This is a genomic window from Mycobacterium sp. 852002-30065_SCH5024008, assembly GCF_001665645.1.
Taxonomy (GTDB): Bacteria; Actinomycetota; Actinomycetes; order Mycobacteriales; family Mycobacteriaceae; genus Mycobacterium; species Mycobacterium paraffinicum.
The window spans coordinates 1-108,080 of the sequence record NZ_LZSZ01000127.1 but is presented as its reverse complement, the minus strand read 5'-3'; the positions used below and the strand labels follow the sequence as shown (position 1 = coordinate 108,080).

At 67.0% G+C, this 108,080-nt stretch carries 107 protein-coding genes, 1 other RNA gene and 6 pseudogenes; 46 read left to right on the top strand and 68 right to left on the bottom strand.

Annotation, left to right across the window (positions count from 1 at the left end):
• Positions 1-147 precede the first annotated feature (147 nt).
• A complete protein-coding gene (locus A5781_RS16620) occupies positions 148-1,185 on the bottom strand; it encodes a hypothetical protein (protein WP_067208361.1) in 1,038 nt (345 codons plus the stop codon).
• A gap of 140 nt (positions 1,186-1,325) precedes the next feature.
• Between A5781_RS16620 and A5781_RS16615 the strand changes: the two genes are divergently transcribed.
• Together A5781_RS16615 and A5781_RS16610 are read left to right on the top strand one after the other, a co-directional pair.
• Positions 1,326-1,886, top strand: a complete 561-nt coding sequence (locus tag A5781_RS16615; protein ID WP_067208358.1) for a hemerythrin domain-containing protein — start codon at positions 1,326-1,328, stop codon at positions 1,884-1,886.
• Positions 1,887-1,952: 66 nt separating this feature from the next.
• Positions 1,953-2,609 (top strand): UdgX family uracil-DNA binding protein, encoded by a 657-nt coding sequence (locus A5781_RS16610; protein WP_067208355.1) that lies wholly within the window; start codon positions 1,953-1,955, stop codon positions 2,607-2,609.
• Between the two features lie 12 nt (positions 2,610-2,621).
• Here A5781_RS16610 and A5781_RS16605 read toward each other — a convergent pair whose 3' ends face one another.
• From A5781_RS16605 to A5781_RS16590, 4 genes are all read right to left on the bottom strand, one after another.
• Positions 2,622-4,415 (bottom strand): thiamine pyrophosphate-requiring protein, encoded by a 1,794-nt coding sequence (locus tag A5781_RS16605; RefSeq protein ID WP_067208353.1) that lies wholly within the window; start codon positions 4,413-4,415, stop codon positions 2,622-2,624.
• Between the two features lie 280 nt (positions 4,416-4,695).
• Positions 4,696-5,751 (bottom strand): DNA topoisomerase IB, encoded by a 1,056-nt coding sequence (locus A5781_RS16600; RefSeq protein WP_067208411.1) that lies wholly within the window; start codon positions 5,749-5,751, stop codon positions 4,696-4,698.
• A gap of 119 nt (positions 5,752-5,870) precedes the next feature.
• Positions 5,871-6,269, bottom strand: a complete 399-nt coding sequence (locus A5781_RS16595; RefSeq protein WP_067208350.1) for a heme-binding protein — start codon at positions 6,267-6,269, stop codon at positions 5,871-5,873.
• A gap of 376 nt (positions 6,270-6,645) precedes the next feature.
• The gene (locus A5781_RS16590) at positions 6,646-7,482 is read right to left on the bottom strand and encodes an SDR family oxidoreductase (protein WP_067208346.1); all 837 of its coding nucleotides are present in this window, start codon (positions 7,480-7,482) and stop codon (positions 6,646-6,648) included.
• Between the two features lie 169 nt (positions 7,483-7,651).
• Here A5781_RS16590 and A5781_RS16585 point away from each other — a divergent pair, with 169 nt between their 5' ends.
• Positions 7,652-7,888 (top strand): general stress protein CsbD, encoded by a 237-nt coding sequence (locus A5781_RS16585; protein WP_067208343.1) that lies wholly within the window; start codon positions 7,652-7,654, stop codon positions 7,886-7,888.
• Between the two features lie 135 nt (positions 7,889-8,023).
• Positions 8,024-8,320: a DUF3349 domain-containing protein gene (locus A5781_RS16580; RefSeq protein ID WP_067208340.1), complete on the top strand. Its 297-nt coding sequence runs from the start codon at positions 8,024-8,026 to the stop codon at positions 8,318-8,320.
• 11 nt (positions 8,321-8,331) lie between these two features.
• Here A5781_RS16580 and A5781_RS16575 read toward each other — a convergent pair whose 3' ends face one another.
• The 3 genes from A5781_RS16575 to A5781_RS16565 all read right to left on the bottom strand — a co-directional run bounded on the left by A5781_RS16575 (position 8,332) and on the right by A5781_RS16565 (position 10,897).
• Entirely contained in the window at positions 8,332-9,096 is a 765-nt protein-coding gene (locus tag A5781_RS16575) for an endonuclease/exonuclease/phosphatase family protein (RefSeq protein ID WP_067208337.1), read from the bottom strand.
• Positions 9,097-9,174: 78 nt separating this feature from the next.
• Complete coding sequence (locus A5781_RS16570; RefSeq protein ID WP_067208326.1) at positions 9,175-9,948, bottom strand: PIG-L deacetylase family protein; 774 nt, start codon at positions 9,946-9,948, stop codon at positions 9,175-9,177.
• A gap of 7 nt (positions 9,949-9,955) precedes the next feature.
• Positions 9,956-10,897, bottom strand: coding sequence for an acyl-CoA dehydrogenase (locus A5781_RS16565; RefSeq protein WP_067208323.1), 942 nt, complete (start codon positions 10,895-10,897; stop codon positions 9,956-9,958).
• Positions 10,898-11,179: 282 nt separating this feature from the next.
• Between A5781_RS16565 and A5781_RS16560 the strand changes: the two genes are divergently transcribed.
• A complete protein-coding gene (locus A5781_RS16560) occupies positions 11,180-11,758 on the top strand; it encodes a nucleotidyltransferase (protein ID WP_067208320.1) in 579 nt (192 codons plus the stop codon).
• Here the strand turns inward: A5781_RS16560 and A5781_RS16555 are convergent.
• On the bottom strand, positions 11,752-12,009 hold the full coding sequence (locus tag A5781_RS16555; RefSeq protein ID WP_067208316.1) for a Rho termination factor: 258 nt from the start codon (positions 12,007-12,009) through the stop codon (positions 11,752-11,754). The two genes, A5781_RS16560 and A5781_RS16555, sit on opposite strands and share 7 nt — an antisense overlap.
• Before the next feature lie 144 nt (positions 12,010-12,153).
• On the opposite strand from A5781_RS16555, the pseudogene A5781_RS26565 reads away from it, so the two are divergent.
• The 6 genes and pseudogenes from A5781_RS26565 to A5781_RS16530 form a co-directional block, all read left to right on the top strand.
• A pseudogene (locus A5781_RS26565) lies at positions 12,154-12,270 on the top strand (chemotaxis protein CheB); the annotation flags it as partial.
• A 10-nt stretch (positions 12,271-12,280) separates the two neighbouring features.
• A pseudogene (locus A5781_RS16550) lies at positions 12,281-13,034 on the top strand (sulfate transporter).
• A gap of 56 nt (positions 13,035-13,090) precedes the next feature.
• A complete protein-coding gene (locus A5781_RS16545; RefSeq protein WP_067208313.1) occupies positions 13,091-14,932 on the top strand; it encodes a CheR family methyltransferase in 1,842 nt (613 codons plus the stop codon).
• 318 nt (positions 14,933-15,250) lie between these two features.
• Entirely contained in the window at positions 15,251-16,432 is a 1,182-nt protein-coding gene (locus A5781_RS16540) for a glycosyltransferase (RefSeq protein ID WP_067208310.1), read from the top strand.
• 215 nt (positions 16,433-16,647) lie between these two features.
• A pseudogene (locus A5781_RS16535) lies at positions 16,648-17,058 on the top strand (helix-turn-helix transcriptional regulator); the annotation flags it as partial.
• Between the two features lie 308 nt (positions 17,059-17,366).
• The gene (locus A5781_RS16530; protein ID WP_082939391.1) at positions 17,367-17,882 is read left to right on the top strand and encodes an STAS domain-containing protein; all 516 of its coding nucleotides are present in this window, start codon (positions 17,367-17,369) and stop codon (positions 17,880-17,882) included.
• On the opposite strand, the gene A5781_RS16525 is transcribed toward A5781_RS16530, so the two are convergent.
• Positions 17,879-19,240, bottom strand: coding sequence for an NAD(P)/FAD-dependent oxidoreductase (locus A5781_RS16525; RefSeq protein WP_067208404.1), 1,362 nt, complete (start codon positions 19,238-19,240; stop codon positions 17,879-17,881). The two genes, A5781_RS16530 and A5781_RS16525, sit on opposite strands and share 4 nt — an antisense overlap.
• A 132-nt stretch (positions 19,241-19,372) precedes the next feature.
• Here A5781_RS16525 and A5781_RS16520 point away from each other — a divergent pair, with 132 nt between their 5' ends.
• The gene (locus A5781_RS16520; RefSeq protein ID WP_067208306.1) at positions 19,373-20,329 is read left to right on the top strand and encodes an alpha/beta fold hydrolase; all 957 of its coding nucleotides are present in this window, start codon (positions 19,373-19,375) and stop codon (positions 20,327-20,329) included.
• Here A5781_RS16520 and A5781_RS16515 read toward each other — a convergent pair.
• The 3 genes from A5781_RS16515 to A5781_RS16505 all read right to left on the bottom strand — a co-directional run bounded on the left by A5781_RS16515 (position 20,324) and on the right by A5781_RS16505 (position 24,042).
• Positions 20,324-21,670 (bottom strand): flavin monoamine oxidase family protein, encoded by a 1,347-nt coding sequence (locus tag A5781_RS16515; RefSeq protein ID WP_067208402.1) that lies wholly within the window; start codon positions 21,668-21,670, stop codon positions 20,324-20,326. The genes A5781_RS16520 and A5781_RS16515 overlap by 6 nt on opposite strands.
• 120 nt (positions 21,671-21,790) lie before the next feature.
• Positions 21,791-22,906, bottom strand: coding sequence for a hypothetical protein (locus A5781_RS16510; protein ID WP_067208303.1), 1,116 nt, complete (start codon positions 22,904-22,906; stop codon positions 21,791-21,793).
• A complete protein-coding gene (locus A5781_RS16505; RefSeq protein ID WP_067208300.1) occupies positions 22,906-24,042 on the bottom strand; it encodes a phosphotransferase family protein in 1,137 nt (378 codons plus the stop codon). The genes A5781_RS16510 and A5781_RS16505 overlap by 1 nt, the downstream gene beginning before the upstream one ends.
• 75 nt (positions 24,043-24,117) lie before the next feature.
• Between A5781_RS16505 and A5781_RS16500 the strand changes: the two genes are divergently transcribed.
• A complete protein-coding gene (locus A5781_RS16500) occupies positions 24,118-24,720 on the top strand; it encodes a TetR/AcrR family transcriptional regulator (RefSeq protein ID WP_067208297.1) in 603 nt (200 codons plus the stop codon).
• Positions 24,717-25,589: an SDR family NAD(P)-dependent oxidoreductase gene (locus A5781_RS16495; RefSeq protein WP_067208295.1), complete on the top strand. Its 873-nt coding sequence runs from the start codon at positions 24,717-24,719 to the stop codon at positions 25,587-25,589. Before A5781_RS16500 ends, A5781_RS16495 begins: the two co-directional genes overlap by 4 nt.
• On the opposite strand, the gene A5781_RS25900 is transcribed toward A5781_RS16495, so the two are convergent.
• Positions 25,586-26,839: a methyltransferase domain-containing protein gene (locus tag A5781_RS25900; RefSeq protein WP_197503865.1), complete on the bottom strand. Its 1,254-nt coding sequence runs from the start codon at positions 26,837-26,839 to the stop codon at positions 25,586-25,588. The genes A5781_RS16495 and A5781_RS25900 overlap by 4 nt on opposite strands.
• Before the next feature lie 140 nt (positions 26,840-26,979).
• Between A5781_RS25900 and A5781_RS16485 the strand changes: the two genes are divergently transcribed.
• The 5 genes from A5781_RS16485 (at position 26,980) to A5781_RS16465 (ending at position 31,090) form a co-directional block, all read left to right on the top strand.
• Positions 26,980-27,927: a DUF4129 domain-containing protein gene (locus A5781_RS16485; RefSeq protein ID WP_067208292.1), complete on the top strand. Its 948-nt coding sequence runs from the start codon at positions 26,980-26,982 to the stop codon at positions 27,925-27,927.
• A complete protein-coding gene (locus tag A5781_RS16480; RefSeq protein ID WP_067208288.1) occupies positions 27,924-28,406 on the top strand; it encodes a hypothetical protein in 483 nt (160 codons plus the stop codon). The genes A5781_RS16485 and A5781_RS16480 overlap by 4 nt, the downstream gene beginning before the upstream one ends.
• Entirely contained in the window at positions 28,403-29,371 is a 969-nt protein-coding gene (locus A5781_RS16475) for a MoxR family ATPase (RefSeq protein WP_067208285.1), read from the top strand. The genes A5781_RS16480 and A5781_RS16475 overlap by 4 nt, the downstream gene beginning before the upstream one ends.
• Positions 29,372-29,421: 50 nt before the next feature.
• Positions 29,422-30,633, top strand: coding sequence for a DUF58 domain-containing protein (locus A5781_RS16470; protein WP_156624724.1), 1,212 nt, complete (start codon positions 29,422-29,424; stop codon positions 30,631-30,633).
• A gap of 64 nt (positions 30,634-30,697) precedes the next feature.
• Positions 30,698-31,090, top strand: coding sequence for a hypothetical protein (locus A5781_RS16465; RefSeq protein WP_231990735.1), 393 nt, complete (start codon positions 30,698-30,700; stop codon positions 31,088-31,090).
• A gap of 2 nt (positions 31,091-31,092) precedes the next feature.
• Here A5781_RS16465 and nuoN read toward each other — a convergent pair whose 3' ends face one another.
• From nuoN to A5781_RS16330, 27 genes and pseudogenes are all read right to left on the bottom strand, one after another.
• Positions 31,093-32,682 (bottom strand): NADH-quinone oxidoreductase subunit NuoN, encoded by a 1,590-nt coding sequence (gene nuoN / locus A5781_RS16460; protein ID WP_067208277.1) that lies wholly within the window; start codon positions 32,680-32,682, stop codon positions 31,093-31,095.
• Positions 32,682-34,256, bottom strand: a complete 1,575-nt coding sequence (locus tag A5781_RS16455; RefSeq protein WP_197503864.1) for an NADH-quinone oxidoreductase subunit M — start codon at positions 34,254-34,256, stop codon at positions 32,682-32,684. The genes nuoN and A5781_RS16455 overlap by 1 nt, the downstream gene beginning before the upstream one ends.
• Positions 34,253-36,139, bottom strand: a complete 1,887-nt coding sequence (nuoL, locus tag A5781_RS16450; protein WP_067208272.1) for an NADH-quinone oxidoreductase subunit L — start codon at positions 36,137-36,139, stop codon at positions 34,253-34,255. The genes A5781_RS16455 and nuoL overlap by 4 nt, the downstream gene beginning before the upstream one ends.
• Before the next feature lie 10 nt (positions 36,140-36,149).
• On the bottom strand, positions 36,150-36,449 hold the full coding sequence (nuoK, locus tag A5781_RS16445; RefSeq protein ID WP_007168303.1) for an NADH-quinone oxidoreductase subunit NuoK: 300 nt from the start codon (positions 36,447-36,449) through the stop codon (positions 36,150-36,152).
• On the bottom strand, positions 36,446-37,222 hold the full coding sequence (locus A5781_RS16440) for an NADH-quinone oxidoreductase subunit J (protein ID WP_067208393.1): 777 nt from the start codon (positions 37,220-37,222) through the stop codon (positions 36,446-36,448). The genes nuoK and A5781_RS16440 overlap by 4 nt, the downstream gene beginning before the upstream one ends.
• Positions 37,223-37,242: 20 nt before the next feature.
• A pseudogene (gene nuoI, locus A5781_RS16435) lies at positions 37,243-37,809 on the bottom strand (NADH-quinone oxidoreductase subunit NuoI); the annotation flags it as partial.
• Positions 37,781-39,043, bottom strand: coding sequence for an NADH-quinone oxidoreductase subunit NuoH (gene nuoH, locus A5781_RS16430; RefSeq protein ID WP_067208396.1), 1,263 nt, complete (start codon positions 39,041-39,043; stop codon positions 37,781-37,783). The pseudogene nuoI and the gene nuoH, both read right to left, overlap by 29 nt.
• An 11-nt stretch (positions 39,044-39,054) precedes the next feature.
• A complete protein-coding gene (locus A5781_RS16425) occupies positions 39,055-41,469 on the bottom strand; it encodes an NADH-quinone oxidoreductase subunit G (RefSeq protein ID WP_067208263.1) in 2,415 nt (804 codons plus the stop codon).
• 7 nt (positions 41,470-41,476) lie between these two features.
• Positions 41,477-42,799 carry an NADH-quinone oxidoreductase subunit NuoF gene (gene nuoF, locus A5781_RS16420; protein ID WP_067208260.1) on the bottom strand — a complete coding sequence of 441 codons (1,323 nt, stop codon included), beginning with the start codon at positions 42,797-42,799 and terminating at the stop codon, positions 41,477-41,479.
• The gene (gene nuoE / locus A5781_RS16415) at positions 42,796-43,554 is read right to left on the bottom strand and encodes an NADH-quinone oxidoreductase subunit NuoE (RefSeq protein WP_067208257.1); all 759 of its coding nucleotides are present in this window, start codon (positions 43,552-43,554) and stop codon (positions 42,796-42,798) included. The genes nuoF and nuoE overlap by 4 nt, the downstream gene beginning before the upstream one ends.
• Positions 43,551-44,888, bottom strand: a complete 1,338-nt coding sequence (gene nuoD, locus A5781_RS16410) for an NADH dehydrogenase (quinone) subunit D (RefSeq protein ID WP_067208254.1) — start codon at positions 44,886-44,888, stop codon at positions 43,551-43,553. Before nuoD ends, nuoE begins: the two co-directional genes overlap by 4 nt.
• Positions 44,888-45,595, bottom strand: coding sequence for an NADH-quinone oxidoreductase subunit C (locus tag A5781_RS16405; protein ID WP_067208250.1), 708 nt, complete (start codon positions 45,593-45,595; stop codon positions 44,888-44,890). The genes nuoD and A5781_RS16405 overlap by 1 nt, the downstream gene beginning before the upstream one ends.
• Entirely contained in the window at positions 45,592-46,146 is a 555-nt protein-coding gene (locus tag A5781_RS16400; RefSeq protein WP_066946610.1) for an NADH-quinone oxidoreductase subunit B family protein, read from the bottom strand. The genes A5781_RS16405 and A5781_RS16400 overlap by 4 nt, the downstream gene beginning before the upstream one ends.
• 7 nt (positions 46,147-46,153) lie before the next feature.
• Entirely contained in the window at positions 46,154-46,531 is a 378-nt protein-coding gene (locus tag A5781_RS16395) for an NADH-quinone oxidoreductase subunit A (RefSeq protein WP_067208247.1), read from the bottom strand.
• A gap of 271 nt (positions 46,532-46,802) precedes the next feature.
• Complete coding sequence (locus A5781_RS16390; protein ID WP_046185372.1) at positions 46,803-47,216, bottom strand: response regulator transcription factor; 414 nt, start codon at positions 47,214-47,216, stop codon at positions 46,803-46,805.
• A 30-nt stretch (positions 47,217-47,246) separates the two neighbouring features.
• Positions 47,247-47,783 carry a YceI family protein gene (locus tag A5781_RS16385; protein WP_067208390.1) on the bottom strand — a complete coding sequence of 179 codons (537 nt, stop codon included), beginning with the start codon at positions 47,781-47,783 and terminating at the stop codon, positions 47,247-47,249.
• Between the two features lie 33 nt (positions 47,784-47,816).
• Positions 47,817-48,206: a nuclear transport factor 2 family protein gene (locus A5781_RS16380; protein ID WP_067208244.1), complete on the bottom strand. Its 390-nt coding sequence runs from the start codon at positions 48,204-48,206 to the stop codon at positions 47,817-47,819.
• Between the two features lie 10 nt (positions 48,207-48,216).
• Positions 48,217-48,555: a DUF6285 domain-containing protein gene (locus A5781_RS16375; RefSeq protein WP_067208241.1), complete on the bottom strand. Its 339-nt coding sequence runs from the start codon at positions 48,553-48,555 to the stop codon at positions 48,217-48,219.
• Complete coding sequence (locus A5781_RS16370) at positions 48,552-49,541, bottom strand: phosphotransferase family protein (RefSeq protein ID WP_067208238.1); 990 nt, start codon at positions 49,539-49,541, stop codon at positions 48,552-48,554. Before A5781_RS16370 ends, A5781_RS16375 begins: the two co-directional genes overlap by 4 nt.
• The gene (locus A5781_RS16365; RefSeq protein ID WP_067208235.1) at positions 49,538-50,773 is read right to left on the bottom strand and encodes an acyl-CoA dehydrogenase family protein; all 1,236 of its coding nucleotides are present in this window, start codon (positions 50,771-50,773) and stop codon (positions 49,538-49,540) included. Before A5781_RS16365 ends, A5781_RS16370 begins: the two co-directional genes overlap by 4 nt.
• Before the next feature lie 21 nt (positions 50,774-50,794).
• Positions 50,795-51,409, bottom strand: a complete 615-nt coding sequence (locus tag A5781_RS16360; RefSeq protein ID WP_082939383.1) for a TetR/AcrR family transcriptional regulator — start codon at positions 51,407-51,409, stop codon at positions 50,795-50,797.
• Entirely contained in the window at positions 51,409-52,305 is an 897-nt protein-coding gene (locus A5781_RS16355; protein WP_067208230.1) for a hydroxymethylglutaryl-CoA lyase, read from the bottom strand. The genes A5781_RS16360 and A5781_RS16355 overlap by 1 nt, the downstream gene beginning before the upstream one ends.
• A 71-nt stretch (positions 52,306-52,376) precedes the next feature.
• The gene (locus tag A5781_RS16350; RefSeq protein WP_067208226.1) at positions 52,377-53,588 is read right to left on the bottom strand and encodes a CaiB/BaiF CoA-transferase family protein; all 1,212 of its coding nucleotides are present in this window, start codon (positions 53,586-53,588) and stop codon (positions 52,377-52,379) included.
• Positions 53,585-54,766 carry a S9 family peptidase gene (locus A5781_RS16345; protein ID WP_067208223.1) on the bottom strand — a complete coding sequence of 394 codons (1,182 nt, stop codon included), beginning with the start codon at positions 54,764-54,766 and terminating at the stop codon, positions 53,585-53,587. The genes A5781_RS16350 and A5781_RS16345 overlap by 4 nt, the downstream gene beginning before the upstream one ends.
• Positions 54,767-54,768: 2 nt before the next feature.
• On the bottom strand, positions 54,769-55,872 hold the full coding sequence (locus A5781_RS16340; protein WP_067208220.1) for a homogentisate 1,2-dioxygenase: 1,104 nt from the start codon (positions 55,870-55,872) through the stop codon (positions 54,769-54,771).
• A 163-nt stretch (positions 55,873-56,035) separates the two neighbouring features.
• A complete protein-coding gene (locus tag A5781_RS16335; protein WP_067208217.1) occupies positions 56,036-57,007 on the bottom strand; it encodes an NADPH:quinone oxidoreductase family protein in 972 nt (323 codons plus the stop codon).
• A gap of 22 nt (positions 57,008-57,029) precedes the next feature.
• Positions 57,030-58,029 (bottom strand): annotated as a pseudogene (locus tag A5781_RS16330) (acryloyl-CoA reductase).
• Positions 58,030-58,051: 22 nt separating this feature from the next.
• Here A5781_RS16330 and A5781_RS16325 point away from each other — a divergent pair.
• Positions 58,052-58,909 carry an oxidoreductase gene (locus A5781_RS16325; RefSeq protein WP_067208214.1) on the top strand — a complete coding sequence of 286 codons (858 nt, stop codon included), beginning with the start codon at positions 58,052-58,054 and terminating at the stop codon, positions 58,907-58,909.
• Here A5781_RS16325 and A5781_RS16320 read toward each other — a convergent pair.
• From A5781_RS16320 to A5781_RS16310, 3 genes are all read right to left on the bottom strand, one after another.
• Positions 58,902-60,107, bottom strand: coding sequence for an acyl-CoA dehydrogenase family protein (locus tag A5781_RS16320; protein ID WP_067208210.1), 1,206 nt, complete (start codon positions 60,105-60,107; stop codon positions 58,902-58,904). The two genes, A5781_RS16325 and A5781_RS16320, sit on opposite strands and share 8 nt — an antisense overlap.
• A 33-nt stretch (positions 60,108-60,140) precedes the next feature.
• Complete coding sequence (locus tag A5781_RS16315) at positions 60,141-61,550, bottom strand: acyl-CoA dehydrogenase family protein (RefSeq protein ID WP_067208207.1); 1,410 nt, start codon at positions 61,548-61,550, stop codon at positions 60,141-60,143.
• Between the two features lie 84 nt (positions 61,551-61,634).
• A complete protein-coding gene (locus A5781_RS16310; RefSeq protein WP_067208204.1) occupies positions 61,635-62,423 on the bottom strand; it encodes an inositol monophosphatase family protein in 789 nt (262 codons plus the stop codon).
• Positions 62,424-62,456: 33 nt separating this feature from the next.
• Here A5781_RS16310 and A5781_RS16305 point away from each other — a divergent pair, with 33 nt between their 5' ends.
• Positions 62,457-62,786, top strand: coding sequence for a hypothetical protein (locus A5781_RS16305; protein ID WP_067208201.1), 330 nt, complete (start codon positions 62,457-62,459; stop codon positions 62,784-62,786).
• A gap of 5 nt (positions 62,787-62,791) precedes the next feature.
• On the opposite strand, the pseudogene A5781_RS26560 reads toward A5781_RS16305, so the two are convergent.
• From A5781_RS26560 to A5781_RS16290, 4 genes and pseudogenes are all read right to left on the bottom strand, one after another.
• A pseudogene (locus A5781_RS26560) lies at positions 62,792-62,913 on the bottom strand (PPE family protein); the annotation flags it as partial.
• Positions 62,914-63,069: 156 nt separating this feature from the next.
• Positions 63,070-63,864 carry a slipin family protein gene (locus A5781_RS16300; RefSeq protein ID WP_067208197.1) on the bottom strand — a complete coding sequence of 265 codons (795 nt, stop codon included), beginning with the start codon at positions 63,862-63,864 and terminating at the stop codon, positions 63,070-63,072.
• Complete coding sequence (locus A5781_RS16295; RefSeq protein WP_067208194.1) at positions 63,861-64,487, bottom strand: hypothetical protein; 627 nt, start codon at positions 64,485-64,487, stop codon at positions 63,861-63,863. Before A5781_RS16295 ends, A5781_RS16300 begins: the two co-directional genes overlap by 4 nt.
• 3 nt (positions 64,488-64,490) lie before the next feature.
• Positions 64,491-66,815 (bottom strand): nitric-oxide reductase large subunit, encoded by a 2,325-nt coding sequence (locus A5781_RS16290; RefSeq protein WP_067208190.1) that lies wholly within the window; start codon positions 66,813-66,815, stop codon positions 64,491-64,493.
• 195 nt (positions 66,816-67,010) lie between these two features.
• Here A5781_RS16290 and A5781_RS16285 point away from each other — a divergent pair, with 195 nt between their 5' ends.
• Complete coding sequence (locus A5781_RS16285) at positions 67,011-67,808, top strand: universal stress protein (RefSeq protein WP_067208187.1); 798 nt, start codon at positions 67,011-67,013, stop codon at positions 67,806-67,808.
• 18 nt (positions 67,809-67,826) lie between these two features.
• The gene (locus tag A5781_RS16280) at positions 67,827-68,243 is read left to right on the top strand and encodes a group III truncated hemoglobin (protein WP_067208184.1); all 417 of its coding nucleotides are present in this window, start codon (positions 67,827-67,829) and stop codon (positions 68,241-68,243) included.
• Here the strand turns inward: A5781_RS16280 and A5781_RS16275 are convergent, their stop codons facing one another.
• Positions 68,244-69,611 (bottom strand): FAD-dependent oxidoreductase, encoded by a 1,368-nt coding sequence (locus tag A5781_RS16275; protein WP_067208180.1) that lies wholly within the window; start codon positions 69,609-69,611, stop codon positions 68,244-68,246.
• Positions 69,612-69,774: 163 nt separating this feature from the next.
• Between A5781_RS16275 and prfB the strand changes: the two genes are divergently transcribed.
• The 10 genes from prfB to A5781_RS16225 all read left to right on the top strand — a co-directional run bounded on the left by prfB (position 69,775) and on the right by A5781_RS16225 (position 77,998).
• Positions 69,775-70,881, top strand: a complete 1,107-nt coding sequence (gene prfB, locus A5781_RS16270) for a peptide chain release factor 2 (protein WP_067208176.1) — start codon at positions 69,775-69,777, stop codon at positions 70,879-70,881.
• The gene (locus tag A5781_RS16265) at positions 70,871-71,866 is read left to right on the top strand and encodes a mechanosensitive ion channel family protein (protein ID WP_067208173.1); all 996 of its coding nucleotides are present in this window, start codon (positions 70,871-70,873) and stop codon (positions 71,864-71,866) included. Before prfB ends, A5781_RS16265 begins: the two co-directional genes overlap by 11 nt.
• On the top strand, positions 71,863-72,348 hold the full coding sequence (locus A5781_RS16260) for a hypothetical protein (protein ID WP_067208170.1): 486 nt from the start codon (positions 71,863-71,865) through the stop codon (positions 72,346-72,348). Before A5781_RS16265 ends, A5781_RS16260 begins: the two co-directional genes overlap by 4 nt.
• 43 nt (positions 72,349-72,391) lie before the next feature.
• Positions 72,392-73,081 carry a cell division ATP-binding protein FtsE gene (ftsE, locus tag A5781_RS16255; protein WP_067208167.1) on the top strand — a complete coding sequence of 230 codons (690 nt, stop codon included), beginning with the start codon at positions 72,392-72,394 and terminating at the stop codon, positions 73,079-73,081.
• Positions 73,082-73,975 carry a permease-like cell division protein FtsX gene (ftsX, locus tag A5781_RS16250; protein ID WP_067208163.1) on the top strand — a complete coding sequence of 298 codons (894 nt, stop codon included), beginning with the start codon at positions 73,082-73,084 and terminating at the stop codon, positions 73,973-73,975.
• 2 nt (positions 73,976-73,977) lie between these two features.
• Positions 73,978-74,487, top strand: coding sequence for an SsrA-binding protein SmpB (smpB, locus tag A5781_RS16245; protein ID WP_067208160.1), 510 nt, complete (start codon positions 73,978-73,980; stop codon positions 74,485-74,487).
• Between the two features lie 92 nt (positions 74,488-74,579).
• On the top strand, positions 74,580-75,329 hold the full coding sequence (locus A5781_RS16240; protein WP_197503767.1) for an EamA family transporter: 750 nt from the start codon (positions 74,580-74,582) through the stop codon (positions 75,327-75,329).
• Positions 75,330-75,375: 46 nt separating this feature from the next.
• Positions 75,376-76,221, top strand: a complete 846-nt coding sequence (locus A5781_RS16235; RefSeq protein WP_067208154.1) for a maleylpyruvate isomerase family mycothiol-dependent enzyme — start codon at positions 75,376-75,378, stop codon at positions 76,219-76,221.
• Between the two features lie 90 nt (positions 76,222-76,311).
• Positions 76,312-76,679: a transfer-messenger RNA gene (ssrA, locus tag A5781_RS16230) on the top strand.
• A gap of 140 nt (positions 76,680-76,819) precedes the next feature.
• Entirely contained in the window at positions 76,820-77,998 is a 1,179-nt protein-coding gene (locus A5781_RS16225; protein ID WP_067208150.1) for an aldose epimerase family protein, read from the top strand.
• A 407-nt stretch (positions 77,999-78,405) separates the two neighbouring features.
• Here A5781_RS16225 and A5781_RS25660 read toward each other — a convergent pair whose 3' ends face one another.
• The 7 genes from A5781_RS25660 to A5781_RS16195 all read right to left on the bottom strand — a co-directional run bounded on the left by A5781_RS25660 (position 78,406) and on the right by A5781_RS16195 (position 86,630).
• Positions 78,406-79,338 carry a hypothetical protein gene (locus A5781_RS25660; RefSeq protein WP_156624718.1) on the bottom strand — a complete coding sequence of 311 codons (933 nt, stop codon included), beginning with the start codon at positions 79,336-79,338 and terminating at the stop codon, positions 78,406-78,408.
• Positions 79,339-79,974: 636 nt separating this feature from the next.
• Positions 79,975-81,225 (bottom strand): N-acetylmuramoyl-L-alanine amidase, encoded by a 1,251-nt coding sequence (locus A5781_RS16220; RefSeq protein ID WP_369817736.1) that lies wholly within the window; start codon positions 81,223-81,225, stop codon positions 79,975-79,977.
• Positions 81,226-81,668: 443 nt separating this feature from the next.
• Positions 81,669-82,430 carry an enoyl-CoA hydratase/isomerase family protein gene (locus tag A5781_RS16215; protein WP_082939381.1) on the bottom strand — a complete coding sequence of 254 codons (762 nt, stop codon included), beginning with the start codon at positions 82,428-82,430 and terminating at the stop codon, positions 81,669-81,671.
• On the bottom strand, positions 82,427-83,191 hold the full coding sequence (locus A5781_RS16210; RefSeq protein ID WP_067208144.1) for an alpha/beta fold hydrolase: 765 nt from the start codon (positions 83,189-83,191) through the stop codon (positions 82,427-82,429). The genes A5781_RS16215 and A5781_RS16210 overlap by 4 nt, the downstream gene beginning before the upstream one ends.
• Positions 83,188-84,237 (bottom strand): acyl-CoA dehydrogenase family protein, encoded by a 1,050-nt coding sequence (locus tag A5781_RS16205; protein ID WP_067208141.1) that lies wholly within the window; start codon positions 84,235-84,237, stop codon positions 83,188-83,190. Before A5781_RS16205 ends, A5781_RS16210 begins: the two co-directional genes overlap by 4 nt.
• Complete coding sequence (locus tag A5781_RS16200; protein ID WP_067208138.1) at positions 84,234-85,370, bottom strand: acyl-CoA dehydrogenase family protein; 1,137 nt, start codon at positions 85,368-85,370, stop codon at positions 84,234-84,236. Before A5781_RS16200 ends, A5781_RS16205 begins: the two co-directional genes overlap by 4 nt.
• Positions 85,371-85,730: 360 nt before the next feature.
• Positions 85,731-86,630 carry a universal stress protein gene (locus A5781_RS16195; RefSeq protein WP_067208134.1) on the bottom strand — a complete coding sequence of 300 codons (900 nt, stop codon included), beginning with the start codon at positions 86,628-86,630 and terminating at the stop codon, positions 85,731-85,733.
• A gap of 764 nt (positions 86,631-87,394) precedes the next feature.
• Between A5781_RS16195 and A5781_RS16190 the strand changes: the two genes are divergently transcribed.
• A complete protein-coding gene (locus tag A5781_RS16190; RefSeq protein WP_067208374.1) occupies positions 87,395-88,039 on the top strand; it encodes a cutinase family protein in 645 nt (214 codons plus the stop codon).
• Between the two features lie 572 nt (positions 88,040-88,611).
• Here the strand turns inward: A5781_RS16190 and A5781_RS25655 are convergent.
• Both A5781_RS25655 and A5781_RS16185 read right to left on the bottom strand, forming a co-directional pair.
• Positions 88,612-88,779, bottom strand: a complete 168-nt coding sequence (locus A5781_RS25655) for a hypothetical protein (protein WP_156624714.1) — start codon at positions 88,777-88,779, stop codon at positions 88,612-88,614.
• Positions 88,780-89,005: 226 nt separating this feature from the next.
• Positions 89,006-89,581 carry a peptidoglycan recognition family protein gene (locus A5781_RS16185; protein WP_255360830.1) on the bottom strand — a complete coding sequence of 192 codons (576 nt, stop codon included), beginning with the start codon at positions 89,579-89,581 and terminating at the stop codon, positions 89,006-89,008.
• A gap of 328 nt (positions 89,582-89,909) precedes the next feature.
• Here A5781_RS16185 and A5781_RS16180 point away from each other — a divergent pair, with 328 nt between their 5' ends.
• A complete protein-coding gene (locus A5781_RS16180; RefSeq protein ID WP_067208370.1) occupies positions 89,910-91,412 on the top strand; it encodes a serine hydrolase in 1,503 nt (500 codons plus the stop codon).
• Here the strand turns inward: A5781_RS16180 and A5781_RS16175 are convergent.
• Together A5781_RS16175 and A5781_RS16170 are read right to left on the bottom strand one after the other, a co-directional pair.
• Positions 91,409-92,167 (bottom strand): M15 family metallopeptidase, encoded by a 759-nt coding sequence (locus tag A5781_RS16175; protein WP_369817739.1) that lies wholly within the window; start codon positions 92,165-92,167, stop codon positions 91,409-91,411. The genes A5781_RS16180 and A5781_RS16175 overlap by 4 nt on opposite strands.
• 18 nt (positions 92,168-92,185) lie before the next feature.
• Entirely contained in the window at positions 92,186-93,076 is an 891-nt protein-coding gene (locus A5781_RS16170) for a universal stress protein (protein WP_067208122.1), read from the bottom strand.
• A gap of 300 nt (positions 93,077-93,376) precedes the next feature.
• Here A5781_RS16170 and A5781_RS16165 point away from each other — a divergent pair, with 300 nt between their 5' ends.
• Positions 93,377-94,108, top strand: a complete 732-nt coding sequence (locus A5781_RS16165; protein WP_067208119.1) for a class I SAM-dependent methyltransferase — start codon at positions 93,377-93,379, stop codon at positions 94,106-94,108.
• 107 nt (positions 94,109-94,215) lie between these two features.
• Here A5781_RS16165 and A5781_RS16160 read toward each other — a convergent pair whose 3' ends face one another.
• Positions 94,216-95,415: a glycosyltransferase gene (locus A5781_RS16160; protein WP_067208116.1), complete on the bottom strand. Its 1,200-nt coding sequence runs from the start codon at positions 95,413-95,415 to the stop codon at positions 94,216-94,218.
• A 186-nt stretch (positions 95,416-95,601) separates the two neighbouring features.
• Positions 95,602-95,835 (bottom strand): hypothetical protein, encoded by a 234-nt coding sequence (locus A5781_RS25650; protein WP_231990734.1) that lies wholly within the window; start codon positions 95,833-95,835, stop codon positions 95,602-95,604.
• A gap of 218 nt (positions 95,836-96,053) precedes the next feature.
• Between A5781_RS25650 and A5781_RS16155 the strand changes: the two genes are divergently transcribed.
• Positions 96,054-96,395: a hypothetical protein gene (locus A5781_RS16155; protein WP_231990732.1), complete on the top strand. Its 342-nt coding sequence runs from the start codon at positions 96,054-96,056 to the stop codon at positions 96,393-96,395.
• 48 nt (positions 96,396-96,443) lie between these two features.
• Here the strand turns inward: A5781_RS16155 and A5781_RS16150 are convergent, their stop codons facing one another.
• Positions 96,444-96,659, bottom strand: a complete 216-nt coding sequence (locus A5781_RS16150) for a hypothetical protein (protein ID WP_067208112.1) — start codon at positions 96,657-96,659, stop codon at positions 96,444-96,446.
• A 144-nt stretch (positions 96,660-96,803) separates the two neighbouring features.
• Here A5781_RS16150 and A5781_RS16145 point away from each other — a divergent pair, with 144 nt between their 5' ends.
• Positions 96,804-97,736: a DMT family transporter gene (locus A5781_RS16145; protein WP_067208107.1), complete on the top strand. Its 933-nt coding sequence runs from the start codon at positions 96,804-96,806 to the stop codon at positions 97,734-97,736.
• A gap of 3 nt (positions 97,737-97,739) precedes the next feature.
• Here A5781_RS16145 and A5781_RS16140 read toward each other — a convergent pair whose 3' ends face one another.
• Complete coding sequence (locus tag A5781_RS16140) at positions 97,740-98,603, bottom strand: phytanoyl-CoA dioxygenase family protein (protein ID WP_067208103.1); 864 nt, start codon at positions 98,601-98,603, stop codon at positions 97,740-97,742.
• 90 nt (positions 98,604-98,693) lie between these two features.
• Between A5781_RS16140 and A5781_RS16135 the strand changes: the two genes are divergently transcribed.
• The 5 genes from A5781_RS16135 (at position 98,694) to A5781_RS16115 (ending at position 101,128) form a co-directional block, all read left to right on the top strand.
• Complete coding sequence (locus A5781_RS16135; RefSeq protein ID WP_067208098.1) at positions 98,694-99,083, top strand: DUF732 domain-containing protein; 390 nt, start codon at positions 98,694-98,696, stop codon at positions 99,081-99,083.
• 90 nt (positions 99,084-99,173) lie between these two features.
• Entirely contained in the window at positions 99,174-99,554 is a 381-nt protein-coding gene (locus A5781_RS16130) for a YkvA family protein (protein WP_369817735.1), read from the top strand.
• 28 nt (positions 99,555-99,582) lie between these two features.
• A complete protein-coding gene (locus A5781_RS16125; protein WP_067208094.1) occupies positions 99,583-99,834 on the top strand; it encodes a hypothetical protein in 252 nt (83 codons plus the stop codon).
• 57 nt (positions 99,835-99,891) lie between these two features.
• On the top strand, positions 99,892-100,296 hold the full coding sequence (locus tag A5781_RS16120; RefSeq protein WP_067208091.1) for a DUF4267 domain-containing protein: 405 nt from the start codon (positions 99,892-99,894) through the stop codon (positions 100,294-100,296).
• A 4-nt stretch (positions 100,297-100,300) separates the two neighbouring features.
• A complete protein-coding gene (locus A5781_RS16115) occupies positions 100,301-101,128 on the top strand; it encodes an LLM class F420-dependent oxidoreductase (RefSeq protein ID WP_067208087.1) in 828 nt (275 codons plus the stop codon).
• Between the two features lie 2 nt (positions 101,129-101,130).
• On the opposite strand, the gene A5781_RS16110 is transcribed toward A5781_RS16115, so the two are convergent.
• The 3 genes from A5781_RS16110 to A5781_RS16100 form a co-directional block, all read right to left on the bottom strand.
• Complete coding sequence (locus tag A5781_RS16110; protein ID WP_197503867.1) at positions 101,131-102,576, bottom strand: YdiU family protein; 1,446 nt, start codon at positions 102,574-102,576, stop codon at positions 101,131-101,133.
• 39 nt (positions 102,577-102,615) lie between these two features.
• On the bottom strand, positions 102,616-103,185 hold the full coding sequence (locus A5781_RS16105) for a hemerythrin domain-containing protein (RefSeq protein WP_067208082.1): 570 nt from the start codon (positions 103,183-103,185) through the stop codon (positions 102,616-102,618).
• A 216-nt stretch (positions 103,186-103,401) separates the two neighbouring features.
• A complete protein-coding gene (locus A5781_RS16100) occupies positions 103,402-103,680 on the bottom strand; it encodes a WGxxGxxG family protein (protein ID WP_067208079.1) in 279 nt (92 codons plus the stop codon).
• A gap of 318 nt (positions 103,681-103,998) precedes the next feature.
• On the opposite strand from A5781_RS16100, the gene A5781_RS16095 reads away from it, so the two are divergent.
• The 3 genes from A5781_RS16095 (at position 103,999) to A5781_RS16085 (ending at position 106,842) form a co-directional block, all read left to right on the top strand.
• Positions 103,999-104,961 (top strand): hypothetical protein, encoded by a 963-nt coding sequence (locus A5781_RS16095; protein ID WP_067208074.1) that lies wholly within the window; start codon positions 103,999-104,001, stop codon positions 104,959-104,961.
• A 239-nt stretch (positions 104,962-105,200) separates the two neighbouring features.
• Complete coding sequence (locus A5781_RS16090) at positions 105,201-106,124, top strand: CoA ester lyase (protein ID WP_067208069.1); 924 nt, start codon at positions 105,201-105,203, stop codon at positions 106,122-106,124.
• Between the two features lie 19 nt (positions 106,125-106,143).
• Positions 106,144-106,842: a DsbA family protein gene (locus A5781_RS16085; protein ID WP_067208066.1), complete on the top strand. Its 699-nt coding sequence runs from the start codon at positions 106,144-106,146 to the stop codon at positions 106,840-106,842.
• Here A5781_RS16085 and A5781_RS16080 read toward each other — a convergent pair.
• Positions 106,839-108,080, bottom strand: a 1,242-nt coding sequence (locus A5781_RS16080; RefSeq protein ID WP_067208062.1) for an HNH endonuclease signature motif containing protein, incomplete at its 5' end; no start/stop codon positions are given. The genes A5781_RS16085 and A5781_RS16080 overlap by 4 nt on opposite strands.

The window sequence follows — 108,080 nt, the reverse complement described above, 5'->3', positions numbered from 1 at the left end:
AGATGTGTATAAGAGACAGGGGCGGGACCCGGCCAAGCGGGTCGTACGTGTAGGGGTTCTGCCAATACGAGTCCTGCGGGTCGGTCACGCCAGCGCCTCCTTACCGGCCGCACCTGCCCGCAATGTAGCCGACGATCCGGCGGAGCGTCACAGCCGCGGCTTGGCGACGCTGACCACATAGGGCGCGTCGGCCAAGGTCAGGTACACCCGATGCGGGCCGATCGCCATGCCGGACAGGGGCGCCGTCTGGGCCGCCGGCGGCAGTCCCGACCGGTAGCCGATGACGCGGATGACCGGGATCGTGCGCGCCGGGAAGCCGGTGAAGCTGGCCGTCTCGAGCACCACCACCTCGTGGTCCGTGGCGGCGTAGATCCTGGTGTCGTCGGTGCCCAGTTCGCGGATCGGGGACGGCAGCCGGGAACTGGCCAGCACCGTCAAGCCCTCGCCGCCGCGGCGCGAATCCACGGCGTACAGCGTGCTGTCGTCGCGGCCGGCCACATAGCTGCGCGACGCCGCGGCGCCGTCACCCGCCGAGACCGCGACGTTCATCCGCAGCGAGCCGCGCTCCTCGGCGGGCGACGAAGACCCCTGGTAATGCCGGATGCCCGACGGCGCGTACACGTGGTAGTCGATCTCGCGGCCGCGGTTCGCGCCGTCGATGGTGTCCGCGGGATCACCGGCGATCGGGGCGGTGGGCAGCTTCCGGAAGCCGTACTGGTCCACCGGTGTTACCGACGTGCCGTCCGACGACAGCGCCAGCAGCGTCCGCAACCCGGCATCCTCGGACAGATACGCCGGGGCGGGTCCGGCGTCGAAATCGCCGACCTGGCGCAGACTTTCGAGGTCGACCTCGGCGACCCTGCCGCGCTCCGGCTGCGGTACGAACACGATCCGGTCGTCCTTCTGGCTGATCTGCAGATTGCGCCCGACCGTCATGGGCTGCGACAACCGCGTCCTGGCCTCGCCCGGGCGGTCGCCGGCGGTGACCTCGGCCAGCCGGTGATCGCCGGTGAGCCCGACGAGGACGTGCGCCCGATACGACCACACCGGATCACGCAGGGGCGAGGCGACCGACCAGAGCGCGACGTCGGGCTCGCCTTCCAGCGACGCTCCCGGCGCCGCGCAGCCGGCCGTCACGACGAGCACGCCGAGGATCGCCGCCCGACTGCGGACACCGGTGGCCACAAGCGTTCTCCCTATTTTCGCGACTTGGTGAGGAACTACCCACTGGTGGGCGGGCGTACCCGTTTGGTGCCGGATTTCGTCGGGTAGCCGATCAGAAGCGCGCAACAGCCCGCGCGCCAAGCCGAGATGGGAAGGACACCATGGCTCAGAGCGCCATCAAGTCGCCCACCGATGTGGTCGACTTTCTCGTCAGTCAGCACCAGCAGATCAAGTCGTTGTTCGCCGAAACACTTGCGGCCTCCGGGAAAGAACGCGAGAAGACGTTCATCGAGCTCCGGCGATTGCTGGCCGTTCACGAAACGGCCGAAGAGGAGATCGTGCACCCCCGGGCCAAGCGGAAGCTCTCCGACGGCGCCGCGGTGGTCGACGAGCGACTGCACGAAGAGCACGAGGCCAAGACCGTCCTACAGAAGCTGGAGAAGCTCGACGTGGACAGCGCGGAGTTCACCCAGCTGCTGACGCAGCTGCGCGACGCGGTCGTCGAGCACGCCGAGCACGAGGAGCACGACGAATTCTCCAAGCTGGGCCAGGAATTGAGCGGCGAGGAGCTCGAACGGATGGGCCGCGCGGCGAAGCTCGCCGAGGCGATCGCGCCGACGCGGCCGCACGCCGGCGTCGAGTCGCAGACGGCCAACCTGGCCGCCGGACCGTTCGCGGCGATGCTGGACCGGGCCCGCGACGCCATCGTCGGCAAGGGCTAGCACCGACTCACGGGGTGCCCCACTCGAGGGGGAGTGGGGCACCCCGCCCCGGCTGAAGGGGGCACCATGACCGCGGCCAAGGCACCGGGCGCCGACCGCTACCTACCCGAGGAGCGGGGACTTGATCCGCTGCGAGCGGCGGCCGAATGTTGCCGCGGCTGCCCGCTTTTCGCCGATGCCACCCAAACGGTGTTCGGCAACGGCAACGCGGGAGCGCCCATCATGCTGGTGGGTGAGCAGCCGGGCGACCAGGAGGACCTCGCGGGCGAGCCGTTCGTCGGGCCGGCCGGGCGGCTGCTCGACCGGGCCCTCGAAGACGCCGGCATCGATCCGGGGCTGGCGTACGTGACGAACGCGGTCAAACACTTCAAGTTCACCCGCAAGGGCGGCAAACGACGGATCCACCAAAAGCCCGGCCGCACCGAGGTGGTCGCCTGCCGCCCCTGGCTCATCGCCGAGATCGAGGCGGTGCGGCCGCAGGTCATCGTGTGCCTCGGCGCGACCGCCGCGCAATCCCTGCTGGGGGCCGACTTTCGGGTGTCCACCCAGCGCGGCCGGCCAGTGCGGCTGCCCGCGTCCCTCGTCGACGTGGCACCGGAGCCGACCGTGGTGGCGACCGTGCATCCGTCGGCGGTGTTGCGCGACCGCAGCGATCGACACGACGAGGCCTACGGGCATTTCGTCGACGACCTGCGCAGCGCGCGTGCCGGGGTCGTCCGCTGACGGCCCGTTGGCTCATCCCTTCTTGTGCGGCATGAACTCCTGCGCCTTGGTTTTCAGGCCGACCTTGACGAACCCGACGCGGTCCTCGTCGCCGGAAAGCACCGCCGCGGTGGCCGCCTTGAACTGATCCCAGGTGGCGTGCGGCGGGATGGGCGGCATGTCGGGGTCGGTGAAGACGTCCAGCACGGTGGGACGGTCGGCCGACAACGCGTTGCCCCACGCGCCCTCGAGCTGGTCCGGGTCCTTGATGGCCATTGCGTTCAGGCCCAGGCCGGCCGCGAACGCGGCGAAGTCGACATCCGGAAGTGCTTGGGATTCATGGAATTTCGGTGATCCTGCCATGGCGCGCATTTCCCATGTGACCTGGTTCAGGTCGTTGTTGTGCAGGATCGCGACGATCAGCCGGGGATCCTCCCACTCCTGCCAGTACCGCTTGATCGTGATCAGCTCGGCCATGCCGTTCATCTGCATGGCGCCGTCGCCGACGAACGCGATGACGGGCCGGCGCGGCTGGCCGAATTTGGCGCCGATCGCGTACGGCACACCCGGTCCCATCGTGGCAAGGGTGCCGGACAGCGAACCCCGCATGTTGCCGCGGAAGCGCAGATTGCGCGCATACCAGTTGGCCGCCGAACCGGAGTCGGCCGTCACGATGGCGTCGTCGGGCAGCTTGGGGGAGAGCTCGGAGTACAGGCGCATCGGGTTGATGGGGTCGGCGCTGACGTGCGCTTCCTTGTCCATCGTCTCCCACCAGCGCGCCACATTCTTCTCGATCTCTTCCCGCCAGGATCGATCCTCTTTGCGGCGCAGGTGCGGAATCAGTGCCCGCAGCGCGGTCTTCGCGTCGGCGACCAGGTTGACCTCGTAGGGGTAGCGCATCCCGATGAGCCGACCGTCGACGTCGATCTGCACCGCTCGGGCCTGCCCGAACTCGGGCAGGAACTGCGTGTAGGGGAAGCTGGATCCCACCGTGAGCAGAGTGTCGCAGTCGCGCATCAGCTCGTAGCTCGGCCGCGTTCCCAGCAGGCCGATAGAGCCGGTGACCCAAGGCAATTCGTCCGACAGCACGTCCTTGCCCAGCAGCGCCTTGGCGGCTCCGGCCCCGAGGAGGTCGGCGACCTGGGCCAGCTCTTCGTGCGCCCCGCGCGCACCGGTGCCCGCCAGGATGGCTACCTTCTTGCCCGCATTGAGGATCTCGGCCGTGCGCGCGATGGCCCCGTCGTCCGGGGCGATCTCGGGATATTCGATGCCCAGGCTGGAGGGCACCATCTTGAACGCGTGCTCGGGGGGCGAATACGGCAGCTCCTGCACGTCGCTTGGGATGATCAACGCCGTGGGCGCCCGCTGCGTCATCGCGATCCGGATCGCGCGGTCCAGCACGTTGGGCAATTGCTCTGGGACGGTGACCATTTGGACGTAGTCGCTGGCGACGTCCTTGAACAGGTTCAGCAGGTCGACCTCCTGCTGGTAGTTGCCGCCCATGGCGGTGCGATTGGTCTGCCCGACGATGGCCACCACCGGAACGTGGTCCAGTTTGGCGTCGTAGAGCCCGTTGAGCAGATGGATCGCTCCCGGCCCCGACGTGGCCACGCACACACCGACCCGGCCGGTGAATTTCGCGTAGCCGACCGCCTCGAACGCGCTCATCTCCTCGTGGCGCGACTGGATGAACTTCGGCTTGTTGTCTGCGCGACCCCACGCGGCGAGTAGCCCGTTGATGCCGTCGCCGGGGTAGCCGAACACGTGCTCGACGCCCCATGCCCGCAATCGCTCCAACAGGTAGTCCGAGACCTCTTGCTTGGCCATTGATGTTCCTCCTAGACAGACGGTTTTCGATGAGGTTCGCTAGTACGCCGGACAGCGCAGGAATCACGGTGGTGCGTGGTTTGCTGCGATGACCCGCGGCCGTCTGTTTCGACCGCAACCTGGCGTGACTGGGCCGCCAGGGCACTTCCCACACGACGGGCATACCCAAGATCGCTGCCGTTATTCGTCCGTTTTTCCGCGGCGCCCGTGACGGCCCGCGCCCGTTGGTCAAAAGCCCTGCAGCACAACGTTTCCGAGGTAGATCAGTGCCCCGATCGGGTCACGCGCTCTTGGGCAGCGCCGACGATCCGGACGCGCTGTGGCCCTTCGCCACCCGCCGGATCAGCATCCGGGTGGCCTTGTCGAGGATCTCCTGGGCCGCGTCGGGGTCCCGGGCGCGTTCGGCGCGACGCGTCGCGGCGGCGATCGTGAGCCCCTGCTCGTAGCCGGTCACGACGCGCGGATCGACGTAGGAACCGCGGGCCACCGCCGGGGTGTTGCCCAGCTCCTCGGCGACCTCCTTCATGACGGCGGATTCCACTCGTTTGGCCACCCGCCGGGAGACGGCCGGGTCCGCATCGGCGAACGCCGTGGCGGCCAACACCGTCCCGTGCCAGGTCCTCAGGTCCTTCACGGTGTATTCGTTACCGACGAGCTCCTTGAATCGGGAGTTGAGGTCGTCGGATCGCACGTCTATCCAGCCGGATGCGGTGCGGCACACCAGCAGCCGCTCGGTACGGTTCGGCCGGCGCATCAGCGCGCGCACCGCCCGGACCACTTCGGGGTCCTCGATCTCCGCGGTGCGCCGCACGCCACTCTTGGCGGGAAAGTCGAATTCGACCGCGTCGCGCCGCACCACCACGTGATCACACAGCAGGGTCGCCAGGCCGTACGATTCGTGCTCCTCGGCATACTGCTCTCCGCCGGCGCGGAAATACCCGCGATCCAGCAGGCGCAACGCCAGCGCCAGCACCCGTCTGCGGGTCAACCCGCTGCGCGTCAGGTCTTTCGCGATGACGGCGCGCCACTGCGGCAACCGGGTGGACAGTTCCAGGACGCGGTCGAACTTCTCCTCGGCGCGCTCCTGCTGCCATGCGGTGTGGTAGAGGTACTGGCGGCGGCCGGCGGCGTCGACGCCGACGGCCTGAATGTGCCCGTTGGGGTGCGGCGAGATCCACACGTTTTTCCAGGCCGGCGGAATGACCAAATCCTTGATTCGCTGCAGGGTTTCGGGGTCCGACAGGAGTTCCCCGTCGGGCCGGTAATACGCGAAGCCTTTGCCCCGACGCTTGCGCGCGATGCCCGGGTTGCTCAGAACGCTGCGACGCAGCCGCATCATGTCCCTCCAGTTACGTTCGCTGACTGGACAATTACCCGCCGCAGCTGCCGCTCACACGTTGCAAAGAAGCGACCCGCCACAGCGTCGTGGCGGGTCGGTTCTGTAAGGCAGCGGAATCAGCCGGCCATGAACTCCTGGTAGGCCGATTCCAGGGTCGGCGGCAGCGCCTTGACATTGCACTGCCGTTCGGTGTCGCCGATCGGCGCCAGGATGCCACGCAGGTCGTAGTACTCCTGCGGATGGGCCGTGAAGTAGCCCCGCAGGTTCGACTCGGCCTCCGGACGAGGCTGGCCGTAGGCGGCGGTAACCACCTGGTTGGCGCCCGGGTGCGCGGCCAGGTATTGCTCAGCCGAGCCCTGCACGGACGAAACCGTGGCATTGACACCGCCGGGGCTGCAGTCGGGCGCCGCGGCCGCCGACGGAGCGCCGACGAGACCGATGGTGATTCCCCCGAGCAGGCAGCCGGCACTGATGCCGGCCACACGCCGGCGCGCGACAATACTGCTGATTTTCATGATCAGTGTCCTTCAGAATTGCGAATTGACTTCTTCGACCGAGGCTCCCGATCCTCGAAATCCAAAGTAGCGGAAGTGGAAAGTGGCCGTGTTCGCTCACGACGAACGGAAAGACCGTAAACCCACGGAACGTGGCCGTTCACTAAGCAAACAATCAAATCCGCTCGGAAAGGCTGAGAATTCTTACGGAAAACTCGGCGGTTCTTAAGCAACCGTAAGAAGGATCGTGACGGAATCGTGACCTGAATTCGACCCCGAGCCCGGCGTTCACCCGGTGCGGCGGCCGCCTCGGATCAGCTGTAGGGCGTCGGTGACCGAGTTGACCAATGGCAGGCCGAGGCCGGTCACCCGCCGAGATCTCTTCGTTTGCTGGCGCTCAAACCCGGGAGAAATCCGGCCTGTGCACCGACGCGTCGGGGTTGTCGGCACCATCCTTCGCGTGGCCGTCGGTACTCGCCGGTGGCAGCGAACTCAGCCAGGATTCGACGCCGGGGCCGACAACCACCGCACGTTCGCAGGCCAGCAGCGCTCCCGTGGCGAGCGCGGGCACGCGGGGCTGCACCGCCCGAACGGTACGGCTGTCGCCTTGCCGGGCAAGAACTTTCGAGGTCAGTTCGGGCAGCCGGATGGTGTCCGGGCCGGTGATGATGCGCGGCGTGTGCGTCTGGCCGAGGGCGGCCTCGACGAGTACGTCGGCGACGGTGTCGGCGGCGATGGGCTGGACCAACCAGTCCTCGACGATCACCTCGTCCCCATCACAACTCACCGGCCCCGCGGGGCCGGTGGCGGATTCGTACCACGGGGTGGACTTCACGACCGTGGTCGGGACCGGACCGTCGAGCAGAATCTCTTTCGCCGCCCGTTTGGCCTCGAAGTATCCGAGCCCGTCAAACACCGGATCGTCGATGCCGGCCATCGTCGACACCACCAGACGCTGGACGCCCCGGGCGGCGCACACCCCCATGACGTTGCGGGAGGCGGTGGCCAAAGTCTGGGCGATGTCGGGCCCGTCGTCCGCCACGGGGTTGGATACATCGATTGCGACGTCGACTCCGTTGAGCGCCCGATACAGGCTCGCCCCGTCGAGCAGGTCGACGCCATGTGCGCGCGAAATCTCGACGACCGCGACGTCGCGGGCCTTGAGCCTGTCGACGACGCGGGATCCGGCCGTTCCGGTCGCTCCTATCACGGCGATGGTGGTCAGGCGCCTCACCTCTTTCGTCGGTCGCTGATTACTACCCAGCCGGTCGCGGTTTAAACCGTCCAATTCCGCGGCGCCCCGCTTCCGGTGATCGCGCGCACATGGCCCGGGGCGTTTGACGGGTCGGCCGACGGGAACGCCGTAGAGGCGAGTTGCACAGTAACCAAAGGGAGGTCGACCCATGGGGGATGACAAGAGCGGGCCGCAAGAGGCCGTCACCGGCGCCGTCGAGGGCGTGAAGGGCAAGGTCAAGGAGGTCGGAGGGACCGTCATCGGTCGCAACGACCTGGTCGAGGAGGGCCAGGCCCAGCAGGACAAGGCCGACGCTCAGCGCGACGCGGGTAAGAAGGAGGCCGAGGCCGAATCCGCCCGGGCCGGCGCGGAGGCCGCCGAGCAGCGCCAGAAGGAAAACCAGTAAGTCGTTGGTGAAGGGGTCCGGTCCCGATTGGGGGCCGGACCCCTTTTTTGCGCCCCGGTGCGGACGGTGTTTCAAACCGCCGCGCCCGGTTATTCCTGGCTAGGACCGCCGGCCGGTGGGTGAGCGAGGTGCGAGATGGGTTTGAGCGACCGGGTCGCGAGCGTTGTCGCGTTTCTGCGCGCGGGCTACCCGAGCGGCGCGCCCGCGCTCGGCTACACGCCGCTGTTGGCGCTGGTGCCGCGGCGGGTGTCCGACGACGAGGTCACGACCATCGCCAAGAAGCTGCTTGTCGTCGAGCGTCGTGCGATCACCAACGTCGATGTCGGGGTGGAAATCACCAGGCTCACCGACGAGCTGCCGTCGATAAGCGAGATCGAGCGTGTCCGGCGCCGGCTGACCGCGACGGGCTGGGCCGGCCACCACCAGGCCTGACGCCGCGCTACTCACGCGTGTTCGAGGTCGACGACCAGCGGCCGATGGTCGGAGATTGCCATGGGCTCGGCCTCGACGGCGCTGCCGCGCAGGCGGCGATCGTCGGTCAGGATGTGATCCAGCTGGCGGTCGGGGGCGTCCGCGGGGAATGTCGCGGCCGCGGCCAGCGCCCGCATGCCCGACCACCGGCGCACGGACTTGGGTGTCATGTTGAGATCGCCGGTCAGCAGCCGCGGGCCGGGAAAGCCGCGCAGGTCGTGTACCAGCCGGCGCAGCTGGCGCCGATTCCAGCCGGGCACGAAGGACAGGTGCGTGTTGGCCACCGTCAGCCCGCCCATCGGGGTGTGCAGCTGCGCGATGACCGCGGCCCTGGGCTCTTCGTCGACCACCATCACCCGGTTGGGGCCGGGCAAATACATCGGAAAGCGCATCGGAATGCGGGGCAGCCGCACCACCTGCCAGCTGGCCACCGGGTATCGCGACAGCAGGGCAATCCCGTAGGCCGCGGTGCCGGGTTGCTCGCGACCCGTGGCGGCCATCCACGTCGCCCCGGGCGTGCCGGAGATGGCCGCCACGAAGCGGTGTTCCGCGGCCCCCATGGCCTCGGCCGCCACGGCGGTGAGGTCGGCTCGATCGGACCGCGGCTGGTCACAGTCAACCTCTTGCAGGCTCAGCACGTCCGGATCGAGGCGCCGCACGCAGTCACGCAGCCGCTGAACTTCGACCCCGTCACCGACGGTGCGGCCGTGCAGGATGTTGAAGGTCGCCACACGCATAGGGGTTCTCCTACCCACTTTCCCGCCCGTGCAGTCCCACGCCCGGCAACGGTCAGCCTGCTCCGGGCCGCCGCGTGCTCACCGGAAGACCACCTCACCGACGGTGAGCAGTCGCTGCAGGACGAACGGCGGCAATACAGCCGGAGCCTCGGCGCGGCCCGGCCGCAACTGGCTCCGATAGCATTGCGCCGCTTGCCGTTTGCGGTTGATTGCCCAGCCGGGCGCAGGGACCGAGCGGGCGCGGCCCCACGGCACCGCGGGGTCGGCCGGGCTGGCCCAGTGCCACATCCAGACCGGATATTCCAGCAGCGCGACGCCGGTGCGCGCGCATGCCGCCGCGGCGGCGCGTCCCACGGCTTCGTAGTCGGGATGCCCGTCTCCACGCCAGGTGGCGGCGCACCAGGCGCCGGGCCCGGCCGACCGCAAGATGTCCACGAGGGCCCGGGCGAGCCGGTCCTCGTGGTTGGCCAGTTCGCCGTCGGGCAATCCCAGGCGCACCGGGGGAGGTGCTCCCAAAACGCCTGTGGCCCTGCGGAGTTCGTATCGGCGAGTCGTCGACAGGCGAATCCGGCCGGACCGCGTCGTCCCGGGCTGGGCGGCACCCCCGTCGCTGACCGACACCACCCGGACGTCGACGCCCGATGCGATGAGTTGGGCGATCATCGCGCCCAGGCCGAGGGTCTCGTCGTGCGGGTGGGGTGCCACGACGATCAGGCGCCGGCACTCGGCCAGGTCCATTGCCGGCAGGGGGCCGCGCTCAAAAGCGGCCAGCCACAACGGCGCCGGGGTGCCGCCATGGGTCAGCGGCTTGGCCACGAACCGGGCACTGTTGCTGATCGGCGCGGTTCTCATGGCGCCCTCAGCGCTGGCGGCCCGCGAGCTGCCCGAGCTCGGCGAGATCGCGTTCCGCGTGGCTTTGCCGGATGTAGATGGTCAGGTCGGCGACCCGCTGGGCGTGCCGTCCGTCCTGGCAGAGCGGGCCCGGTCCCAGCGCGCGGCCGGTGCGGGTGATGGCCTCGTCGACGGCGTGTTCCACGACCGTCCGGACGCGGCGGGCCAGCAGTTGCGCGGTGCCCGTCCGGTCGAACGGGTCGGAGTCGACATGTGTGGCCGCCACGGCCAGGATCGCGTCGCTGGCGGCCAGCGCGGCGTCCACGGCGCCGAGGTGCGCCAACGAGTACGCGTCGGCGGATTTGCTTCGGGCGCAACGGTATAGGGGATCGGCCACCCTGCGTGCGCCCCCGAGCCAACAGGCTGCCACACCGATGGCGCCGTGCCAGAAACCGGGCCTGTTCAGATAGTCGCCGGGATCGCCCACGGCGACGGCGTGGGTGTTGGTGAACTGCACCGGTCTGGTGTCGCTACCCGCCATTCCGGCGTTCCACCAGGTGCTGGGCAGCGGCTTGACGCTTGCGTCGGTCACCTGCACGGCGAACAGGCCCGGCGTTCCGTCTTCGAGGCGGGCGGTCACCAGCGCGTGCGTGCAAAACCCTGCACCCGAGCACCAGACCTTCGTGCCCGTCAGGGTGAACGCCCCCTTGACGTCGGTGGCCGTCAGCACCGCGTCTGGCGCTTCGGTCGCCCAAACACCCCACAGCTGACCGGATTCCGGGGGTTTGCCACCCAGTTCGTGCAGGATCGCGACGGCGTCCACGTGGGCTTCGGCGACCCGGGCCGCCACGATGTTCTCCTCGGCCAGTGACGCTAGACGTTGCCAGCGTTCGGCGGTGCGCCCGGACGCGGGCAGTGGCAGCTCGAGCCTTCCCGACTCGAGCCAGTGCCTGACCAAACCCGCCGTCACACGCAATCACCCGCCGCCGTTCTCCCCAGTTGCCTGAGGCGGTGATCGAACCCGTGAGGCGCCCGAGCCTGGGTTCGCGCCGGTGTGAGGAGGCAGAGTTCGGTGTCGCCCCGCTCATCATGAGCTGGGACCACGACGGCGGCGGCATCATAGGCGCGGGGCCAAGCGGTTGACACAACAGACAGATTTTCCCAAATGACCGCAAGTTAAACGGGCTTACCAACTCTGGCGCCGTGTCCGCGCAGGTTGCACCCGCCGCCAGCGGGGTATGACCTATGCACCATGGCACCTACCGAGGCCCACGTGGGCGCCCCCCCGTCCAGCACACCGCTGAGGGATGCGCTGCGTGGTGCGGCATCGGCGCTCAAGGAGAACGGCCCTCGATTCGCGTTGGCCGGCAGCTACGCGTTGTGGGCCTACGGCGCGCCCGAACCCACGCACGATGTGGACCTGGTGGTGGCCGAGACCGACGTCGACGACGCCGTGGCCACCCTCAGCGATGCCGGGTTCGCCGTAGAGCGTCCCCCGGAGGATTGGCTCTTCAAGGCGCGCACCGGCGATACGGTCGTCGACGTGCTGCACCGCGTCAACGGCGTGCGGGTGGAAGCGTCAGTCCTGGACTGCGCCGAGCAGCACGATGTGTTGGCCATCAGGATGCCCGTGCTGCCGCCCACGATGGTGCTGATCCAGCAGCTGCGTTCCCTCGGTGAGCATCATTGCGATTTCGCCAAACTGCTGCCGGCCGTGCGCGCGGTCCGCGAACGGCTGGACTGGGAACGAATCAGGGCGTGCACCGCTGACAACGACTACGCGGTCGCCTTCCTGGTGTTGGTCGACAGGCTCGGCCTCGCCGGTCAGTGATTCCGGAGCTTGGCTACCAGCTTGTCTTTCGTCAGGCTTGAATACCCCGACATGCCAAGCTCTTTCGCTCGTTTCTTCAGCTGCGGAACGGTCCAGTCATGATACGACCCCGACTTGCCGCCCTTGCGCCCGACCGAGGACTTGCCCCGCGCGGCAGCCGCATTGGAGATCCGGGCCGCCTTTTCCTTGGAGTCGCCCTGCTTGCGCAGGTCCTTGTACAACTTCTCGTTCTTGATCGACGAATTCGGCATGGTCCATCCTCCTGTTCACGATGAGACATCCCTGGCGTCGTGGTCAGGATGCCCGCCCGGGCGCCAGTGAAAACCCTGTTCGTCTGCGCAGCTACCCGTCGCTGATTGGGTTACCTCGCATTGATCCGGGTAGTCGAGGGGGTAATGATTACCGCGAACGGCAAAAATTGCGACCTGCGTGGCGTGGTGGCAATCGGCGCCTCCGCGGCAGGAGGGGAGGCCCCGTCACGCCTGGCGGCGGGATTGTCGGCGAACGCGCCGCACGGCGGTGATGAGGGTGATTGAGCCGCGCATCCGCATTCACGCCGAGGCGCAGCAGGAGGTGCCGATCCTGGTGGTAGAGGGCGTGCTGGACAGCTCCACGTATCGAACCGTCCGCGACACCGTCATCAAGGCCGCCCTGGACGAGCCGCGCGCGGTAATCGTCGATGTCGACTGGCTGTCCGTCCCGGCGGCCTCGGCCTGGACCGTTTTCACCAGCGCCCGCTGGCACGTCAGCATCTGGCCCGACGTTCCGATTCTGCTCGTCCGCGCACAGCCGAACGCGCGGCGGGCGATCATCGCGGCCGGCGTGGCCCGCTATGTGGCATCCCACCCGGGAGTCGGCGCTGGGTGCCGCGCGCAGTCGGTCGTTGCAGGTTCGGCGCCGGGCACGCACCGAACTCCCGCGCTCGCCCGGCAGCCTCGGCCTTGCCCGCGCCGTCATCACCGATTGGCTCACCGAATGGGAATGCGGCGAGGCAACTCCGGTCGCGTCCACGGTGGCCACCGTCTTCGTCGAAAACGTCCTCGACCACACCGACAGCGCGCCGGTGCTGATCGTCGAAAGCTTCTCCGACGCCGTCACCGTCGCGGTGGAGGATTGCAGCGACCGCCTGCCCGGCCGGCACGAAGACGCCGATCGCGGCGCCGAGGTCGTGTCCGGCCTGGCGATCGTCTCCGCGCTGTGCCGGACGTGGGGCAGCACCCCCACATCGACGGGCAAGACGGTCTGGGCCCTCGTCGGTCGCGAAAATCAATTCTGACGACCGCGAGTAATGTTCAAGTCCTTCAGGCCACGCTCGATGCGGACGGGACTCGAATGGACGGCACGACTGACGAGGCGTTCGAGGCCCTGCTGCGCTACATGCGGGATTCTCGCGGCTTCGACTTCACCGGCTACAAGCGCGCGTCGCTGATGCGCCGCGTCCGTCACCGGATGGACCAAGCGGGCTACACCTCCTTTGAGGAATACCTCGACTTCTTGCAAGCCAGTTCCGACGAATTCGCCGCCCTCTTCAACACAATCTTGATCAACGTCACCGCCTTCTTCCGTGACGCGGATGCGTGGGAGTACATCAGTTCGGAAGTCATTCCCCGGATGCTGGCGGAGCGCGGCCCCGCCGATCCGATCCGGGTATGGAGCGCGGGATGCGCGTCCGGCGAGGAGCCCTACACGCTGGCGATGCTGCTGGCCGAAAACCTGGGGCCCGAGGCGTTTCGGCAGCGGGTCAAGATTTACGCCACCGACATCGACGAGGACGCACTGACCCAGGCGCGCGCCGCGTCGTATGACGCCAGGGCCGTCGAGTCGGTGCCGGCCGAGTTGCTGTCGCGCTATTTCGAACAAATCAACGGCCGCTACGTTTTTCAGAAGGATCTGCGCCGCGCGGTGATCTTCGGCCGCAACGATCTGGTCAACGACGCGCCGATCTCGCGTGTCGATCTGCTGGTGTGCCGCAACACCCTGATGTACCTCAACGCCGAGACCCAGCGAAACGTGTTGAGCCGTTTGCATTTTGCACTGGCACCGCAGGGGACGCTGTTCCTCGGGCACGCCGAGATGCTGCTCAGCCACGGCGGCCGGTTCACCCCGCTGAATCTGAAACACCGAATCTTCCGCAAGGAGCTCGGAAGCCACACGGGCGCGGAGCGCTACGACCCGGACGGGGCATTTTACGAACGCCACGTCGACATGACGGGTTTGACCACGGTGCGCGACTTGGCTTTTCGTGCCAGCCCGGTGGCCCAGATCGTGGTCACGGGTGAGGACATCGTCGCGATGATCAACCAGCAGGCCGAGACCCTGTTCGGGCTCTCGGCCCGCGACATCGGCCGGCTGCTGCGCGACCTCGAGGTGTCTTACAGTCCGGTGGAGCTCCGCGCCTATCTGGAGCAGGCCAAGGTGGAGCGGCGGTCGGCGCGGATCCAGGACGTCAAATGGCAGCGGCCCGGCGCCGAGACGGTGTGGTTCGAAATCCACGTCAATCCGCTCGTCGACGCCGAGAACGGCCTGCTCGGTGTGTCGATCGTGTTCTTCGACGTCAGCGAGACGCGCGCCCTGTTGGACAAGGTGGTCCAGACCAACCGCCAGCTGGAAGCGGCGTACGAAGAGCTGCAATCCACGAACGAGGAGCTGGAGACCACCAACGGGGAACTGCAGTCCACCGTGGAGGAGCTGGAGACCACGAACGAGGAATTGCAGTCCACCAACGAAGAGCTCGAGACCATGAACGAGGAGTTGCAGTCCACGAACGACGAGCTGCACACCATCAACGACATGTTGCGGGAGCGCAGCCTCGAACTGGACGAGGCGAAGAATTTCCTGGATTCGCTGATCGACTCTGTCCACATGGGGATGGTCGTGGTGGACCGCGAGATGAAGGTGATCCTGTGGAACCGCGGCTGCGAGGAGCTTTGGGGGCTGCGGTCCGACGAGACGATAGGAACCAGACTGACCACTTTGGACATCGGAATGCCATTGGACAGCGTCCGGCCGCTCATCGGCGACGCGTTCGTGGACGCCGACAGCTCCGGAGTGACGGAAGTGGATGCGGTCAACCGCCGCGGCCGGCCAACCCGGGTCCGCTTCACCTGCACGTCGTTTCGTTCGCGTGACGGAACGGTCGTGGGCGCGCTCCTGCTCATGGAGGTGGTGAGCTAGCCACCCCACCGCGCGGCCGCTTCCTCGGCCGCCTGGCGGGCCAACTGCGCGCGGCGGCGCGCGATCCGGCCAGTTCGCCGCGGCATGCCGCGGTGTTGACGGCGTCATCGCGCGGCGGCTCCGGGCCTTCCGGCGCGGGGGCGGCTTCCTGCGCTACCGGCTTGCCGTTGTCCGGCTGCGGCTCGGGCACCGGCGCGCCGGGCGCCGTGGTTATCCCCAATGCGAAATGGGCGCGCGGCCGGCGAAGGTCGGGGGGCCCGTTTCGTCGATGCCGGGCCGGGTACGCCACCACGTCAAGGGCGACGAAGGGGTTCGGTAGTGAGGATCGCGATCGTCAGCGGCGACGACGTCGTCGGTGAGGACCCACAGGAACTGTGCGCCGCGCTCGCGTCCCGGGGGCACGACGTCACCGGGTTCGTCCGGCGCAAAGGCCGCCGAGCTGCGGGAAACCACACCGGTGGCCACCGCACCGTAGCGGTGACCGTCGGCCCCCGCGGGGCAACTTCGGCCTCGGAGGTGCTGCCGTACATCGGCGACTGGGCGGGGGCGCTCACCCGCCAGTGGGCGGCCGACGCGCCCGACGTGGTGCACGCGTACGGGTGGCTCGGCGGTCTGGCCGCCCAGCTGGCCGCGCGGCGGCTAAAGGTGCCGACCGTTCAGAGTTTTCTGGGACTGGCCGCCACGAGTGGGCGCAGCGGCGCCGTCGGATCGGCACCGAACAGCGAACGGCCTCGAATCGAACCGCTACTGGCGCGCAGCGCGACGTGGGTGACGGGGGAGAGCGCCGACGACGTCGATGCCCTGAGCCGGTTGCGCCGCAGCCGCGCCCGGGTGTCCGCTCTGACCAGCGGGGTCGACGTGGAGCGATACGACTCCCGCGGCCCGGCACTGGCCCGGAGCGACCTGCATCGCGTCCTCTGCCTCGCGCCAAACCCCATGCCGTGCAACGGCTTCGACATCGCTGTCCGGGCGCTGCCCAGGGTTCCGGCCACTGAGCTGGTGATTGCTGAGACCGAGGCCACCAACCCCGACCACGACGGGGCGCGGGCCAGGCTGCAACAGCAGGCCGCCAAGTTGGGGGTGGCCGAGCGAGTCCGGTTCGCGGGCACCGTCGCCGGCGACGAACTGCCCATGCTGCTGCGGTCCGCGGACGTGGTCGCGTGCACGCCGCGCCAGCCACCGCGCGCGACAACGGTGCTACAAGCGATGGCCAGTGGCGTGGTGGTGGTGGCCTTCGGCGTCGGGGTGCTCAAGGACGCCGTGGTCGACAATATCACCGGGCTGGTGCTCCCGTCGGAAATTCCCGGTAGCTTGTCAGCTACCTTGAGAAGCCTTCTGGCGCAGAGCTTCCAGTGCGAGAGCATGGGTGCGGCGGGCCGCAGCCGCGCGCTGTCCCGTTACGCCTGGGACAGGATTGCGCTTGACTCGCAGAACATCTACCAACAGGTGGGGGCCCCGCGTTCGGCACCGCAACGCTTGCAGTCATCGGGTGTCCGGTGATGCAATGATGACACCGTAGCCCTCTGGGGACGCCAACTATGACGACCATGATGAGCGCCACCGACAACACCGGCACCGGCGTGCTCGCCGACGCAGTCGGACGACCGCCCGAAGCGGGCCAAGCCGCAGTCGACGCTGAACTCGCGAGCGATGCGGGCGGGTCGGCGTCAGCGCTTCGGCACGACCAGTTCCGCACTATCGATGCGCAGACTCCGCTGTTGGCCGGCGCGCTGCTCGAGTGCTATCCGTCCAACATCACCGAGCAGGACCTGGCCAACGAGCCCGCGCTCCCCGAAACGCTGAAGGACGCCACGTCTTTCATTCATCGTCACGCCGCTGAGGACGTCAGCATCAACGACGTCGCGGCCGCCGTGCATTTGACCCCCAGGGCGGTGCAGTACCTGTTCCGCCGCCAACTTGCCAGCACCCCAACGGAATACATTCGCCGCGTGCGTCTCAACCGCGCCCATCAAGAGCTGTTGGCCGGGGCGCCATCCAACACCACTGTCACGGACATCGCCCAGCGCTGGGGGTTCGCGCATACCGGCCGGTTCGCGGTGCTGTATCGGCAGACGTACGGCCAGAGCCCGCACACCACGCTCCGGCATCTGACCCCTCGGCCGTGATGGCGATACGCCGCTAAACCCCAGGTCAGGCCCACCGCGTTGACCGCGCGTCGCCGGCGCGTCATGTCATTGTGACCAACACGCCGAAAGATGTTTTTCGCACCCAGAGTGAAAGCGAAACCGCCTGGTTGAGCTCCGATTCCGGGTCACCCGGTGGGCCCGCGGCGTCGCTTGTGCGTACGGCCGACCGCTCTAGCCGGTAGGCTGTAGCCAGGTTGAGTCCCCAGCTGCCGTTATAAACGGGCGCCATTCGGACACCGTCGTCGCTCGCCCTGCTCACTCCAATCCCCTTGAAGGGCGCACTCAACATGACTGCTTCAACCGATCTTCATACACCCGATCGACATACACCCGGGCTGCTCGGACAACCCCGCAGCCGTTACCAAATCGATTGCGCCGGAGCGCAAATCGATGTTCACGCCCGTAGTGTGGCCACCATCTTGCGCCTCGAAGGCGAGGTCGACGCATCCAACACCGCCCTCATTGCCGAGGCCATTCGCCGCTTTTCGCGGCTCAGGGCCCCGCTGGTCCTCGACCTCGCCGGCCTGGAATTCCTTGCCGCCTCGGGTCTGCGAACGCTGCTGGTGCTCAGCGAGGAGCATCGGCACGCCGGGCTGCGGTGCTGCATCGTCAGCGGCGTGGCGCTGCGCCGGCTCACACGGGTCCTGCCCGAACTCGGCCTGCCCATGGCCGACTCGGTCCCTGCGGCCCTCGCGCACATCGAAGGCGTCACATCGGCCCGCCGACGGTTGGTGTCGGGCCCGGCCCGGCAGCACGAACCGCAGGATGACGCGTCGACGCGGCTCCGCGGGCTTGCTTCCTAACGACCCAAGCGGCGCATCAACTGGTCGGCGGCGTGCCGGCCACTGGCCATGGCGCCGTGCACCGTGGCCGGATTGGTGACGCCGACCGCTTCGCCCGCCAGATAAAGCCGGTCGCTGATCGGTTCCTGCAGTCGGCGCCGGTCATCCAGACCGGAGCCGGGGGCGTGAAAAGAGTAGGCACCGCGCGCATGTGGGTCGGCACTCCAGTCCGATGTCTTGACCTCGAACGGGGAGGTGTCATCGCCGAACAGCCGGTGAGCGATCGGCAGCGCGGCGGTCATCAGATCCCGGGCCGAGGAGGCCTCCACGGCGCGGCCGCGGTCGCCGGCATTGAATGCCAATATGATTGGGCCCGCGGCCGCCGGGAGGCTGAACCACTGGGCCCACGGGCCGCGGTCGGCGGCGAGGTATTGATAGAAAGCGTTGTCCACCGTCCAGCCGCGCCGGTTGAACCGGAAGAAACTCTTCGACAGCACGCCGAAGCCCAGGGCATCGACCGCGCGGCGGTACGAGTCGGGGAGGGGCGGATTGAAAGCGATAGCACCGGCTTTCAGCACGCCGAGCGGGACGGTGACGATTGCGGCGGGTCCCTGGTAAGTCCGATCTTTTGTCCGGACGACGACGGAGTCGTCGCGTCGCGCGATCGCCGTCACCGGCGTGTTCAGCTCGACCCGCAACCCGTCGGCGAGCAGCTTCGGCAGAGCGTCGTAGCCGTTCGTGATGACAACCTGATCGCCGCCGCTGTAGTCGCCCTCGTCAAAGGTGATGGCGGACAGCTGATCCGCGTCGGCAGCGAACTCATCCTCGATCTCGGTGGTGAGATAGAAGGCCAACTGGGCGCGGTCCGAGGTGGACAGCGCTTCGCCGCCTGCCGCGGCGTTGACGGCGGCCGCCAGGCTGCCGGCGTCGACTTGGTAACGTGCCCGTTCCACGAACACGCGCCATAGTGTCGGGTCGTAGTCCAGCGGTGGAAGTTTGGGATCGATCACGAGCTTGGCCCAGCTGTAATAGTCGGTCGTGACCAACTGAGCCCCCGCTTGGCGCGCCAGCTGCACCAGCGGGTTGTCCGCCGTGCCGTGGATCCACGACGCGCCCATCTCGAGCGGTACGCCCCAGTCGCGGTCGGTGTGCACCCGGCCGCCGATGCGGTCGCGGGCTTCGATCACACGAACCGGCCAGCCCGCATCGGCGAGGCTGCGGGCGGCCGACAGGCCGGCCATCCCAGCGCCGATGACGAGCACCGACCGGGTATCCGGTCGGGGCGGGCGCGCGGACGGCGGATGGTTCGGAGCGCAGGCGGCCATCAGCCCACCGCCGACCACGCCCGTGGTAGCCGCGATGAATTCCCGACGGGACATCGGGTACACGGGTGTTAGCGTCTCACATCGAAAACGGTTTGCCGGATTTACCGAATCCGAACGGACCTTAGGGATAAACTTGCGCGAGTCCTTAACTGCGGCGACGAGGCCGCGTTGGAGGGGGAGGCGGCGATGAGTGCTCGACGATCGGGTCGCGCAGTCGATCCCTACCCCCACATGTTGCCCCCGAGCCAGACGGTGGCCGTCCACGCGACCGACGGCACCCGGTTGCACGCCGAGGTGTTCGGGCCGCCCGACGGCTATCCGATTGTCCTGACGCACGGCATCACATGCACCATCCGCGCCTGGGCCTACCAGATCGCGGACCTGGCCAACGACTACCGGGTGATCGCCTACGACCACCGCGGCCATGGGCGCAGCGGCATGCCCCGGCGTAACGGGTACAGCCTGAAACACCTTGCTTCCGACCTGAATTCGGTGCTGGATGCGACGCTCGCGCCGCACGAGCGCGCCGTGCTGGCCGGCCATTCCATGGGCGGCATCACCATCGCCGCATGGTCGGCGCGCTACCGCCACATGGTTCGCCGGCGCGCCGACGCCGTCGCGCTGATCAACACCACGACAGGGGATCTGGTCCGCAAGGTGCAGCTGCTGTCGGTGCCGCGCGGGCTGTCGCCGGCCCGAGTGGCCGCCGGCCGCGCGCTGATCAACGCGTTCGGCGGGTTCCCGATCCCCACCGCGGCCCGCATCCCGAGCCGCTATCTGGTCGGGATGCTGGCGGTGGGCAAGGAAGCCGACCCCAACGTCGCCAGGATCGTCCACCAGTTCTTCGAACAGACATCGCCCGCGGGGCGCGCCGGTTGCGCCAGGATGCTGGTCGCCGCGTTGGGGTCGCGATACCTGGAACTGGACGGTTTGACGGTGCCGACGCTGGTCATCGGCAGCGAACGCGACCGGCTGACCCCGATCAGCCAGGCCCGCAGGATCGCGGGCACGGCGCCCAACGTCATCGGCCTGGTCGAGCTGCCCGGCGGCCACTGCTCGATGCTGGAGCACCCACGCGAGGTGAACCGCCACCTGCGGGCACTCGCCGAGTCGGTGACCCAGGACGTGCGGATCAGTTCATAGCAAGGCGGTGATCTCGGCGGCCGCCCGCTGGCCGGACCTGACGGCGCCGTCGAGAAACCCGGTCCATTCGTCCGCGGTCTCGGTCCCGGCCCAGTGAATGGGGCCGACCGGCTCGCGCAGCCACGGCCCGAACCGTGTCCACGAGCCCGGCGGGACCGCGGCGGTGGGACCGCCGGGCGCGAATTGTTCTGCGCCCCAACGATGATCGACATAGTCGAGCGGCTTCAGGGCGTCGTCACCGAACAGCGTCGCAAAGCAGCGCAACGTGTCATGGCGACGCTGCTCGGGCGAGAGCGAGTCGAAGGTGCGCGCGTCGACGAAGCCCATCAGGACGCCCGGCCCGTCGGCGTGCGGACTGACGTCGAAGGTGATGAAAACCGGCCCGGTGTCGGACAGCGCCTGGCCGGAGAAGCCGTTGGTCCGCCAAAACGGTGTGGAATAAGCCGCGTAGGCCTTGCTGAGCTGGCCCTGCGGCCAGTGCTGGGCGAGTTGTTGGTACTCGGCGGGCAGCGGGGGAGCGAATTCGATGGCTGCGCGGTGGGCGGGCGGGACCGCGACGACGACAAATCCGGCTTCCGCCTGGCCGACGTCGGTGGTGACCGTCACCCCGGCGCCGTGCCGGTCGATGCGGCGGACCGGCGCGTTGAGCACGACCCGGGTGCCCAGCTCGGCGGCCGCGGCCTCGGCGATCTGCTGGGTGCCGCCAGGAAAACGGTCCTGTTGGGCACCGTTTTCGACGTCGAGCAGCCGGTCCAGGCCGCCGGCGGCGTGCGTGTACCGGGCCGCGTGCAGCATCGACACGTCGTCGGGTTCGCATCCCCAGGTCACCCGGGACACGATCGCCAGCAGGTCGTGCGACGACGCGGTGGCGTGTACCGAGCGCAGCCAGCCGCCGAGCGACACGCCGTCGAGCTCGTGCGCCCGGCGCGCGTCCCACGGGGCCGACAGCGGGATGCTGCGGGCGATCCGGTCGAATTGCCAACGCAACCGGCCGATGTCGAGCAGCCCGGACAGCGAAAGCTTGGGGATGGTGCCGCGATAGGAATGCGTCCAGCCGCGCCAGTGGATCACATTCTTGCCGTCGTGGTGGGTCGGGATGGTGGGGACGTCGAGTTCGGCCGCCAGCGCCAGGACCGCGTCCTGGGTCGGGCCGACGAACGTGCCCCCCAGGTCGGCGGGTAAGCCCGCCACGCTGCCGGTGAACGACCGGCCGCCGACGCGGTCGCGGCCCTCGAAGACGACCACGTCATGTCCCTGGCGGGCCAGCTCGCGCGCCGCGGCGAGTCCAGCAAAGCCTGCGCCGACCACGACAACGTCGACAATCCACGGCGGATTTGGCACGCGCACCAGTCAACCCCAATTTCCGCGATTTCGTCGGGCAATTGCCCGACACCCGCGAACGTCGATTTGTTGCGCGAGATGGCCCGAGAATCCCGGAACTCCTCGACGTTCGCGGGCTGACTAGGGGGCGACGGTGAGCCAGTCGGAGAACCCGGAGGGGTCGTGGCGGCCCAGCGCGCCGTGTTCGTAAAGGCCCCAGCCCTCCACCGGCTCGCGATCGCCGTCGCGGCACACCGCCCGGCCGACGTGGTCGATCACGCCGAAACCCGACCGCGCGACGATCGCCGGGTCTGTCATGTCATAGGTCAGGCGCTCGACGAACTTCTCGCCCTTCCACATGCCGTGCAGCCAGTCCGAGTCGCCGCCGTAGCCGCCGCCGACGTGAATGGGCACCGGCAGCTTGGACTCGACGTCGAAGTGGACTCCGGTGCCGTCGGGGGCGGTGGCGTCGATGGTCGCTCCGGTGGGGATGCGGGTGCCGGAGCGGTAGTGGATCTTCACCCGCGGCCAGCCCAGCTGCTCGACGCGGCCGTCGCGCCAGATGCGGGTGCAGTCGTTGAGCGAACGGAAGCCATTGGGCTCCTCCTGAATGATCAGCACGATGGCGAAGTCGTCGAACGCCATCGGCACGTACAGCCACCACATGCCCTCGAACGGCGGGTCGGCGGGCCGGCCCGCCGGCTCCGGCTCGCCGATCGGCCGGATGCCCCACGACCGGTCGCGGCTGCCGAGCCAGGTCGCGGGGTCGACAGGAATCTCCTCGCCGTCGACGGCGATGCGGCCGCTCCAGCTGCCGAGCTGGGCGAACCGCTGCGCGTCCAGCGTCACCCGGTTGCCGGACCGCAGGACGTGCGGCTGCTCCTGCACGACGTCGAACAGTCCCTCCCAGGTGAGATCGGCTGCGATGCCGTCGGTTTCGTCGAGGACCAGGCGTAGCTTGTGCAACGGCTCGATGACCTCGATCCGGTAGCCGTTGACGTTCTGGTTGAGCCGGTCCTGGTCGATGGCGTCACACAGATGCACCGCGGTCTGGGTGTCCCCGCGCCGGACGAGGAAGAACGCGTCCTTGACGCCGAGGTTGGGGTAGTAGCCGATGCCGCTGATGACGAAGATGTTTCCGGTGCGGTCATGGGCGTTGAAGTAGGAGCGATCGTAGAAATTGCGGTCCGACGGACCCGGCCAGGCGATCGGCCGCGGAATCTGATGTACCGGGAACTCGTCGAGCGGGCCAAGCATTATTGCTCCTCTCCGATAAGACGTTTCATCAATCCGGCGTGGTAGAACAGCGACTCGACGTCGTCGGGTTTCTCGGTTTCGCCGAAATGCACCCGGCGCGCGCCGGTGCGCATGAACACGCAGGCCCACATGACGCCCGAATACACGTAAAACCAGCGCAGGTCGCCCACTTCCACGCCGGTCAGTCGCTGATAGGTGGCGCGGACGTCATCCTCGCGCATCACCTCCGGCAGGCCAGGCAGGCCCGCCAGGCCGGTCAGTTCTTGGAACACCATGTGCGCGTAGATCATCCACGCCACGTCGAGCTCCCGGGGCCCGAGCGTGACCATCTCCCAGTCCAGCACCGCGACCGGCTGGAAGTCGCGGTACAGCACGTTGCCCACCCGGGCGTCGCCCCAGAGCAGCACGGGCTCGCGCGCGGCCGATTCGGCCGGCCAGTTGTCCTCCAGCCAGGTGAAGGTTCGTTCCAGCAGCGGCGAGCGGCCGATGTCGGGGACCGAGAAGTCGTACCAGGACCGCACCCAGTTGAAGTGTCGGTGCAGCGCGGTGTCGCCGTCTTGGCCGTCGGAGAGAAAGCCGAAGGTGTTCTCCGCGTGGGGGATTGAATGCAACTTGGCCAGCACCCCAACCGTTGCGTCCTGCAGCTCGCGCTGACGTTCGGCGGGGGCGTCGGCGAACCAGTTGTTGCCGAAGGTGTAGGGCATGACGTCGGGCGGGACCACGCCCTCGACGTAATCCATCACGAAGAAGGGGGTGCCCAGCACCTCGCCGGTGGGCTCGAGCCAGCGCACCCGCGGGACGGGTACGTCGGTGAGTTCGCCGACCTTTCGGATGACTTCGAATTGGTGGTCAAGCCGGTAGGTTGGGAAGACCTGCACGTCTTCGGCGGCGGGCGCAACCCTGGTCACGAGTTTCTGCTCGACGGGCTTCCCGCCCTCTTGCCAGCGAGTAGAGAGGATGATGGTTTCCGACGACATGCCCGTGGAGTCGACGCCGCTCTCGACCGTCACCTCCGGGATCGCTCCGGCGGGCAGGACGGTCGACAGCCATTTCGACATCACGGCGGGCAGCGTCGTGACGTCTCGGCTGGAGCGCTGCAGCCGGTCGACCTTGTCCAGCACGGGTTCGTTGGCCACGGGTGCCTCCCATTCTTTGGGACTTGATTCTCTTTGAGACTTCGGCGCGGCAATTACGATACGGTAGGTAGCGATATGAAAGCAGACCCGTCCACCCTTGACAAGGCCCCCGGTGCCGGCCGCCCGCGGGACCCGCGTATCGACTCGGCCATCCTATCGGCCACCGCGGAACTGCTTGTCCAAATGGGCTATTCAAATCTGAGTCTGGCGGCGGTCGCCGAGCGCGCGGGAACGACGAAGTCGGCCCTGTACCGCCGGTGGTCGAGCAAGGCCGAATTGGTGCACGAGGCGGCCTTCCCGGTGGCGCCCACCGCGCTGGAGGCGCCGGCCGGGAACATCGCCGCCGACATCCGCATGATGATCGAGGCCACGCGCGACGTCTTCACCACCCCGGTCGTTCGCGCCGCCCTGCCGGGCCTGGTGGCCGACATGACCGCCGATCCTGCCTTGAACGCCCGGGTGATGTCGCGGTTCGCGGACCTGTTCGCGACGGTGCGGGTGCGGCTGAGTGACGCCGTCGACCGGGGCGAAGCGCATCCCGACGTGGACCCGGACCGGTTGATCGAGTTGATTGGGGGAGCCACGATGCTGCGCATGCTGCTGCGCCCGGAGGACGAACTCGACGATGCATGGGTGGAGCAGACCACCGCCATCGTCGTGCACGGGGTGAAGCGATGACCGGGCGCCTGGCGGGGCGGGCCGCCATCGTCACCGGCGGCAGCCGCGGACTGGGCCGGGCGATCGCGCTGGCCCTCGCGGCGGAGGGCGCCGCCGTCGCGGTGGCGGGCCGCACCGAGCAGGTATGGGACGAGCGGTTGCCCGGCACCATCGGTGAGACGGTCGCCGACATCGAGGCGGCCGGCGGACGGGCGGTGGCGATCCGGGCCGACCTGACCGACCGTGAGGACATCGCCCGGCTGGTGGCTGAGGCGCGAGAAGCCCTGGGACCCATCACGATCCTGGTGAACAACGCGGCCTTCACCGCGCCCGGAAGGCCCCCGGCGCCCGGCTCCGAACCGCGCGCCAAGTCCGCGCAGCCGGCGGGTGGCGCCGCCAAACCCGGCTGGCCGGGATTCGTCAGCATTCCGCTCGCCGCGTATCGCCGGCATTTCGAGATCGCGGTCTTCGCCGCGTACGAGCTGATGCAGCTGGTGAGCCCGGACATGATCGAAGCGGGCGGTGGGTCGATCATCAACGTCACCTCGGTCGCATCGAGGATCCCCGGCGACGGGCCGTACCCGGACCGCAGCGGCGGCGTGCTGCCCGGCTATGGCGGATCCAAGGCGGCGCTGGAGCATCTGACCCAGTGCGCGGCATACGATCTCGCCGATCACGACATCGCGGTCAATGCGCTGTCACCGTCGAAGCCGATCCTCACCCCAGGGCTGGCCTACTATGCCCGCGAGTTCGACGAGACCGCCGCGGCCGACGAATTCGCCCGAGCGGCAGTCGAATTGACCCTGGTCGATCCCGCGAAGGTCACCGGGCGCACGATCGGCCATCTGCAGGTGCTCGATGGCAGCTTCCGGCCCTTCGAGCCGGACTAGGCCCGCGTCTTCGCTGTGACCGCGTTGATGATCACGGCATGCAGGCGCTGCCATTTGGGGGACTGGAAGCCCGCCTGCAGCAGTAGCTTCTCGGCGCGGTGGCGGGTGCGGGCCTTGCCGCGACGGCCGACGGCCAGGGTCGGCACCAGCCACAGCGAAAACTGGTCGACGAGCACCAGGCTTCCGCCGGGCCGCAGCACCCGGGCGCACTCCAACAGGCCCGCCAGTTGGTTGGACCAGTGATCGAATGACGTGGTGCTGACGACCAGGTCGAAGGCGCGGTCGGCATAGTTGAGCTCCTCAGCCACTCCGCGGGTGAAACTCAGTCGCGGGTCGCGCGCGAGGGCCGTTGCGGCGGCGACCATTTGAGGGGCGGGATCGATCCCGGCGAGGTGCTTGGCGTTCGGGTAGCGGCGAGCCAGCCGTTGCAGCAGGTAACCCGTGCCGCACCCCACGTCGAGCACATACTCGGGAGCGGTGACCGTCGCCACGGCCAGCTGCGCGGTGCGGTCGGCGATCTCGTGATGCAGCCGCCCGCGCCAGCCGCGGTCGTAGCCGGCGGCACGATCGTCGAACGCTGCGACATCGCGGTATGGCGGCACGAATCGTAGTGTCCCACCGGGCGGGGCCGCTTGGCGAGACGCGCGCGGTTGCTTCAGCCCTCGTCCGTAGCGGGCGGATCCGGGTCGCCGCGCAGGAGTTCGTCGGGGTGGTGCGCGGGGTTGATCTCGGACCCCGGCGTCGAGTTTGGTCGCATCCCGCACCAGCGCGCGCTCGGCGTCCGCGACATCCAAGGGCGATACGCGGGAGGGCAGGAGATCCACCGCCGCGCATACCGCCCGGATGTGGTCCTCGCCGACCGCACCGTCGGCCACCGCGGCCGCCAGTGCCGGGAGCTCCGGTGCCACGGGCGGACCGGTCAGCGACCGCCGCGGCCGGATCCGGGCCGCGAGCCGGAAGCGGCGGGTGATCTCCTTGGGCATGATGCGCAGCCGCGCCCACAGCTTGTCGCGCACCCGCGGCACGAACCCGCTTCCATCGGGCGGGTCGGCGATCTCCGCGAAGAACCGGTACATCAGCCCCCGGTTGGTGCGTTCCTGGGTTTCCAGCCGTTCGGCGACCCCGACCCGGCAGTCGTTGCCGACCACATCCGACGACGTTTCCCGTAACACATCGTGGGCAACGTCGATCGCGTCGAGAGCGGCGCCGATCCGCTCTCGTGCCTGTTCGGCGCTCAACCGTAGACCCACGAGCCAACATTATCGAACAGGCGTTCGACAATACGCACGCGAGTGCGGTTTTGTGGATGGATCTCCGACTGTGGATAACCCGCGGCCTGACGTGCCAGGATGAGGCAAGGCCAGTGCCGCAACAAACGAGTGGTGTGCCAATGCCTGGTATTGACAAGCCCACGGGGCGGGTCGTCGCCCTGATCGTGCTGCTGCTCGTCGTCTCCGCCGCGCTGCGGGGCTACCTCCCTGCCGCCCACCACGAAGAGCGCGGCGAGGCCGCCGGCAGCCGGGTGGCACTGATATTCGTGGTGGTCGCCCTCGGCGTGACCCTCGCGCTGGTGGCGATCGCGGTTATCGCGCGGTTGCGCGACCCGCGCGCGGCGGCGCCGCAAGCGGGCCAGCTGTCCGAGATGCTCGGCACCGGCAGGGGCCGGCCGAGCTGGCGCGTGGTGCTGATCGCGTTGGCGGTCATCGTGGCCTGGCTGCTGATCGTGATGGTGGCGTCCCGCCTGTTGGCGCCGCACGGTGTCGGTCAGGCGCAGCCCCCACAGACGAACGGCGCTCCGTCGGCGGAGCATGGCAACGCCCCCGCGACGCAGCGGCCGCATTCCCAGAACGGCGACATGTTCGGCATCCTGCTCGCCGCCACCGTCCCGATGATGCTGATCATCGTCACGGGGACCGTGGTCATGTCCCGCAGGCGGTGGCGCGCGGCGACGCCGGGCGCCGTCATCGATGGTCACGCCGAATCTCCGGCGCCGCCGACACGTTCGGAATCTCTGGTGCGAGCCGCCGAACGGGGGCTGGCCGAGATGACCGATCTCAGCCGGGAGCCGCGCGAGGCGATCATCGCCTGTTATGCCGCGATGGAACGCGAACTCGCCCACGTGCCCGGCGCAGCCCCGCAGGACTTCGACACCCCGACCGAGGTATTGGCCCGGGCGGTCGAACACCATGCGCTGCATGCCGATAACGCCGTTCAATTGGTGAACCTGTTCGCCGAGGCGCGATTCAGCCCGCATGTGATGAACGAGGGGCACCGCGACCTGGCGGTGCGCGTTCTCCAGCTGGTCCTCGACGAGCTGGGCTCCCGGAGTCCCGTATGAAAAAGACGCTAGCCCTGGGCATCTGCCTCATCGTTGGGATCGAGCTGCTGGCGTTGATGCAGCACGACCGCCAATTGGTGCTGGCGGCCGCGGGTGGTGCCCTGGCCCTGGTGCTGCTCACCGTCCGTCGCATCCTGGGACGCGGAATGCGACCCGAGCCCGAAGCGGACCCCGACGACCTCGGGGATTCGTTGCGCCGCTGGCTTTCCAACACCGAGACGACGATCCGGTGGTCGGAGTCGACCCGGGTGGACTGGGACCGGCACCTGCGCCCGATGCTCGCGCGCAGATACGAGATGACGACCGGCCAGCGACGATCCAAAGACCCCGTGGCGTATCAGGCGGGCGGTCAAATGCTGTTCGGGGCCGAACTCTGGGAATGGGTTAATCCGAACAACGTCACGCGGACCGGCGACCGGCGACCCGGTCCCGGCCGTGCGACGCTGGAAGAGATTCTGCGAAAGTTGGAACAGGTATGACGCTGCCGGCGGCAATAACCACAGCGCACTGCGAGGCGGTGCTCGACGAGATCGAGCGGGTGGTGGTGGGCAAGCGTTCCGCGCTCACCCTCATCCTCATCGCGGTGCTCGCCCGCGGCCACGTTCTGATCGAGGACCTGCCGGGCCTGGGTAAGACGCTGATCGCCAGGTCGTTCGCCGCCGCGCTAGGCCTGCAATTCACGCGCGTGCAGTTCACCCCGGACCTGCTGCCCGCGGACCTGCTCGGCTCGACGATCTACGACATGCAGTCGGGTCGTTTCGCGTTCCGGGCGGGACCGATCTTCACCAACCTGTTGCTCGCCGACGAGATCAACCGGACGCCGCCCAAGACCCAGGCGGCGCTGCTCGAGGCGATGGCCGAAGGCCAGGTCAGCATTGACGGTGAAACACATCCGCTGCCAAAGCCTTTCGTCGTTCTCGCGACAGACAATCCGATCGAGTACGAGGGCACCTATCCGCTGCCGGAAGCGCAGCTCGACCGGTTCGCGATCCGCCTGGAACTGCGCTACCTGTCCGAGCGCGACGAGGCCGCGATGTTGCGCCGGCGCCTCGAACGCGGGTCGGTGGAACCGACCGTCAATCAGGTGGTGGATGCGCACGACCTGCTCGCGATGCGCGAATCGGTCGAGCAGGTGACCGTCCACGAGGACGTGTTGCACTACGTGGTGTCGCTGGCGAACGCCACGCGCCACCATCCGCAGGTGGCGGTGGGCGCCAGCCCGCGCGCCGAGCTCGACCTGGTTCAACTCGCCCGTGCCCGCGCGCTCTTGCTCGGCCGGGACTATGTGATCCCCGAGGACGTCAAGGCGCTCGCCGTCCCGGCGGTCGCGCACCGGATCACCCTGCGCCCGGAGATGTGGGTGCGCAAGATTCAGGGCGCCGACGTGGTCGGGGAGTTGTTGCGCCGCTTACCGGTGCCCCGCACGGGCCACGGGGACACGTGACCCGGTCCCCGGTTGAGTTCCGCTGGCGCGCGTCGCACTTGACGCGGGCGATGGCCAGCTGCGCGGGGTTGGCGCTCGCGGTCGCGGTAATCGGCGCCCGGTGGCAGCTGATCGCGTTCGCGGCGCCGCTACTGGGGGTGCTCTGCTCGATCAGCTGGCAACGACCCGTGCCGACAATCCGCGTGCACGGCGATCCCGATGCGCAGCGGTGCTTCGAAAACGACCGCGCGCAGCTGCGCATCTGGGCGACGGAAGAGGGTGCGGCAACGGGGTTTTCGGCGGTCGAGGTCACAGTTCCGCCCGTGGAGGGGATGCAGCTCGAAGATCTCGACTTGGGCTCGGGCCGGACCAAACGGGTTGCGGCAACGGCGCAACGCTGGGGCCGGTACTTCATCCGGGCCCGGGTCGACGCGGTCGCGCGCGGCGGGCTGCTGTACGGGACGGCGACCGTCGACGCCGCCGAAGTCATCGTCTTTCCCCTGACGCCCCCGCAGTCGACGCCCATCCCGCAGACCGAGCTGCTCGACCGCCTGGGTGCCCACCTCACCAGGCACGTCGGCCCCGGCGTCGAATACGCCGACATTCGCGCTTACGTGCCCGGAGACCAACTGCGCGCGGTGAATTGGCCGGTGAGCGCGCGCCGCGGCCAACTACACGTCACTCAGCGCCTCACCGACCGCGCCGCCGACGTGGTGGTGCTGATCGACACCTATCGCCAGCCGGCGGGCCCGGCGACCCGCGCCACCGAGCGCGTGGTTCGCGGCGCCGCGCAGGTCGTACAGACCGCGCTGCGGCACGGAGACCGCGCCGGCATCGTCGCCCTGGGCGGCAACCGCCCGCGCTGGCTGGGCGCAGACATCGGGCAGCGCCAGTTCTATCGGGTCCTCGACACGGTACTCGGCGCCGGCGATCGATTCGAGAAGACAACGGGCACGTTGGCGCCGCGCGCGGCCGTTCCCGCCGGCGCGATCGTCATCGCGTTCTCCACGCTGCTCGATACCGAATTCGCGCTCGCGTTGATCGATCTCCGCAAGCGGGGCCACGTCGTCATCGCCGTCGACATCCTCGACAGCTCCCCGTTCGAGGGCGAGCAGGATCCCCTGGTGGACCGGATGTGGACGCTGCAGCGCTCCGCCATGTATCGCGACATGGCCACCGTCGGCGTCGACATCGTGTCGTGGCAAGGAGATAGCGGGCTGGAGCAGTCCATGGGTGTGCTGCCGGACCGCCGCCGCAGGCTACGGGGACGGCTCGGTGGCTAGCGACGAGAAGGTGGCACGGCCACGGCTGTGGGCCCCGGTGTTCTCAATCGCGTTCGGCCTGCTGATGGTCGGCTTGGCCGCCGACGGCACGCACGGACGCGCCGTGGCCGCTTGGGCAACGGCCCTGGGCGCGGTGGTGGCGGGGACGGCATTTCGTCCGGCCGCAACGCTTGCGGTGCTGCTGTCGGTGGTCACCATCGTGCTGTCCGACCCGCCGCTCGTGTTCGTCGCGCTGTCGGGGCTGAGCGCCGCCGCCTACCTGGTGTGCCGCCACGCGGTCGGCGGGTCGGCCGGTGTGATGCTCGGCAGCTGGCCGACAGCCGTTGGCGCCGTTGGGTTCACGTTCGCCGGGTTGGTCGCGACGTCGTTCCCGCTGCAGCTGCCGTGGTTGCCGCTGGCCGCACCGCTGGCCGCCCTGGCCGTTTACGTGCTGGCCGTGCGCCCGTTCCTCGGCTGATCTCAGTGCAGCAGCTGGGCGGCCTGGTCGGCGAGGTCGAGCACCGGCTGCGGGAAGATGCCAAGCACCACGGTAATCGCGGCGCACACGGCGATCGCGGCCTTGCTCAAAATTCCCGGCGCCACCACGTGGGGGGTGTCGTCGGTTGCCTCAGTGAAGAACATCGAAACGATTACCCGCACGTAGAAGTAGGCGGCGATCCCACTGGCCACCACACCGATGATCACCAGCGGTGCCGCGCCGCCCTGCGCCGCGGCCTTGAACACGGCGAGCTTGCTGACGAACCCGCTCGTCAGCGGGATGCCTGCGAAGGCCAGCAGGAACATCGAAAACATCACGCCCACAATCGGTGAGCGCTGCCCGAGTCCCGCCCAGTGCGACAGGGTGGCGTCCTCGACGCCGTCGGCATCGCGGATCAGGCCCACGATGGCGAATGCGCCGACGGTGCTGAAGCTGTAGGCGAGCAGGTAGAACAGCGTGGACGAGAGGCCCGCCTGGTTGTCGGCGATGACGCCGGTGAGGATGAACCCGACGTGGGCGACCGAGGAGTAGGCGAGCATCCGCTTGACGTCGGTCTGGTTCACCGCGGTGATGGTGCCCACCGCCATGGTGAGGATCGAGATGGTCCACAGCACTGGGCGCCATTGATCGTGCAGAGGCGGCAGCGCGACGTAGACCACCCGCAGCAGCGCGCCGAAGGCCGCGACCTTGGTGGCCGCCGCCATGAATCCGGTGATGGGCGTGGGCGCACCCTGGTAGACGTCCGGAATCCACGAATGGAACGGAACCGCACCCACTTTGAACAGCAGGCCGACGGACAGCAGCGCGACGCCCACCAACGCCATCGAGGTGTCCCCGTGTGCCGCCAGCGCATCCCGGATGCCGGTCAACAGCAGCGTGCCGGTCGCGCCGTACAGCAGCGCCACGCCGTACAGGAAGAACGCCGACGAGAAGGCGCCCAACAGGAAGTACTTCATCGCCGCCTCCTGCGAAAGCAGGCGCCGATGACGGGCCAGGCCGCACATCAGGTACAGCGGCAGCGAAAGAACTTCCAGCGCAACGAACATCGTCAACAGGTCGTTGGATGCGGGGAAGACCATCATGCCGCCGACCGACAGCATCGCCAGTGGGAACAGCTCCGTCTGCGCGGCCCCGGCCCGCTCCGCGTCGCGCTCGGCGTCGCTGCCCGGGACCGCGGACGCCTGCGGGGTGAAGGAATCCAGGCCGACCGGCCCGGCGGCGCCCACTCCCGCGGCGACCTTGCTGTCCGCCTTGGCTTGCGTGCGTTCGGCCATGAAGATGACCGCCAGCACCGCGACCAGCAGCACCGTGCCCTGCAGATACAGGGTCGGCCGGTCGACGGCCATCGCGCCCAGTACCGTCGCGCGGCCGGAGGCCGGGACGGAGCGGCTCACCGCGATCACCGCGACGAAGGCTGCGACCAAACCGGTCAGGGCCAGCGTCACCTGGGCGCCATAGCGAATCCGCCTGGGCACGAACGCTTCCGCGAGGACGCCGACCACGGCGACGCCGAACACGATGAGCGTCGGGCAGAGCAGGAAGTACTCGATGCTGGGGGTGGGGAGGGTCATTATCGCGGTCCTTCGGCTGTCCGGGGTGCGCGGTTGACCGCCGGCACGCTCGGCGCGGGATCATGCTGACCGATGGTGGTCATGGTGTTCTCGACGGCGGGGTTGATGATGTCCAGCACCGGCTTCGGGTAAACCCCGAGAACGAACAACAGTGCGATCAACGGTGCGACGACGAGCAATTCGCGCGCCCGCAGGTCGCCGATCTTCTCGTTGCCGGAGGCCACCGGTCCGGTCATCATGCGCTGGTAGAGCCACAGCATGTAGATGGCGGACAACACCAACGCGGTGACACCGAAGGCGGCGGCCAGCCAGTACCGGTTGAAAGTGCCCAGCAGGACCAGGAATTCGCTGATGAATGGCGCCAGACCGGGTAGCGACAGGGTGGCCATCGCCGAGACGAGGAACGTCCCCGCCAGGATGGGCGCCACCTTCTGCACCCCGCCGTAGTCGGCGATCTTTCGGCTGCCGTGCCGGGATATCAGGAAGCCCGCGATCAGGAACACCGCCGCGGTGGACAGGCCGTGGTTGAGCATGTACAGGGTCGAGCCGCTCTGCCCCTGGCTCGTCATCACGAAGATGCCCAGGATGATGAACCCGAAGTGCGAGATGGAGGTGTAGGCGATCAGGCGCATGATGTCGGTCTGCCCGATGGCCACGACCGCGCCGTAGATGACACCGATGACGGCCAGCACGACGATCAGGGGCCGGAAATAGGTTGAGGCGCCGGGGAACAGCTGCAGGCAGTAGCGCAGCATGCCGAAGGTGCCGACCTTGTCCATCACCGCCATCATCAGCACCGCGGTGGCGGGGGTGGCCTCCACCGCGGCGTCGGGCAGCCAGCGGTGGAACGGCCACAGCGGCGCTTTGATGGCGAAGGCGAACATGAAGCCCAGGAACAGCGCCTTGAACACCGCGGAGTCGGCCCCGTAGCGGCCGGAGGCGACGCCGGCGACGATCTCGCGGAAGTCGAAGGTGCCCGAACCGTGCTGCGCGGTGACCACGTACAGCCCGATCACGGCGGCCAGCATGATCAGCCCACCGAACAGGTTGTACAGCAAGAACTTCACCGCCGCGCGTGACCTGCCGGCCCCGCCGCCGAAGCCACCGATCAGGAAGTACATCGGGATGAGCATGGCCTCGAAGAAGACGTAGAAGAGCAACACGTCCAGCGCGACCACCGAGATCAGCACCATCGACTCGATGGCCAGCGTCAGGGCGACATAGGCGTGCACGCCGCGAGGGCTGCGTTCTCCTCCGTCGTTCCAGCCGGCCACCTGCAGCACCGGGATCAGCACCGCGGTGAGCAGCACCAGCACCACGGCGATGCCGTCCACTCCGAGCGAGTAGGTGGCGCCGAACGCCGGTATCCAGGAATGGCTTTCGACGAACTGGTAAGTGGTGCCACCGGACTTGAAGCCGAGGGTGATGACGATCGCGACCGCCAGCGTGAGGACGCCGAAGACCAGGCCGGTCCACTTGGCGAGCCGGCGCAGTCCCGGCGGCAGCACGATGACGAGCACCGAACCGGCCAGCGGCACCAGCCACAGGATACTCAGCCAGGGCAGATTTTTCACCACAGTTTCACCGCCAGGATCAGCGCGACCACCAGGACGGCGCCCGTCAGCATCGACAATGCGTAGTTGCGGGCGAAGCCGGTTTGCAGCCCCCGCAGGCGATTCGAAGTTCGGCTTACCAGCGCGGCGAGCGCATTGACGGAACCGTCCACCCCCGCGTTGTCGACGTCGACGAGCGCTTGGGTCAGTTCCGCCCCGGGGCGCATGAACACCTCCTCGTTGAAGGCGTCGCCGTAGAAGTCCCTGCGTGCGGCCGTCGTGAGCGGTGACACCGCAAGCGGTGCCACCCTGGGAATTTCGGCGTTCGCGTACAACCGGTAGGCCACCGCGATCCCGACGATGACCACGCCCAGCGCCAGGGCGGTGCTCACCCAGGCGGGGAAGGCGTGCGTCACCTCTTCGTGCTTACCGACGACCGGCTCGAGCCAGCGTTGCAGGGTGCCCCGCCACGCCAGCAGCCCACCGGAGAACACCGAGCCGACGGCGAGCAGAATCATCGGCCACGTCATCAGGCCGGGCGCCTCGTGCGGATGGGTGTTTGGCGCCCAGCGCTTTTTGCCGAAGAACGTCATCAGCATGACGCGAGTCATGTAGAACGCGGTGACGCCCGCGCCCAGCAGCGCCGCCCCGCCCAGCACATAACCGCGGACGTCGCCGGCGCCCAGCGCCGCCTCGATGATGGCGTCCTTGGAGAAGAAGCCCGCGAACGGCGGCACGCCGATGATCGCCAGATACCCGAGGCCGAAGGTGGCGAAGGTGATCGGCAGCGCCGCGCGCAGGCCACCGTAGCGGCGCATGTCCTGTTCCTCGTGCATCGCGTGGATCACCGCGCCGGAGCCGAGGAACAAGCCCGCCTTGAAGAAGCCGTGGGTGAGCAGATGCATGATCGCGAACGCGTAACCGGCCGGGCCCAATCCGGCGGCCAGCACCATGTAGCCGATCTGGCTCATCGTGGATGCCGCCAGCGCGCGCTTGATGTCATCCTTGGCGCAGCCGATGAACGCCCCGAGCAACAACGTGACGGCGCCGACGACGACGACGGCGGTCTGAGCATCGGGCGCCAGGTTGTAGAGCGGGTTGGACCGCACGATGAGGTAGACGCCGGCGGTCACCATGGTGGCGGCGTGGATCAGCGCGGACACCGGGGTCGGGCCCTCCATGGCGTCACCCAACCAGGCCTGCAGCGGGACCTGCGCCGACTTGGCGCAGGCACCCAACAGCAGCAGCAACCCCATCGCCGTCAGCGCGCCGCGGCCGGCGGCCGGTGCGCCGCCGAACACCCCGGCGTAGGACAGCGTGCCGAAGGTGCTGAACATCAAGAACATTCCCAGGGCCAGCCCGGCGTCTCCGACGCGGTTCATCACGAACGCCTTCTTGGCGGCGGTCGCGGCCGTGGGCTTGTGGTACCAGAACCCGATGAGCAGGTAGGACGCCAGGCCCACGCCTTCCCAGCCGACGTAGAGGACCACGTAGTTGTCGGCGACCACCAGCAGCAGCATCGAGGCGAGGAACAGGTTGAGGTAGCCGAAAAACCTTCGGCGGTCCGGGTCTTCGGCCATGTAGGCGACCGAATAGATGTGGATCAGCGACCCGACGCCCGAGATGAGCAGCACGAAACACACCGAGAGCTGGTCGATCTGCAGGCCGAGGTCCACCTGCAGTTGGCCGACCGGGATCCAGGTGAACACCGTCTGGTGGATCACGCGGTCGTCCGCTCCGCGGCCCAGCAGCTCGTTCAGCAGGTTCAGGCCGACGCCGAACGCCGCGAGGGCGGTGGCGCAGCCCAGCCAGTGGCCCCAGGCGTCGGTGCGTCGCCCGCCGAACAACAGGATCGCGGCACCCGCCAGCGGCAGTGCCACCAGCAGCCAGGTGTAGTGAGTCATGTTGGCGTCGTCAGCCTTTGAGTAGGTTCGCGTCGTCGACCGACGCCGATTTGCGGGCACGGAAAATCGTCATGATGATCGCCAGGCCGACGACGACCTCGCACGCGGCCACCACCATCGTGAAGAACGCGATCATCTGCCCGTCCAGGTGGCCGTGCATCCGCGCGAACGTGACGAACGCCAGGTTGACCGCGTTCAGCATCAGCTCGACGCACATGAACATCACGATGGCGTTGCGTCGCAACAGCACACCCGAGGCCCCGATGGTGAACAGCAGGGCCGAAAGGTAGAGGTAATTGGCCGGATTCATGACGTGCCGCCTTTGATCGCCTGACGCGAGGGAGTTTCCTTGCCGTCGGCGCCGCGGCTACGCAGGATGGGTGACACCGACAGCTCCGAGTACGAACCGTCCGGCAGCAGCGCGGCCACGTCGACGGCGTTGTGCCGCGCGTAGACGCCGGGGCTGGGCATCGGGGTGGGGTGCCCGCCGGGCTGGAATCTCTCCTGCGCGAGCTCCCGCTGCGTCTTGCGGCGCTCGAAACGCTCGCGGTGTGCCAGCACCATCGCCCCGACGGCCGCGGTGATCAGCAGCGCGCTGGTGAGTTCGAAGGCCCAGACATATCGGGAGAAGATCAGCGCGGCAAGCCCTTCCACGTTGCCGTTCGCGTTGGCGGTGGTCAGCCCCGCGAAGCCGCCGGTCGCGGAGGCGCCGATCGCGGCGATCAGCAAAACACCGAACCCCACCCCGGCCAGCACGGCCGCGATGCGCTGGCCGTGCAGCGTCTCCTTCAGGGATTCCGCGGAGTCCACGCCGATCAGCATCAGCACGAACAAGAACAGCATCATCACCGCGCCGGTGTAGACCACGACCTGGACGACGCCCAGAAACAGCGCGTCCTGGATCATGTAGAACACCGCGAGGATGATCATCGTCATTGCCAGGAACATCGCCGAGTACACGGCGTTCACCGCCAGCACCACCCCGATCGCGCCGATCAGCGCCAGCGCTCCGAGCACCCAGAACGCCACGGCCTCACCGGTGGAGGTGCGGACGATCGTGTCGGAAGCCAGATTGGAAGCCAGGAGCTGGCCCGTTACCCCAGTCACCGGGATTCCCCGGCGCTCTCGGTTTCGCGCAGGCCGTTCGCGGTGACGTTGCCCTGGTAGTAATCCTTGTCGGTGGCGCCGGGCGCCCGGGGGTGTGGCGGCGCGAGCATGTCTTGCAGCAGCGGAGCCAGGAGCCGGTCCTTTTCGTAGATCAGGTCGGCGCGGTTGTCGTCGGCCATCTCGTAGTCGTTGGTCATCGTCAGCGCCCGGGTCGGGCACGCCTCGATGCACAGGCCGCAGCCGATGCAACGCAGGTAGTTGATTTGATAGACCCGGCCGTAGCGTTCGCCGGGCGAATACCGGAGTTCCTCGGTGTTGTCCGCGCCCTCGACGTAGATCGCGTCGGCCGGGCACGCCCAGGCGCACAGTTCGCACCCGATGCATTTCTCCAGGCCGTCGGGGTAACGGTTGAGCTGGTGACGGCCGTGATATCGCGGCGCGACCGGGCCCGGCTTCTCCGGATACTCCTCGGTGACGTGCCTTTTGAACATCGAGCCGAACGTCACGCCGAATCCGGCCACGGCGTCTAAGAACTTAGCCACGTGCTTTCTCCTTGCTCGCGGCCGCCAGGGACTTCATCGGCAGCGGCGGTGTCGGGAATACCTGTGTGGGGGTCTGTCCGGCCGGGAGTTGCTTGGCCTCGCGGCGGAGCTGTCGCTCCAGCGCGCGAATACCGGGCGTGGCGAACGGTTTTCGCAACAACAGCACCAGCGCCGTCGCGAACACGATGCTGCAGGCGACCAGCACCGGGGTCCAGTGCGCGTACCCCTGGTTCTGCAGGGTGCGGATCACCGCCGCGATCAACACCCAGACCAGCGAGGCCGGGATCAGCAGCTTCCAGCCCAGCCCCATGAACTGGTCGTAGCGCAGCCGGGGCAGGGAGGCCCGCAGCCAGAAGTAGACGAACAGGAATGTCCACATCTTGGCGGTGAACCAGAGCAGCGGCCACCACCCGGTGTTGGCGCCGGCCCACATGTTGATGGGCCATGGTGCGTGCCAGCCGCCGAAGAACAGGACGGTGGCCAGCGACGAAACCGTCATCATGTTGACGTATTCGGCCAGCATGAACATCGCGAACTTCAGCGACGAGTACTCGGTGTGGAATCCGGCGACCAGCTCACCCTCGGCCTCGGGCAAATCGAATGGCGCCCGGTTGGTTTCGCCGACCATGGAGATCAGGTAGATGACGAACGACGGCAGCAGCAGGAACACGTACCAGACCCGGTCCTGCGCCGCGACGATCTGTGATGTCGACATGGAGCCGGCGTAAAGAAACACCGCCGCGAACGACAGCCCCATCGCCACCTCGTAGGAGATGACCTGCGCGGTGGAGCGCACCCCGCCCAGCAGCGGGTAGGTGGACCCGGACGCCCAGCCGCCCAGCACGATGCCGTACACGCCGATCGCCGAAAGCCCCAGGATGAACAGCACCGCCACCGGGACGTCGGTCAGCTGCAGTGGTGTGCGGTGCCCGAACACCGACACCACCGGCCCGAACGGGATGAACGCGAAGGCGGTGAACGCGGGGATGGTGGAGATGACCGGGGCCGCGAAGTAGACGAACTTGTCGACGCCCCCCGGCGTGATGGTTTCCTTGAGCGCCAACTTGATTCCGTCGGCCAGGCTCTGCAGGACACCCCACGGTCCCGCGCGGTTCGGCCCGGGCCGCAGCTGCATCCAGCCGAGAATCTTGCGCTCGAGCAGGATCGCGACCAGCACGTTGAGCATGAGGAAAACGAAGATGGCCAGCGCCTTGCCCAGCACCAGCCACCAGGTGTCGTGCCCGAAGGCGGTCAAGGAGGTCGTCGTCATGAGCCCACTCCGATTTTGACTGTGCTGCCCAGGGTTACGCCCAGCTGCCGGTGGACGGCACAACCCGGGGAGTTCAGCGGAAGCCACACCACCCGGTCGGGCATGTCGGTGATGATCAGCGGCAGGCTGATCGACCCGCGCGGCGTGCTGACGGTGACCGCGTCACCGTCGGCGGCGCCGATCTCGGCGGCCGTGTCGGCCGACAGCCGCACCGCGGGCTTGCGCGCGGTCCCGGCCAGATGCGGTTCGCCGTCTTGCATTCGGCCGTTGTCCAGCAACATCCGCCAGCCGGTCAGCACCGCCTCGCCGGACCCGGCCTGGGCCGGTTCCGGGGCCGCGACGGCCGGGCCGGCGGCCCAATTGCCGTCCCAGGTGCCCAGCGCGGCGAGTTCGGCGCGGGCCGCCGCGGCGGTCGACAGCCCCAGGTAGACGCCCATCTCGTCGGCGAGCGCGTCGAGCACTTGGTGGTCGGACTGGCTGGCTTGCTCGCTGCTCCAGCGCAGCGCCGGTTCGAACGGGCGGTAGCGGCCCTCCCAGTTGACAAAGGCCCCGGCCTTCTGCGTCGTCGGCGCGACGGGAAACACCACGTCGGCGCGGTCGGTGACGGCGCTGCGCCGCAGCTCCAGGCTGACCACGAATCCGGCGGAGTCCAGCGCGGCCAGCACCGCGTCGGGGTCGGCGAAGTCGTCGGGTTCGACACCGCCGACAAGCAGTGCGCCCAGCGTCCCGTCGGCCACGGCGGCCAGGATGCCATCGACGTCACGCCCTGCGGCGGAAGGCAATTCGGAGACGTGCCACGCCGCCGCGATCTGCGCGCGGGCGGTCTCGTCGTCGAGGGGGCGGCCGCCCGGCAGCAGGGCGGGCAGCGCGCCGGCCTCCAGCGCGCCCCGCTCGCCGGCTCGGCGCGGCACCCACGCCAGCCGGGCCCCGGTGGACTCGGCGAGCCGGGCGGCGGCGGACAATCCGCCGGGCACCGTGGCAAGGCGTTCGCCGACCATGATGACCGCGCCGGCGGCGGACAGCAGGTCGCCCACCTCGCCGGTGGCCAGCCCGTCCAGCGCCGCCGCTTCGGCCCCCGGGGCGGTTTTGATGAGCCGCCCAGACATCTTCTCCAGCGCCCGGGTGGCGAACGGCGCCACCGCATACACCGGCAGCCGGTGCTTGCGGGCGGCCTTGCGCAGCCGCAGGAACACGATGGGCGACTCGTCTTCGGGTTCGAATCCGACCAGCACCACCACCGGCGCCGATTCCAGATCGGAGTAGCTGACGTCGCGCCGGCCGGCGATGCGCGACGCCAGGAAGTCGGCCTCCTCGGCCGAGTTCGGGCGGGCGCGGAAGTCAATATCGTTGCTGTCCAACACGATTCGGGCGAATTTGGAGTACGCGTAGGCGTCTTCCAAGGTGGCCCGACCACCAACCAGCACACCCGTGCGCCCGCGGGCCGCGTCGAGGCCCCGAATCGCCATCGCCATCGCGTGCGACCACGACGCGGGCACCAGCGTGCCGTCCGCGTCGCGAATCAGGGGAGTGCCGATCACATCCGGCTGGGTCGCGTAGCTGAACGCCCACCGCCCCTTGTCGCAGTTCCACTCCTCGTTGACTTCCGGGTCGTCGCCGGCCAGCCGGCGCAATACCTTGCCGCGGCGGTGGTCGGTGCGCTGGGCGCACCCGGACGCGCAGTGTTCGCAGACGCTGGGGCTGGACACCAGGTCGAAGGGGCGGGCCCGGAAACGGTAGGCGGTGCCGGTCAGCGCGCCCACCGGGCAGATCTGCACCGTGTTGCCCGAGAAGTACGAGTCGAACGGCTCATTGGCGTAGATGCCGACCTGCTGCAGGGCGCCGCGCTCCTGCATGTCGATGAAAATGTCCCCGGCGATCTGCTCGGAGAACCGTGTGCAGCGGGCGCACAGGATGCAGCGCTCACGATCCAGCAGCACCTGGGCGGAGATGTTGATGGGCTTGGCGAAGGTCCGCTTGACGTCGGTGAAGCGGGAATCGGCGCGGCCGTTGGACATCGCCTGGTTCTGCAGCGGGCACTCGCCACCCTTGTCGCACATCGGGCAGTCCAGCGGGTGATTGATGAGCAGCAGCTCCATCACACCGTGCTGGGCTTTGTCCGCGGCCTCCGACGTGAGCTGCGTGCGCACGACCATGTCATCGGTGGCGACAGTCGTGCACGACGCCATCGGTTTGCGCTGCCCCTCGACCTCAACCAGGCACTGCCGGCACGCGCCGACCGGCTCGAGCAGCGGGTGGTCGCAGAACCGCGGTATCTGGATGCCCATCAACTCGGCCGCGCGGATCACCAATGTGCCCTTGGGCACGCTGATTTCGTTGCCGTCGATGGTCAGCGTCACCATGTCCGGCGGGCGCACCTCGTCACCGGTGTCCGTCTTCGCCGCCTGAGTCATAAAAGCGTCAAGCCTTTCCGTTCAGCATGGAGTCTCGGGGGTCGAACGGGCAGCCACCGTCTTCGACGTGCGCCACGTATTCGTCGCGGAAGTACTTGATCGACGACATCACCGGGCTCGCGGCACCATCGCCCAACGCGCAGAACGCCTTTCCCAAGATGGAGTCGGAGATGTCCAAGAGCTTGTCGATGTCCTCGTTGGTGCCCTTGCCGGATTCCAGCCGGTCGTAGATCTGGTCCAGCCAGAAGGTGCCCTCCCGGCAGGGGGTGCACTTCCCGCACGATTCGTGCTTGTAGAAGTACGTCCAACGCTGCACCGCACGCACCACGCAGGTGGTCTCGTCGAAGATCTCCAGCGCCTTGGTGCCCAGCATCGAGCCGACCGCGCCCACACCCTCGTAGTCCAACGGCACGTCGAGGTGCTCGTCGGTGAGCAGCGGGGTGGACGACCCGCCGGGTGTCCAGAACTTGAGCCGGTGCCCGGCCCGCACCCCCCCGGCGTAGGCGAGCAACTCGCGCAGCGTGATACCCAGCGGGGCCTCGTACTGGCCGGGCCGGGCGACATGCCCGGAGAGCGAATACAGCGTGAAGCCAGGCGATTTCTCGGTGCCCATCGACCGGAACCATTCGACGCCGTTGAGGATGATGGACGGCACGCTGGCGATCGTCTCGACGTTGTTGATCACCGTGGGACAGCCATAGAGCCCCGCCACCGCGGGGAACGGCGGCCGGAGCCGCGGCTGGCCGCGACGGCCTTCCAGCGAATCGAGCAGCGCGGTTTCCTCGCCGCAGATGTAGGCGCCGGCGCCGGCGTGCACCACCAGCTCCAGGTCGAAACCCGAGCCGTTGATGTCGCGGCCCAGGTATCCGGCGGCGTAGGCCTCGGCCACCGCGTTCTGCAGGCGGCGCAACACTGGCAGCACTTCCCCGCGCACGTAGATGAACGCGTGGCTGGCCCGGATCGCGTAGGCGGCGATGATGACGCCCTCGATGAGGACGTGCGGCGTCGCCAGCATCAACGGAATGTCCTTGCACGTACCGGGTTCCGACTCGTCGGCATTGACCACCAGGTAGTGCGGCTTGGCGGCCGCGCCGGTGTCGCCCTGCGGGATGAACGACCACTTCGTTCCGGTCGAGAAGCCGGCGCCACCGCGCCCGCGCAGCCCGGAGTCCTTGACGGTGGCGATCACGTCGTCGGGCGCCATGGCCAGCGCCTTCTTCATCCCCTGATAGCCGTCGTGACGGCGGTAGGTCTCAAGAGTCCACGACTCGGGATCGTCCCAGAACCGGCTGATGACCGGGGTCAGCGGCGTGGCCTGAGAGCTGGTCATGACTGGCCTCCCGGCGGTGTGGGCGCCTGCATGCCGTTTTCCTTCGCCACCTTCAGGCCCGCCAGCGTGGCCTCGCCCGCACCGCCCTGGCCCTGGTCGGGCCGTTCGTCGGGCAGGCCGGCCAGGATGCGTGACGTCTCGCGGAAGGCGCACAGCGGGGCACCGCGGGTGGGCGGCTTGGGCGTGCCCGAGCGCAACGAGTCGACGAGCTCGCGGGCCGACTCCGGTGTCTGGTTGTCGAAGAACTCCCAGTTGACCATCACCACCGGCGCGTAGTCGCAGGCGGCGTTGCACTCGATGTGTTGCAGGGTGACGGAGCCGTCTGCGGTGGTCTCGTCGTTGCCGATGCCCAAATGATCCTGCAGAGCGTCGAATACGGCGTCGCCGCCCATGATGGCGCACAGCGTGTTGGTGCAGACACCGACCAGGTAATCGCCGGTGGGTCCGCGGCGGTACATCGTGTAGAAGCTCGCCACCGCGGACACCTCGGCGCCGGTCAGGCCCAGCTGCTCACCGCAGAACTCCAAACCGGCAGGGGTCAGGTAGGAGTCCTCGGCCTGCACCAGGTGCAGCAACGGCAGCAGCGCCGAGCGCTTATTGGGGTAGCGGCCCATGATCTCCTTGGCGTCGACCTCCAGCCGCGCCCGCACTTCCGCCGAATACGATTGCGGCGCACCCTCAACCACGAACGCGTTGGGTTCCTCGGGCGGTGGTCCGAGCCGGATGAACACCGGCTGTCCTTGCGGGCCGGTCACCGATCCACCCCGCCCATGACCGGGTCGATGCTGGCGACCGCGGTGATCAGGTCGGCCACCATCCCGCCCTCGGACATCGCGGCGACCGACTGCAGGTTGGTGAACGATGGGTCCCGGTAGTGCACGCGGTAGGGGCGGGTGCCGCCGTCGCTCACCATGTGCACGCCGAGCTCCCCGCGCGGTGACTCCACCGCGGTGTAGACCTGGCCCGCCGGCACCCGGATGCCCTCGGTGACCAGCTTGAAGTGGTGGATCAAGGCCTCCATCGAGCCGCCCATGATCTTGGCGATGTGCTCCTGTGAGTTACCCATCCCGTCCGGGCCCACCTTGGGGTCGGCCGGCCAGGCGATCTTGCGGTCCTCGATCATGGTCGGGCCCGGCTTCAACTTGTCCAGACACTGCTCGACGATCTTGATCGACTCCCACATCTCGTTGACGCGAATCATGTAGCGCCCGTAAGCATCACATGTGTCGGCGGTCATCACGTCGAATTCATAGTTTTCATATCCGCAGTACGGTTCGCTCTTGCGCAGATCGTGGGGCAACCCGGTGGCGCGCAGGATCGGTCCGGTGATCCCGAGCGCCATGCAGCCGGTCAGGTCCAGGTAGCCGACGTCCTGGGTGCGGGCCTTCCAGATGGCGTTCTCGTTGAGCAGACCGCTCATTTCGCGCAGCACCTGGCGCAGCGGCTCGAGGGCCTCGGCGATGTCGGACTCCGCGTTGGGCGGCAGATCCTGCGCCACGCCGCCCGGCCGGATGTAGGCGCTGTTCATCCGCAACCCGGAGATCTTCTCGAACAGGTTCAGCACGATCTCGCGGCCGCGGAACCCGACGAACATCGGGGTCATGGCGCCCAGTTCCATGCCGCCGGTGGCGAGCGCGACCAAGTGCGAGGAGATCCGGTTGAGCTCCATCATCATCACTCGGATGACGTTGACTCGCTCCGGTATCTGATCGGTGATCCCGAGCAGCTTCTCCACGCCCAGGCAGTACGCCGTCTCGTTGAAAAACGGTGATAGGTAATCCATTCGGGTCACGAAAGTGACGCCCTGGGTCCAGTACCGATATTCGAGGTTCTTCTCGATCCCGGTGTGTAGGTAGCCGATTCCGCAGCGAACCTCGGTGACCGTCTCGCCCTCGATCTCCAGGATCAGCCGCAGCACCCCGTGGGTGGACGGGTGCTGGGGACCCATGTTGACGACGATCCGTTCGCCGGGGTCCGCCTTGCGGGCGGCGTCGACGATCTGGTCCCAGTCCTGTCCGCCGGCGACTAAGACGGTCTCCGGGCCTTCTGGGGCGCCGCCATCGCGCGTCGAGTCGGTGATTGTGCTCATCAGTTGTACGCTCTCCGCTCGTCGGGCGGGGGAATCTGGGCTCCCTTGTATTCCACCGGGATGCCGCCGAGGGGATAGTCCTTGCGTTGCGGATGGCCATGCCAGTCGTCGGGCATCTCGATGCGGGTCAGCGACGGGTGTCCGTCGAAGATGATGCCGAAGAAGTCGTAGGTTTCGCGCTCGTGCCAGTCGGTGGTCGGGTAGACCCCGTACAGCGAAGGGATGTGCGGATCGCTGTCCGGTGCAGCCACTTCCAGGCGGACGCGGCGATTGTGCGTGATCGACTGCAACGGGTACACCGCGTGCAGTTCGCGACCGGTCTCGTGGGGGTAGTGCACCCCGCTGACACCCAGACACATCTCGAAGCGCAGCCCCGGCTCATCGCGAAGATGCTGGGCGACCCGGGGCAGCGCCTCGCGGCGAACGTGCAGGGTCAGCTCGTCGCGGTACACCACGACTTTCTCTATCGCGTCAGAGAATTCGACGTCCGCGCTTTTCAGCGCCTGGGCCAGTGTGTCGACCACGTCGTCGAAGTAGCGGCCGTAGGGTCGGGGGCTGCTGCCGGGAAGCATGACCTCGCGCACCAGGCGCCCGTAGCCGGACGTGTCACCCGAACCCTTGGCGCCGAACATGCCGCGGCGCACGTCGATCACTTCTTCGTCGGCCTGGCTGATCGCCTCTTGGGGATCTTGGTCGGGCGAGCTCATCGCAGCAGCCCGCGCATCTCGATCGTGGGCCGGGCCGCCAGCGCCGCCTGCTCGGCCTCGGCGATGGCTTCTTCGCGGTTGACGCCCAGCGGCATCTCCTGAATCTTCTCGTGCAGCTTCAGGATTGCGTGCAACAGCATCTCCGGCCGCGGTGGGCAACCGGGCAGGTAGATGTCCACCGGCACCACGTGGTCCACGCCCTGCACGATCGCGTAGTTATTGAACATCCCGCCGGACGACGCGCACACGCCCATGGCCAGCACCCACTTCGGCTCGCCCATCTGGTCGTAGATCTGGCGCAGCACCGGCGCCATCTTCTGGCTCACGCGGCCCGCGACGATCATCAGGTCGGCCTGCCGCGGCGTCGCCGAGAATCGCTCCATGCCGAACCGCGCGATGTCGAATCTTGGCCCGGCGGTTGCCATCATCTCGATGGCACAGCACGCCAAACCGAACGTCGCCGGCCACAAGGAGTTCTTGCGCACATAGCCGGCCACCTTCTCGACCGTTGACAGCAGAATCCCGCCGGGCAGCTGTTCTTCGAGACCCACGTCTACCTCAATCCCACGTCAGGCCGCCGCGACGCCACACATAGGCGTACGCCACGAAGACCGTGAGCATGAACACCACCATCTCGACCAACGCGAACGTTCCCAGCGCGTCGTAACTGACCGCCCATGGATACAAGAACACGATTTCGATGTCGAAGACGATAAAAAGCATTGCGGTCAGGTAATACTTCACCGGGAACCGCTGGCCGGCCGCCGCGTGCGGGCCGCTGACCGGACTGTCGGTGGGTTCGATGCCGCACTCGTAAGGCGCCATCTTCGACTTGTTGTAACGCGTCGGGCCGGCCAGGCTCGCGATCACCACCGATCCCACGGCGAAGGCCGCGCCTATCGCCCCGAGCACCAAGATGGGTATGTAGACGTTCAACTCGCTCCAAGATCTCCTCGTACGGGCCGCCGGTGCGGCGGCCGGGCGGGGGCCGGGCTGCTGTGACGTACCCGGACTGCGGGCCACCACAGTGACCTCCACAACATAGCGTCGCGAAGACGGCTGTGTTTTGTCGGGGTGGGGGTATTCGCCTCGTTTTTGTGTCGGCGCAACCGGTTGGCTCGCCGCCACGGTCGGCCGGCGGCGTTTCAACGGCGGTTTCGCGCCCGCCGACGGGGTGTTGAGCGCGGTATCACCGCAGGTGAAAGGGCTAGCGCGTGGGGGTGCGGAGCAGTCCGAGCACCGTGCGGCCCAGCACGATGGGATCGAGGGGATGCGGCACCGCGGCTTCGGCCCGCGACCAGTTCGCCAGCCAGGCGTCGTCCGGGCGGCCGGTGAGCACCAGGATCGGTGGGCACGTGGCGAGTTCGTCTTTGAGTTGTTTGGCGATTCCCATGCCGCCGGTGGGCGTGGCTTCCCCGTCGAGAATGGCCAAGTCGATGCCGCCCTCGTCCATCTGGCGCACCACCATCGGGGCGGTCGCCACCTCGAGGTAGGTCAGCTCGGGCAGGTCCGGATGCAGATGCTTGCCCAGTGCCCGGATGACTTGTTCACGGGTTTTGGCGTTATCGCTGTAGACCAGGATCCGCAGGGCAACGCTGGATTCGGGGCTGGAATCGGACACGGTGCAGATGCTACTGGTGTCGCACCGGCTTCACTGGGCAGCCCGCACGAAGACGGCCTCGGCCGCCGCCTTCGCCGTCGAGCCGATCATGCCGAGCCGGTTCCAGCCCAGGTCGAACTGGGCGCGATCCACCTTTGTTTCCCCGGCGATCCGGATCGAGCCGTCGTCGAGTTCGGTGATCGTGGCGGACAGGGGCAGCGGCGCGGTGATGCCCTTGATGGTCAACGCGGCGCGGAGGTCTGCGGCCTTGCCTTTGGTCGGGTGCACCGCGGTGACGACGACGCTGATCTCACCGAAGCGCTCGACGTCGAAGAAGTCGGGCGAGCGCAGGTGCTTGTCGCGACGGCCTATCCCCGTGTCCAGGGAGGCGGTGCGGATGTCGAGGCGGCCGAAAACCGCACCCTTCGCCGTCAGTTGGCCGTCGCCGCTGAACTCGGTGAAGCGGCCCTTGACCTTCAGCAGGCCCCACATGTTTGCGACCTTGAAGGTGATCTCCGAGCGGTCGGGGACGAGGTTCCACACGCCGGCCAGGTCGGGATCGTTCAGAAGTGTTTCCAAAGTCGTCATCGTCACCCCCATCTCTCGTGGCGAATCTAACGCCTAGTCCATCAACGGCGCGATCTCGGCGGGGTCGAAGTACTCGTCGATCCGGTCGAGCCGGCCGTCGCTGGCCACCCTGATCACGATGCAGACCCGCATCGAGATCGATTGGCCGGCATGGCCGGTGGCGTGCAGGATGTGCTGCTGGACGAAGCCGCCCTCGAAGAATCGCCGGTCCAGGATTTCGTAATGGCGCTCGGTGGTCGCGGTAATGAACCAGTCGATGACCCGCAGCGCGCGGGCCTTGCCGTCGTCGCGGCGCGCGCCGACTCGCCACACCGCGATGTCGTCGCTCCACATCCGGTCAACCGCCGCAAAGTCACCCTTTTCGATCGCCGTGAACAGGCGGTCTGCCGCGTCGGCAACGATTTCCGCGCTCGCACCGGCCATGATCTCGCTCCTAATCGCTGTCGTATCCGGGGTGGGCGGCGGCCACCCGGCGCCGCACCAGTGTGCGCAGGCACGCGGTGACCTCCCGGGCCCGCCCGTCCAGCTCGCCCGCGCGTATCGCGGCGGCCAGCTCTTCCTCGTCGGCGAATCCCAGGTCGGCCAGCGCTTCGCGCGATTCGGCCTCGCTCTCGTCGAGCAGTTCGCGCTCGACGATGCGCAGCGCGTTGGCGGCCACCCGGGCGTGGAAGTTGACCTGCCCGCTGGTCGCCGCCCGCACGTCGGTCTCCAGAAATTCGGCCACCGCGGCCACCAGTTCGGCGGCGAGCGGGCGCCCGTACGCGCCGATCACTCCGGCACCTCTTCGAGCAGGTCGAGCAGGTCCCATTCCGTCTCGCACACGCGCCGGCCGATCGCGGCCAGCTCCACCGATCGGAACTGACCGGTCAAATGCCGCTCGGCCTGGTAGCGGCAGATGACGCCCCAGCGCAGCGTGGCCAGCACCAGCCACCAGTGAAACGCCACCCGGTCGACGCTAGTGCCGCCGGCCTGCTCGTAGGCGTGCAGGAAGCTTTCGATGCTGCCGAGGCCGCCGGCGCCGAGGCTGGCCGGGGCGCCGAAGCGCCAGGCGCGGATGCCGAACCAGGCCAGGTCGTCGTACGCGTCGCCGCGGTGTACCAGCTCCCAGTCGAGGACCGCGGCGAGGCGGGACCCGTCGACGATGAGGTTGCCCATCCGGTAGTCCCCGTGCACGAGGACGTCCGCCGACGGCTCGGGCCGGTTGGCGCCCAGCCAGCGAAACGCCCATTCGAAGGTGGCCGTGGTGTCACCCATGGCGTCGAGCCGCTCGCGCCACTGCGTGAGCGGGTCCTCGCGGGTTAGGCCGGGAATGCTCGTGTCGGCGCGGTGGATGGCGGCCAGGGCCTGCGCACATTGCCGCAGCAGCTCCCCGCGGGCCGCTTGCCCGCCCGCGGCGTCGAGCTGACGCTGAATGCGCCGGACGATGGTCTCGCCCGCGATCTCGTCGCAGATCAGAAACGGATTGCCCAGTGCGGCAGGCGAATCGTCGGCGATGAGCACGTGGGGGACCGGTGCGCCTGCCGCCGCGGCGGCGGCCTGGGCGCGTGCCTCCAGCTCCATGCCGGCGTGCACGTCGTCGGGCGCGCCGGTGCGCAGGATCAGCGCGTGGCGTCGCTCGCCGGCGACCGCGTTGAACGCCCACGTGGAGCGACTGGCGCCCCCGGTCAGCACGCGCAGGTTCTCAATCGCGACATCGGCACCGAGGACCGGCGCCAGCACCGCGGCGATCTGGGGGGCCAACTCCTCGGTCGATGTCACTTGCCAAACTTAAACAGCCGCTGCGCCACCCGGCGAATCTGGATCTCCTCCGCTCCCTCGGTGATCCGGTAGCGACGGTGGTGGCGATAGATGTGCTCGAACGGCTCGTGCCGGCTGTAGCCGAGGCCACCGAAGATCTGCATGGCCCGGTCGGCGGCGTCGCAGACGAGTCGGTTGGCGCGGTAGTTGGCCATCGACACCTTGTCGGAGACCTCCATGTGGTGGTCCCGGTCCAGATGCCAGGCGGCATAGGCCACCAGCAGCCGCACCATCTGGGCTTCGGTTTGCAATTCGGCCAGCGGCCACTGCACGGCCTGGTTGACCGACAGCGGCTTGCCGAAGACGGTCCGTTTCCCGGCGTATTCGGCGGCGCGGTCGATGCAGTACTGGGCCGCGCCCAGGCTGCTGGCCGCCTGCCGAATCCTGTTCTCGTGCAGGAACGTCTGCGCGACCTCCAGGCCGCGGTCCACCTCACCGAGCACCGCGTCGGCGGGGACCCGGACGTCGGTCAACTGGACTTCGCCATGGTCGGTCGGCATGTTGAATGTCCACCAGTAGTAGGGGACGGTGAACCCGGGCGCATCCGTCGGCACCAAAAACGCCGTGATGCCCCGCGCCTGGCCGGGCTCTCCGGAGGTGCGCGCGAACACCAGGTCGTGGGTCGCGCGGTGGACCCCGGTGTTGAACCGCTTGGCGCCGTTGATCACCCACCCATCGCCGTCGGCCTGCGCGCGCGTCTGAAGCCATGTCGCGTCCGAGCCGTGCTGGGGCTCGGTCAGTCCGAACGCCATCGAACGTTCCCCGGTGATCAGCGCTTCCGACCAGAGCCGTCGCTGCTCATCGGTGCCGAAGCGCTCCATCATGATCACCTGCGGGAAGTTGCCGACGATCGAGGACTCGTTCTGCAGGTCGTTGTGCAGGCCGAGGCCCTTGTGCGCCAGGTGCTCCCGGATGACGGCCATGTCGACGTTGGTGCCGTCCCGGCCGCCCAGCGACGCCGGCAGCCCGTACCGCAGCCAGCCCGCCTTGTCGGCCCGTCTGCGCATCTCGGCGAGCAGATCCTCCCATTCGCGCGTCGGGATGCCGTCGTTGTCCCAGTCGGTGCGGGCATGTTCGCGGCGCTTGTCGAAGTACTGGATGTGGTCACGCTCCAGCGGTTTGATCTCCGCCTCGATGAACTCGTCCATCTGAGCGAGCAGGCCTGGAAGGTGTTCGGGGAGTGTGAAATCCACAGTTATCTCCTTTGAAGGGGCTCAAGCGCCGTACAGGGTTTTCTTCCAGATCGTCGACAGGGTGGCGATGGCGTCCTTGTCGCTGATCTTGATGCCCAGGTTGGAGGGACCGACGAAGACGGTGGTGAAGTTCTCGAACAGCAGGGCGATGGCCGCCGCGGTGTGTTGCGGGTCGAGCTCGGTTCCGTAGCCCTGCTCCTGGGCGCGGCGGACCGAGGCGGCGACGATGTCCATGCCGAAGCGGCGGAATTCGTTCTGGACGGCCGCGAAGCGTCGCTGGGTGGCGGCCAGCTGGGCCACGGCGATCATGATGCCGATGTTCTGCTTGAACATGTTCCAGTACCCGGTGACCACCGAGGTGAAGAAGGCGTCGTCCTCCGGAGAGTCCGGTAACTCGAGACTCAACCCCGACGGTGTCACGACATCGTGCAGGAAGGACTCCGCGAGGGCGGCGAGCAGGTCTTCTTTGTCGGCGAAATAGCGGTAGAACACCGCGGGCGACTTGCCGGCCGCCGACGTGATGTCGGCCAGCGTGGTCCCGTGAAAGCCACGCTCGGCGAACAGCTTTCGGGCGGCCAGCTCGATGGCCTGCCTGGTCTGGCGGCCCTTGGCGGTGCGCGCCTCCGGTGCGGGCATCAGGTCCGCATCCGGTCGCCGGCCCGCAGCAGGGCGCTCGGCAGATCGTGGCCGACAACGGATTTGGCGACGTCCGCCGCGGCGATGGCGGCGTGCAGGTCGACGTCGACATCGATGCCGCTGTCGCGCAGCAGGTACACCAGATCCTCGGTGGCGATGTTGCCGGTGGCACCCGGCGCGAACGGGCAGCCGCCCAGCCCGCCGACAGAGGAATCCAGCCGGGTCACCCCGGAGCTGACCGCGGCGTAGGCGCTGGCCAGCCCGGAGCCGCGGGTGTTGTGGAAATGCCCGCCCAGAGGTAGGTCGCCGATCACCGGACGCAGTTGCGCGATAAGCGAACTCACGCGCCCCGGGGTGGTGGTGCCGATCGTGTCGGCGATGGACAGGCGGTCGGCGCCGCGCTCGCGGGCGGCCGAGGCGATGTCGAGCACTCGCTGGGGCGGGGTGGGGCCTTCGAACGGTGAGTCCCACGCGGTCGCGATCACCACTTCGACGGTGATGTTGCCGTCGTGCGCGATCGCAACGATCTCGTCGATCACCTTGGTGGCCTCGGCGCTGGTCCGCCCGACGTTCGCCTGACTGAACGTGTCGTCGGCGGCGACCACGTACTCGATCGAGCGCAGCCCCGCCGCGACGGCCCGCTTAGCTCCGTTCGGGCTCGCCACCAGGGCGGAGAACTCGATGTCGGGGTAGTCGTGCAGGTGGGCGGCGAGCTCGGCGGCGTCGGCCATCGACGGCACTTTCGACGGCGAGACGAACGCCGTGGCCTCCACCTCGCGGACCCCGGTCGCGGCGACCGCGGCCAGCAATTCGAGCTTGGCCGACAACGGAATCGGCCTTTCGATCTGCAGGCCGTCGCGCAGCGCCACCTCGCGAATGACCACGTGCCTAGTCATCGGCACCGCTCCTCCTCATCGCTTCGTCCCCCGCAAGCGGGAGGTGCCCCCACTGCATCGTCGCCGGTGCGTCACAGCACCTCCTCGGCCCGTAGCTCCTCGAGCTCAGCCGCGGTCTTGCCCAGCAGCCAGATGTAGACGTCGTCGTTGTGCTGGCCCGGACGGGCGGGCCCGGCGTTGCGCACGCGGCCCGGCGATTCCGACAGCACCGGCACGATGCCCGGCCCCAGAACGTCCCGCCCGAGCCTTTCATCGAAGTGTTCGACCAGCATGCCGCGGGCCCGCAGCTGCGGGTCGTCGACCACCTCCGCGACCGTGTTGATCGGCCCGGCGATCACCCCTGCGGCGCTGAGGGTTTCGATGATGTCGCCCGGCTGGCGTTCCGCGGCCCATGCGCCGATGATCTCGTCGAGTTCGTCCTGATTGCGGCCTCGGGCGACGTGCGTGGCGAACCGGTCGTCGATGGCCAGCTCCGGGCGGCCCATCGCCTTGCACAGCCGGGCGAAGACGGTGTCCTGGTTGGCGGCGATCACCACCCACGAGCCGTCGGCGCTGCGGTAGATGTTAGATGGCGCGATGCCCTCCAGCCGGGTGCCCGACGGCCCGCGCACCACGCCGCCGACGTCGTAGTCGGGGATGGTGGATTCCTGGACCGCCAAACAGGATTCGGTCAGAGCGACGTCAACCACCTGGCCCCGCCCGGTGATGCTGCGGCGGTACAGCGCGGCCATGGCACCCTGGGCGCCGAACATGCCGGCCAGGGTGTCACCGAGCGAGAGCGCCAGCCTGGGCGGCGGGCCGCCGGGGAAACCGTTGAGATAGCGCAGCCCGCTGGCCGCCTCGGCCACCGAGGCATACCCGGCCTTGTGCGCGTCGGGGCCGGTCTGGCCGTACCCCGACACCCGAACCAGGATGATGCCCGGGTTGCGGGCGCTCAGCACGTCGTAACCCAGGTCCCATTTCTCTAACGTCCCCGGGCGGAAGTTCTCCACAATGATGTCGGACTTCTCGACGAGGTCGCAGAACAGTTCGCGGCCACGTGGCCGGCGCAGGTCGAGGGTGATCGCTCTCTTGTTGCGCGCGTGCACCGTCCAGAAGACATGCTGCCCGTCGAGCTCGGCCTGGCCCCAGGTGCGCAACGGGTCCGGGGCGCCGGGGGGTTCCACCTTGATGACGTCGGCGCCCATGTCGCCCAGCAGCCGCCCGGCGAAGGGGCCGGCGATCAGCGTGCCCAGCTCGAGCACCCGGACCCCGTCCAGCGGTCCCGTTGCCGGTGCGCTCATTCTTTGTCCGCGAAGTCGTGGCGGGCCAGCCAGTCGGTCACGATGTCGACGGCCGCGCGCAGCTTGTCGCGCTGATCGGGGCCCGCGTAATAGTGGGTGGCGCCGGGGATTTCGTGCATCTCCTTGTCACGATGCCCGATCGCGTTGAAGAGCCGCCGGGTGTGGCTGGGCGTGCAGGCGTCGTCGGCCAGGTTGCCGATGACCAGCGCAGGGACGGCGATGTCGGCGCCGCAGGCCACCCCGTCGCCGCGGGCGTCGTCGTAACTCCATTGCGACAGCCAGCCGCGCAACGTGGAGAAGCGGGCCAGCCCGACCGGGCTCATGTTCACCACCTGAGGATCCCCCAGGTAACAGGTTCCCGCGGTGCGTTCGTTGGGATCGACGGTCGGGTCCAGCCAACGCGGGTCGGCCATGGTGCCTTGCACCACGAAACAGAACTCGTCGTCCGGGCGTCCGGCGGCCTTCAGTTCGGCGAGCTTGCCCTTAGCCCACGCGGTGATGCGCCGGTTGCGTTCGATCTGTGCGTTGCGGTAGCGGGCCAGGAATTCCTGGCTGTAGGGCGGCTGGTTCGGGTTGTCCGGGTTGTACAGATCCAGCTCGGGATCGCGCTTGGTGGGGTCGGATTCGTCGAGGATCGACGCGTCGAGCCATTCGGTCAGCGTGCCGTGCCGACTGATGTGCGCCGCCAGCAGCATGATGCCGTCGGCGGGGATCAGGTCCAGGGCGGTCAGGTCGGGGCCGTCGCCGGACGGGCTCGAGGTGATGGTGGGGTGCTGGGCCTGCTGCTGGTAGAACACCGACAGTGAGCCGCCGCCGCTCCAGCCTGCCAGCACCACCTTCTCGTAACCCAGCCGCTTTTTGGCGTCCTTGATGCATTCGCCGAGATCCTCTACCACCTTCTCCATCAGCAGCGCCGAGTCGGTGCCGCGGAACCGGCTGTTGCAGTAGATGACGTGATGGCCTGCCCGGGCCAGCGCGTTGATCATCGGCAGGTAGGCCCCGCCGCCGATCGGGTGCATGAACACCAGCACGGTGTCCGACGGCTTGTCCACCGGCCTGAGCAGGTAGCTCTCCAGCACCGTGATCTCGGCGAGGCCACCGTAGACGTCGCGGACGGCGGAATTGTTCTGGAAGGCAACGAGATAGGGGATTCGCTCGTATTCGTGGCGGGTCGTCATGGTCAGTGTTGTCCTAGGTCGTGGGCCAGCACCTCGGGCGAGGGGGTCAGGCGTCGGCGGGTATCGACGGCGATCACTTGCCAATCGACGCGGGAGTAATCGTCGAACTTGCGGCGCGCCCGTTCCCGCGCCTTCTCCGGTGCGCCGTGGTGGACGCCTTGCGGCGCATGGGAAATCAGGCCGGGCGGCATCGGGATGCCGTAGAGCGAGCCGCCGTGAAAGAAGGCGATTTCGTCATAGTCGACATTGCGGTGATACCACGGTGTGCGCTCGGTGCCGGCGACGCCTTCGGCGGGCTTCGGCAGGAAATTCATCACGTAGACGCCGGTGGCCTGCATGAACAGATGGACCGTCGGCGGCAGGTGGACGCTGTCGGAGGTGACCACGTTGTAGTCGGCGATGTTGAACGTGAACGGGAAGTTGTCGCCACGCCAGCCTTCGACGTCGAGCGGATTGTGTTGGTAGAAGAGCGTTGTGGGGCCGCCTTCATGGATGAGCCGGACCTCGTACTCGTCCCTGCCGTCTTGGAAAGGATCCGGGTCGATGGGTGCCGGGTCGGGGATGGTCATCTGCGACGGGTCAAACGGGAAGTGGCGGCCCAGCGGCCCGGCCGGCGGCACCCGGAATTCGTCGGTCGCCTCGACCATCAGCAGGGTGGTTTCGCTGTCGGGCACCTGGCGCCAGGTGCACGCCTTCGGGATGTAGACCCAGTCGCCGTCGGAGTAGCGCAGTGGCCCGAACTCCGTTTCGACCAGACCGGCGCCCTGGTGGACGAAGCACAGCAGGTCGCCGTCGACGTGGCGGGTGTAGAACGGCATCGGCTCGTGGCGGCGGCTCAACAGGATTCGGCAGTCGGCGTTGCTGAACATCAGCAGGGGACCGCCGCCGGCTTCGGTGGCGTCGCCGGGCTTGAGCTCACCGGCCAGCACGTCGACGGGCCGCAGCGGGCCGACCGACCGGTAGGCGGTGGGGTCGTGGCGGCGGTAGAGGTTCGCCGTTCGGCCGGTGAATCCGCCCCGGCCCAGCTCGTCGTCCTTGAGCCCGTCGAGGTCGGCGTGCAGGCGGCGCGGTGTCTTCCCTTTTCGCAAGTGGACGAAGGATTCCATGGCTGACCTCCGGCTCGGACGCGGATAAAACTGAAAGTGACATTACTTTTTGTTTCCGGGCCGCACAAGGGCCGGCGCCCGTCCGCGAGACATAATCCATTGCGACCCGATGCGGCGTGTCTTCGCTGACGTCTTATGTGTCGCCGATCAACTGCCCATCGCGTCAGTCGCGGACGCGCACCACGACCTTGCCTTTGGCGGTGCGATTCTCCAGGGACGCGACCGCTGCGGCGGCGTCGTCCAGGGGATAGACCTCCGGATTGGGCGGAGCCAACTGACCCGAGGCGAGCAACTTCTCCAATCCGGCCCACTGCTCGGCCAGTGCGTTCGGATGCGTCGCCGTCCAGGCGCCCCAGCCCACGCCGACCACGTCAATGTTGTTGAGCAGCAACCGGTTCACCTTGACGGTGGGAATGTCGCCGCCGGTGAAGCCGACGACCAGCAGCCGCCCGCCGGGGGCGAGCGAGCGTAGCGAGTCGGTGAACCGGTCGCCGCCGACCGGGTCGAGCACGACATCGACGCCGCGGCCGCCGGTGAGTTCGTTGACCGCGTCCTTGAACCCGTCGGCCAGCACCACATCGGTGGCCCCGGCGGCGGTCGCGACGTCCGCCTTCTTTTCGGTGCTGACGACCGCGATGGTGCGCGACGCCCCGAGCAACCATGCGAGCCGCAGCGTCGATGTCCCGATGCCGCCGGCGGCGCCGTGCACCAGCACCGTCTCGCCCTGGGCCAGCCGGCCGCGCACCGTCAGGGCGAAGTACACCGTGAGGTCGTTGAACAGCAGGCCGGCGCCCGCCTCGAAACTCACGTTGTCGGGGAGCTTGAACACCCGGTCGGGTTGCAGGATCGCGACCTCGGCCATGCCGCCGGACAGCATCGTCAGTCCGACGACGCGATCGCCGGCCTGCACGTGTGCGCCATCCGGCGCCGAACGCACCACACCGGCGATCTCGGCTCCCAGCACGAACGGCGGTTCGGGGCGGTACTGGTACAGGCCCCGGGTCAGTAGGGCGTCGGGGAAGGCGGCACCGGCGGCGTGCACATCGACGACCACGCCGTCACCCGAGGGTTCGTCGACCTCCGCCACCTCGATCGCGTCCGGACCGTCCAGCCGAATCACCCGTGCAGCTCGCATGGTCGGTCAGCCTACTGCCGACTCAGAATCCGCCCGCGACCCGCACCACCGCCCGCCCGGTGAACTTGCCGGCACGCACCTGATCCAGCACATCGAGCACATCTTTGATGTCGACGTCGCTGGTGAGTGCGTCGAGATGGCGCGGCCGCAACGAATCGCCCAGCAGCGCCCACAGTTTGCGGCGCGGGCCGATCGGCATCTGCACCGAATCCATCCCCGAGCAGCGCGATGCCGCGCAGGATGAACGGCATCACCGTGGTCTTCAATCCCGGGCCACCGGTGAGGCCGCTACAGGCCACCGCACCGCCGTAGTCGACGGCGCTGAGCACGTCGGCCAGGGTCGCACCGCCGACGCAGTCCACCGCGGCCGCCCAGCGCGCCTTGGCCAACGGCCGAGGTTTGGCGTCGGGGTCTTCCGGCAGCCGCCCGATAACCTCTGCGGCGCCAAGCTCTTTCAGCAGCCCGGCCGCCCCCTCCTTGCCGGTCGAGGCGACCACCCGATGGCCCTTGGCGGCCAACAGGTCCACGCTGACCGAGCCGACACCGCCGGAGGCGCCGGTGACGACCACCGACCCGGCGCCGGGTTCGATGCCCCGGTCGATCAGCGCCTGCACGCTCATCGCGGCGGTGAAGCCGGCGGTGCCGATCGCGGCGCCCTCGTGCGGGCTCAACGCGCCGAGGGCGACGACCTGGTCGGCCCGCAGCCTCGCGTATTCGGCGTAGCCGCCGTGGTGGCCGGTGCCGATCTGGTACCCGTGGGCCAGCACCTTCTCGCCGACACCGAACTCGGGTGACTGCGACTCGACGACCTCGCCGGTCAGGTCGATACCCGGCACCACGGGGTAGCTGCGCACCACGCCGCCGCCGGGGGTCAGCGCCAGCGCGTCCTTGTAGTTGACGCTTGAATAGAGCACCCGGATCGTCACCTCGCCGGGCGGCAGGTCCGACTGGCTCAAAGTCTCGACCGACGCGGTTATCCGGTCGCCATCTTCGCGAGCAACGAGCGCTTGAAACGTGTCCATGCCTCGACGCTAACCTCACGGTATGGATTCCTTTCCACTCGGTCGTTTTTCGGTCTCCCGGGTGGGCTTCGGCGCCATGCAGTTGCCGGGTCCGAACGCGTTCGGGCCGCCCCGGGACCGCGACGAGGCGCTGGCCGTGCTGCGGCGGGCGCCCGAACTCGGCGTCGACCACATCGACACCGCCCAGTTCTACGGTCCCGACGTGGCGAACGAGCTCATCCGCGAGGCGTTGCATCCCTATCCGGAGAACCTGGCGCTGGTGAGCAAGGTGGGCGGGCGTCGCGACGGCAGCGGCGGCTGGCTGCCGGTCGACGCGCCGTCCGACTTGCGGCGCGACATCGAGACCAACCTGCGTGCCCTCGGTGTCGACCAGCTGGCCGCGGTCAACCTGCGCGTGTTCGAAAGCGACGGGCCGGATCAGCTGTTCGACGACCAGCTGTCGGTCATGATCGAGGCCCGCGACGAGGGGCTGATCGGCGGCATCGGGCTGAGCAACGTCAACCGCGAACACCTACTGCATGCGTGCGAGCGCACCGAAATCGCCTGTGTGCAAAACGCGTTCAATCTGGTTCAGCGCGAGTCGGCGCCGGTGTTCGCCGAGTGCGCGGCGCGCGGGATCGCGTTCGTTCCGTTCTTCCCCCTGGGGGCCGCCTTCATGCGGCCAAACCCGGTGCTCACCCACCAACTCGTGGTCGACGCCGCCGAGCGGCTGGGGCGCACGCCGGCGCAGGTCGCATTGGCGTGGACGCTGAGCCTGGCGCCCAACGTGCTGCTGATCCCGGGAACGTCGTCGGTGCGGCACCTCGAGGAGAACCTGGACGTCGCGTCCATCGACCTCGACGGTGACGTGCGCGAGCAGCTGAACGCGGTCGCTATTTGAGCTCGGCCGACGACAGCCCCAGCAGGCGGCGGGCGACCACCAACTGCTGGATCTGCTGGGTGCCCTCGAAGATGTCCAGGATCTTGGAGTCGCGCGCCCACTTCTCCAGCATCGATTGCTCGGAATAGCCTGCGCTGCCCGCCAATTCGACGGTCTTGAGGGTGACGTCGCTGGCCATCCGGCCAGCCTTGGCCTTGCTCATCGACGCCTCTTTGGAGTTGGGGATCCTGTTGTCGGCCTGCCACGCCGCCCGCAGCGCCAGCAGGTAGGCGGCCTCCCAGTCGGCTTCCATCCGCAGGAACTCTGCGGCCGCGGCGCTCTGAGCGTGCGACGGCTTGTCATAGGAGATCTCCACCCCGGCCTCGGTGAGGATCTTGCGGATCTCCTCCAGGGCGGCGCGACCGACCCCGATGGCCATGGCGGCCACGATCGGCCGGGTGTTGTCGAAAGTCTCCATCACGCCGGAAAAGCCTTTGCCGACTTCGATTTCCGGATTCCCCAGCAGGTTTTCCTTGGGGATGCGGACGTTGTCGAACCGGATCGCCGCGGTGTCGGAGCCCTTGATACCGAGCTTGCGTTCGAGCCGTTCGACCGTGACGCCGGGGTGCTCGCGCGGGACGATGAACGACTTGATCGCCGCACGCCCCTGCGACTTGTCCAGCGTGGCCCACACCACGATGTGGGTGGCGCGCGAACCGGCTGTGACATAGATCTTCTCGCCGTTGATCACGTACTCGTCGCCGTCCAGCTTCGCGGTGGTCGACACCGCCGCCGAGTCCGAGCCGAAGCCCGGTTCGGTGATGGCCATCGCCGCCCACACCTTGCCCAGGCGTTCCAGCTGTTCTTCGGTGGCCACGGCGGAGATGGCCGCGTTGCCCAAGCCCTGATAGGGGACCGACAGCATCATCGCGACGTCGCCCCAGCAGGCCTCCAGGGTCTGTAGCAGCGCCGCCATGTTGGCGCCGTTGTGGTTCTGGTCCCGGTCCTGGTTCTCGTCGCCCAGGTTGTCGGCCCCGGCGAATTCGATCGATTCCGACGCGCCCGCGAACAGGTTGTACAACGTGTCGAGTTCGACCGGGTAGGCGTGTTCCTTGAGGTCGTACTTGCGCGCGATCGGCCGCATCAGCTCCGCGGCGCCCTGATGGGTCTTGACGGCCACCGCTTGCAGCTTGCGGGGCAGTTCCAGATTGATTGCCATGATTGGTCTTTCAGCTTTGAGTTGGATGACGAGTTAGATGACGACGACGCCCTCGGCCACGCCGATGGCCCGCAGGTCGCGATACCAACGCTCGACCGGGTGTTCCTTCGTAAAGCCGTGGCCGCCGAGCAGCTGCACGCCGTCCAGGCCGATCTGCATACCCTTGTCGGCGCCCAGCCGCTTGGCCAGCGCCGCCTCGCGAATGAAGGGCAGGCCCTGTTCGGCACGGGCCGCGCCGCGCCAGGTGATCAACCGCAGTCCGTCCAGTTCGATCGCGATGTTGGCGCACATGAACGCGACGGCCTGACGATGCGCGATCGGCTCGCCGAAGGCCTCGCGCTCCTTCACGTAGGGCACGACGTAGTCGAGCACCGCGTGCGAGGTGCCCACCGCCAGCGCCGCCCAGCCCAGGCGGGACAGCGCGATGGCCTCCGAGTAGTCGTCGTCGGTCGCCTCGTCCTCGCCCAGCCGCGCGCTCAGCGGGACCGTGACGCCGGACAGCTCGACGTGGCCCAGGGCCGCCGCGCGGATACCCATGCTCGGATCCGCCTTGACGGTAAGGCCTTTCGTCGACGACTCGACGATGAACAGGGCGGGCCTGCCGTCGAGCTGCGCTCCGACGATGAACAACTCGGCGTCGGCCGCCGCCGGGACCAACGACTTCACGCCATCGAGGCGGTAGCCGCTCGGTGTGCGCACCGCGGTGGTCTTCAGACGGGTGGGGTCGAACAGCGGTTGCGGCTCGGCGATCGCGACGCAGGCCTGGGGAACGTTCTCGCCGGCGAACTCGTGCAGATAGGTGGCCTGCTGGTCCGCGCTGCCCCAGTGGGTCAGCGCGGCGGCCACGCCCCCGGGGGCCAGGATCGGCAACGCGAGACCCATGTCGCCGTAGGCGAGCGCCTCGGCCACCAGCACGTTGGTCACGCTCGAGCGGTGGGCGGCGATGCCGTCGAAGTCCTCGGGGATGTTGATCGCGGTGATGCCCAACTCGGCGGCTCTGGCGATCAGGTCGGGCGGGTAGGTCGCCGCCTCGTCGGCGTCGTGCGCAGCGGGCCGCAGCACCTCCTCGGCGAATTCGCTGAGGGTCTCGACGATCATCTTCTGGTCATCGTCGGGCGTCAGGTCGAAGTAGTCCTTGCCGCTCGACTTGAGTCGGGTCGGTCCGCCGCGCAGATTCTGCAGCCGCTTGAACTGGCGGGAGGCGGCGGCGGCGGTGGAGAAGACGGTCTTGGTGCCGTACTGCAGCCCCCGGTTGACCGGATCGCGCAGACGGTACTTGTCCAGGAATTCCTGGCCCATCAGCGGAGTAAGCAGCGCGATGGCGATGTCGACGCCGGTGCGCTTGTGGGGTTGCAGCCCGATCCCGCTCTGCTGGTCATTTCGTTTGCGACGCGAGCGGGCGGATTTCGAACTCTGTGTTGAACCGGAACCAGTGTCGGTCATGTCGGCAGCCTGTAGTAGTTGGGGCAGTGCGAATAAGCCTATCTTACTCCGGAGTAAGATCACAGAGAACAGTTGTTAACTAATTCACAGACCGCCGGCATCGAGGCCGCGAAGCACGAGTGCGTGCAGCGGCCCGTTGGTCGCCACCGCGCTGCCGCGGTGCGGTCCCGCGACGCCGTCCAGACCGGTGAGCGTCCCGCCCGCCTCGCGCACCAGGATGTCGAGGGCCGCGAGGTCCCAAACGGACACCTCGGGTTCGGTGGCGATGTCGATCGCCCCCTCGGCCACCAGGCAATAGGAGAGAAAGTCGCCGAAGGCGCGCACCCGCCACACGGCGTCGGTCAGCGAGATGAAGCGTTCTCGTAGGCCGCGCTGCGCCCAGCCGGACAGGCTGGAAAACGACAGGCTGGCCGAATCGAGTTGTGTCACAGAGGAAACCGAGAGCCGGCGCGGCGAGGCGCCGTCGACCGCGACGAAGGCGCCCTCGCCGCCCGCCGCCCACCACCGACGCTGCAGAGCGGGGGCGCTGACGACGCCGACCGTGGACACACCGTCTTCGAGCAGCGCGATGAGACTGGCCCAGACCGGCACGCCGCGCACGAAGTTCTTGGTGCCGTCGATGGGGTCGATGATCCACTGGCGTCCGGTGAAAGTGGTGGTTCCGCCGAACTCCTCGCCGACGATGCTGTCGTGCGGCCGCTCACGGCCCAGCGCCTCGCGCAGCTCGGTCTCCACCGCGCGATCGGCGTCGGTGACCGGGGTCAGGTCCGGCTTGGTGTCAACGCGCAGGTCGAGTGCCCCGAACCGCGCCGACGTCAGCGCGTCGGCGCGGTCGGCCAGCGTCAGCGCCAACGTCAGATCGTCCCGGCTCATGACGCAGTCCTATCACGGCCCTACCATGGCGACGTGTGGGAATTCGGTGTGCTGTTCCTGTTGGTCGCCGTCTTGGCGGTTGCTCTTGCCCAGCGCTTCCTGCCACGCGGCCCCCGCGGCGAGGTGCTGAACGGTACGTTGCTGGTCACCGGCGTGAGTCCGCGCCCGCAGGCCACCGGTGAACAGTTCGTCACCATCGCCGGTGTGATCAACGGGCCCACCGTCAGCGAGCACGCGGTGTATCAGCGCATGGCCGTCGACGTCGACCAATGGCCGACCATGGGCCAGTTGTTTCCGGTGGTGTACTCGCCGAAGAATCCGGACAACTGGAGGTTGGCCCCGCCCGAGCCGCCCCCGGTGTAGCGGCGTCAGCCGGCGGCGGGCGGCCGCGCCATCACCGTGATGCGGACCCGTAGCGCGGGACGACTCCCGAGGCCCGCCACACGGTGCCCCCTGGGAGGCCGGGCATGCCGGGCACGCCGGTTCGCGATCCGGTCAACTCGTCGCCCGGGCAGAGCATGTGCGCGGTGCGTGTGAGATGGCCGCTGGTCGGGGTGCCTGCTGAAACCTGCGATGCGCATGCCCCGGGTATAGCGTTGCGCTGATTTCCGGGGCGCGCTTCAGGGAATCGCCGCGGCGGCGGGATTCACCGCCGATTGTTGAAGTTGTCGACGATGCCCTGCAGTGCCTCCGGATGCCGCAAGAACGGCGTGATGATGTCCACCGGCAGCGGGAAGACGACGGTCGAATTCTGGTCCGCGCCCAATTCCAACAGCGTTTGCAGATAACGCAATTGCAGCGAGGCGGGGCTCTTCGAGAGTGTCTCCGCCGCTTCACGCAGCTCCTCGGAGGCCTGCAGTTCCCCGCGGGCGTTGATGACTTTCGCGCGGCGTTCCCGTTCGGCCTCGGCCTCGCGGGCCATCGCCCGCTGCATCGACTCGGGAATCTCTACGTCTTTGATCTCCACGACGCGGACCTGCACGCCCCAGGGCTCGGTCTGCTTTTCGATGATCGTGCGCAGATCGCTGTTGAGGTCCTCCCGGTGTGCCAGCAGGGTGTCCAAGTCGGCGCGGCCGAGCAGCGAACGCAGCGTGGTCTGGGCGATCTGGGAGGTGGCCACCGCGTAGTTCTCCACCGCCAGAATCGCTTTCAGCGGCTCCATCACCTGGAACATGACGACGGCGTTGACCCGGGCCGGCACGTTGTCGCGGGTGATCACCTCCTGAGGGGGAATGGTCAGCGTCACCAACCGCTGGTCGACGCGGATCATCTTGTCCAGAAAGGGGATAAGGAGACGAAGCCCGGCACCGTAGAGCGGGCGCACATGCCCCATCCGGAAGACGACTCCGCGTTCGTACTCGCGCAGCACGGCCAGCGACCACCTCGCGAGCACGGCAAGCGCGACAATCCCGGCGACAACGACGATCACAACGGTGGTCATGTTGGCTTGCCCTCCTTGCTTTCCCAGCCGCCCCAGCGAGTGGAATACCTGTCTATCGCGGCGGCCGCCTGGTCCTCGAACGCGGTGCGGTGCGGAAGGTGCTCCGGCGCATTGGACGGGGTGTTCCACAAGTGGCGGACCAGCGGCAGGCCGAGCAGTGCGACAACCCCGATGGTGCCGGTCAAGACCAACACGTCGGCACCCGAGTGGTTGGCGACCAACATGGCCAGCGGCAACACGATTCCGAAGGCGGCCACGCAGCAGGCGATCCCGCGGTGGAACCGCCCAGCATCCGAGTGCGGCCACGGGTCCACCTCGCGGCTGATCTCCCGGCCGTGATCGGACGTCGTACAGCTGGATTTGACGGGACAGCTGTTGCACACCACCGGTTGGGCGCGATATCGCATGACCCGGTGCCGCGGATCGAACGAAGTCGGCCACAGCCAGTGGTCCTGTGGACATACCCAGGCGTCATGGTCGGGCCGGTAGGTGAATTGGCCTGTGCGCCAACGGGCCGCGCGCGCCGACGCCCGTCGGGCCATCGAGTCGAAACTCCACCCGATGGCCAGTAGGGCAAGGGAATACCCGGCGATCAGCCATACGGAGGCAGCCGGCTGAGTCACCGGTCAGTCCTTCGCCGACACCGCGGCACCGGTCTCCGGCTGGGTCGGGACTTCGACATACAGCGGATGTTCGGGCAACTCCTGCACCGTTGAACCCGTCCGGAAATTCCGCAAGGCGGTCCATGCGATCCAGACGAACGGCAGCACGCCGCCGACGATCAGGATGACGTCGCCGGGCAGCCGGAGCCATTCCAGGACGGCGTTGCCGGGCCTGGTGATGTAGCCCAGGGAGCGTGCCTCGAAGTAGCCGTCGTTGACCGAGTGGTAGAGCTGCAGGACGCCCAGCGGCAGCAGAGTCACGAACACCATCCACGCGAGACCAATGTTCATGCACCAGAACGAGGTTCGCGCCAGCTTCTCCGGCCACTTGTCGGCCGGGATCACGTAGCGGAACGCGAACATGGCCAGGCCGACGGCGAGCATGCCGTAGACCCCCATCATCGCGCCGTGGGCATGGTTGGCGGTCAGTGCGGTGCCGATCTGGTAGTAGGACACGATCGGCAGGTTGATCAGGAAGCCAAAGATGCCGGCCCCCAGGAAGTTCCAGAATCCGACGGCGACCAGAAACATGACCGCCCAGCGATGCGGGAAGGGCTTGGCGTCGCCGGACTGCTGCCGCGAACCCAGCTGCAGGAATGCCCACGCCTCGACGGTGAGGAAGGTCAACGGAATGACCTCGGCCGCCGAGAAGAACGCGCCCAGCGCCATGTGTTCCACCGGGGTGCCCGAGAAGTACAGGTGGTGCATGGTGCCGATGACCCCGCCCGCGGAGTACAGGATGACGTCAAGGAAGATCACGCCCAGCGCGATCCGCTCGCGCACCACGCCGAGCAACACGAACATGTAGGCCACCATCACCGTGGTGAACAGCTCGAGGAAGTCCTCGACCCACAGGTGCACCACCCAGAACCGCCAGAACTCGGCGACGGTGTAATGCGTGCCGCTGCTGGCCAACAGCCCGACGGTGTAGAACGCCGGGATCGCCAGCCCGGAGAAGAAGAACAACCACGGCATGTTCATCTTCGATTCGCCTTTGAGCCGGGCACGCATGCCCCGGAAGATGATCGCAATCCACACGAACAGGCCGATGATCAGCAAGATCTGAAACAGCCGCGGCAGGTCGAGATACTCCCACTGCTGGGACAGCAGCCCATGCGGGATAACTCCGTAGATGGAGAGTGCCTCGCAGATCAGCGATCCGAACACCACCACCGCGACCGCGCCCAGCAACACGTAGGCTAGCAAGCCCTGACGGCGCGGCTCGCGGCGGGCGATGAACGGCACCAGGAAGATGCCACCGGCCAGGAAAGCCGCCGCGGTCCAGAACAGCGACAGTTGCACATGCCAGGTGCGGGCCAGGTTGTACGGCAGCACCCGGGCCAGATCCAGCCCGAAAAAGTTCGACAAGTCGGCCCGGTAGTGCTCGGCCGCCGCGCCCAGCAGCGTCTGCGCCAGGAACAACACCGACACGACCGCGAAGAACCAGATCGTGGCCCGCTGCGCGGGCGTCAGGCTCACCTCGCCAGGCTGGTGGAAGGAAAGCGTGGACGACTCCGCACCGTGCCAGCCGACCTTCTGGCTCCAGCGCCCGTAGACCGCGAACATGACGCCGATGCCGCCCAGCAACGCAATCAGCGACAGCGCCGACCACACGATCACCGGCGCGGTGGGCCCGTTGTCGACGCGTGATTCGGCCGGCCAGTTGTTGGTGTAGCTGTACTTGTGGCCGGGGCGCTCGGCCGCGCCCGCCCAGGCCGTCCACGCGAAGAACGCGGTCAGGTCGTGGATCTGCGCCTTGTCGGTGATCATCTGGGGCAGCAGCCCGTATTTGGTCGAGTTCTCGCCGAAGAAGGCGGCGTAGTGACGCTGAATGTGGTCGAACGCCGCGGCCTGCCGGTCGGTGAACACCAACGTCTTGGTGGTGCCGTTGTAGCGGTTGGTGCGGAATTCGGTGACCACCCGGTCACGCGGATCGGCCACCCCCTGCGCCCGCAGCTGATCGCCGACGTCCTGCGTCGCCATCCGCAGGTATTCCGCGGTGTAGTCGGGTCCCAGGTACGCGCCATGCCCCAGCACCGAGCCGTATTCCATGAGGCCGCGCGTCTGGTAGAGCTCCTGCCCGCGAGTGATGTCGTCGCCGGTGAACAGCAGCTGGCCCGACTCGTTGACGACCTTGTCCGGCATTGGCATCGACGCCGAGTACGTGCGGTAGGCCAGGATGCCCATGACCAGGAAGCCGAAGATCATCACCAGGGCGACGCCCTGAATCCAGCCTTTGCCTACCAGGGGCTGCGAGGATGCTTGTCGAGCGGTCTGTTGAGCGGCCATCTGCGAGTCTCCCGTCGTCAAGCTTGTATTCGGTTGTCGTGCTGTGGGAAAGCCAACATCGCCTTCGCCGGTCCCTAGGGGCCAATGGCCTCGATTTCGGGACCAATGCCCCTGGGACAGAGGCATTCCCGGTCATACCGTCATGGCGGAGCAACGTGAAGGTTCCCCGCGTACAGCTCAGCAGAGGAGACCGCGATGAGCAATAGCTATCCGGGTCCGGCAATCGTCGTAGGGGTGGACGGGTCGAGGGCGGCGAGGCAGGCGGCTCTGTGGGCGGTCGATGAGGCGGCCAGTCGGGACATCCCGATGCGGTTGGTCTTTGTCGTCGATCCGCAGGAGGCCTCCACCGCGCAGGCCTGCGAGAAGCGCCTCGCCGCCGCGCGGACGGCGCTGGCCGACGCCCATCGGTCCGTCGACGCCACCGGCGTTCCCGTCAAAGTCGAAACCGAGATTGTTTGCGGGAGGCCGCTGACCAAGCTGGCCGAGGAGTCGAGGTCGGCGGCCATGATGTGTATCGGCTCGATTGGACTCAACCATGCCTGTCATGGCGAAACCTCCGTCGCAACCTCCTTGGCCCGCTCGGCCCAGTGCCCGGTGGCCGTGATCCATCAGCCGGCGAGGCGGTCGGCAACCCCGAAGGTCGGCAGCGTCGTTGTCGATGCCGGCAACGGCATGGTGCTGCCGCACGCGTTCGAAGAGGCGAGGCTGCGCGGGGCCACACTGCGCGCGCTCTGGGTATGCCAGGGTGAGGAAGCGCACGATTCCGGCGACGGAACGCGTTCGGCGCAAGCGCAATTGAGTCGACGGCTCGCGCGATGGACGCGGCTGTATCCCGATGTCCGGGTGGAGTCCGCGATCGTGCGCGGCAGTGTGGAGCAGTACATCCGCGCCCACCCCGAAGCGGGCCAGTTGCTGGTCACCGACTGTCATACCGCTGAGCAGGCCTGCAACGCGGCGCATTCCGTGCTGGCGATCCGGTGCAGCAACCTGTGACGAACCCAGGGTGTGGCGATGGCTGAAATGAGGGCGGATCTGATCGACCGCGCCGACGTGGAGGCGTTGCTGCGCCGCTTTTATGGAAAAGCGCTGAACGACGAGGTTTTGGCGGAGCCGTTAGCCGAACTGCGCGCCGTCGGGTTGGACTCACACATTCCGACAATGTGTGAGTTCTGGGAGACGGTGCTCTTTCGCGCGGGACGCTACCGCGGTAGTGCGCTGCAGGCGCACCGGGACATTCACCGGCGGACCCCGCTGTCCAACCGCCACTTCCTGCGGTGGTTCACCATCTGGCACGACACAGTCGACGACATGTACGGCGGACCGGCCGCGGACCGGGCGAAGGTTCAGGCCGCCAGGATTGCCTGGGCCATGCACCGCCGGCTGACCGGACTCGATGTGCCGGAGCTGCTCGCCACCGTCGCCTCCTGATCAACCGTGGCTGATCCGCAGCATCTCGGCCAGGTTGGGCAGCTTGACGCGGGGGCGCCCATGCGGCTCGCCGGCCGAACGCTCATGGCGGTCGATGATCTCCCAGTGCGCCGAGGTCACCAGCTTGGGCTGGCGTGAGGCGAGCCACTCGGCCAGCTTGCCGGCGTGGTCCTCGGGGAACTCGGCCAGACCTCCTTCTTTCGCGCGGTCCAGATCGGCGAGCAGGGTGTCGACGGTGTCCTGGGAATCCTTTTTATTCGTGCCGATGACACCGGTCGGCCCGCGCTTGATCCAACCGACGACATATTCGTTGCGGCTGCCCTCCACCCGGCCCGCGGTATTGGGGATCGTCGCGCTCTTCTCGTCGAACGGCAGCCCCGGGGTCGGCACACCGCGGTAGCCGACCGACCGCACCACCAGCTGAACCGGCAGCTCCTCGCGCTCGCCGGTGTCCTTGGCAGACACCCGCCCGTTCTCGTCGGTCACCAATTCGTTGCGGCCCAGCACGATGCGTTCCACCTTGTCCTCGCCCCTGATCTCGATCGGCGAGGTCATGAATCGCAGCACGATCCGGCGGTGCCCGGGGCGCGGGTCGCGCTGTGCATAGCCACGGAGCACGTTGATGTTCTGCTTGGCCGTTTTGCCGACCGCGGCGGCGTCCTCGTCGGTGATGCCCTCCAGCTGGGCGGGGTCGACGATCACGTCAACCCCTTCGAGGTCTCCCAGCTCACGCAGCTCGAGCGTGGTGAAGGCGGTCTGCAGGGGGCCGCGCCGGCCGAGGACCACCACTTCCTCGACGCCGCACGGCCGCAGCGACTCAAGCGCATGATCGGCGATGTCGGTGACGCCCAGCACGTCGGGATCGGTGACCAGGATGCGCGCCACGTCGAGCGCCACATTGCCGTTGCCGACGACCACGGCGCGGGCGCCCGAGAGGTCGGGCGTCGCCTCCTCGAAGTTGGGATGCGCGTTGTACCAACCGACGAAGTCGACGGCGGCGACACTGCCCGGCAGGTCCTCACCGGGGATGTTGAGCGCGCGGTCGGACTGCGCCCCGACGGCATAGACGACGGCGTCGTAGCGTTCGGCCAGCTCACTGGACTCCACGTGGTCACCGACCACCACGTTGCCAAAGAACCGGAAGCGGGGATCTTCGGCGGTCTTCTCGAACTGCTTGCTGATCGACTTGATCTTCGGGTGGTCGGGAGCCACGCCGGAGCGCACCAGCCCCCACGGGGTGGGCAGCATTTCCAGCATGTCGACGGCTACATCGATGTCCTCGGACGCATCGGCCGCCTTCAGCAAGGACGATGCGGCGAAGAATCCCGACGGTCCGGAGCCGACGATTGCAACGTGGTATGGGCGCATACTCGACCTTCTATTCGTGCCCGGTTAGCGCGCGGGGGACTGTCGGCGCGCAGCGCGGGGTGCACATGATCGTGACTTGATGCTAAACGCATGACCGCTGGTCGTGGCCTGAGCACTCGCCGGGAGACGATGCGCTTGGCGGGTCCCGGTAACGTTGTCCGCTGTGGAACCCGACCGTCAAGCCGATATCGCCGCCCTTGACTCCACCCTGACCACGGTGGAGCGGGTGCTCGATGTGGACGGTCTGCGCAGCCGCATCGAGAAGCTCGAACACGAGGCGTCCGATCCGCAATTGTGGGATGACCAGGCCCGAGCGCAGCGGGTGACCAGTGAGTTGTCACACACCCAAGGGGAGCTGAGGCGGATCGAGGAGTTACGGGGACGCCTCGACGACCTGCCGGTGCTCTACGAGCTGGCGACCGAGGAGGGTGCGGCGGACGCGCTCGCCGAGGCGGACGCCGAGCTGAAGGCGCTGCGCGCCGATATAGAGGCCACCGAGGTGCGCACCCTGCTCTCGGGGGAGTACGACGAGCGCGAGGCCCTGGTCACCATCCGGTCGGGCGCCGGCGGGGTGGACGCCGCCGACTGGGCCGAGATGCTGATGCGGATGTATATCCGCTGGGCAGAGCAGCACAAGTACCCCGTCGAAGTGTTCGACACCTCTTATGCCGAGGAGGCGGGCATCAAGAGCGCGACCTTCGCGGTGCACGCTCCGTTTGCCTACGGGACGTTGTCCGTCGAGCAGGGCACCCACCGGTTGGTGCGGATCAGCCCGTTTGACAACCAAAGTCGACGTCAGACGTCGTTCGCCGAAGTCGAGGTTCTTCCGGTGGTGGATACCACCGACCACATCGACATTCCGGAAGGCGATGTGCGCGTGGATGTTTACCGCTCCAGCGGTCCCGGCGGCCAATCCGTGAACACCACCGACTCGGCGGTTCGTTTAACCCACATCCCAACGGGTATCGTCGTGACTTGCCAGAACGAAAAATCGCAACTGCAGAACAAGATCTCGGCGATGCGCGTGCTGCAAGCAAAGTTGTTGGAGCGCAAGCGTTCCGAAGAACGCGCGGAGCTGGATGCATTGAAAGGCGAAGGCGGCAGTTCGTGGGGCAACCAGATGCGCTCCTACGTCCTGCACCCGTATCAGATGGTCAAGGATCTGCGGACCGAGTACGAGGTCGGCAATCCGGCGGCCGTCCTGGACGGAGACATCGACGGGTTCCTGGAAGCGGGAATCCGGTGGCGCAACCGAAAAGATGACGACTAACACAACTCTTCTCGCCTCGACCGCGTCGATAAAGGCGCTGGGCTGGCACGACTTCTGGCGCGGTGACATCGGGCAATGGATCATCACCCGCGGTCTGCGGATCGTGATGGTGCTGATCGTGGCAGTGTTGGCCGCCCGGTTCGTCAACTGGGTCGCGCAGCAGGTGACCCGTCAGCTCAACCTGGGCTTCGCCGAGAGCGACGCGCTGGTTCGCTCCGAAGCCTCGAAGCACCGCCAGGCTATGGCGTCGGTGATCTCCTGGGTGTCGGTGGTGCTCATCGGCATCTGGGTCATGATGCAGATCGCCGACGTGCTGCAGTTCTCGGTGGGGGGACTGGTCGCGCCGGCCACCGTGGTCGGCGCCGCGCTGGGTTTCGGCGCGCAGCAGCTGGTGAGAGACCTGCTGTCGGGTTTCTTCATCCTGGCCGAGAGGCAGTACGGCTTCGGAGACCTGGTCACCCTTACCGTCGTTTCCGCGACGGAAGCCAGCGGCACCGTCGAGAACGTGACGCTGCGGGTGACCCGGCTGCGCTCGCCGGACGGCGAGGTGTTGACCATCCCGAACGGGCAGATCGTCAAGGTGGTCAACCTGTCCAAGGACTGGGCGCGTGCGGTGGTGGACATCCCGGTGTCCACGAACGCCGACCTGAATCGGGTCAACGAGGTGTTGCACCAGGAATGCGATCGCGCCATGGACAACCCGCTGTTGGGGGACCTGCTGTTGGACGCTCCCACCGTGATGGGCGTGGAGAGCATCGAAGTCGACACCGTCACCCTGCGACTGGTGGCCCGGACCCTGCCCGGCAAGCAGTTCGAGGCGGGCCGGCAACTGCGTGTCCTGGTCATTCGGGCGCTGGCCCGCGTCGGCATCGTGACCGCGGCGGACGCGACGGTGGGCCTGGTGGAAGACCCGTCGGTCCCGGCCGCCCAGGCCGCCGAAGAGCGAATCGACAATGACGTGCAAGGTGCGGTGCAGAAGCGTTGAAGTTCACCCTGAGCATCTTCGAGAAGCGCAGCGAGGACTCCGATGCGGACCGTCGCTGGCCGCAATACATGTTCGGCGGGCGAGTTCGCACGTCGACCTTGGTGTTGATCGTCGCTTTTTTCGTCGTGTGGTGGGTCTATGACACCTACCGTCCGGAACCGGCGCCCAAGCCGCCGGCGCAGCAAGTGGTGCCGCCGGGTTTCGTGCCCGACCCCAACTACACTTGGGTGCCGCGCAGCCGTGTGCAGCAGCCGCCGCCCACCGCGACGTACCCGTCGACCCCGACGAGCACACCGCCGCCACCACCGCCCCCGCCGCCGGTGACGACGACCACCTCGACGCCGCCGGTGCAGCTGCCGCAGCTGCCTTGCCTGCTGCCGCCGCCCTTCTGCCCACCCAGCACGAGCGCCACCGCACCGCCGCCTCAGCTACCGCAGCCGGGGCCCGGGCCGGCGCCTAGTTCACCGCCGCCAGCCAGTTGACTTGGCTCGCCAGCGAAATTCACGGCTACACTGGCGTGCCGTGATGATCACCCTGGACCATGTCAGTAAGAAGTACAAAGCGTCGGCGCGTCCGGCGTTGGAGGACGTCAACGTCAAAATCGACAAGGGTGAATTCGTCTTCCTGATCGGCCCGTCGGGCTCCGGCAAGTCGACGTTCATGCGGCTGCTGCTCGGCGAGGAGAACCCGACCACCGGCGACATCCGGGTGTCGAAGTTCCACGTCAACAAGCTGCGCGGTCGTCACGTGCCGAAGCTGCGTCAGGTGATCGGAACCGTCTTCCAGGACTTTCGCCTGTTGCAGCAGAAGACCGTCTACGAGAACGTCGCCTTCGCGCTGGAAGTGATCGGCAGACGGACCGACGCGATCAACCGCGTGGTGCCCGAGGTGCTCGAAACCGTCGGCCTGTCCGGCAAAGCCAACCGATTGCCACACGAGTTGTCCGGTGGCGAGCAGCAACGCGTGGCGATCGCGCGCGCCTACGTCAACCGGCCCCTTGTGCTGCTGGCCGACGAGCCGACCGGCAATCTCGACCCGGATACCAGTAAGGACATCATGGATTTGTTGGAGCGGATCAACCGCACGGGGACGACGGTGCTGATGGCGACCCACGACCACCACATCGTCGACTCGATGCGTCAGCGCGTCGTGGAGCTGTCTCTGGGACGCCTGGTCCGTGACGAGCAGCGCGGCATCTACGGGATGGACCGCTAAGTGCGCTTTGGGTTTCTATTCAACGAGGTCCTGACAGGGCTGCGTCGCAACGTCACGATGACGGCCGCCATGATCCTCACGACGGCCATCTCCATCGGCCTGTTCGGCGGCGGTCTGCTGGTGGTCCGGTTGGCCGACAACTCGCGGGAGATCTATCTCGACCGGGTTGAGACACAGGTGTTTCTCACCGACGACATCTCCGCCAACGATGCGACGTGCGCGTCCGGCCCGTGTAAAGCGCTGCGGGACAAGATCGATGCTCGGCAAGACGTCAAATCGGTGCGCTTTGTCAACCGGCCGGACGCCTACAACGACGCGATCAAGAAGTTCCCGGAGTTCAAGGACGTGGCCGGCAAGGAATCGTTTCCCGCGTCGTTCATCGTCAAGCTGAACAACCCCGAACAACATTCGGAGTTCGATGCCGCGATGCAGGGTCAGCCCGGCGTGCGCAGCATCCTCAACGAAAAGGATTTGATCGACCGGCTGTTCGCCGTTCTAAACGGTTTGCGGAACGCCGCGTTCGCCGTCGCCCTGGTGCAGGCCGTCGGGGCAATCCTGCTGATTGCCAACATGGTCCAAGTCGCCGCGTACACGCGACGCACCGAAATCGGGATCATGCGGCTGGTCGGCGCCAGCCGCTGGTACACCCAGCTGCCCTTCTTGGTGGAGGCGATGCTGGCCGCGGCGCTCGGTGTGGCCATCGCGGTCGTCGGCCTGGTCCTGGTGCGGGCGTGGTTCCTGGACAACGCGCTAAGCCAGTTCTACCAAGCTCATTTGATCGCGAAGGTCGACTATGCCGACATCCTCTACATCTCGCCGTGGTTGTTCCTGCTCGGCGTGTCGATGGCCGGCCTGACCTCCTACGCGACGCTGCGCCTTTACATCCGGCGGTAGCTGTGGCCAAAGATCCCGGCCGGGCCAAGGCGACGGGCGGCAAGCGCGGCAGCAAACAGATCATTGCCACCAATCGCAAAGCGCGGCATAACTATTCGATCCTCGAGGAATTCGAGGCCGGAGTGGCTTTGCAGGGTACAGAGGTGAAAAGCCTGCGCGAGGGCCATGCTTCGCTGGCCGACGCCTTCGCAACCGTCGACGACGGCGAAGTGTGGTTGCGCAACTTGCACATTCCGGAGTATCAGCACGGTAGCTGGACCAACCATGAGCCCCGTCGCAATCGAAAGTTGTTGTTACATAGGGCACAAATTGACCGCCTGGTCGGAAAGATACGAGATGGTAACCTCGCCCTCGTGCCGATGTCTCTGTATTTCTCCGAAGGAAAGGTCAAGGTCGAGCTCGCGTTAGCGCGCGGCAAGCGAGCACACGACAAACGTCAGGACATGGCCCGCCGCGATGCCCAGCGCGAAGTGGTCCGTGAATTGGGTCGCCGAGCCAAGGGCATGAACTGATCGGGGCCGCTTACGCCCAGCTGTCGGCCGTTACGTACGGCGTCAGCGACTTTGTGGGCGGTGTAGCCGCTCGACGGGTAGCCGCGCTGCGCGTGATGCTGGTGGTCTATCCGATCGAGACATTCTTGCTGGGCGCGCTGGCGCTCGCCGTGGGCGGGCCGATTTCGGGCGGCGCCGTCTTCTGGGGCTGCCTCTACGGCGTCGGGATGGCCGTCGGCATGTGGGCGTTCTTCGCCGCGCTGGGCGCCGGCCCCATCTCGGTCGTCTCACCGTTGGCGGCGGTCCTCAACGCCGCCGTGCCGGTAGCGGTCGGTGTGGCGCTGGGGGAGCGGCCGGGCCCGGGGGCCTCGGTGGGCGTCGTGCTGGCTCTCATCGCGGTCATGCTGGTGAGCCGAGAGGCCACCGCCCAAGGTGTCACGCCGTATCGGTTCACCCCGAAGGTGGCGTGGCTCACGCTGCTGGCCGGCTCGGCGATGGGGCTGAACCTGGTCTTTCTCCATCAGGCGCCGCACGCCTGCAAACTTTGGCCGCTGGTATTCGCCCGGCTCTCGGCCACCGTCGTGATCTTCGTGATGGCCGCGGCCAGCAAGAACCTGCGGGCACCGCGGGGGAAGCCGCTGAAGCTGGCCTGGGCCGTCGCGGTGCTCGACATCTGCGCCAACGTGACCATGCTGCTGGCGCTGCACACATGGTTGCTGTCGCTGGCCAGCATCATGATCTCGCTCTACCCGGCGGCCACGGTCGTGCTGGCGATGGTCGTGCTGCGCGAGCGACTGACCCGCTGGCAGGGCTTCGGCATGGTGATGGCCATGGGATCCGTGGCCATGATCGCCGCCAGCTGACGGCCGCGCCTGTCGATGAGGTAACCCATCAACTTACTATCCGACCATGGCCGATCGCCCCGTCACCAAGCTCGACAAGTCCGAAGTGCTCGCCGGTCTGTTCGCGGTGTGGGACGACATCACCGCACTGCTCGACGCGTTGCCGGAAGCGGAATGGCAGGCAGCGAGCCCGCTGCCGGGTTGGGACGTCAAGGCGCTGGTGGCGCACATGATCGGTACCGAGTCGTTCCTCGCCGGCGTGCCCGCGCCCCAACCCGACATCGACGTCTCGGCGCTCGAGCATGTCCGCAACGACATCGGCGTGATGAACGAGTGCTGGGTGCGTCACCTGGCCGCCGAATCCGGTGCGGACGTGCTCAAACGGTTCAAGGACATCACCGACGACCGGCGCAAGGCGCTGACGGGCATGTCCGGCGAGGAGTGGGACGCCGTGACGCTGACGCCGGTGGGTCCGGAGAGCTACGGGCGGTTCATGCGGGTCCGGGTGTTCGACTGCTGGATGCACGAGCAGGACATCCGCGAGGCGCTGCGGCGGCCGCCGTCGGACGACCAGCTTGTCGGGGCCGCGTCGCAGCTCTCCCTCGACGAGATCGCCGGCACGATGGGCTACGTGGTGGGCAAGCGGGCCAAAGCGCCAGAGGGTTCGCGGGTCCTGTTCGAGCTGACCGGCCCGCTTTCCCGCAGCATCCGTGTCAGCGTCGATGGCCGCGCCCAGCTGGTCGACGACTTCGGCGGACAGGAGCCGACGGTGACGATCCGGCTGGACGGGCTGCAGTTCACCCGGCTCGCCGGCGGGCGGCCGATGTGCCCGTCCCGGTCGCAGGACATCGACCTCGGCGGTGACAAGGATGTGGCCGCCCAGGTCGTCGAGCGGCTGAACTTCGTGATCTGATCGCAGCGGCGGACCGGAACACAACTCCGTTGCCGCGCGTTGATAGCGGCGTACCATAGATTGTCCTGCCGAAAATCGGCGGGGATGCGAGGGGCTGAACGGTTTCGACTTCGCGCATCGAATCAAGGGAAGCGTGCCGGTGCAGGCAAGAGACCACCGTAAGCGTCGTTGCAACCATATAAGCGCCGATTCACATCAGCGCGACTACGCTCTCGCTGCCTAAGCGACAGCTAGTCCGTCAGACCGGGAAAGCCCTCGACCCGGACCCTGGCGTCAGCTAGAGGGATCAACCGATGAGTTCGGTCGCGGGACTCATCGGGACACCAACAGCGACTGGGATCGTCATCCTGGCTGGTTCGCGTGACCAGGAGATCCGAGCAGAGGCATAGCGAACTGCGCACGGAGAAGTCTTGAGGGAATGCCGTAGGACCCGGGTTCGATTCCCGGCAGCTCCACTGGAAAGGGCCGCCGCTCGGCGGTCCTTTCGTCTGTCTGGATCGAATGCTTCGACCCGTTGCTCCGAACGGACGATCCTTTACTTCATCACTGGCGGCAATACTGCGCTGCAGGTAGTTCGGTACGAGTGCGAGGAGCGCCCATGCGCGGCAGACGATTACTTCAACTGATCCCCATCGCCGGTGTAGCGGGCTTGACGGCATGCAGCTCCACCACGCACAGCGGCAATGCATCGATACCGGCAGAACCGCCATCAATCACCAGCGAGCCGTTCGGTCAGGTGGGTGGGACCGCGGTGAGCCGCTACACACTCACCAGCGGGCACGGCATTCGCGTGCGAATCCTGACCTACGGCGGCATCATTCAGTCGATTGAGGTCCCAGACCGCGCCGGACATGTCGGGAATGTGGTGCTGGGCTTTCCGACCCTGGACGGCTACTTGAACAACACGGGCTCCGCCAAGACCTATTTCGGCGCGATCATCGGCCGCTATGGCAACCGGATCGCCAAGGGAGCTTTCTCGTTGAACGGCAACGAGTATCACTTGCCGACCAACAATAACGGCAACAGCCTGCATGGCGGCACCGCGGGCTTTGAAACCAAGGTATGGCAGGCCGGCCAGCAGAACGATAGTGACAGCGTGGGCCTGAAGCTCCAATATATAAGTCCCGCAGGCGAAATGGGCTATCCCGGGACGCTGACGACAGCCGTCACCTACACCCTGAACCAGAAAAACGAACTGCGCATCAACTACCACGCGACCACCGATGCGCCGACCGTGATCAACCTGACCAATCACAGCTACTTCAACCTGGCAGGTGAGGACACGCTCAACGTCTACGACCAGAAGGTCACCATCCATGCCGACAACTACACGCCAACCGACCCCACACAGATCCCGACCGGGCAGATCGCCCCGGTGAAGGGCACACCCTTCGATTTCACATCACCGACCGCGATCGGCGCGCATATCACCGCCAATGACCCGCAGCTGTTGCTGGCCCACGGTTACGACCACAACTGGGTGATCAACCGCGGCAACAACACCGGGCTGGTGCAAGCGGCCAGCGCCGAGGACCCGCAGACGGGGCGCACCCTGACTGTCTCCACAACCGAGCCCGGTGTGCAGTTCTACACGTCCAACTTCGTCGAGGGGGCGTTCACGGGCACCAGCGGGCACATCTACCGGCAGGGCGCGGGATTCACGATGGAGACTCAGCACTACCCGGACTCGCCGAATCATCCGAACTTCCCGACCGCCGCGCTCAACCCGGGCCAGACCTACGATTCGACAACGGTTTTTGCCTTCGGCACCGCGTAGGCGCCGGTGCGGGCGCCCATATCTTCGGTCGGGCCTCACCCGATCCCACCTCTGCCCACCCCGAGGCGCGCCGCCTACCTATGCGAACCGTGACCAGTGTTGATGCCATCAACGCTTTGGGCGTACGCGCAGGTCATTCCGCGTACTTTCGCGTCGTTTCATGTATCGAAATTCCGCATTCCTGCTGGTCAGCGCGATTTTTGAGGCGGGTTCGATTCCCGGCAGCTCCACTGAGAAAGGACGGTGGCACTCCGAAGATGCCGGGTGAACCGAAACGCGTTCAGCCGAGCCGGGATACGGACCTGAAGAGGGAAAGTAAGCCCGGGTGAGTAGCAAGGCGCTTTAGCACGGCAGAAATCCTCTTGAGGCAAGGCCGACCAACCTGGTGCTCTACGGGCCGAGGATGCTCAGATGGTGTGTCTGGGATGCTCAGATGCTGTGCCTGGTGGTTTCCCAGGCAATACCGCGTCAGCTAGCCAAACGACGATTGCCGCAGGAAATATCAGCCCGAGTATACAATAAGCAACAACGACCCAGGTAATCGGTTTTTCAGGCCAATTCGGGAACCGCGCCGCCGCAGCCGAGATGGGACCAACCCCAGCATATACAACAATGAGGTAAGTAGGCATCTTCAAGCGGTTCGCCGGTTTAATATTTTGACCATCCGCATGGGTTAAAGCGGGTTTCCTCACATAGCTGCGAGAACCAAAATAGATGGCAACTCCCATGTTGCCTAACGTAACAACCCACAGCGCAACGGCGAACCACCAGGAAACGCGGTGGTCGTACACGACGTCCAGGTAGTCAACCGACGTCAGACCCAGGAACAGGATTATGGCCAGCATCCCGGCACCTGTGAGACTGATCAAGAAGAAGCGTAGGTAATGGCGACTGTTCTCGTCTTTGATATTTAACTGTTGCGATAGAAACAGCGTGGTGATGTTGCACACCATAGCAACAGCTCCGACTGCGAGCATGCCGTTCGCTATCAATGCTTGACTCCAGACGCGACCGCAAGGTTCAGGTGGCTGCGCAATACCCGGGAATGGCCGATTACCCGCCACCACACTGAAGAGGTAGCTGTCTAGTCCGAGAACTATGAAAGAAGCGGTAAATAACGCGATAGCTTGCACCTCTTGCAGACTTCTAGCGGCGGCATTGCGCGCAATAGCGCGCCCGTCGCGGGTGTTCTCGTCAGGTCCTCGTCCTGCGCTCCCCATATAGATCACAGCAGCGGTGAAAGCGAAGCCCGCGAGAACACCTGCGAACGCCGAATGGGATTGAGCCGAGTTTAAGATGCTCCACCCGTGCGTTGAGCATGTCGGATCGGCCATGGTCATGCCCCTCGTCTTTGAACATCTCCGATACGTGTGGATCAATGATGCGATGTGACAACCGCTCTGTCTGCGCATCCGCAGCAATAACGCAAGTCCGAGGACCTCATCAGCCGCCAGGCGGTGTCGACGGTCTGCTGTCGGCAGCGCCGCCCCTACCGGCCCGCGCACGTCTCAGCTCGCAGTGACAGAGGTACGCACCTCTAAATGTCGAAAGACCCTTCAGCTGGCCCAGTGAGGAACCGGCATGAGTCCGTTGACGTTTCGGTTTCGCAACGTCACTGAATGGTCGTAAGGACGGGTTCGTGACAACTCCGCGGGGCTGGTATCCAGACCCACGATCAGCTGGAGTGGTGCGACTTCTTGGATAGGTTCACCGTCGCTCGAGCCGCTAGCGCCGGAGACAACGTCAGAGGCGCGGTTGAAAGAACAACCCGATAGTGCCGACGGCGCGGAAACGTGAATGCCGCCGCCATCACGCCTGCCAACAGGCAGTAACCCGCCAGCCTGGCGACCTTCGTCCAACTTCGTGGGCGCTCTGACACGCCTTGAGTATCCGCCGTCGCGGTCCTGAGATTGCGGCCCGATTTCTATAACAAATTGGGTGTGATCGAGGGATGCTCATTCATACCAGGCGGCCGGTCAAACTCGGCTGCGCGCCGGCGAAAACCGCTCGAGCTGGACAGTCGGCCCGTCCGCTGACGGCGGCGGCACCAGACCAACGACACCGTTGATCACGCTTGCGACTGCCCCGTTCCCACGATCAAAGTTGAGGGTGCCGTGTTGAAAGTTCTGGACGACCCATTGGGGCTCTTGGATTTCGGCGCTCGTCGGCAGTCCCAGTGCACTGTGTTCGTAGCCGAGGGCGCCCCACGCGGCGTAGATGGCGCCGGTGACGGGTTGGGCCCCGCTGGCCGGTGACCAGTACATCGCCCCCTTCTCGAAGATTACGTAGCGCGTTGCTCCGGCCCCTTGCGATTCCGGCGACGTCGGTGCGCCCAGTGCGCTGTTCATGCCGCCCATCGCCTGCCACCGGTCATAGATGGCAGTACCTTGTAGCGACTGCGCCAGATCCTGGGCGCGGGGGCGACTATTGAACCGCGCGGCAATGTCGCGAATCTGGTTCATCAAGGCATATCCGAGGTGGCCGGGGCAATCAGTGTCGCTAACATCGCGGTGGGCGAAAACGCAGGGCAGGGTCACGACGGCGCCTTGCGGGTGACGGGTGTAGGGGCCCCCGTCCGATGTCAACGCGACATTGCCCTGTGGGTCGATGCCATCCATGGCCAGCCGCCACCCGAGCAAGCGCCCGACGGTGCGTACCTGAATCAGCGTAGGGCCCACCGCGTTGAACTCGCCAATCATGCACACTGCCCACGTGTTCCGGTTGAACCCGCCAGTGTGGGTGCCCTGAACCGCTCTCGTCATCCCGCCGAATCGGCCCTCGAATACCTGGCCGTACTTGTCGACCAACGCATTGTAGGCGATGTCCGACCAGCCCAGGGTGCTGGTGTGGTAGGTGTAGATCGCCCGCACAATTGCCGCCGAATCCTGCTGCGCGTAGTCATTGACCCCCGCGGAATGGTGCACGACGCCTGCCTTGATTCCGTTGTCGTACATCGGTGCTCGGCTGCGAATCGACTCGTCGGCGCCCCACTGGGAGCGGCTGATGATGTTGGGGGCCTGGCCGGGCGCTTCGACCGCCGCGACCAGGACGGGATCCGCCTTCGCGCTCGGGGATTGGGCCAGCCCCGAGGAGGCCGTGCCCAAAGCCAGCATAACGGGCGCGGCCGCAACGTATTTGAGGACACTGCGGCGCGAAACAGGTGATGGCGCTGAGCACCCGCACCAATCAGGCACGGCACCACGGTAACCCGCGGTAACAACTTTCATTACGCAACCCGCCGCAGCCGGATACGGTCGGTGGCAGAACAGTCGGGCTACACCCACGCGTATCCGTACCTGGGTGAAACGGAGATACCCCAGCAGCCGACGTTCCAGCTCCAATCGGGCTCCGTCAAGCGTGGCCAGCATGTGTACCCGAAATCCCGCACGCGCAGGCCTTGGAAGGTCAGCGCAGGTGGCGCCGTCCGCCCTCGTCCGTGGCAACGAGGATAGGTCGCTCGGCGCCCGCGTTCTTGGGGTCGACGAGTAGCTGCAATTCGTTGTTGTCGACCAACACGGCATCGTCATGGGTGAGCTTCCAGGGCTGGCCATCGGTCGGCCGTTTGCTTCGATGGAGTATTTCCGTGGCCTGCTTCCGGCTGATCTTGGACTTGCGGACTTCTAGGCCGACGTTACGTCGCTGAATGTCGCTGGACCCTTCTCAAGGACCTTCAGCGGCCGGTGAACATCGGAGCGCGGCGCTGGGCCGCTGCGGTCACACCCTCGCGGAAGTCGGCGGTCGCCTGTAATCGCGTCTGCTCTTCTACTTCGCGTGCGATGGTCGCGGCGACGGCCTCGGCGAGTCCGGTGCGCATGGTGGCACGGATGCTTGTCAGCGCCAGGGGAGCCGCGGCGGCGATACGCTCGGCGAACCGAATCGCCGCCGGGCGCACGTCACCATCGGTGGCTAATTCGTCGAACAACCCTGCTGCATAACCGATTTCACCACCAAACCGCTCACCGGTGAGCATCCATTCGAGTGCTTTTTGCTGGCCGACGACACGTGGCAACGTGGTGGTGATCCCGAAGCCGGGATGAAATCCGAGCCGGCTGAAGTTGGCCGCGAATTTCGACGAGGGTGCCCCCACCCGGAAGTCCGCGCTGAGGGCAAGCCCGAGACCGCCGCCGATCGCGGCGCCGTGCACCGCCGCGACAACCGGCTTACCGGCGCGGAACAACCTGATGGCCTGGGCGTAAAGCTCGCCGGGTGACGAACGATCCCCGGCGGGCCGGGAGAAGTCGGCGCCGGCGCAGAAGTGCTTTCCCTCCGCACACAACACGATCGCCCGGCATTCCGCCTCGTTGTCCAGCCGCTCGTAAGCGTCGGCGATGCCCTTGATCAACGCGGTGTCAAAGAAGTTGTTCGGGGGCCGATGGATCTCCACCATGGCCACGTGGTCGGTGAATTCGACGGTGACATCCGGAATGCTCACAACTGCTCCAGTAGTTCGCGCGCGGCGGCATTGAACATCTCGGGCCGGTCCATGTTCGCGGCATGCCCCGCGCCCTCGATGACGACCTTGCGGGAATTGGAGATCTTGCGATGCATGTAGTCGGCCGGAGCCAGAAAGTCGCTGTCCTTGGCGCCGACGATCACCAACGTGGGCACCGTGATGCTGTCGAGCGATGTGATCACGCGGGCGTCCTTTTGAGCCATCACACCGCGGGCGGCGCGAGGCAGCCCCTCCGGATGCTCGTGCACCGCCTGCGCGACCTCCGCCGAGAAATCGGTCGCCGCTTCGCCCCGCTCAAGCTGTTGGGCGCGTCGTTCCACCCACGCGTTCCACTTGTCGCGGGCTTCGTCGTTGCGGTAGCCCGGACCCGTGTCGACTAGCACCAGCGCGGCCACCCGCTCCGGATGGGCGAGGTGGAATGCGAGAGATAGGTAGCCGCCCAAAGACATTCCGCCGAGCACGGCCCGCTCGGCGCCCGCGGCGTCGAGAACGGCCGCCATGTCGGCGACGGCGATCTGCTCGCTGTAGCGGTCCAGGTCGTCAGGTGCGTCGCTGCTGCCGTGGCCGCGCATGTCCCAGACGATCACCGGCCGATCGGCGCTCAAGGCATCGACATTGCGGTCCCACATGCCCGAGGTCGCGCCGAAACCGTGCGTGAGCAAGAGCGGCACACGGGGCGCCTGAGGGTTGTGCACCTGATAGGCCAGCGTGACCCCGTCCGGGCGCTGCAGTCGCTTCACCGCATTACCTCCGATCCTGACTGGATCGCTGGGTAGAGGGCGTCGGGACCGCAGGCGACCAGAGCCGCACCGAGCTGGTCCGCCCAGCGCTGATGCCCTCCCGCTTCGTCCCGCCAGGCCCAGAGTCGTCGGGTGAGATAGTGCAACGGGTACTCCTTCGTCATACCGATGGCGCCATGCGTCTGATGGGCGGCCGCCGTCACCAATTGTGCCGCCCGGTTGGCAAGCATTTTGGCGCAAGCGATTTCGAAGCCACCCCGGCCGAGTCCGACCGCCTCGACCGCTCCGTCGAGGGCCGATGCGACCACGGCGGCCTGCTGGTGGATGGTGACCAGATGGGCTTGCACGGCCTGGAAACGACCGATGGGGCGCCCGAACTGCTCACGCTCGCTGCTGTACCGCAAAGTCATTGCCGCGACGGCACTTATCGCGCCGGCCATTAACGCGGCGTGTCCGAGCGCGGTGCGCTCCCAGAGCGATTCTTCGGTGACGGCATCTGGCGCGTCGGCACGTGCCGTTACCGGCACACCCTCGAAAACCACTGTGTCACGGGGCTCATCGGCGAGGTTGACTCCGCGGCTGACGGCCGGCCCGCCCGATTGTGTTGCCGGTCCGGGTGCGAGAACGACGACGCCGTCGACGAGTCCGATGAGATGCTCGGCGCGGTGACCCCACGGCACGGCGGGCACCGTCCCGAACAGGCGGTCGCCGTCGAGACGCAGCGTCGCCGCTGGCGGAAGTACCGTGCGAACACCCTGCGGCAGCGCGAGACCTGCGGACGACAGAAGCCAACCGCCGACCAGGCCGGCCTCGGCCAGGGGGACCGGCGCCGCGTGCGCTCCGGCGGCCCGGAGCAACTGGACCGCATCGGCAACGTCGCCACCCGCGCCACCCAGCTCCTCGGGGATGGGAACGTCACTGAAACCGCTCTGCTGCAGCGCTTCCCAAAGTTGTAGCGCCCAGCCGGTAGCTTCGGCCTCGTCGGCATCGTGGCTGTGTGCGGCGAACAGCTTGGCGGCCGCGCTGTACAGTTCGCTGTCGCTCATGCGAGACCTTTGACGGCGACCGAGCGCAGCACCTCATTGGTGCCGCCCCGGATGGTAAACGACGGCGCGTCCAGCACGGCGCGGCGTAACAACCGTTCGAACAACGATGGTTGCGGCCCGCAGACGAGCTCGCGGTCCAACAACTCCCGCAGCGCGCTTACCACCTCCTGTTCGAACCGGGTGCCCATCTCCTTGATGAGCGCGGCGTCGGCCGCGGGCGTCTCGCCCGCGTCGATCGCCCTGGCCACGGCCAGCGAAAGCCGGCGCAGCACCCAGTACTGGGCCGCGAGTTCGCCGATCAGCCGACTCCCGGCGGGACTGGCGGCCAGGCCCGGCCATTCGCGGATGAACTCCTGAACGAGAAGGAATGTCGAGATCCACCGGTCCGGGCCGCTGCGCTCATAGGCCAACTCGTTGGCGTTCTGCGCCCAGCCCTGCCCGATCTCGCCGATCACCATCTCGTCCGACACCAGCACGCCGTCAAGGACCACCTCGGCGAAATGCTCGGTACTGCCGTTCAGGAAGGGGATTGGCCTGACCGTCACGCCGGGGCTGCACATGTCGATCAGGAATCGGCTCAGTCCTTGCTGCCGGGCGCCCTCCCCGGTTCGGCACAGGGCGATCATAAAGTCGGCGCGCATGGCGTTGCTCGTCCACAGCTTGACGCCCGACACCCGCCAGTCGTCGCCGTCGCGCACGCCGCGCGTGCGCACCGACGCGAGGTCGCTGCCGGCGTCCGGCTCGCTCATGCCGATGCAAAAACACAACTCTCCGCGGCAGATTCGGGGCAACAGCCACCGCTTCTGTTCCTCGGTGCCATAACGCACCAGCACCGGGGCGATCTGTCGGTCGGCCACCCAGTGATGCCCGACCGGGGCACCCCAGCGCAGCAGCTCTTCGACGACGACAAAGCGGTCGACCGCGGTGGCGTCGCGACCGCCGTAGCGCGCCGGGACCGCCATGCCGATCCAGCCGCGCTCGGCCAACGCGGCGGAGAACTTCGGATTGACCTCGGCCCCCATCCCGAGGCCGGGCTCGAATGTTCCCCAGGGCAGCGTCTCGGCCAGAAAGGCGCGAACCTGCCTCCGCAGTTCGAACTCCTGGGCGGTGAGCACGGCAGGCGACGTGACCATACCTGGCAGGCTAGCCACTATCTTGCTCTGGGATCCCATACCCCTCGCGAGGAAGGATGCGGATTGGCTCACGCTTGGCCCATCCGTTTATCGACGACGAAGCCAGGTAGGTGACTGACAGTCGTTGCGGCGTGTTGATGCCATCAACACCGTTGGCGTATCCGCAGGTCTTTTCGCGTACTTTCGCGTCGTTTGGCCGTAGCAAAATTCAGCGTTTCCGCAGCTCAAGGCGCTTTTTGGGGCGGGTTCGATTCCCGGCAGCTCCACTGAGAATGACTGGTCAGGGCCACAAGCCCTGGCCATTCTCTTTTCCCGTCAACTCATCAAGATTGTTGGTTAAGCCAACCGACAAGGCCGCCGTCAAGAATGACGCGCCACGATCACCGGGATCTTGGCCCTGTTGACGACAGCCGCTGCGACAGAGCCCAACAACATGCCAGCGAACCCGCCGCGACCGTGGCTGCCGACCACAATCAGTTGCGCCCGTTCGGACGCCTCGATCAACGGACTTGCGGGGTCACCGATTTCGATTCTGCGACGGATCCCCACCTCGGGATAGCGTTCCTGCCAACCCGCTAGCCGTTCAGCAAGCGTCTCCTCCTGTTCGGATAGCTGAGCCTCCAAATTTAAGGTGGGGAACATTTCTTTGAAGTCGGAAACCCGCAGATCAGTCCAGGCGTGCAGGGCGATTAGGCGGACACCTCGTCGGGACGCTTCGTCGAATGCAATCGCAGTCGCTGCTTCCGACGCCGGCGAGCCGTCGATGCCCACCAGGACCGGCGCCCGTGTGACATCACCAACCATCGGTTCGTCGTCGTGGATCACGGCGACTGGGCAATGCGCGTGGTAGACCAATCCCGAACTCACCGAGCCGAGGAAGTTGCGGACCACCGTGCCGCCATACCCCCGGTAGCCCACCACGACCATCTCCACCTCTTTGGAAAGGCCGACGAGCGTCGGGACGGCGTTCGAATGAAACACCTTGCCATCGATTTGCACCGGGCCATGCTCGCCGGTGCTCTTTTCGGCGACTTTGATCGCGGAGTTGATGAATTCGTGTGCGCGCTGTTCGGACCATCGCCTGAAGCCGGTCAGCGCGGGGACCTGGGACCACCCTGGTGCGGGGGTGTCGACGACATGAACCAGAGTCAGCGGCGCAATCCGCAGCGCGGCTCGATGGGCCGCCCACCGGACGGCAGCCTGTCCCGCTGTTGAGCCATCAACGCCTACCACGATCCCGCGACGCGGTGGTCGCAACATTTCAGCTCGCTTCTGATCGGCTATGTACTCACCGGCAGGATCACTCAGGGCGACCCTCATTGTCAGGGTCGAACAGATGCAAGCCGAAGGACCAAGGGCACCGATTGAAGCGCCTAACGCACGCTGGCCGACCGATGGACAGCGGCGACCGTGACCTGCGACCACGCCGCCGGGGTCTTTATCTACGCGACTTGGTGATGGCGTTCGTCTCGGCACACCCGCGCCCGGCGACTCACCGCATTGACCAGTCTTGACGCCGTCAAGACTCGAAAACGAAACGGCAGGTAACGAGCAGGACTGAACGGGACCGAAATGGACCGAATCGAGAATTCACGCGCCAAAATGACTGGTAGAGCGTCGGTTTCGATTCCCGGCAGGTCCACAAAAACTAGCTGGTCAGCACCACCAAGGCCTGGCCAGCTTCTTTTTCATCAACATCGATCGTCTCAGCTCACCCTGTGGCGTCGTTTCGGCGTGTCACGCGCACGAATGGGAGCACCTACGTGCTGTTGCGGGATCGGCCTGGACGGTCGGCGTCCACCCGAACTTCGCGCGCTGACGTCGCCCCGTCGTAGGCGGCGGAAAAAGTGTCCCCTAGGACCGGCGTCGTTGCTCCTATGTGTGAGAGCTGCCAGCCGGGCGGCGACTACACCAAGGGCAACCACCATGAGCTTTCATCGTCGGACCGGCGCGCCCGGGCCGTCAAGGCGGCCCAAAGGGTCGTTCCGAGATCGTCTTCGAAGCGACAACATGACATGCAAGCCGTGACCGCACGTCCGATTTCTGGTCTGCTCGGTGCGGCTGTCGTTGCAGCGTGGGCGTCGCTGACCGCCGCCTCGTCCCCGCCATCCGCCACCGCGGCTCCCTGCTCCGACGTCGACGTGGTGTTCGCCCGGGGCACCACCGAGCCCCCTGGCGTCGGGGGGGTCGGACAGTCATTTGTTGATTCGCTGCGTTCGCGAGTAGGACGGAGGACTGTCAGCGTCTATCCGGTCAACTACCCCGCCACCAACAATTTCCGTAGTTCCATCGCTGCCGGTGCCAATGACGCGAGCGCTCATGTCCAGTCCATCGCGGCAAACTGTCCCAACACCAGGGTGGTCCTCGGTGGGTACTCCCAAGGTGCGGCCGTGGTCGACGTCATCACCACGCAGATGCCACCCGGTGTCGCCAATCATGTCGCCGCCGTCGCCGTCTTCGGAAATCCGTCGGCATCGGGCACATTCGCGCGGACGATGGCGGCCGGCGCGCTTCCCACCATTGGCCCGCTATACGCCGCGAAAACGATCGACATGTGTATGCCCGGGGATCCGATTTGCACGCGCGGTGTGAGCATGGCACCGCATGGTCAGTACATTCAGTCGGGAATGACAAACCAGGCAGCCACATTCGCCGCGGGCCGGTTGTAGCGTCATACGACGGCGATCTCACGTTGTGCACGCCCGACACCGCATCACGAGGAGCTCTCATGACCTATCGCCGTCTTGCTTGGGCGCTCGGCGCGGTGGTGGCGGCGGCCATCATTCCCGTCCAGGCCCATGGCGAGCCGCCGACGAAGTGTCTGACCAACACTCCCAAGGGCAAGCAGGTCTACGTGCCCTGCGATCTGCTCAACGCGGGCGCCAATTTCCCGCCGGGGCAGCGTTGTCCTCCACCGCTCGAGCAGTACCCGAAAGATGTGGCGGACTGGTGCGGTGAAGGCCCAGGCCTTGCCAGTACCACGCCCACGACTCCTACGAGCCCGACGAGTTCCACGGCTCCTACGAGCCCGACAAGTCCTACGAGCCCTACCAGCCCGACGAGCCCGGTGCGGCCTACCAGCTCCGCGAGCTCAACGAGTCCTCCGACCTCAACGAGCCCCGTGAGCCCAACGGCTTCTACGACCCCAACGAGTCCCACGAGCCCGGCGGCTCCGGATAACGTCCGGTGACGACGTCCTGCATGAGGTGGCCCACCCGGGCTGCACACCTCACGCTCGCGATCAATTCGGTTGTAGCTGAGCGGTCCTGGCCTGAGCCTGCTTAACCGCGGCGAGCATGCGTGCGCTGAGATCCAGGCATTCCCGCTCTCCGACGCCGCCGTTGACCAAATATCCGATCTGACGCACCTGGATAGCGAATTGGGTTAGGTCGTCACACAGTTGTTTCATGGGGGCCTTCTGGCTCTGAAAGGGCTTGCATCGGCATGTGTGCCGCGGACGCCAGCTTCCCGTCCGACTTACACCCAATTCCGGACGCCTACGGCCAGCCGAATTGAGGTAGTAACGCCCCAGAATTCTATACGTGCGACCAGCCTTTACACAACCGCACTTGTAAAAATTCCGGCTGCGGTCGGTTGCCGCCGGACAACCCGGGACCAACGGCGGTGAGGGCTGGTCAGTTGCCCGCCTCGATTGCGGCGACTCGTGCGGCCGCGTCGGATCCGCAGAAGCGCTGGAGGTCCACGCCGCCCGCGGCCAGCAGATCGTCGATGCGGCGTTTCAGGTCGCCCGAGGAAAGGTGGGCGTACAGGTTTCCACCAGGGCAAGACGTCTGGGCCATGTCCCGATGGCCCGCCAACGTGGCGCTCGCTATACGGAAATTCTGGGCGGCCCATGCGAACGCGCGAGCTGCCCCCTGAATCTGGGCCTCCGATACAGGCTCTTGATCGAAGTCTCCTTCGCAGAGGACCAGGAAGTGACCCGTTGTGTCGTAGTCCGTCGCGGTGTCGCCCGCGATCTCGGTGCTCCGGAGTTCGTAGATGTTGCCGTTGCGGTCGACGCCGACGTGATAGGCGATGTCGATCCACCCGTGCTGATCCTGGTGGTACCGCTGATCCTGTCGGAGGTGCGCTGGGGCATTGCGGTTGTCGCCAAGGACGACAGCCTCGTGGTGGAGGGTCATCCGCGTGATGGTGTGGCGCTTCCCTCCGGAGCGGGCCGGTCGCGCGCCCCAGGCGTCTCGGCATAGCAACAACGCCGAAGTGGTCGCGGTCAGGCTGACGCTGGTCGTCGACGTCGCGGCAGGAGGTGGGGCCGAAGGTGGCTTGCCGCCGATCAGGGACCCCAGCCCCACGCTGCCGGCCACCCCTAAAAGCTGGCGGCGGCTGACAACGGCCGGCGATTCATGGGGCCGGCCGGGCGCAGGCTCGCACATCGCCCTCACGATACGGGCGTGATGCGGGGCCGCGGGACGCGTTTCGTCGTCCTCTCTTGACGGCGTCGAGATCCGAAAACAAGATCGCATTAACGAGATGAGCTCCACCATGAATCGACCGGTCGCCGCGGGCTTCCGCGGTGCGATGCGAACCGCCATCGCCGCCGGGTCCGCTTTGCTTGCGATAACCACGGCTTGTTCGAGGGGCGACGCGGAACGTCCGGTGTTGGGTGCAAGCACCCCCGCTCCCAGACCGGACGTCGCGACAGTCGTCAAACCGCCCGACCCGGTTCCCGCAGTTGATTTCGCTAAGGTCTCCAAGCTGATCAACGATGCGATTGCGTCGAACAAGCTGCCGGGCGCGGTGGTTGTCATCGGGCACGGTGGCAAGGTCGTGTTCCACCAGGCCTACGGTTCGCGCAAGCTTGCAGGCGAACCCGGACTGGACGGCTTGCCTGCCCCTGCGGAGCCGATGACCGAGGACACGATCTTCGACCTGGCGTCGTTAACGAAGAGCCTCGCAACCGCGACTGCCGTCATGCAGCTCTACGAGCAGGGCAAGGTTGCGTTCGACGATCTCGTGCAGCAGTACCTCCCCGGCTTCAACACTGCGAACGATCCGCGCCGCGCGGCAGTGACCGTTCGGATGCTCCTTACGCACACCTCCGGCGAAACTGGGGACGTCAACCTGGGGGACCCGTGGGGACTGGACCATGCCGACAAAGAGGAGGGGATTCATCGTGCGCTCACCACGCCGCTGGAGTCGACTCCCGGTGGCGGCTTCCGCTACTCCGATATCAACTTCATCCTGCTTGGCGCGCTGATCGAAAAGGTCACCGGTGAGGCCCTGGACGCATACGTTCAGCGACACGTGTTCGAGCCGCTTGGCATGGAAGACACCCACTACCTTCCACCCGCGCAAGCGTGTGGTTCGCACGCGACGTTGGGAGCCGCGATCACCTGGGCTCCCGCGCCGCAAGACAGGACGGCGGACGCCTGTCCCGCGGGCACATGGAGCATCGGTCTCTTGCCGCGCATCGCACCGACGGCACGTGACGAAGAGGGCAGAGCTGATCCGACTAAAAATCCCGATCTCGATCACCTGCTTCGGGGCACCGTGCAGGACACGACGGCGCGGCGCATGGGTGGAGTGGCCGGGCATGCCGGCGTGTTCTCGACGGCTCACGATGTCAGCATGTTTTCGCAGGCATTACTTGACCGGCTCGCGGGCCGTCCCAGTCAATTCCCTTTGGCGCAAACAACTCTCGAGCTGATGACGAGTCCGCAGCAGCCGGGACATACGCTTGCGCAACTCAAGGCGGCCAACGATGCGGCCCAAGAAGCCGTCGCAAAGCGGCCGAACAAAACAGATCCGCTGCTCGCTCCGCGCTATCCCGCGATCGCCGGACAGAACCTGCGCGGCTTTGGCTGGGACATCGATACGGGCCAGTCCACGCCGCGGGGCGCGATCTTCCCCATCGGTAGCTTCGGCCACACCGGCTTCACCGGAACCTCGGTCTGGATGGACCCACGCTCAGATACCTACGTCGTTCTGCTCTCGAACTCGATTCACACCCGGGGCAGTCCACCGATGTCGAATCTGCGAGGTGAGGTCGCAACCGCGACGGCACAGGCCCTGCGTCTTTAGGGCCGCTCGAAGTGTTGATAGTCGAGGGGACCCGTCCACTCGCCACCCCACCGCCAGCCACGATCTGTGAAGGCGCGCACAGGTGGGTCGCCATTGTGTAAGAGTCCCGGGTCGCTGCGGCTGCGGTCCAGGTAGGCGGCCGCGTTCCGCGGTTCGAAATACCCGCTCGCGTAGAGGCATGGATTGATGAGCGGATTGAGATCGATAGCCCGACCGTAGGCGTGCGGAGACCATTCGTTGGTTCCAGGGATGCGTCGGCAGTTGAACGCCGAAGTGTTGTTGTCCTCCATGGATAACTCGTCGTCGGCGCCCTGGTAGTGGTCGAGCGTGCGGATCTTCTCGACCGGGTAACCGAGCCGGTGAAGCCGCTCGAAGATCGCGATGACCTCCGGCGCCAGGTCCTGATGCACGATCAGCTCACCGCGGTGCACCTGGCCGTCGAAACCGATGTGATCGACGTTGACCCGTCGCAGCTGCTCCGGTTCGACCGGGCAACCCGGTTGCCAGCTCTCGCCGAGTTCGGCGGCGGTGACCGGCTCCACGCTGCTGTCTCCGGGAGGTGCTGACGGCGCACTGGGCGACGCGGCCGCCGGTGGCGGTGTCGCAGACCCTGATGGTGTCGCCGCCGGCGGTGGCTGCGCCGCGGTGCACTGCACCAGCACAAGACACACGGCGAGCATTCCGGCCACCGCGGCACCCCGCCGCTCGAAGGGCGTCAACTGGGATGAGTCCTCACCGCTCGCTCCACTGAGAATGGGTCAGACCGCCAGTGTCTATCGCGCCACGATCACTGGGACCTTGGCCCCGTTGACCACCGACGCACCGACCGAGCCCAGCACCCTGCCGGCGAGCGCGCCACGGCCGTGGCTGCCGACCACAAGCAGTTGCGCCTTTTCGGACGCCTCGAGCAGCCAGCGCACCGGCTCGCCAATCTCGACCCTGCGATGGACCCCCACGTCGGGATAGCGGTCATGCCAACCCGCCAGCCGTTCGGCCAGCACCTCTTCCTCCTCGGATAGCTGGGCGTCCCATTTGGCGTCCTGGAACACCGTTCTAGAGGTGGACGCCCGGGGATCAGCCCAGGCGTGTAAAGCCATTAGGCTCACACGCCGTCGTGACGCTTCCTCGAATGCGATCGCAGTCGCTGCTTCAGATGCCGGCGAGCCGTCGATGCCTACCAGCACTGGTGCCTGCGCCTTGCCGACCTGCGCTTGCTCGTCGGGGATCACGGCGACTGGGCAGTGGGCCTGGTAAACCAATTTCGAACTCACGGAGCCAAGCGAGCCGCGGGCCAAGGCACCGCCAGGTCCCCGATCGCCCACCACGACCATCTCCAGCTCTTTGGAGAGGGCGACCAGCGTCGGGACGGCGGATGAATAAAGCACCTTACTCCCGATCTTCACCGGACCGCGCTCACCAGCGTTCTCTTCGGCGACCTTGATCGCCGACTTGATGAGTTCGCGTGCCCGCTGCCCGCGCCATGGCCTGAAGTCCGTCCGGGCGGTGACCTGGAACCACCCCGGTAAGGGGGCGTCGACGACATGCACCAGGGCCAGTGGCGCATTCCGCAGCGCGGCATCACGGGCCGCCCACCGGACGGCGCTCAGCGCCGCTGCCGAGCCGTCGACGCCTACCAAGATCGCGCCACGTGGTGGCTCCCACATTTCAGCTCGTTTCTGATCGGCTGCGTACCCATCGGCAGGATCATCCAGAGCGGCCGCGATTGTCAGGGCCGAAGCGATGCAAGCCGAAGGACCAAAGGCACCGATGAAGCGGCTAACGCCCACTGGCGGACGCGTCGGCGCTTGAGGCCATGCACGATCGCCGCTCGCGCACAATTGCGCTCGATGTGATTCGACTGACGCTCTAAGCTTCTGATGGGGTGTGGGTCAGGATCCATACGGCGCACATTTCGAACGGCCACTACCGACCTCCCCGGAGGAGTTCATGCGCAGGAGCGCCTCATGACCGACGCCGCCTGGACCCTCTATGCCGAGCAGATGGAAAACGTCGACGGCTGGTTCTTCGAGGCCGATGTCTCGCTATTCAGCAAGCTGCTCTCACGCCAGACTGCCGAAGGCATAACGGGCGACATGCTGGAGATCGGCACTTATCAAGGCAAGTCCGCCATCCTGATGGGTTACGGCCTTCGCGATGATGAAGAACTGGTGATCTGCGATTTGTTTGACGCCGTCATGGATCACGCAGACATGTCGCTGGTCCCACGCCAGCAGTATTCGGGTCTGGACCAGAAGCAGTTCCTGGCCAACTGGGATCGTTTCCACCATCGCCGGCCAACGCTTGAAGTCTGCGAATCGTCAGAGCTCGACCTCGGAGAACGGGTGCTCCGCTTCATCCACATCGACGGTTGTCACAGCTACCAGTGCGTCGCTAACGACATCAACCTCGCCGCGACCCACACCGCTGAGCGTGGCTTGATTGCGATCGACGACTATCGAGGCGTCGAAACTCCCGGCGTGGCCGCAGCCGTCTGGCAGGCCGTCGGCAATGGCGTCTTGTTCCCCTTCGCGGCCACGTATATGAAGATCTACGCCTGCACGTCGGCCGCTGATCAGAGTTATTGGTTGGAGCGGGTCCGGGATTCGGCTGACATCTGCGCCTTCCCCGAGTTTGACTTGCCGTCGTATCGAAGCGTCTCGGCCGCGCAACTTCGTCACTCGGTCGCCGAGCACTGACAGGCGTTCCGTCGAACGAATTCATCCTGCGACGCTCGCACAGGGCGCTCGGGCGCAATGTCTAGTCATCACCCATTTCGTCGCGGTGACTGAGTGGTGGGCACCGGTTAGTCCGCGGTCAGCGGCGTTTGCCGATTTGCCAGTGGGCCGACACGGACAGCGTCTTCGAGGAGATCGGCTGCGGTGGCAGCGCTTTCCGCGGGCGTCGACATCTGGGCGGCGACCTCTTGGGTTCGCGTGATGCAGTGCGGAGTGAGGATAGACCGCAAATCCGCAACCAGCGAATGCAGGGTGGTTTCGTCGAAGCGCCGTCCGATGCCTACTTCGAGTTGATTGACCGCGGCTGCCCACATCGGTTGATCCACCGAGACGGCAAGGGCCAACGTGGGAACTCCGGCCCGGATGCCGGCGAACGTGGTGCCGGGGCCACCGTGGTGGACCACCGCGCGGCAAGAGGGAAAGACAGCCGAGTGGTTCACCGCGCTCACAACCTTTACGTGGGCGGAATCCCGGAGCTTGTTAAGGTCACTCACGCCGCTGCAAATCAACGCGCGCTCGCCGAGCTCCGCACAAGCCCCGCTGATCATCGTGATCACGTCGCCGGGAGATGCGACTCGTGCACTGCTGCCGAAGCCGAAGTAGATCGGCGGCGTTCCCGCTGCAATCCACGACGAGACCTCGTCGTCGACCTGCGTCGGCAGCTCCAGGGTCAGCCCGCCAACGAAAGGTCGTCGCAGGCCGTGTTCCGCCCATTGGGCTGCCAGCCCGGGAAAGAAGAGTTCGTCGTAGGCCTGGAGCTCCAGCGGTTGTCGCGTCGATGGTCCCATTTCCTCTGGCAGGCCCAGTGTCCGGCGCTGGACGTCTTCAGCGTCTCTGGTTATTCGTGAATGCGTACCCGGTGGGATCGGGTAGATGTGCACCGCAGCCTGCGGAATGTCATAGTATTCCGCAACATTGGCGGCCAGCCCTTGCTCGCTTGCGTCCGTCAATAGCAGGTCGGCCCCGTCGGCCAGCGACGTGAGCGCCTTACCCAGCTCCGGCCAGAGTTGAGTGAGATCCCGGAAAATTTCCCACGCCATGAGGACGGGGCTCGGCATCGTCCCGTATTTGCGTTCGAGATCGCTGTTCTGCCGGACCTGATCCGGGCCGTGTGCGACCGCGGCAAGACCCGCCGACTCGATGAAGCCGATGTAGTTCGGGGGAACCGCCATGCGTACATCGTGACCTCTACGCTGCAGTTCTCGACCGATGGCGGCGCACGGCTCGATATCACCCCGAGTCCCCAAGGTTGCCAGCACGAACCTCATCGCCGGAGCCCAATGTCCGGTGACCTGAGTGTGCAGCGCGGCCGTGAGCCCAAAAAACGCCGAATGAGAACGGCGGCAATAGGACAACGGCGGCTTTGAAGGGTTTGATGAGCCATGACCCTCATTCGTCAATCGTGGTCGGCGGGCGAGTCCGTTGAGTGTGGGTGCTCCCTGATGCTAGGCAGCTTAATCGTGCCTGCGGCGACTCAGTCGCCACGCAGGCTGGGCGAACTGCTCGCTGGCGGCGCCGTCGACCCGGCATCCCGAATCATTTTGCCCTGGCAGGAGATTGGTGACAGGAACGTTGATCATGTGCCGCGCTTGCCCGCTCGTAGACATTAATGATCTCGGCGCCCTCGCGAGTTGATCGTCGACATAGCAGAAAGAGCGGGTCTGGCTGCCGTCCCCGAAGACGGTGATCGGTTCCCCCGCAGCGCCTGGACGATGAACGAGGCGCTGACGACGGCGTCAGGACCGAACGGGTACCTGATAGAACGCCGGGTTGGATTGGCGGTGACCGTAGGGCGAGAACCTGACATCTCGAACGGTGGACGATGTCGAGGCCCTACCATTGGTAGCCGGGGTCATAGCTTGTCGACCTCCAGATCATCGAGGCGCCGAGTCGAGGAGAAGTTCCCGTGCAACAGTCGCTCTCACTATCGGTCACGAGAAAGCTGCTTCTCGCCCTGACATTCGTCATCGCGCTGATCGCTCCAGCTTCGATGCCGGGCACGTTTGCCACGGCCCACGCTGACCCGATCGGCTTCATGCCGGACTGGCCCAACTACGAGATGCAGACCGAACAGACCATGTGCAACGCCATGGCGCAGGGCTGGTCGCGCGCGCAGATCGTTGGCGCGATGCAACAGGCGAACAACCAGGCGATGACCGGGCTGAACCCGGATCAAGCCGCCAAGCGGGCCAACATGTGGGTGGACCTGGGTCGAATCAAGTACTGCCCTGGCGCAGTCGCCAGCTGACCCCTAGGTATTGGTCCAGCGGTCGAACGCGGCCTCCATGTCGGACCCCTAGCAGAGGGCGGCGGAAAACCACCCGCCGGCCACCAGGGCGATGACGAGCGCGGCGGTGGTGTGCCCCGTCGACGCGGCGACGATGATGCCTGTGATCGCAGCGATGAGGGCCATGACCACGAACACGGCCAGCAGTATCCGGTGCGAATGGATCGCTCCGCTGGGACGCGGTGCGACTACAACGTGCTTGCTCGGGCCATGGGCTGCGGCCATTAAAGCTCCTACCAAGTTGTGACCTGGAACACACCGCCAGCATAAATGTGCGGTGAGTCACAAACAAACTAGCGCGCTGCGCCGCTGCGCGCGTTCGCGCCGAGCCCAGTTAGCCGCGCGGACGTCCGGGGTATCCGCACGGGCATGGGGTGGGGGGAATCGCACGCGGTCGCGATCTTTTCGGCATTGCTTTCGGCGTTCTGGGCCGCGGTGGGCATTGTTGTTAGGCAGCGAGCCGCCCAGGACGTTCCGGCCGATGAGGGCATGTCGGGAACGATGGTGACGACCCTGGCGGCGCGACCGCTGTGGTGGGCGGGCACCGTCGCCGCCGTCGCCGGCTACGTGTTTCAGGCCGTGGCGCTGGCGCACGGATCCCTGCTGCTCATCCAGCCGCTGCTGGTCTCGTCGCTGTTGTTCGCGTTGCCCTTGAGCGCGCGGCTCTGCCACCAGCGCATAAGTGCGGTCCAGTGGGGCTGGGCGACGCTGTTGACGGGCGCGCTGACGGTTTTCGTGCTCGTCGGCCAGCCGCGCGAAGGCCATGTCCGCCCTGCGGTCCCGGCGTGGACACTGGCGTTGTTGGTGACGGTGCCGTTGCTGGTGGTGTGCCTGACGGCAGCCGGCCGCGCCGCGGGTCGCGTGCGCGCCATGCTGCTGGGCGTGGCCGTGGCGGTCCTGCTCGGCATGATCGCCATCCTGACGAAGATCTGCACGCACCGCTACGCCGTCGGCGGCTGGCACGCGCTCCTCACCGTCCCCGCTCCGTACGTCTTGGTCGCCCTGGCGGTCGCGGTAACGGTGGTGCAGAACTCGGCCTTTCATGCCGGCGCGTTGCAGGCATCGGTCCCGATCATGTTGGTCGGCGAGCCGGTCGTCGCGGTCGTGCTCGGCGTTGGGGTGCTAGGTGAACACCTGGCGGTGGGCCGCTCGACGGCGCTGGCGCTGGCAGTCGCCGTCTGGGGCATGGTGGCCGCCGCCATCGCGCTGAGCCGCAGCCAGGCGATCGAAGTGGGCGGCCCGCCACAGCCCACGCCCGTCGACGCCGCGCGGTTGGCGGGTGTCAGCGGAAGACGAAACTAAGACCTACGAATCCCGCGCGGCTTCCAACAGCCGGAGCGGGTGCAGACCGTCGACCGCGCCGACGAACGGCGGGTGGATGCTGTAGCCGAGCATTCGGCGAAGGTCGTCGGAGACCGAGCGGGCGATGTCGCGCGATATCGACAGTGTGAAGGCTTCCATCGGTCGCAGCCACGGTTGGCAGTACTGGGCGGTGACGGCAAGGCGGTCGTGGCCGGTGTTGTTGGCGCCCCCGCCGTGCCACAGGGTGCCCACGAAGAAGACGCACGAGCCGGCGGGCATGACGACCGGCATGGCCTGATCGTCGGGACCCGGCCGGCGCTTGCCCCAGCGGTGGCTGCCGGGGTAGAGGACCGTGGCCCCGTTGTCCGCGGTGAAGTCGTCGATGGCCCAGATCGTCGCCGCCGCCAAGGGTTCTCGCGGACGCGGGACCGGGTAGAACCCGTCGTCGTGGTGAGCCAGCTGGGCGGCCTCCCCGGGCTGAATGTTGATGGCCTGCAACGCCGAAAGCAGGTAGTTGGGCATCAGCAGCCGATCAAGCACCGCCAATACCCGGGGATCGGCGACGATCTCGTCGCATACCCGCGTCCGGCTCAGCAGGCTGTAGATGCGCTGGGTGTGCCGCCCCTCGAACGAGTTGCGCCCGGTGTGCCCCAGCCATGGCCGCACGACCTCGCGGATCTGCTGGCACTGCTCCGGTGTGAGCAGGTCCTTCCAAATGACGTAGCCGTCGCGGTCGAGGGCCGCCATGTCGGCGTCGACGATCGCGTTGTCGACAGAGCTTCCACCGCTCGCCGTCCGCTTGTACCGCTGCGCCAGATCGCCCCTGAGGTCTTCCAGCGTCGTGACGGATTCGTCGTCGATGTTCATAGGCACTCGTCCTTCATCCCGCCAACCACACTAAGCGGAGTTCGCGCGGGCCGACAGGACAATTCGCGCCATCTCTACAAGGATGAAGCGGTGCGGAAGCTTCTCGTGCTTGCGAGCTTCGCCGCCGCCATCGGCGCGGCCACGCCCGCGCAGGCTGACCCGGCCAGCAACCCCGATGCGAACTTCTTGACGGCGCTCGATCAGGCCGGCGTTCCCTACAAGAACGGCGCCGTCGCCATTCAGGTCGGCAAGAAGGCCTGCGAGCTGATGGACCAGGGTCACTCCAAAGCCGCGGTCATCCAGAGCGTGACGTCGGAGAATGCCGGCTTCACGGTGGCGGACGCGACCCACTTCACCACAAGCGCGGTGAATGCCTACTGCCCCCAACACATCGGAGAACCGACCACGGAGCCACCGCAGCCTCCGCCCGGTATCTGGACCATTCCCTGGATTCCGTTCCCGCCGCCGGGGGCCGCGTAGAAAACCTGCCGGCGCTGGCATCCCTGGGCCCGACCGACCAAGATGAACACGATGTGGCCTGACTGGTGGATGGTTGCGTTAGGCATCCTGGTGGCGTTCGTGGTGATCTGGCTGATCCTCGCTGTCACCTTCTGGCTGATGCGACCCGAGGCCAAAATGCAGGACCTGGTGCGCCTCCTGCCCGACGTGCTCCGGCTGCTGAAACGCCTCGCCGCCGATACCGAACTGCCGCGGCGGATCCGGATTGCATTGGTGGCACTGATCGCCTTTGTCGTGTCGCCCATCGACCTGATCCCCGACGCCATCCCGGTCATCGGATTCGCCGACGACGTGATCATCGTTGGTCTGGTGCTGCGCTGGATCAGCCGCACAGCGGGGCCCGGCGCGCTTGCCCAGCACTGGCCCGGCACGCCCGACGGCCTCGCCACCCTGTGCAAGCTGTGCGGGCTGACCGACCCCGCGCTGGACTGACCCGGTCGGAACCTAGGAGCGTGCGGTGATGGACGTAGTTCGGCGCACGATGCGCTATCAAGTCAGGGTCGGCGCACTGATCGAACTGGCGTTGTGGCTGGCGATCCCGTACTTGTGTATCGGGTTCGTGTGGACCCTTTTTCACGCCGAAGAGGCTCGACTGATCCAGACTCGGGTGGAGGCCGTGTTCCCGACCGGAGCCGACGCCGTGGCCTTCGGCCTGACCACGGCATTGTGGCCGGCCTCCATACCAATCGCCCACGCGTGCCCCGCGCCGTGACGGGCTCTTGGGGCGAAGCCGTGCGCGGGAGCGCGGTTTGCTCCTAGGCTGCCGAGCATGTCAATCGACCGAGCGGCACTTCTCGCGGGCAGCATCCGACTCACCTCCGGCGTCTGGTTCCTCGTCGACCCCTTGACCGCGAACCGGTTCTGGGGAGATCCCGGCGAGCCGGCGCCGACGGCCCGACTGTTGTTGCGGTCCATGGGATATCGCGACGCATTGATCGGTGGCATGCTCGCGACGGCGGCGTTGCGCGGCAAGAACACCCGCGGCTGGTTCCTGGCATCCGGCGGTGCCGACGCGGCCGACCTGCTCGGCGGCATCAGCGTCCATGACGAGCTGAAGCCCTCGCAACGAATCATCGGCTTGGGCGGCGCCGTCATCGGCATCGGTGTGGGGCTCTGGGGCGCGGCCCGATCGCAGTCAGGCGGTCGCCGGAACGAGCCCGATGCGGTTGACTGAGACCATGGGCGTAGGCGTACTGACATTCGTAACCGATGAGGGCATTGGCCCGATGGAGCTGGGGCAGGCGCTCGAGCAGCGTGGATTCGAGTCGTTGTTCCTCGCCGAGCACACGCACATCCCGGCGGGCGACGTAACCCCCTACCCGGCCGGCGGTCCCATCCCGCCGAAGTACTACCGCACCCTGGATCCGTTTGTGGCGTTGACCGCCGCGGCCGCCGTCACCGACCGGCTGGTCCTGGGCACCGGTATCGCGCTGGTGCCCCAGCGCGATCCGATTCACACGGCCAAAGAAGTGGCGTCGCTGGATCTGGTGTCGCGAGGACGATTCAGGTTCGGTGTCGGTGTGGGCTGGCTGCGCGAAGAGATCGCCAACCACGGCGTCGATCCCGGGGTCCGAGGACGAGTGGTTGACGAACGACTGGACGCGATGGTCGAGATCTGGACGCACGAAACAGCCGAATTTCACGGCGAATTCGTAAACTTCGGCCCCATCTACAGTTGGCCCAAGCCGATGCAGAAGCCCTATCCGCCGCTGTACTTCGGCGGCGGACCGGCCGGCTTCAAACGCATCGCCAGGCTGCGTGCCGGCTGGCTGTCGATGACACCGTCGGCGCAGGCCTTGGCGCCGCAATTGGAGCAACTGCGCGACATGGCCGGTCAGGACGTGCCGGTGATCAGCTTTCACGGTGGCGCGCCGACGGCAGAAGAGCTTGAGGGCTACCGCGCTCTCGGGTTGCAGCACCTGCTGGTGGAACTGCCCACCGAGCCTCGCGACGAAACCCTTCGCCGTCTCGATGAGCTGCAGGCTGAATTCGCGAAGCTCACGTAAAGCTAAGTACCGCAGAACGTTTGGTACTTACCGAAGTCCTCGGGCGCCGGATTGGCGTAACGTTCCAGGCCCGCTCGCTGGTCATAGGGCGCGGTGACCGCGGCGAGCAGCCGGTCGAGCGGTTGGAGATCGCCCGCCGTGGCGGCTGCCAGAGCTTCCTCGACCAGATGGTTGCGCGGAATGTAGATCGGGTTGGCCCGATCCATGGCGTCGGCGTCGGGCCGCAGGGTTTGCCACCGCGACAGCCACGCGTCGAACCCGGCGAGGTCGATGAACAAGCCGCGCGCGGGTTCGGCATCGCCTCGCGCCGCGCGGCCGAGGTAGCGGAAAAACGAGGTGTAGTCGACGTGGCTGTCCTTGAGCAAGGCGAGTAACTCGTCGCAAAGTGCCTTCAGCTCTTTGGCGTCGACGTCCGCGGGCCAACCCAATTTGGCGCGCATTCCGGACGACCACACGGCGTCGTACTCGCGCTGGAAGACCCCGAACGAATTCTCCGCGAGCGCGACCCCCTCGTCGGGATCGTCGGACAGCAGCGGAAGCAGCGTCTCGGCGAAACGGGCGAGGTTCCAGCCGGCGACGAGGGGTTGGTTGCCGTACGCGTAGCGCCCCCAGGAGTCGATCGAGCTGAAGACGGTGTCGGGGTCGTAGGCCTCCATGAAGGCGCACGGTCCGTAGTCGATCGTCTCGCCGGAGATCGTCATGTTGTCGGTGTTCATCACCCCGTGGACGAATCCGATCAGCATCCAGTGCGCGATGAGCGACGCCTGCACGGCGACCACCCCTTCGAACAACGCGAGGTAGGGACGTTCGGCGTCGGCGGCGCCGGGGTGGTGGCGGGCGATCGCATGGTCGGCGAGGCGGCGCAGCAGGCCGGCGTCGCCGGTGGACGCGGCGAACTGGAAGCTGCCGACCCGTAGGTGGCTGCTGGCCACGCGGGCCAGCACGGCCCCGGGCAGCTCCGCCTCACGCAGCACCGGGCGGCCGGTACCCACGACGGCCAACGATCGCGTCGTCGGCACCCCGAGCGCATGCATCGCCTCGCTGACGATGTACTCGCGCAGCATGGGCCCGACGGCCGCCAGGCCGTCCCCGCCGCGGGCGAACGGCGTCGGCCCCGAGCCTTTCAGGTGAATGTCGCGCAGCCGCCCGTCGTCGCCGACGAGCTCCCCGAGCAGCAGTGCGCGTCCGTCGCCAAGCCGGGGGACGAAGCCGCCGAACTGATGCCCTGAATAGGCCTGGGCTACTGGGACGGCGGTGCTGGGGACCAAGTTGCCCACCAGGAAGCGCATCCCATCGGGACTTCGCAGCCAGCCGGAGTCCAGGCCGAGTTTGGCGGCAAGCCGCTCGTTGAGGGCAAGCAGCCGCAAGTCGGCGGGCGCCTCAGCTTTCCAGCGGACGGCCATCTCCGGCAGTTCGCGGAAGAACCGGTCCTGTAGGGCAACGGTCATATCCGGGGCGACACTCACCTCGACGAGCCTACGGAAGTCCTACGAGCCCAGGGCCTGCCCGATGAGGTCGCGGGCGCGATCGAGCATCGACGCGAACGGTCCCAGAGCGAAGTTCAGCTTGGCCGATTCCACGCCGGGATGCGGGTGGGTGGGCGCGATGGCCTCGGCCGCCCGCACCGCCGCACCCATCCGCCTGAGGGCGGCGTCGTCGACCTCGCGTTGCAGCACGGGGAACTCTTCGCTCTCCTCCTGCTTGGCGTGGTCGAGCACGGCTTCCCGGAGCTTGGTGAGCTCGTCGATGAATTCCTTCGAGGTGACGTCGAGCTTCTCGATGCGCGACAGCAGCTCCTTGGCGTCGTGCTCCTCCTTGAGCCGGGCGTCGACGATCGCATCACCGGCGTCGGCCTCGCGGCGCACGCGCGGGTGCACCACCATTTCTTCGGCTGTCTCGTGGACGGCCAACAGCTGACGCAGCGTCGAGAACGGCTTCTCACGCGCCTGCGGATCTGACGCGTGCAGAACCTCGTCGAACATGTCCTCGATGAGGTTGTGCTGCGCTTTCAAAAATGCGACGACTTCGTCGGGCGATTGGACAATCATGTCGGCCATCGCCGTACCTCACTGTTCTGTCGGGGAATTGGGACTCGCACTATGGGCTGTGTGCGGCTTGACGAGGCATACCCGCTGTACAAGCCCCTAAACGAGGCCTCCGGGCGCGGGTGGCCCAGAGAATCGTTTGAAGCACAAGCATTTCTCTGTTCGGGCGCCGAGTCAGATCCCCGCCAAGCGCGGCGCCTGACGGGGATCTGAAGCCGAGCGAAGGAACTAGACGCGACGGTCGCCGGCGGCGGCTGGTCCGACTCCGGTGCCGGTGACGGCGTCCTTGCGGCGCTTCAGTCCGGCGAGTCCGCCCAAGCCGAGGAGGCCGAGCAGGCCCCACAGCCCGGTCTTGTCGTTGTGTTGGCCGTTGTTGTTGTCGTTGTCCGCCAACGTCGTTGTGGTGGACGACGGCGCGGCAGTGGTTGGACCGGCGGCATTGGCGACGCCTGCCCCACCGAACAACAGCGCCCCGGTGGCCGAAACGATTGCAATGGTCCTACGCATGTGTACTCCTAGCGGGTTTGCCTCGGTCGTAGCCCTCAAGGGTGCCGAGACGCATTTGAAGGACCAGGGTGCTCTAGTCCTCGCGGAAAGCGACGCTCCACCGAAGCGGCGGCGTGGCAAGGCATAGATACCCCTGGGGGCAGGCGTGAAACTTTCGCAGGGGCATCGACTTGTTTGCTCCGCCGGGATTCCCTCCCCGTAAAAGCGATCTGGATCACATGGCGGAGGGCGATGTTATCTGCCGGCGCCCGAATGGGTAGCCGCAACAGAGGCGCTTTCGTGCCGATCCAAATAATCAACGCAGGAGGCGAATTTTCGATGACTTCATCGGACAAGACGACGGTGCTGGCGCAGTTGCGTGCGCTCCACCAGCTGACCAACACGGAGATCCAGGTCGCCGAAACCCGCATCGCACAAGCGCGTACCGAGGCGGTCGAGCGCGAGCTGACGCAGAACGCGTCGAACGCGCGCGAGCGATCCGAGGCCATAGAGAAGGCGATTCGTGAGCTCGGCGGTGTCCCGGACATCCTCGGCCCCTTCCTGGGCCGCGCCGCCGCGGCGGTCAAGGCCCTGACCGAACAGGCCCAGCCGTTCGACGAGGCGCTTCTGGGCGACCTGGCGCTGGAGGACCAGTTGCTGGACCGCGCCCGCTACCTCAAAGCCCTGGCCGTCGCGGCCGAGCTTCCCGAAATCGAGAGCCTGGCGACGCGGTTGATCACGGCGCATTCGGCGACCGTCGATTGGCTGACGACCGTGCTTGCCGAGGATGCGCTGGGCGGCCCCGCCGCGTTGCGCCGGACACCGCTGCAGGCGGCGGCCGGTACCGCGGTGAAATTGGTGAACCTGCCGGTCGAGTGGTCGGTCCGGGGTGTGGACAGGGCCGCGGACGCGCTGCGCTCGGCCCGGCCGACCTTCAACGAGCTGGTGAGCCGGGGCGCGTACGCCGGTGACGTGGCGACCCGCGCGCTCGCGGCGTCGCGGAACGCCGCTCTCGAGGCGGCCGAGAAGGTCACCCGCAGCGAGGGGGCCCGGCAGACCGCCGACGCTCTGCACGCGGCACGCGCCGCAGTGGGGGTGCTCGACGCCGACGAGCTGCCCATCGCCAACTACGACGAGCTCAACGTCAGCGAGGCCGTCGCCGAGGTTAAGGATCTCGCCAACCCGAGCGACGTGCGCGCGATCATCGCCTACGAAGAGGCGAACAAGAACCGCCAGCGGGTGGTGTCGGCCGCACAGACGCGTGTAGCCGCGATCGCGCAAGAGGTCGTCGGCATCAACTAGCCGATCAGGCGAATTCATAGGTAAGGCCGCCCGGGCGGGGATTCTCACCGCCCGGGCGGCTTTGGCCATTGGTCCCGCCAGGGCTATGCGTCTCGCGCTGCCGGGTGCGATCGGCCCGCCGCTCGTCCCGAGCGTCTTGGCTTTCTCGGGGCATGCCCAACCGCACGTTTGGGGATATCGCTACGGTTAAGGCACTAACCCCACGTTGGCGATTACGAAAGACGGCTGATCAGCTAAAAATGTACGACCAGGTCAATAGCAGCGCGACGGAGCCCGACGACGTCATCGGCTACCGCATCGATCCCGTGCTGGCCCGGAGTTGGCTGCTGGTGAACGGTGCGCACGCCGACCGGTTCCAGTCCGCGGTGCACTCCCGGGCCGACATCGTCGTCCTCGACATCGAGGACGCCGTCGCGCCGAAAGACAAGCACACCGCCCGCGACAACGTCGTGAGTTGGCTGGGTGCCGGCAACACCGACTGGGTCCGCATCAATGGCTTCGGCACCCCTTGGTGGGCGGACGACCTCGCCGCGCTGGCCGGCACACCGGTCGGCGGGGTGATGCTGGCGATGGTCGAATCGGTGGACCACGTCACCGAGACCGCGCAACGGCTGCCGAGCGTGCCGATCGTGGCGCTGGTGGAAACCGCGCGCGGCCTGGAACGCATCACCGAAATAGCCGCGGCGAAGGGCACCTTCCGGCTCGCCTTCGGCATCGGCGATTTCCGCCGCGATACCGGCTTCGGGGAAGACGCAAGCACGCTGGCGTACGCCCGGTCGCGCTTCACCATCGCCGCCAAGGCGGCCAGCCTGCCCAGCGCGATCGACGGACCCACGATCGGCTCCAACGCTTTGAAACTCATCGAAGCCACCGCCGTCTCCGTGGAGTTCGGGATGACGGGCAAAATCTGCCTGACCCCGGACCAATGCGGCGTGGTGAACGAGGGCCTGTCGCCGTCGCAGGACGAAATTTCTTGGGCCAAGGAGTTTTTCGCCGAATTCGAACGCGACGGGGGAGAGATCCGCAACGGCTCCGACCTGCCGCGGATTGCCAGGGCCACCAAGATCCTCGAGCTGGCTCGCGCCTACGACATAGAATCGTCGGACTTCGACGACGAAGAACGGGATCATTCCCCCGCGCCGTCGGACACCTATCACTACTGAGCGGCGGAACGGGTCCGAGATGAGCATTGTGGTGGATTTTCATTTCGACCCGATGTGCCCATTCGCTTACCAGACCTCGTTGTGGATCCGCGACGTTCGCGAGCAACTGGGCATCACCGTCGACTGGCGATTCTTCAGCCTCGAGGAGGTCAACCGGTCAGAGGGCCAGAAGCACCCGTGGGAGCGGGAGTGGTCGTATGGATGGTCTTTGATGCGCATCGGCGCGCTACTGCGACGAACGGATATGTCGCTGCTGGATCGCTGGTACGCCGCCATCGGACATGAACTGCATACGCTCGGCGGCAAGCCGCACGATCCCGCGGTTGCCCGACGCTTGCTGAGCGACATCGGCGTCGAGGCGTCGGTTTTCGATGCGGCGCTGAGCGATCCGACAACTCACGACGAGATACACCGCGACCATCAACGGGTGATCGATGCCGGCGGCTACGGGGTGCCGACGCTGTTTCTGTTGGGACAGTGCCTGTTTGGTCCGGTGCTGGTGGATCCGCCGACCGGGCCAAAGGCCCTGACGCTGTGGAATGTCGTCAGCGGCATGGCCGAGTTGCGCCACGTGTACGAGCTGCAGCGGCCCAAGTCCGCGGCCGATGTCGAGCTGATCGGTCGAAGTCTGCGTCCCTACCTGGACGGACGCGATTGGGTCAGCATCAATCGCGGTGAAGTCATCGACGTCTCGCGGTTCACCGACCAAGGGACCTAGGCCGCATGTCGCGCGAGTGACACCCCGATGCGGATTTCCACCTTGCTGACCGTGATCGCGGGGGCGCGCGGTGGGGCCATCGAGCGGTAGCTCTTGCCGGTCGGCGTCGTGAATAGTGCTCTATGGGTGTGGTTTTCGTCGATCACGGTGCTGACCCGCCAACCCGCGGCTTCCTTGGTGTAGTTGCAGCTTTCGCACAGACCCAGACCGTTGTCCGCGGTGGTCGGGCCGCCGTCGGCCCACGGCTGTGCGTGGTCGCGGTGCCTGATCGGCGCGTCGCAATACGGCGTGCGGCAACGCTGATCGCGTAACCCGATGAATTCGGCCAGCCCACGAGGAAAGATGCGTGCCCGCGACTCCATCGCCACCAGCGCCCCGGCCCGGGGATGCGCATAAAGCCTGCGCAGCGTCGCGCGCGAGCGTCGGTCGGTGACAGCCCTGCTGATCATCGAGCGCGCGACCGCGGCGGGGATGGGACCGTAGCCGGAGATGTCGGCCGGCGCATCGTCACCCCCGAGCAGCGTCTCGTCCGATAGCACCAAGTTGACCGCGATCGGAGTGGGGACCGTGGCGCTGCGGCCGGTGACCCTCTCGACCAAGGTGTCGGCCATCACCTGTCCGCGTGAGCGCCCGTCGCCGCGCGTATCCGCTTCGCGCCGCAGCGCTGCGCACACCGAAACACCTTGAGCCACAGGGAGTAACGCGGTGAGATAGGTCATGGTATCGGGCGCCGGCCGAATGGTGACCGTGCGTTCCTGCTCGGCCTTTGCCGCCCGCTCGACAACGGCGTGTGGATCCAACCGGTAGGCAACCGCTTTCGCGGCCGCGGCCACTCGCGCGTCGCCCATGCCGGCCAGGCTCGCCGGGTCGGCGCACAGTTCCGCGTCCAACGCGCGGCGGTCCTCGATGTCCAGGCAGGCGCTCTCTCGCACGATCAGCGTCGCGCGCCACTCCGAGAGCGCCCCGCGTTCCAGCGCCGCCAGCGTGTGCGGCATCTCGTGCACGAGGGCCGTGGCGAAGCCGAGATGCCGGCCCCCCCGCGCGGGGGAGTCGCGTCGCGCCAGCGCGACCTCGCCGGCCACGCCGCGTCCGCGCCGCGCGGCCGGCACTCCGGCGGCCGCCTCGGAGGCGCGACGAGCCGCGTCCAGCGCGGCAGCCGCCCGGGCCTGGCCCGCGGCGGCCGCGCTCTTGACCGTCTCCAGCTCTGCGATGCGCTCTATCAGCGCCGATTCGTCGGC

Excerpts from the sequence above, each read along its gene's own strand:
- A5781_RS16385 (WP_067208390.1), bottom strand. The coding sequence starts at position 47,783 with ATGACGACTTTGGAAACACTTCTGAACGATCCCGACCTGGCCGGCGTG.
- A5781_RS16555 (WP_067208316.1), bottom strand. The coding sequence starts at position 12,009 with ATGCCGAATTCGTCGATCAAGAACGAGAAGTTGTACAAGGACCTGCGC.
- A5781_RS16580 (WP_067208340.1), top strand. The coding sequence starts at position 8,024 with ATGGGTTTGAGCGACCGGGTCGCGAGCGTTGTCGCGTTTCTGCGCGCG.
- A5781_RS16195 (WP_067208134.1), bottom strand. The coding sequence starts at position 86,630 with ATGTTGCGACCACCGCGTCGCGGGATCGTGGTAGGCGTTGATGGCTCA.
- A5781_RS16285 (WP_067208187.1), top strand. The coding sequence starts at position 67,011 with ATGAGCAATAGCTATCCGGGTCCGGCAATCGTCGTAGGGGTGGACGGG.
- A5781_RS16355 (WP_067208230.1), bottom strand. The coding sequence starts at position 52,305 with ATGACTAGGCACGTGGTCATTCGCGAGGTGGCGCTGCGCGACGGCCTG.
- nuoF (WP_067208260.1), bottom strand. The coding sequence starts at position 42,799 with ATGACCAGCTCTCAGGCCACGCCGCTGACCCCGGTCATCAGCCGGTTC.
- A5781_RS25660 (WP_156624718.1), bottom strand. The coding sequence starts at position 79,338 with ATGACCATGGCCGATCCGACATGCTCAACGCACGGGTGGAGCATCTTA.
- A5781_RS16105 (WP_067208082.1), bottom strand. The coding sequence starts at position 103,185 with ATGGCCGACATGATTGTCCAATCGCCCGACGAAGTCGTCGCATTTTTG.
- A5781_RS16575 (WP_067208337.1), bottom strand. The coding sequence starts at position 9,096 with ATGCGTGTGGCGACCTTCAACATCCTGCACGGCCGCACCGTCGGTGAC.
- ftsE (WP_067208167.1), top strand. The coding sequence starts at position 72,392 with ATGATCACCCTGGACCATGTCAGTAAGAAGTACAAAGCGTCGGCGCGT.
- A5781_RS16120 (WP_067208091.1), top strand. The coding sequence starts at position 99,892 with ATGTCAATCGACCGAGCGGCACTTCTCGCGGGCAGCATCCGACTCACC.
- nuoN (WP_067208277.1), bottom strand. The coding sequence starts at position 32,682 with ATGACCCTCCCCACCCCCAGCATCGAGTACTTCCTGCTCTGCCCGACG.
- A5781_RS16495 (WP_067208295.1), top strand. The coding sequence starts at position 24,717 with ATGACCGGGCGCCTGGCGGGGCGGGCCGCCATCGTCACCGGCGGCAGC.
- A5781_RS16500 (WP_067208297.1), top strand. The coding sequence starts at position 24,118 with ATGAAAGCAGACCCGTCCACCCTTGACAAGGCCCCCGGTGCCGGCCGC.
- A5781_RS16170 (WP_067208122.1), bottom strand. The coding sequence starts at position 93,076 with ATGTGGGAGCCACCACGTGGCGCGATCTTGGTAGGCGTCGACGGCTCG.
- A5781_RS16150 (WP_067208112.1), bottom strand. The coding sequence starts at position 96,659 with ATGGCCGCAGCCCATGGCCCGAGCAAGCACGTTGTAGTCGCACCGCGT.
- A5781_RS16290 (WP_067208190.1), bottom strand. The coding sequence starts at position 66,815 with ATGGCCGCTCAACAGACCGCTCGACAAGCATCCTCGCAGCCCCTGGTA.
- A5781_RS16200 (WP_067208138.1), bottom strand. The coding sequence starts at position 85,370 with ATGGTCACGTCGCCTGCCGTGCTCACCGCCCAGGAGTTCGAACTGCGG.
- nuoK (WP_007168303.1), bottom strand. The coding sequence starts at position 36,449 with ATGAATCCGGCCAATTACCTCTACCTTTCGGCCCTGCTGTTCACCATC.
- A5781_RS16265 (WP_067208173.1), top strand. The coding sequence starts at position 70,871 with ATGACGACTAACACAACTCTTCTCGCCTCGACCGCGTCGATAAAGGCG.
- A5781_RS16340 (WP_067208220.1), bottom strand. The coding sequence starts at position 55,872 with ATGGAATCCTTCGTCCACTTGCGAAAAGGGAAGACACCGCGCCGCCTG.
- nuoD (WP_067208254.1), bottom strand. The coding sequence starts at position 44,888 with ATGAGCACAATCACCGACTCGACGCGCGATGGCGGCGCCCCAGAAGGC.
- nuoL (WP_067208272.1), bottom strand. The coding sequence starts at position 36,139 with ATGACTCACTACACCTGGCTGCTGGTGGCACTGCCGCTGGCGGGTGCC.
- A5781_RS16165 (WP_067208119.1), top strand. The coding sequence starts at position 93,377 with ATGACCGACGCCGCCTGGACCCTCTATGCCGAGCAGATGGAAAACGTC.
- A5781_RS16220 (WP_369817736.1), bottom strand. The coding sequence starts at position 81,225 with ATGAAAGTTGTTACCGCGGGTTACCGTGGTGCCGTGCCTGATTGGTGC.
- A5781_RS16560 (WP_067208320.1), top strand. The coding sequence starts at position 11,180 with ATGGCACCTACCGAGGCCCACGTGGGCGCCCCCCCGTCCAGCACACCG.
- A5781_RS16275 (WP_067208180.1), bottom strand. The coding sequence starts at position 69,611 with ATGCGCCCATACCACGTTGCAATCGTCGGCTCCGGACCGTCGGGATTC.
- A5781_RS16530 (WP_082939391.1), top strand. The coding sequence starts at position 17,367 with ATGACTGCTTCAACCGATCTTCATACACCCGATCGACATACACCCGGG.
- A5781_RS16085 (WP_067208066.1), top strand. The coding sequence starts at position 106,144 with ATGAGCATTGTGGTGGATTTTCATTTCGACCCGATGTGCCCATTCGCT.
- A5781_RS16315 (WP_067208207.1), bottom strand. The coding sequence starts at position 61,550 with ATGACCGACACTGGTTCCGGTTCAACACAGAGTTCGAAATCCGCCCGC.
- A5781_RS16480 (WP_067208288.1), top strand. The coding sequence starts at position 27,924 with ATGAAAAAGACGCTAGCCCTGGGCATCTGCCTCATCGTTGGGATCGAG.
- A5781_RS16595 (WP_067208350.1), bottom strand. The coding sequence starts at position 6,269 with ATGAAAATCAGCAGTATTGTCGCGCGCCGGCGTGTGGCCGGCATCAGT.
- A5781_RS16310 (WP_067208204.1), bottom strand. The coding sequence starts at position 62,423 with ATGAGCCGGGACGATCTGACGTTGGCGCTGACGCTGGCCGACCGCGCC.
- A5781_RS16345 (WP_067208223.1), bottom strand. The coding sequence starts at position 54,766 with ATGACGACCCGCCACGAATACGAGCGAATCCCCTATCTCGTTGCCTTC.
- A5781_RS16485 (WP_067208292.1), top strand. The coding sequence starts at position 26,980 with ATGCCTGGTATTGACAAGCCCACGGGGCGGGTCGTCGCCCTGATCGTG.
- A5781_RS16610 (WP_067208355.1), top strand. The coding sequence starts at position 1,953 with ATGACCGCGGCCAAGGCACCGGGCGCCGACCGCTACCTACCCGAGGAG.
- A5781_RS16335 (WP_067208217.1), bottom strand. The coding sequence starts at position 57,007 with ATGCGAGCTGCACGGGTGATTCGGCTGGACGGTCCGGACGCGATCGAG.
- A5781_RS16465 (WP_231990735.1), top strand. The coding sequence starts at position 30,698 with ATGGTCGGCTTGGCCGCCGACGGCACGCACGGACGCGCCGTGGCCGCT.
- A5781_RS16605 (WP_067208353.1), bottom strand. The coding sequence starts at position 4,415 with ATGGCCAAGCAAGAGGTCTCGGACTACCTGTTGGAGCGATTGCGGGCA.
- A5781_RS16545 (WP_067208313.1), top strand. The coding sequence starts at position 13,091 with ATGGACGGCACGACTGACGAGGCGTTCGAGGCCCTGCTGCGCTACATG.
- A5781_RS16090 (WP_067208069.1), top strand. The coding sequence starts at position 105,201 with ATGTACGACCAGGTCAATAGCAGCGCGACGGAGCCCGACGACGTCATC.
- A5781_RS16160 (WP_067208116.1), bottom strand. The coding sequence starts at position 95,415 with ATGAGGTTCGTGCTGGCAACCTTGGGGACTCGGGGTGATATCGAGCCG.
- A5781_RS16510 (WP_067208303.1), bottom strand. The coding sequence starts at position 22,906 with ATGCTTGGCCCGCTCGACGAGTTCCCGGTACATCAGATTCCGCGGCCG.
- A5781_RS16405 (WP_067208250.1), bottom strand. The coding sequence starts at position 45,595 with ATGAGCTCGCCCGACCAAGATCCCCAAGAGGCGATCAGCCAGGCCGAC.
- A5781_RS16225 (WP_067208150.1), top strand. The coding sequence starts at position 76,820 with ATGCGCGGCAGACGATTACTTCAACTGATCCCCATCGCCGGTGTAGCG.
- A5781_RS16300 (WP_067208197.1), bottom strand. The coding sequence starts at position 63,864 with ATGACCACCGTTGTGATCGTCGTTGTCGCCGGGATTGTCGCGCTTGCC.
- A5781_RS16475 (WP_067208285.1), top strand. The coding sequence starts at position 28,403 with ATGACGCTGCCGGCGGCAATAACCACAGCGCACTGCGAGGCGGTGCTC.
- A5781_RS16320 (WP_067208210.1), bottom strand. The coding sequence starts at position 60,107 with ATGGCAATCAATCTGGAACTGCCCCGCAAGCTGCAAGCGGTGGCCGTC.
- A5781_RS16525 (WP_067208404.1), bottom strand. The coding sequence starts at position 19,240 with ATGTCCCGTCGGGAATTCATCGCGGCTACCACGGGCGTGGTCGGCGGT.
- A5781_RS16325 (WP_067208214.1), top strand. The coding sequence starts at position 58,052 with ATGGATTCCTTTCCACTCGGTCGTTTTTCGGTCTCCCGGGTGGGCTTC.
- A5781_RS16115 (WP_067208087.1), top strand. The coding sequence starts at position 100,301 with ATGGGCGTAGGCGTACTGACATTCGTAACCGATGAGGGCATTGGCCCG.
- A5781_RS16425 (WP_067208263.1), bottom strand. The coding sequence starts at position 41,469 with ATGACTCAGGCGGCGAAGACGGACACCGGTGACGAGGTGCGCCCGCCG.
- A5781_RS16235 (WP_067208154.1), top strand. The coding sequence starts at position 75,376 with ATGGCCGATCGCCCCGTCACCAAGCTCGACAAGTCCGAAGTGCTCGCC.
- A5781_RS16140 (WP_067208103.1), bottom strand. The coding sequence starts at position 98,603 with ATGAACATCGACGACGAATCCGTCACGACGCTGGAAGACCTCAGGGGC.
- A5781_RS25655 (WP_156624714.1), bottom strand. The coding sequence starts at position 88,779 with ATGAAACAACTGTGTGACGACCTAACCCAATTCGCTATCCAGGTGCGT.
- A5781_RS16110 (WP_197503867.1), bottom strand. The coding sequence starts at position 102,576 with ATGACCGTTGCCCTACAGGACCGGTTCTTCCGCGAACTGCCGGAGATG.
- A5781_RS16180 (WP_067208370.1), top strand. The coding sequence starts at position 89,910 with ATGCGAACCGCCATCGCCGCCGGGTCCGCTTTGCTTGCGATAACCACG.
- A5781_RS16520 (WP_067208306.1), top strand. The coding sequence starts at position 19,373 with ATGAGTGCTCGACGATCGGGTCGCGCAGTCGATCCCTACCCCCACATG.
- A5781_RS16570 (WP_067208326.1), bottom strand. The coding sequence starts at position 9,948 with ATGAGAACCGCGCCGATCAGCAACAGTGCCCGGTTCGTGGCCAAGCCG.
- A5781_RS16380 (WP_067208244.1), bottom strand. The coding sequence starts at position 48,206 with ATGGCCGGTGCGAGCGCGGAAATCGTTGCCGACGCGGCAGACCGCCTG.
- A5781_RS16125 (WP_067208094.1), top strand. The coding sequence starts at position 99,583 with ATGGACGTAGTTCGGCGCACGATGCGCTATCAAGTCAGGGTCGGCGCA.
- A5781_RS16100 (WP_067208079.1), bottom strand. The coding sequence starts at position 103,680 with ATGCGTAGGACCATTGCAATCGTTTCGGCCACCGGGGCGCTGTTGTTC.
- A5781_RS16470 (WP_156624724.1), top strand. The coding sequence starts at position 29,422 with ATGGCCAGCTGCGCGGGGTTGGCGCTCGCGGTCGCGGTAATCGGCGCC.
- A5781_RS16615 (WP_067208358.1), top strand. The coding sequence starts at position 1,326 with ATGGCTCAGAGCGCCATCAAGTCGCCCACCGATGTGGTCGACTTTCTC.
- A5781_RS16095 (WP_067208074.1), top strand. The coding sequence starts at position 103,999 with ATGACTTCATCGGACAAGACGACGGTGCTGGCGCAGTTGCGTGCGCTC.
- A5781_RS16280 (WP_067208184.1), top strand. The coding sequence starts at position 67,827 with ATGGCTGAAATGAGGGCGGATCTGATCGACCGCGCCGACGTGGAGGCG.
- A5781_RS16600 (WP_067208411.1), bottom strand. The coding sequence starts at position 5,751 with ATGCGGCTGCGTCGCAGCGTTCTGAGCAACCCGGGCATCGCGCGCAAG.
- A5781_RS16585 (WP_067208343.1), top strand. The coding sequence starts at position 7,652 with ATGGGGGATGACAAGAGCGGGCCGCAAGAGGCCGTCACCGGCGCCGTC.
- A5781_RS16205 (WP_067208141.1), bottom strand. The coding sequence starts at position 84,237 with ATGAGCGACAGCGAACTGTACAGCGCGGCCGCCAAGCTGTTCGCCGCA.
- A5781_RS16145 (WP_067208107.1), top strand. The coding sequence starts at position 96,804 with ATGGGGTGGGGGGAATCGCACGCGGTCGCGATCTTTTCGGCATTGCTT.
- A5781_RS16360 (WP_082939383.1), bottom strand. The coding sequence starts at position 51,409 with ATGCCCGCACCGGAGGCGCGCACCGCCAAGGGCCGCCAGACCAGGCAG.
- A5781_RS16350 (WP_067208226.1), bottom strand. The coding sequence starts at position 53,588 with ATGAGCGCACCGGCAACGGGACCGCTGGACGGGGTCCGGGTGCTCGAG.